Below are 115,343 nucleotides of genomic sequence, written 5' to 3'. Positions count from 1 at the left end.
GCTGCGGAACGGTCTTGAGCCCTGGCACATCTTGGTGGTGCTGGCGGTCGTAGTCCTGCTGTTCGGATCGAAGAAGCTGCCGGAGATGGCCCGCGGCCTGGGCAAGTCGATGCGCATCCTGAAGGCGGAGACCAAGGCGATGCGCGAGGAGGACACCCCGGCGGACGCCGGCACCGCACAGAGCACGGCCACCCCCCAGCAGGGCGCCGACCGCCCGGCCGTCACGCCGACCAACGTGACCAAGGCCGCCGAGACCAAGCACACCGAGACGACCGCCTGAGTCGTCCGGACTCCCCGTCGAGCCCCTGGTGGATCTTCCACCCGGGGCTCGACGCCGTTCCGGGGCCGGACCCCCGTATGGAGGAGGCCGACGGGCGGCCGACGGTCCATCGGGTCAGGCTGGGCAGGACATGTCCCGGAACCCGTCGCACCCCGACCCGGCGGCCTCCCTCTGGCTGCTGGGCGCCTGCACCGCGCTGATGCTCGCGTACTTCACGCTGCCGCTGCGCGCCCTCGGCTACCAACGCCCGGTGCTCAGCTGGCTGGTGTTCACGGGTGCGCTCGTCGGGCTGAGCGGACTGCTGCTGGCGAAGATCATGGCGGTGCTGGCGGGCCGGGCGCGCCGCCCGGTCGCCTGGCTGGCCTTCCTGATCTTCCTCGCGATGACGGTCTTCGCGGCCAGCTACTACGTCATCGCCGCCCGGCCGGGCGATTTCAACGGGCTGCACACCCGGCTCGACGCGCTCTACTTCACCGTCGTCACGCTGGCCACCGTCGGCTACGGGGACATCGTCCCGGCCGGGCAGGCGCCGCGGCTGCTGGTGGTCCTGCAGATCGGCTACAACTTCGTGTTCCTCGCCTCGGCGGCCGGGACGATGTCGCGAACCATGCGAGCAGGCGTCGAGAGCCGGGCGCAGCGGCGGTCGTGAGGGTCCGTCCGTCTGCGTGTGTCCGTGCGTGTGGCTTCCCGGCTGTCCACAGGCTGTGGACGGACGAACGGGCTCAGGGATGCAGCGGCTCAGTCGTCCTGGAAGTTGGCGGTGGTGTGGAGGGTGGCGTAGAGCGCGGACAGGCGGGCGTTCCAGTTGGCGTAGGTGGGGACGTCGATGGCGTGCTTCTTGCCCAGGTCCTTGATCGTCTTCTGGGCGCTCCTGAGCTGCTGCGCGGCGTCGTCCGGATTGCCCTCGTTGAGCCGGGCCGCGGTGTCGTCGAGGATCCGCAGCAGCTCCGTCTGACGGTCGCGCTCCTTGGTGATCTGCGCCTGGGCGACGGCCTGACGGAACGACTGCAGCTGCACCTCTGCGGGCTGGTTGCGCGGGACGGCCTGGGTGGGTGCTGGGATCGCCGTCGGGGTGGTGGAAGCGGCGGAGGTGGCGGCCGGGGCGGGGGCGCCGGTCGTCGGGGCCGCGGCCGGGGTGGTGGGGGCGGCGGAGACGGCGGCCGGGGGTGCCTTGGTGGCGGCGGCGTTTCCGGCCGGCTCGTCGAAGGCGGTCAGCACCAGGGCGGTGACCCCGGCCAGACCGGCTATGCCCAGGGCGCCGAGGACGAGGGGCTTGTTGCGGCGGTTCCGGGCGGGTGCGGGCTGCGCGGTGTGCGGCATGGCCTGGACCGGTGCCATCACGGAGGTCGCGGCCGGCACCGGGTGCTGCGGCGCCTGCGACGGGAGCAGGGTGGTGTGCTGCTGGTCCGGGTGGACCGGGGCCACCGGCGGCAGCAGCTGGGTGGCCGCCGAGGTGGTGGCGAGCAGTTCGGCGGTCGGGTCGCCGACGGCCAGGCCCGGAACGGTGGAGAGCAGTTCGGCCCGCGCCGCGGTGGCGTCGGCCGGGCGGTGGGCCGGGTCCTTGGCCAGCAGGCGCAACACCACGGCGTCCAGGGCCGGCGGCAGGCCGGGGCGCCGGGCGGACGGCGGCAGGGGCTGCTCACTCACGTGCTTGAAGGCGATCGCCACCGGGGACTCGGCCGTGAACGGGGTCTCGCCGGTGAGCATCTCGGTCAGCACGCAGCCGACGGCGTAGATGTCGGTGCGGCCGTCCAGGGCGGAGGCGGTGGCCTGCTCGGGCGAGAGGTAGGCGGCCGTACCGAGCACGCTCGCGGTCTGGGTCAGGTTGCTGGACGAACCGGCCCTGGCGATGCCGAAGTCCACCACCTTCACGCCGCCGTCGTCCGTGATCATGATGTTCCCGGGCTTGATGTCCCGGTGCACCAGCCCGGCCGCGTGCGCGACCGCCAGCGCCTCGCACACCGCCGCCGCGATGCCGACCGCGCGCTCCACCGGCAGGTTCGGCTCCTGGACCAGAACGGCGGCCAGCGAACGGCCCTGGACCAGCTCCATGACGATGAACGGGGTGCCCTGGTCCACGCCCGAGTCGAAGACCATGACGATCCTCGGGTGGACCAGCATGGCGGCGTGCTGCGCCTCGCGGCTGAAGCGCTCGGCGAAGCGGGGGTCGTCGGCGAGGCCGCCGTTGAGGACCTTGACGGCCACCTGACGGCCCAACACGCGGTCGACGCCGCGCCAGACGGTGGCCATGCCGCCGACGCCGAGCATCTCGACGAGTTCGTAACGCCCGTTCAGCGCCCGTCCGATCACCTGGAACTCCCCTCACGTGCGGCGGCCCGGGGTTCCGGGGTGCCTCGTGCACCTGTGCACGATAGCCGCCTTGGAGTGGGGGACGGGGGGTGGCGGCCGGGGGACCGGGCAGCGGTCCCCCGACCGCCGGATCGGGGTGCGGCCCGCCCTGACTGCGGGCGGGCGGGCCGCACGTTCCGGGCCGGCCGGGCCGGGGCGCGTCCGGGGAGAGCGCCTTCCGGTCCGGCCGGGGCCGGCCGGGTGGACGGCTGGCACGGGGGAGCCGACCGGCCACCCGGGGTTCGGGTGGTTGTGCGTCCTGCGGTTACTGCGGGGTGGTGCGGTCCGGATGGGCGGCGAGCCCGGGGGGAGTCGCTCGCCGCCCACCCGGAGTTCTGGGGGTCATCTCCGGGCCGACTGCTCGTCCTCGGGGGGGCCGGTTCTGCTCGGACGGGCGTCCGGCAGGGTGGGTACAGCCGGTGGGGTCGGGACGGTCACGCCGCCCTTGCCGGGCTTGGCGCCGCTGCCGCCGTTGGTGTCCTCACCGTTGGTGTTGCCGTTCGTGTTGCCGTTCGTGTTGCCCTTGCCGCCGCGACCGGGCGGGCTCGGCTGTCCGGTGGTGCCCTGGTGGTCGCCGTTCGGGCGGCCGGGGGTGCCGTCGCAGAAGTCCGACACGCCGTCCGCTCCGCCGGCCGCCGCGATCAGCTGGGCGAAGAGCGGGTCGGCGGCCACCTGGCGGGGGCGCTCGCCCTTGTCCGTACGGTCCGCGAAGCCCTGGCAGAGCGGGACCAGCGCGGCGGGCGGGGCGGGGTGGTCGGTGTGTCCGCCGGGTGAGGCGGGGGCGGACGGGGCGACGCCGTGCCGTGGGTCGGCCGGGGTGCCGGTGGACGGCCGGGCGGATCCGCTGGGGGCGGCGGAGCCGGAGGCGGTGCTGCCGGAGGCGGTGCTGCCGGTGGCGCCGCGGGTGGAGTCGGCCGGGCTGCCCGAGGTGGCCACCGCGTGCTCCGGCTCGGTCGAGCCGCCGCCGAGGGCGGACGGCAGGTTTCCGGTGCCGGCGGCGACCGCGACCCCGCACAGCGCGGTGGCGCCGAGCATGGCGGCAGCGGCCTTCGTGCTGAAGGCCCTGGCCAGCGCGGCGGTTGCCATCGATCGTCTCCGGACGGGGGTCACTACGGGGTCGGGCGTGAGACTCGCCTCCCGGAACGCGGCCAGCGCGGCCTCCTCCCCGGCCAGTTCCGCTGCCGTCGCCGGGGCGGCGGCCGCGGCCAGTACCCGGGCGAGCTGCCCGGGACCGTCCGGTCCGGTGAGCGAGGCGTCCTGCCCGGCCGACGGGCCGCCCACGGCACCGCCGAGCAGCTGCTCGGCGGCATCACGGTCGATCCGACGGGGTCGGTTGGTGCTCATCTCATGTCCTTCAGCGTCGCGGCCCGGCGTTCTGTCACACCCTGCGGAGAACTTTTTTTCGCGGGTCTTCCGGCGGCTTCCTCCGCGGGCTCCTTCGCGGCCGGAATACCGACGCCGGAGGCGAAGGGCTGCTCCAGCAGCTTGGCCAGCCGCCGCAGCCCCCGGTGGGCGGCCATCCGGACGGTGCCGGCCCGCTTGCCGAGCACCTGGGCGGCGCTCTCGGCGTCCAGTTCCATGACCACTCTGAGCAGGACCGCCTCGGCCTGGTCGCGCGGCAGCCGGGAGATCAGCGCCAGCGCGTCGGCGGTGCCGACCGAGGTGAGCGCGGAGCGCGCGGTGTCGTCCCCGCCGGCCAGCTCGACCAGGTACTCGAACGGCAGGTCGGCGACCGGGCGGCGGCGGCGGGCGCGCAGGTGGTCCATCGCGCGGTTGCGGGCGATGGTGGCGGCCCAGCCGCGGAAGCCGTCCCCGTCGCCGGAGAAGCCGCGCAGGTCGCGGGCGATCTGCAGCCAGGTCTCGGAGGCGATGTCCTCGGCGTCCTGCACGTCCTCCGGCCGTCCGCCGACCAGCACTCTCAGGTAGCGCAGCAGGCCCGGCTGGACGGTCCGGAACAACAGCCGGAACGCCTGTTCGTCCCCCTCCTGTGCGGCGCGTACCGCCTCGGTCAGGTCGGTGGGAGCGGGGGCCCCGCCCGGTGGTGGTACTGGTCCGGACCGGCCGAGGGGGCTGCCGGTGCCCGCTCCGGGGCGTTCTGCACTCTGCACCCGCCACATGATGCGCCATCCGGGCGAACAGGTCGGCTCCGGTCGAAGGACCGGACCGGTCGGGGCCAAGGTCCCGTCGACGGCTGTCGTTCGCCTGCGACCCCAGGATGCCGCCCCCGCCCAGGTTGTCGGTATGCGAATCGACTCGGGCCGCGACCGCGCCCGTAGTCCTGGTGCCCGACCAGGGGCCAGGGCGGGGGCCGCACGACACAGGGCAGACCGCGGTGCGCGACTACGGTCCGCCGGAGCTGTGGCGCCGCGTCGAGGCGGACCGCGCCCCGGCCGGGAGCTGTGGACGTTCGCTGCCGAATGAGCAGGTCAACGGGTGTGTCATGGGCCGCGCAGTGACAACTGTCATGCGGATCCCGGAACAGACGGCACTGCTCTGACGGAGGGTCGGACGGAAAGACTGGAGGCACGACGCGGGCAGCGGCCCGCAGTCACCAGTCGGGGGAGGAACCCACCATGAGCAGCCAGACCGCCACCGCCGCCACCGCCGCTCCCGCCCAGGCCGCCAAGGCGGGCAACCCGCTGGTCTCCGGCCTCCGCCCGCTCGCCCTCGACGTGGTCGCCCCGCTGGCCGGGTACTACCTGCTGCACTCGGTCTGCGGCCTGAGCGAGTTCGCCGCGCTGGCCTGGAGCAGCGCCTTCTCGGCCGGCCGGACCGTCCTCGGCCTGCTGCGCGAGCGCAAGCTCAACCTGTGGGCCTCGCTGATGCTGGTGGTCAACCTGGCCGGCCTGGGGCTCACCTTCGTCACCGGCGACGCCCGGATGATGATCGCCAAGGACGGCCTGCTGAGCGGCACCGTGGCGCTGACGATCCTGGCCTCGGCGCTGATCGGCCGGCCGGTGATGACCCCGATGCTGATGCCCTTCGTCACCAAGGGCAACCGGGACCGCGCCGCCGCCTGGCAGCGGCTGGTCGAGGGCCGGGCGGCCGCCTCGCGGGCCTTCCGCCGCCACGAGCGGGTGTTCGCCGGCATCTGGGGCACCGCCCTGCTGGCCGAGTGCGCGGCCCGGGTGGTCGGCGCCTTCACCCTGCCGGTCTCGACCATGGCCTGGCTGTCCACCGTGTTCATGATCGGCGCGATCGTGGGCGGTTCGCTGCTCGGCCAGATCGCGGTCGAGCCGATCGAGAAGCTGGTCGAGGCCGAGACCGAGGCCCCGACCGCCGCCTGAGTCCCACTCGGGCCACTGGCTGAACTGCCGGTTTCGACCGTTCGAACAGTCAGGAACCATCGGGATCTCCCGGGAGTCCTTATAACGAGGGGGTAACGGACCCCCGACCGAGGAAACGGGGAGCCCCACCATGCGGACCGACGCGCTGACCACCACCGAGGACCGCACCCTCGTCTGGGACGGCTGCCTGAACGTTCGCGACCTGGGCGGGCTGCCCACCGCCTCCGGCCGGCTGACCGCCCGTGGTGCGATAGCCCGGGCGGACAACCTGGACCGCCTCACCCGCGAGGGCTGGGACTCCCTCCTCGACCACGGTGTCCGCACCGTGGTCGACCTGCGCAACGCCGAGGAGTACAAGCCGCTCCTCCCGCTCCCCGAGGACGTCGAGCTGGTCCGCGTCCCGCTGGACGAACTGGCCGGCCCCGCCTGGTGGGAGGCCCACGGCCGGCTGGACGGCACCCCGCTGGTCTTCCGCCCCTACCTGGAGCACTGCCCGCACGCCGCCGCCGCGCTGGTCACCGCGATCGCCGACGCCCGGCCCGGCGGGCTGGTGGTGCACTGCGGCGCCGGCCGCGACCGCACCGGCCTGGCCGCCCTGCTGCTGCTCGCCCTGACCGGGGTCGACCGGACCGCGATCACCGAGGACTACCTGCTGAGCGGCCCAAACGTCCGCCCGCTGTACGGGATGCTCGGCCTGCCGGACCCGTACCGCCGGATCGACGCGGTGCTAGCCGAGGCCGGGGCCACCGCCGAGGCCGCCCTGGAGGCCACGCTCGACGGCCTCGACCCGGCGGGCTACCTGCTCGCGGCAGGGGTCACGCCCGCCCGGATCGCCGCCGTCCGGGACCGGCTGCTGCCCCTCGCGTAAGGCGTCGGGAGCGTTCGACGGAAACGAGAACAAACTACCCACGGGTAAGCGTCAACTGATGGTTGACGATCCTCGGATCGACAACCTACGGTTGACGCATGGAGAATCCCGTTGTTCCCAACACCACTCCGCTGCGCCTCGACGACCTGATCGCCGCGATCAAGAAGGTCCACACCGACGCGCTCGACCAGCTCTCCGACGCGGTCATCGCCGCCGACCACCTCGGCGACCTCGCCGACCACCTGATCGGCCACTTCGTGGACCAGGCCCGCCGCTCCGGCGCCTCCTGGACCGACATCGGCCGCAGCATGGGCGTCAGCAAGCAGGCCGCCCAGAAGCGCTTCGTCTCCAAGGGCCCGGGCACCACGGCCGACCTCGATCCCGAGCAGGGCTTCGCCCGGTTCACGCCGCGGGCCCGCAAGGTCATCGTGGCCTCGCAGGAGGAGGCCAGGAAGGCGGCCAACCCCGAGATCACCGCCGAGCACATCCTGCTCGGCCTGCTCACCGAGCCCGAGGGCATCGGCCTCAAGGCGCTCGCCGCCCAGGGCGTCACCCCGGAGGCCGTCCGGACGGCGGCCACCGCCGCCCTGCCGGCCGCCGTCGAGCAGGCGATCCCGGCGCTGATCCCGTACGACGCGCAGGGCAAGAAGGTGATCGAGCTGACCTTCCGCGAGGCGCTCAAGCTCGGCCACAACTACGTCGGCACCGAGCACATCCTGCTCGCGCTGCTGGAGTTCGAGAACGGCCAGGGCGTGCTCGCCGGACTGAAGGTGGACAAGTCCGAGGCGGAGACCTTCGTCGCGGAGGCCATCGCCGCCATCATCGCCGCCCGGGACGCGGAGTCCGGGCAGCAGCAGTGAGACATCCGTCGGCCGCCGTGCCCGGGGTGGAACCACCGCCCGGGGCACGGCACTTCCGCGTTCCGCTCAGAACCCGGAGACGTGGGTGGTGACGATCCGGACCCGGCCGTCGACGGCCGCCTCCAGCGCCGCCCGCAGTCGGGCCGAACGGGCCGGGCCGAGCAGGTCCATCGCCTCCGCCGGCGGGGCCCAGCGGTGGGTGTCCAGCTCGCCGGCCGGCACGGTCACCGGGGTGCCGTCCGGGACGGTGCCGAAGTCGAACATGAAGTGCTGGGCGGGGTGGTCGAGTTCGTTCGAGGCGTGGGTCCAGGAGATGGCCAGCAGGTCGCCGGTCTCCTTGACGATGCCGGTCTCCTCCTCCAACTCCCGCTTGGCGCACTCGACCGGGCCCTCACCGAGGTCGATCGTCCCGCCCGGGAACTGCCAGTGCTCGCGGTACCCGGCCTTCACGATCAGGATCCGGCCGGACTCGTCGCGCAGCAGGCAGCCCGCCGCCGCGTAGATCCGGGGCAGGGACGCCAGCCACTCCTCGCGGGATCTCAAGGGCTCAGCCGTCACGGTGTTCCTCCTGGGGCAGGGCGGTTCGGTCGCCCCCCACTCTGCCACCGCCGTTCGGAGGCCATGCGGACCGGACCGATGAGTCGGCGCCCCCGCGACGGTCCAATCCGCATGGAGACCACAGCGGCCGAAGCCGTACTGACCTGCGACCTGGGCGCATTGACCGCCCCCGACCTGGCCGTCGTCGACGCCCTCGCCCGACTGCGGCTGGCCGCCGGGCGGCACCGGGTGGGCGTGGTGCTGCTGAACGCGAGCGGCCCGCTGCGGGAACTGCTCGCGTTCAGCGGGCTCGCGGCGCTGCTGCCGGGAGCGGACGATCCGCTGGACGCCGTGGAACCGGCCGCCCTGACCGGCCTACTCCGCGGGGAGCCGGGCCGGGAGGCCGAACAGCGGGAAGAGCACGTCGGTGTCGAGGAAGTTGGTGAGCCCGGTGATCCGGCCCTCTGACACCTCCGGCACGATCAGCGCCCACGGCTCGTGCCCGCCGGCCGGGCTCGGCCGGTACTGGGCCAGCGCCGGGCCGCCGTTGGCCGTCACCGGGAGCAGCCGGGAGCCCCGGCAGCCGTGCCCCGGGCCCAGCATCCACGCCCGGACCTCCTCCTGCCCCTGCAGCCACATCGAGAACGGCGGCATGTTGAGCGTGACGTCCTCGTGCAGCAGCGCGGCCAGGCCGTCCATGTCGTACGCCTCGAAGGCGCGGACGTAGCGGTCCAGCAGCGCCCGGTGCGCCTCGTCCATCGCGGGGGCCGGGCGGGTGGCCGAGGCGTCGGCGGCGAGCACGGCGCGTGCCCGCTGCAGCGCGCTGTTGACCGAGGCCACCGTGACGCCGAGCAGTTCGGCCACCTCGGCGGCCTTCCAGCCGAGCACCTCGCGCAGGATCAGCACCGCCCGCTGCCGGGGCGCGAGGCGCTGCAGCACGGCGACGAAGGCCAGCTTCACCGACTCGCGCTGGGCGGCCACCTCGGCCGGGTCCCCCGTCTCGGGGAGCACCCGGCCGTCCGGCGCCGGGCCGATCCACGTCACCTCGGGCAACTGGGCGTCGCTCGCGGTGGCCACCGTCACCGGGCCGGCGAGGTCCATCGGACGGGCGCGGCCCTTGCGGCCGTTCAGCGCGTCCAGGCAGACGTTGGTGGCTATTCGGTACAGCCAGGAGCGCAGCGCGGCCCGCCCCTCGAAGCCCTTGTGCCCGCGCCAGGCCCGGACCATGGTCTCCTGCACCGCGTCCTCGGCCTCGAAGACCGAGCCCAGCATCCGGTAGCAGTAGCCGGTGAGTTCGGTCCGGTACCGCTCCAACCGGAGCTCGACCGGCTCCTCCGCGATCACATCGGCCATGGTGCGCCCCCGTCGTGCCGCCGCGTGCTGATGAACGGGACGACCGTAGCGCACCTCGCTGACAACCCCCGGGCCCACGGGGGCAGCGCCCTGAGCACGCGTCAGGGGCGGACGCCGGACCGGCGGCGTCCGCCCCCGGGGGCCTTCGGCGAGGGGCCGTCGGTCAGTGGGCGGAGTGCTTCTCCGCTCCGCGGTGCCGGTGCCCCTTGAGCTCCCCCTGGATCGACGGGTTGGAGTACATCGCCGAGGACGTGACGTCGCGCCCGATGTGGCGGAAGGCGTCGCCGTGGGCGTGCCCGACGTCGGCGGTCATCGCACTGGCCCGCGACTCGGGTCCGAGCCGGCTGGGAGTGCTCACCATGCCCCGGCGTTCCAGCAGCTCCTGGGTGCCCTGGCGGAACTTGGCGGTGCTGCCCGCTGTGTGCTTGGTCATCGTCGGCCTCCCTTCGACGGCCGCGGCCGGACGGATGCCGACCGGAGGGGCCGCACGGGCGTTATGTCCGGATTTTACCCGGCTTCCGAGCCGGCGCACTGCGGAGGCGGGGAGCGTGCTCAGCCCATGACCTCGTGGACGAAGCACCAGCGCCAGTCCTCCCCCGGCTCGTACGAGCGGATCACCGGGTGGGAGGTGTCGTGGAAGTGCGCGGTGGCGTGCCGCTGCGGCGAGAAGTCGCAGCAGCCGATGTGGCCGCAGTCCAGGCAGATCCGCAGGTGCACCCAGTCCCGACGGCCCTGGGCGAGGCAGTCGGCGCAGCCGTCGGCGGGTGGGCGGGGATCGATGTCCCGGGGGGCCACGGCGAGGTCTTCGCAGGCGCTCATGGTCGAAGGCTATGACGGCCCGGGCCGGGCCGCCGCTTCAGGACGCGTCCGGGGTGGGGGGCGCGGCGGGCGCAACACCGGGAGCCGCGCCGGGGGCCGTCCAACTGGCCAGCAGGGCCAGCTTCTGCGCGGTGGGCGAGTCCGGCGGGGCGGTGTAGACGACCAGCACCTGGTCCGGCGAACCGTTGACGGTCAGGGTCTCGTAGCCGAACTCGAGCTCGCCCACCAGCGGGTGCCGGAGCAGCTTCACGCCGCTGGTCTTCTCCCGCACCAGGTGATCCGCCCAGAGCCGACGGAACTCCTCGCTGCGCAGCGACAGTTCGCCCACCAGGGCGGCCAGGGCCGGGTCGTCGGGGTGCAGTCCGGCGTCCCGGCGCAGCTGGGCGACGGTCTCCGCGGCGACGGCGTCCCACTGGGGGTAGAAGTCGCGGGCGGCGGGGTCGAGGAAGGCGTCCCTGGCCTGGTTGAGCGGCGAACCCGCCGTGGCGCCCGCGCGGTCGGAGAAACCGTTCACCGCGTCGCCCAGCGCGTTCCAGGCCAGGACGTCCATCCGGCGTCCCAGCACGAAGGCCGGCACCCCGGTCATCAGGTCCAGCAGCAGCCGCGTCCCCGGGCGGACCTTCCGGTCCCCACGAGCCCGGCCGGCCGCGGCCTTCGGCGGGCGGTTCAGCGAGCGCAGGTGCGCCGCCTCCACCTCGTCCAGCCGCAGCACCCGGGCCACCGCGTCCAGCACCGCGTCCGAGGCGCTGCCGCCGCGGCCCTGCTCCAGCCGGATGTAGTAGTCCACGCTCACCCCGGCGAGCTGCGCCACCTCCTCCCGGCGCAGGCCCTGCACCCGGCGGCGGCCGTGCGCGGGCAGGCCCACCTCCTCCGGCTGGATCCGGGCCCGGCGCGAGCGGAGGAAGTCCCCCAGGGTGTTCTCCATGCCAGGCAGGGTAGCTCCGGGCGGGCGGCGCGAGGGTGGTACCGCCTTTCCCAGGAAAGGACTTCCCGGGTAGGGGGTTCCCGGGAAGGACGCGGCCCTGGGTGAGCGCGCGGCACCGGCGCAGAGTGGTCGACGTCAGCCCGCCGACCGTTCCAGGAGTCCCCGATGAGCTACCCCGCCCTCGCCACCCGCACCGCCGTCGTCACCGGAGCCGCCAGCGGCATGGGTGCCGCCACCGCCCGGCTGCTCGCCGCCAACGGTGCCCGGGTCGCGCTGCTCGCCCGCCGCACCGACCGGATCGAGGCGCTCGCCGCCGAGATCGCCGCGGCCGGCGGGCAGGCCCTCGCCGTCACCGCCGACATCACCGACCAGGGCTCGGTCGACGCGGCCGCCGCAGCCGTCCACGACGCGTACGGCCCGGCCGACCTGGTGGTCAACAACGCCGGCGTGATGCTGCCCAACCCGCTCGCCGACGGCCGGATCGACGAGTGGACCCGGATGATCGACACCAACCTCACCGGCGCCCTGCGGATCGTCCGCGCCTTCACCGCCGATCTCACCGCGGCCGCCGCCGACGGCCGCACCGCCGACCTGGTCAACGTCTCCTCCATCGCCTCCCACGTGGTCTTCCCCGACTACGCGGTGTACGGCGCCACCAAGGCCGCACTCACCCAGCTGTCCGCCGCCCTGCGCTCCGAACTCGGCCCGCGCGACGTCCGGGTCAGCGCCATCGAGCCCGGCCTGACCGACACCGAGCTCGGCGGGCACATCGACAACCCCGCACTGCGGGAGCAGCTCGGCGGCATGTTCGCGGCCATCCCGGCGCTCGCCGCGGAGGACGTGGCGGACCTCATCGCCTACACCGTCAGCCGCCCCCGGCACGTCAACCTGCGCCACCAGGTGGTGCTGCCGACCCGGCAGGCCTGACGGACGGCCGCCGGATCCCCGCTCCGTGCCCACGGGTGGCATGGGAGCATGCCACCCGTGGCGATCGTGACGGGGAGAACGAACGGCGACACCGGCGGGGGCGGCGGTACGGCCCCGGTCGGACGGCCGGATACCAGCGGGGGCATACCCGAGCAGCCGGGCAACGGCACAGGCGCACCCGGGCAGCCGGGCGGCGAGCGACGGCGGGCCCGACCGCTGTCCGACGCCGGCCGGATCCGGCAGCCCGTCGCCCTGATCCGGCTGCTCACCGGCCTGCTCGCGATCGCGCTCACCCTGCTGCTCGCCGACTACGCCCGGGCCACCACCGGGGGCTTCGCCGCCGACGTCGCGGAGGCCGCCACACTGGTGCCGCGGCCGCTGGCCGGCCTGGCCGGCGGGCTCACCACCGCCGCCGTCCTGCTGCTGCCCGTCGGGCTCGCCGTCCGCCGGCTGCTCGGCCCGGACCGGCGGCGCGCCCTCCAACAGGTCTCCGACGGCCTGCTCGCCGCCGTCACCGCCTACGGCGCCACCCTCGCCCTGGACCTGTGGGCCGACGACCTCGCCCCGACCTCGCTGCTCACCGCACTCACCCAGCGGCTGCCCGGCGACGTGCTCGGGCACACCGAACCGGTCTACGGCTACCTCGCACCGGTCCTCGCCTTCATGACCGCCTCCGGCAGCCGCGAACGGCGCCTGCCCTGGGCCGTCCTCGCACTCTCCGGCCTCGCCGGACTGGCCGGCGGGTACGCCACCCCCACCGCGCTGCTGCTCGGCCTGCTGATCGGCTGGACCGGCGCCCACGGCACCCTGTACGCCGTCGGCACCCCGGACCCGCGGCCGAGGCCCGGGGAAGTCCTGCGCGCCCTGCGGGACAGCGGGCTGCGGCCGATCGAGGCCACCCCCGCCGGACCGGACCGCTACCGGATCCGGCAGGCCGAGCAACAGCCCGACCTCGACGTCCAGCTCCTCGACCGGCAGGCCGTCACCGCCGCCGCCGTCCGACGCGCCTGGCGCCGCCTGCGACTGCGCACCGCCCCCCACCCCCGCGCACTGCGCTCACCGCGCACCGGGCTGGAACACGAGGCCCTGGTCACGTACGCGGCCCTCGCCGCCGGAGTGCGCACCCGTCGCATCGCCGCCACCGCGGGCCTCGGCCACGACACCGCCCTGATCGCGTACGAGCACCTGGCCGGACGCACGCTCGACCAGCTCGACGACGCGGAGATCACCGACGAACTCCTCACCGACGCCTGGGGCCAGCTCGCCCTGCTCCAGCGCCGCGAGATCGCCCACCGTGCCCTCGTCCCGTCCTCCCTGCTGGTCGACGACACCGGCGCGGTCCACCTGGTCGACTTCGCCGACGGCGACATCGCGGCGAGCGAACTCGTCCTGCGCTGCGACCTCGCCCAGCTCCTCACCACCCTCGCCCTCCGCGCCGGCGCCTCCCGTTCCGTCCGCACCGCCACCAGCGTCCTCGGCCCCGACCCCCTGGGCGCCGCCCTTCCCCTGCTCCAGCCGATAGCACTCGCCCGCACCACGCGCCAGTCGCTCAAGCGCGGCCAGGGCGGGAAGGCGGCGGCGGTCGCGGACCCGTCCACCTGCGGCGCGCCGGCGGCGGGGGCCGGGCCGGCCGCGGGAGGGGACGGCGGCTCGGGCAGCGCTGCCGTCCCCACCGGGTCGTACGCCACACCGCCGGTCAGCCCGCTCGGAGCCGACCGGGCGACGACGGCTCCGGCCGAGGAGACGGGCACCCCCGGCGAAGCCGACCCGGCCGGCGGGTTGCTGGAGGAGATCCGGGCGGAGGTGCTGCGCGGCCGTCCGGAGGTGGTGGGGCGGCCGGTGCGGCTGGAGCGGTTGCGGCCGCGGACGCTGCTGGCCGTGGTGGGCGGGGTGGTGGCCGGGTGGCTGCTGATCCCGCAGTTCTTCGCGGCCGAGGACAACCCGATCGCGGCCCTGGCGGACGCCGATCCGTGGTGGCTGGCGCTCGCGGTGGTGGCGGCGGGGCTGAGCCACGTAGCGGCGGGGATGGGGTTCGTCGGTTTCGTGCCGGAGCGGCTGAACTTCCGCAACGTGGTGCTGACGCAGCTGGCCGGGGCGTTCGTGAAGCTGGTGTCGCCCGGGGGCGTCGGCGGGATCGCGCTGAACACCCGGCTGCTGCAGCAGGCGAACGTCCCGACCGCGAAGGCGCTGTCCAGCGTCGGGGTGGGTCAGTTGATCGGGCTGGTGCTGCACCTGCTGCAGCTGGGGGCCTTCGTCTACCTGGTGGACGCGCAGCCGGGCGGTTCGGAGCTGGAGGCGCTGCCCGCCGTGGTCGTCGGGCTGGTGGTGGCCGCGGTGCTGCTGGCGGTGGTGTGGTCGATCCCGCCCGCCCGGCGGTGGCTGGCGGCGCGGCTGCGGCCGTTGACGGCCGAGGTGCTGCCGCGGTTGCTGGACCTGCTGCGCAACCCCGGGCGGCTGGCGGTGGGGGTGGCCGGACAGCTGCTGGTGTCGCTCTGCCTGATCGCCTGCCTGTACTGCTGCGCCCTGGCGATCGGCCGGGAGCCGTCCTTCGCCTCGGTGGCGGTGGTGTTCCTGGTGGGCAACGCGGCGGGCAACGCCGCGCCGACCCCGGGCGGGGCCGGCGCGGTGGACGGGGCGCTGGTGTTCGGGCTGCAGCAGACCGCGTCGATGGAGGAGGGCGGTGCGGTGGCGGCGGTGGCGCTGTTCCGGCTGCTGACGCTGATCCTGCCGGTGCTGCCGGGCTGGGCGGCGATGACCTGGCTGCAGCGCCGCAAGGCGCTGTAGAAGGCTGCGGGCCGCAAGGCGCTGTAGGAGGCTGCGGGCCGGGCGGTCTACTCGCGGTAGTCGTCCTCGTCGAGCTGGACGATCCGGTTCTGCTCGGCGGCGTCCGCGACGTCGGTGGCCGGGTCCGCGCCGAGGGCCCGGCGCTCGGCGACCTCGTCGTACTCGTCGCCGGTGGCCTCCTCCTCGTCGGGCTCGACGGTCTCGGCGGTCTCGTCGATCAGGTAGTCCTCGTGGTCCTGCGGCATGGTGTCCGTCCTCACTGTCGGGAGACTCCCAGGGCCCGGATGGCGTACTGGCAGTATCCGTCGCCGGGCGCGCGGACGCGACGCGCCGGGGCCGCTCCGGCGTGTTGTCCGGGCCGTATCGCCGTCCCGAATTGACCCGTGAATCCTGCTCGGAAATGACCCATGGCACGGGTGCATTCCACTCCTAGGGTCGTAGTCATGACGACGAACGAGATCACCACCGCCCCCGCCCGCCTCGACTACGCCCGCACCGTCCCCAAGGTGTTCCGCGCGATGATCGCCCTGGACGCCGCCGCCCGCGAGGGCCTGGACCCGGCGCTGGTCGAGCTGGTGCAGATGCGCACCTCGCAGCTGAACAACTGCGCGTACTGCCTGGACATGCACGCCAAGGACGCCCGCAAGGCCGGCGAGACCGACGAGCGCATCCACCTCCTGCCGGTCTGGCACGAGGCCCCGGACGGGGTGTACAGCGAGCGCGAGCGGGCCGCGCTGGCGGTGGCCGAGGAGATCGTGCGGATCGGCGGCGGGGTCTCGGACGCGGTGTACGCCCGGGCCGCCGAGCACTTCGCGGAGACGGAGCTGGCGCAGCTGATCTCGGTGTGCTTCACCATCAACACCTGGAACCGGATCAACATCGCCACCCGCAAGACCCGGGGCACGCGGTAACCGCGGCAGCCGGACCCGCCCGCCCCGGCCCCGGTGAGCCCCCGGCGGCCCCGGCGGGCCCGCGCCGCGGGGCCGTGCGGGACGCGCCGCAGGCCACCGGGGGTACGATCGGTGCCGTACCCAGGGCTTACCCACACCCACCCGGTGGCCCCGAGGCCCATACCAACGACGGGGAAACGATGTCCGGCTCGCACTACTTCTCCAGTGCACCCGAGGTCGCCAGCGAGCGCCGGCCGATCACGGTCTCACTGCCGGACCTGACCCTCGAACTGACCACCGACACCGGGGTGTTCTCACACGGTCGGCTCGACCCGGGCACCCGGATCCTGCTGGAGCACGCCCCGCAGCCGCGGGTGCGGGGCCCGATCCTGGACGTCGGCTGCGGCTACGGCCCGATCGCCCTGACCTGGGCGACCCGGCGCAAGCGGTTGCCGGTGTGGGCGGTGGACGTCAACGAGCGCGCGCTGGAGCTGGTCCGGCTGAACGCCGAGGCGCTGCGGCTGGGCAACGTCCAGGCCGCGCTGCCGGACGACGTCCCCGAGGACCTCAGGTTCGCCACCATCTACTCCAACCCGCCGATCCGGATCGGCAAGGCCGAGCTGCGCAGTCTGCTGACACGCTGGCTCGGCCGGCTGACCCCGGACGGCTCGGCGTTCCTCGTGGTGCAGAAGCACCTGGGCTCGGACTCGCTGCAGAAGTGGCTCAACGATCAGGGCTACCCGACCTCCCGGGTCACGTCGGTCAACGGGTTCCGGATTCTGGAAGCACGGCCCCGCCCGGATGCGGGCGAGGGCTCGAAGAGTGGACGGGGAACGACGTCGTGAAGCAGCTGCGCGGGACCGAACTGAAGCGACTGCACCGCTCGTGGCGGCGCAGCAACGAGTTCCGGCTCGCGATGATCCTGGAGAACCTGCAGTCGCCGTTCAACGTCGGCTCGGTGGTCCGGACCGGGGCGGCGATGGGCGCCGAGAAGCTGTACCTGATCGGGGACACCCCGTCGGTGCGCTCGACCGGTGCGCAGAAGGCCGCGATGGGCACCGACAAGTACCTGAAGGTGGAGCACTTCCCGACGGTCGCCGAGGCGGTCGCGGCCGCGAAGGCGGACGGCTTCAAGGTGGTCGGGCTGGAGCTGGCGGACGAGGCGGTGCCGATGTTCGCCGCCGAGCTGACCCCGGCGGTGGCCTTCGTGCTCGGGCACGAGGACCGCGGGATCACGCCCGAGGCGCTGGCGCTCTGCGACCAGGTGGTGTTCGTGCCGCAGCTGGGCCGGGTCGGCTCGCTGAACGTCTCGGCGGCCGCGACGGTGGCCTGCTACGAGGCGCGCCGCCAGGGGTACGCGCTCAGCGGCACCCCGGACGGGAGCGACGCCGGGGGCGACTTCGGCGACGAGGACTGACGCGGTCCGACCAGACCTGACCAGGTCCGGCCGGAGCTGCCCGAGCTCAACCGGACATGACATCGGATCAGATGACCTGAGGGGTGTGCCGAAAGGCCCACCCCTCAGGCGTTTTCCGCGTCGGAAGCCCTCGGATATCTGCCGAACGGCAGATGTGCGGAAGCGGCCCGGACGGAAGCATTTCGGTCGTGACCGAACTCCAGATCCTCGACCTCACCAAGGAGTACCGCGGCGGCAAGCGCGCCGTGGACTCCTTCACGCTGACGCTCCGGCCCGGCGTGCTCGGCCTGCTCGGTGCCAACGGCGCCGGCAAGTCGAGCCTGATGCGCATCCTGGCCACGGTCACCCGGCCCACCTCGGGGCGGGTGCTGTGGGAGGGGGTGGACATCGCTCGCCGGCCCGGGCCACTGCGCCGCACCGTCGGCTACCTGCCGCAGGACTTCGGCGTCTACCCGCAGCTCACCGCCCGCGAGTTCCTCGCCTACCTGGCCGCCGCCAAAGGACTGCGGCGGCGCCCCGCCCGGGCCCGGATCGAGGAACTGCTCGAACTGGTCAACCTCTCGGGCGCGGCCGGGCAGCGGCTGGGCGCGATGTCCGGCGGGATGCGCCAGCGGGTCGGCATAGCCCAGGCGCTGCTCAACGACCCGGCGCTGCTGATCGTGGACGAGCCGACGGTCGGGCTCGACCCGGAGGAGCGGCTCCGCTTCGGCAGCCTGCTGAGCGGGCTCGGCGCCGAGCGGATCGTCGTGCTCTCCACCCACATCGTCCCGGACGTGGCGGCCACCGCCGACCGGATCGCCGTGATGGGCGGCGGGCGGCTGCTGCACCACGGCAGCGCGGAGGAACTGCTGCGCAGCGCCGAGGACTCGGTCTGGGAGCTGACCGTCCCGGCCGACCGAATCCCGCTGCTGCGCTCGCGGTTCCTGCTCGGCGGCACCACCCGCACCCCGCAGGGCGTCCGGGCGCGCGTGCTGTCCCGGCACGCGCCCGCCGCCGAGGCGCGGCCGGTACCGCCCCGGTTGGAGGACGCGTACCTGCTGCTCACCTCCGACCGGGCCGCGACGGAGCAGGTGGCGGCATGGTGACGCGCATCGGGGCACTGGCCCTGGCCGACTTCCGGGAGCGCCGACGGCGGCCCGGTTACCTGGTCGTGCTGCTCGGCACGCTCGCGCTCGGGCTGCTGGCCGCGCCGGTGGGCGACTCCCGCTGGGAGGTGTTCCAGGTGACGGACCTGCACGGCCGCTACACCAGCGGCTACGTGGGGACGGTGACGGCGCTCGGCGGTGCGGTCTGGCTCTCCCTGGCGGGCTTCGGGATCGCCCGGGGCGCCATCGGGCGGGACGAGCAGAGCGGCGTCGGCCGGCTCCTCGCCGCCACCCCTTTGAGCCGGACCGGGTACCTGGCGGGCAAGTTCGTCAGCAACCTGATGCTGTTCGGCTCCATGCTGCTCGCACTGGCCGGGACGGCGCTCGCGGTGCAGCTGATCAAGGGCGACTCCGACCGGGTGGACGTGGTGCGGCTGCTGCTGCCGTACGTCCTGGTCACGCTGCCGCTGCTGGCGGCGGTCGCCGGGTGCGCGGTGCTCTTCGACACCGTGCCCGGGCTGCGCGGCGGGCTGGGGGCCGCGGTCTGGTTCGCGGTCTGGCTGGTCGTCGTACTGGGCGCGCAGGCCGGCGGCGGGCCGGACCTACTGGGCATGCGGCGGATCACCGCCTCGATCCGGGAGGTGCTCGCGGCCGGCGGGCGACCGGTCGACGGGGTGGAGTTCGGCGTGGGCCTGACGGCGGACAACCGGGTGCTCGGCACCTTCGACTGGCCCGGCCTCGGGCCGGGCGAGGCGTACGGACCGGCGGCGACGGGGGTGCTGCTGGTCAGTGCGGCGGCGGGGATCGCGCTGCTCGGGGCGCTGTGGTTCCGGCGCTTCGACGGGCCCCAGGCCCACCCGGGCGCCGGGTCAGACGGGGCCGCCCGTCCGGACCGTCCGGACCGTCCGGACCGTCCGGACGGTCCGGACGGTCCGGACGGTCCGGACGGTCCGGCCGCGGGCTCGGCGGCGTCCCCGGCCGACCCGGCGGGCTTCACCCCGGACCCGACCCGGCTGACCGCTCCCCGCCAGGGGCACATCGGGTCCGACGCGCTGCTCGGGGAGCTGCGGATCCTGGTGCGGGGGCAGCGGCTGTGGTGGGCCGGGGTGGCCGTGCTCGCGATGGCGGCGGCCGCCGTCACCCCGGACGGGCCGAGCCACGCGGTGCTGCCGTTCGCGATGCTCTGGCCGGTGCTGCTCTGGTCCCGGATGGGCCACCGAGCCGACGGCGGCAGCATCGACCAGCTGCTCGACGCCTGCCCGTCCCCGCTTCGCCGGGGGCTGGCCGGGCTGCTCGCCGGGACCGTCCCGGCGCTGGCGGTGGCGGCCGTACCTGCTCTGCGACTGGCTGGTGCCGGGCAGCCCCGGGCAGCGGCCGGGGCTCTTGCGGGTGCTCTGCTGATCCCCGCCCTGGCGCTGCTCTGCGGCAGCCTCACCCGCGGACCGCGGCTGTTCCAGACCGTCTACCCGCTGCTCTGGTACGGGATGATCAACCACGTCTCCGGGCTGGACTTCCTCGGCGTCTCCGGGGAGCGCGCCCCGGCCCCGCTCGCGGTCGCGGGCCTGGCCGCCGCACTCGCCGCGGCCGCCCTCGCCCTGGACGCGATACGCCACGCCGCCCGGTGACACGCCACCCGGTGAGCCGGGCAAAAAAAGAGGCGAGGTAGCGGCGATCGGGAGCGTCCGAGCCCCAGGCGGTCAGCGCAGCGTCAGCTGAGCGTCAGCGCCGCGCGCGACCGTAGTGGGCATGACGTCGATCACGGCGGTCGCTAGCTGCCTTCCCGACACCATCCCGATCGCCCGCTTCCAACAGGAACTCCAGCTGACGGACGTCCAGTTGCGGCGTTACCAGCGCTTCTACGGGCTCGCCGAGGTGTGCCGCGACCCGGCGGCCACCGAAACCGAGCTGCTGCTGCGCGCCGCGGCCAAGCTGGTCGAGCTCCGCGGCCAGGAACAGCGCGTCAAGTACGTCCTGCAGGCACGCACCATGCCCTCGCCGCTGCCGTACCCGATGACCTCGCTCGGGCCGCTCCAGGCCGAGCTCGGCCTGGAGCACGCCGCCGCGTTCGTCGTCTCGCACCACGCATGCGCCTCCGGGCTGCTCGCCGTGGACATGGCCGGCACACTGCTCGCCGCCGACCCGGACCCGGAGGCGCTCGCGCTGGTGGTGGCCGGGGAGAAGGCCTGCACCACCCACACCCAGTCCATCCCGGATGTCACCGTCATGGGTGAGGGCACCGCGGCCTTCCTGGTGAGCGCGGACCGCTCCGGCTCGGACCGGATGATCGGCTACGCGGCTCGCACGTACACCCGGTTCGGCGACGAGTTCATCATGAGCGAGAGCGCCGCCAAGGAGTTCCAGGACCTGTACGGGCCGGGCCTGTGCGAGGTGATCCACGCCGCCCTGGCCGAAGCCGCCTGCGGGCTGGACGAGTTGGCGCTGGTGCTGCCGCACAACGTCAACCGGCTGTCCTGGATCGGCGTCTGCAAGGAGCTCGGGCTGCCGCTCGACAAGGTCTTCCTGGACATGGTCGGCGAGTCCGGCCACTGCTTCTGCGCCGACCCCTTCATCAACCTGCAGAAGGCCACCGGGCTGGGCCGGCTGCAGCCCGGCGACCGCTACCTGATGACCAGCGTGGGGCTCGGGGCGACCTTCGCCGCCATGGTCTTCGAGCACTGAAGCCCTGACGGAACCTGCAGCACGCACACAAGAATGGACGAGGTCGACATGCACCTTCCCTCCGCCGGGTTCACCGCGCGGCTCAAGCGCGCGGTGACCGGATCCGCGGACACCCCGCTGGCGCTCCTGGGCAACTTCGAGGTGGAGAACCACTGGGCGCTCGGCGAGCCCGCACTGCCCCGGGTCGCCTCGCACGCGGGCAGCGCGGTGGTCAACCGGATGGACGAGTTCGCACTGCTGCTCGGCGGCAAGAACGACCACGTCGTGCTGAAGACCGCACTGGACCAGGGCTACCGCGGCTACCTGGAGGGCCTCGGCCTCGAACTGCCCACCGTGCACGTGGTGGCCGACCAGGACCCGCAGCGCACCGTCAGCGAGGACGCCCTCGCCGACCCCGCCCTGCTGCAGGCCCTCGCCGCCCTCACCGCCGAGGGGGCCCGGCTGACCGCGCACGGCATCTCCACCGTCGAGGAGGAGCTGTCCGCCCGCACCGGCCTGCCGCTGGGTGCGCCCTCCGCCGCGGTCTGCAAGCGGGTCAACAGCAAGGTGTACAGCCGCCGGCTCTCCGACGAGCTGGGCATCCGCCAGGCCCGCGGCTGGGCCTGTGAGACCCTGGAGGAGCTGGCCGAGGCGGTCGCCGCAGCCGGCGAACTGCTCGATGCCGGGCGCAAGGTGGTACTCAAGGACGCCTTCGGGGTGTCCGGCAAGGGCATCGTCGTACTGGACAGCGCGGCCCGGCTGGGTCGGTTGCACCGGATGGCCGTCCAAAAGGCCACCAAGGCCGAGGGCGGGGCACCGCGCACCGCGCTGGTGATCGAGGAATGGGTCGCCAAGCGCTGCGACCTCAACTACCAGTTCACCGTGGGCCAGGACGGCTCGGTGCACTTCGACTTCGTCAAGGAGCTGCTCACCGAGGGCGGCGTGCACAAGGGCCACCGCATCCCGGCCCGGCTCTCCGACCAGCAGGTCGCCCAGATCGCCGACACCGCGCTGCGGCTCGGCGCGCGGCTCGCCGCGGACGGCTACTACGGCGTGGTCGGCGTGGACGCGATGGTCGACCCTGACGAGGGCCTGTACCCGGTGATCGAGATCAACGCCCGCAACAACATGTCCACGTACCAGAACGTGGTGCACGAGGGCGGTCTGGCCGGGCCCGAGGACGTCGCAGTCGCCCGCCACTACCCGCTGCGGCTGACCCGTCCGCTGCCCTTCGCCGAGCTGGCCGAGGTGTTGGACGGGCTACTGCTGACCGGTCAGGGCGCGCGCCGGCGCGGCCTGTTCGTCAACAACTACGCCACGGTGAACGCCGCCGCGGCCGCCGCCACCAGCACCGAGAACGGCTTCGAGGGCCGGCTGTACGGCGTGCTGGTCGGCGCCTCCGACGAGGAGATCGCGGCGATCGACACCGACATCACCAGCCGCCTCGCGGCCTTCCCGGAACGGAGCTGAGCGTGAGCGTCGCATTCGAGGTGCAGGGCCTCGGGATCACCGAGCTGGCCGAGGAGTTCGGCACCCCGCTGTACCTGTACGACGGCGAGGAGATCACCACCCGCTTCCGGGGCCTGCGCGAGGCGCTGCACCCCGCGATGGAGGTCTTCTACTCGCTGAAGGCCAACCCCAACATCTCCATCTGCGCGCTGCTGCACAGCTGCGGCGCCCGCGCCGAGGTGTCCTCGCTGACCGAGCTGGTCACCGCCCGCCGGGCCGGGGTGCGCCCGCAGGACATCATCTTCCTGGGCCCGGGCAAGAGCCGCGCCGAGGTGGCGGCCTGTCTGGACGAGGACATCCACGCGATCGTCTGCGAGTCGGTCGAGGAGCTGGGCCTGATCGACGAGCTGGCCCGCGAGCGCGGCGTCACCGCGCGGGTCGCGCTGCGGGTCAACCCGAGCTTCCAGGTGAAGGGTTCGGGCCTGACCATGGGCGGCAAGCCGCGCCAGTTCGGCACCGACGAGGAGCTGCTGCTGGCCGAGGGCAAGGGCCTGGCCGCGCGCCACCCGAACCTGCGGCTGATGGGCATCCAGGTCTACCTGGGCACCCGGATCCTCTCCGAGGAGTCGGTGGTCGAGAACACCCGGCGGATCTTCGACCTGGCCGAGCGGCTCTCCGCCGAACTGGACTTCCCGCTGGAGACGGTGGACGTCGGCGGCGGCCTCGGCATCGCCTACTTCGACAACGAGAAGGACCTCGACGTCGCCGTGCTGGCCACCGGGCTCAACCCGCTGATCGAGGCCTTCGCCGAGCGGCACCCCGACACCCGGCTGATCATGGAGCTGGGCCGCTTCCTGGTCGCCGCGTCCGGCACCTACGTGACCCGGGTGCGCTACACCAAGACCTCGATGGGCGAGAACTTCGCGGTCACCGACGGCGGCACCAACCACCACATGGCGGCGGTCGGCATCGGCTCGTACGTCAAGCGCAACTTCCCGATGGCCGCGCTGGAGCGGCTGGACGAGCCGGCCACCGAGCCCTGGCACATCACCGGCCCGCTCTGCACGCCCAACGACGTGATCGGCAAGAAGGTGCCGATGCCGCCGTTGCGGCCCGGCGAGCTGATCGGCGTGCAGCGCTCCGGCGCGTACGGGCCGACCGCCTCGCCGGTGCACTTCCTGAGCCACGGCTACCCGGCCGAGGTTCTCGTCCTGGACGGGCGGGCGCACCTGGTCCGCGAGCGCGACGACGTGGACGTGATGCTCGCCCGCCAGCTGCTCCACCGGCCGACCACCCAGCAGAACTGACTCAGCACCGGCCGCCGATCGGCGGCCGGGACCAGAACGAGGAGCACGCCATGAGCGACACCGCGACCGATCCCAAGTACGTCGACGCCGTCCGCAAGGGCCTGTCGGAGGTCCTCAACAAGGACGTCTCCGGCGCCGGCGAGAACGTCCGCCTCTTCGACGAGCTCGGCCTGGACTCCAGCAGCGCGCTCGAACTGCTCATCACCATCGAGGAGATCCTCGACGTGCAGTTCGACGCCGACGAGCTGGACATGACCCACTTCGAGACGGTGGGCTCGCTGGCCGGCTTCGTCGCCGCGGAAGCGGGCGCCTGACCATGTTCCGCGCGACCGCGCCGGTCCGGCGCCCGCACCCGGCCGGTCCCGCGGCGCTGCCCCGGCTGGTCCGGGCGGCCGCGTACACCCCGCCGGGATCGGGCGACCCGTACCGGCCGGGGAGCGCCCCGGAGGAGTTCTACGACGAGCTCGGGGCGCTCTACGGGGCGTCCTTCGACCGCGAGCAGTTCGCCGCCTCGGGGCGGCACACCTCGGTGGAGCTGGCCCACGGCGCGCTGGACGCGCTGGGGCCGCTGAGCGCCGAGGAGTCCCCCGAGGTGGCGGTGGTCGCCTACGCCGCACCGGACTTCGACCACACCGAGCTGGTCGCCTCCGTCGTCAAGCGTCGGCTACCGGGCGGGCCACTCGCCTTCGCGGTGTCCGACCAGGGCGCCCTGGGCCCGTTCAGCGCGCTGCGGGTGGCCGTGGAGTACGCCCGGCGCTGCGGCTGGTCGCGGTTGCTGCTGCTGTTCGTGGACCAGGGCACCCAGCCGTTCCCGCTGCCCGCCGCGCCCTCCCCGGCCGCCGTCAGCGGCGATGCGGCCGTGGCGCTGCTGCTGCACTGGGACGGCGGGGACCGGCCGCTGGGCGGCCTGGCCCAAGGGCGGCCCGAACCGGACCTGTTCGCGCACTGGCCCGCGGACGCGGCCGTGGCGGCCGGGGCGGGCCTCGCCGACTGCCCTGAACTGCCACCGTACGGCGGCCCGTTGACCGAAGGGGCGACCGGTCGGCCGGCGACCGGCAGCTGGGCCGCGCTGCTCGACGTCGACGGCGTCAACGGCCTCGCCGCCGGCCACCGGCCGGTGGTCGTCGCCGACTATGACCGGGAACGCGACGTCCTGGCCTACTGCACGCTCCACACGGGGGAGTTGAGACACCGATGACCGTTCCGGCCGAGGTGCGGGAGCACTGGCGGGAGGCGAGGGCGAGCGCGCGCAGCGACGGCCTCGTCCCCGCGCTGACCCTGCTGTCCCGCGCGCTCTCCCCGGGCGCGCCGCCCTGCGGCCCGCGCGGACACGCCGTGGTGCCGCGCGAACTCCTCGACGAGTACGGCGACCTGGCTGAGACGGTCGACAGCACGCGGAACACCGGGGGACCGTCGGACGCGATGCCCGGCCTCGCCGTCCTGCGCCCCACCGCCACCGAGCGAACCTCGCCCGGCCCCGACCCGCACACCTGGGGCACGGGCCTGGCCTGGCTGCGGCTCGGGCACTCCGAGCGGCTGCGCGAGGCCTGTGTCGCCTACCTCGCCGCCCGCAAGGTCGAGGGCACCTCGCTGCTGCTCCAGCAGCTGGTCAAGGGCGCGCTCGCCGACGCCCTGATCGAGCAGCTGGAGATCGGGAGTGTCCTGGACGAGCTGGCCGAGGAGGCCCCGGACACCGAGGGTGCCGAGGGTGCCGAGGAACCCGACCTGCTCTCCCCCTCCCGCCCGCTGGACGCCCGCGCCCTCGCCCGGCTGCAGGCCCAGATCACCGAGGTCGACCGCGCCCTGCTGCGGCTGCTCGGCGCGTACGGGTTCACCTCCGAGGGCCCCGGCCGGGCCGCGTACGCCTCCGAGCTCCTCGCCGACGTCTACTGCGGCTGGCCCTGGCCGGCCGAGCACTCCGAGCACGACCGCGACAAGCACGAGGGGACCGTGTGAGAACCCTGCCAGGCCCGCTTCGGACCACCCACCGACACGTCCGGCAGTGGGCCGACGACCTGCGGGCGGGCGCCCTCGAACTGGATCGCGACCCGGACGCCGTCCACCGCTACCTGGACCTGCCCGCGGTCCGCTTCCTGGCCGGCCACCTGACGCCCCCGGAGTGGGACCGCGCGGGCACCGAGCTCGGCGCCGGCCCCGCGCACGGCCTGGCCACCCTGGAACGGGTCCTGGTGTGCGAGGAGCTGGCCCGCGGCGACGCCGGGATGATGCTCGGCTCCCCCGGAGCCTCGATGACCGGGGTGCTGCTGGGCGTGCTCGGCAGCCAGGCGCAGAAGGACTGGGTGTACGGCCGCCTGGCCGAGCGCCCGCGCTGGACCTGCTTCGCTCTCACCGAGCCGGACCGCGGCTCCGCGATCGGCGAGATGACCACCACGCTGACCCCGGTCGGCGACGGCTCGTACCTGCTGGACGGCGAGAAGCGCTACGTCGGCAACGCGGCCCGGGCCGACGTGGGCGCGGTCTTCGCCCGGGTCGCGGGCACCGAGCGGCTCGGCGTGCTGGCCGTCCTGGTGGACACCGCCGACCCCGGCTACCGGGCCGAGCCGCTGCCCACCCTGGGACTGCGCGGGGTGCAGCTGTGCCGGGTCACCTTCGACCGGGTGCGCGTCCCGGCCGAGCGGGTGCTCGGCGCCCACCTGCCGCCGACCCGGCGCGGGATGTGGGGCATCGTCTCGGTCTTCAACCGGCTGCGCCCGAGCGTCGCGGCGATCGCCCTCGGCATCGCCCGGGCCGCGCACGACTACATCGGCGAGAACCGCAAGGAACTGCGCGGCGCGGAACTGGACGCGTTCGAGGCTCTGGGCCAACGGATCGACGCAGCCCGGGAGTTGACCTACCGGGCGGCACTCGCGGTGGACCGCAGGCCGTCCGACGGGTACCTCGCCTCGGCGGCGAAGGCCCGGGCCTGCGAGGTGGCCGAAGAGGTCACCCTGCGCGCGCCCGGCTTCTTCGGCCCCGGCGCACGGCTGGACCACCCCCTGCTGGACAAACTCGCCCGGGACGCCCGGGGCGTGGAGTTCATGGAGGGGACCCGGAATATCCAGAAGCTCACCCTCTTCCAGGGACTGCACACCGGAAAGGTGGACCGGCTCTGAACGGGACGGGAGAACCGGTCGAGATATGGCGGATTCCCTTGTCCGGCGTGACTCATGCAAATCGGCCGAACCAAGCGATTCCAGCAGATCACGCCGGCCGGCCGGACACGTATGATCCGCGGATCCCGGCAGAGCTGGAGAAGCTGGAAAGACTGCTCGACGCGGACGAAAGGGCCCGCGCCGCCAGCGGCCGACTGCCCGGGCTGCGGCGCCGTTTCGTGATCGCGCACGCTGCGACCCGGATCCTGCTCGGTGAGCGGCTCGGCCGCCCGCCGGAAGGCCTGCGCTTCACCCGCGGCCGCTGGGGCAAGCCGGTGGTCGCGGACGCACCCGGTCTGCACTTCAGCCTGTCTCACTCCGGGGATCTGGCGCTGCTCGCGGTGGCCCCGCGCCCGGTCGGCGTGGACGTCGAACTGGTCCGCTCCGGCCGGGACGTCGACCGGGTCGCCCGACGCTTCTTCCCTCACCAGGAGCGGGAGTTGGTGGCTCGGGGCGGCCATCCGGCATTCGCCCGGCTGTGGACCAGGAAGGAGGCCTGCGTGAAGGCCGCGGGCGGCAGACTCACCGAGGGCATGGCCCTCCCGGTCGCCCACGCCGCCACCCACGCCACCGTGCACGCACCGGCCCCCGGCGGGCTCACCGGACCCTGGAGAGTCGCCGACCTGCCGCTGCCGGGGGAATCGGAGGAATACGCGGGGTCCGTCGCACTTCTCGGCGACGGACCCTTCAACGTATCCAGGGGCGTGTGGTATCCAATAGCACCCAGGGATTCCCATCCCGCCCCGCGCGAACAGGGTGTCAAGTAGAGGAAACTCCCCCTCCAAACGGCGAAGTTGTACCCGTGATCCGGTGGCGGATCGCCACTAGATTCTCCGGTACGAACACACACCGCACCGCACGGCCGAACGAGTGATTCGGCCCGTGCGCGGGTCCGGGCAATTCCGCCGAGGAGGAGGGGAACGTGATCGTGGAAGGCAGGAACGTGATCACCAGGGCGGCTCGGTGGAGCGCTGTCCACCCCTGGTGGGCGATCGCGCTCTGGGTGGCATTCGTGGTCGGCGCCCTGGCGCTCGGTGACCTCACCGGCACCCGGCAGGCGACCAACTCCGACCTCTCGATCGGCCAGTCCGGCCGGGCCGCCGCGATCGCCCGCAGCGGCGGCCTTCAGGAGCGGGCCGTGGAGAACCTCCTCATCAGCCCCTGGGGAGGCGGCCGGCTGGATCCCGCCCGCGCGCAGTCCGCCGTCGAGGACGCCACCCGGAACCTGCGCGCCCTCGGGGGCGTCGCCGTGATCGGCGAGCCGCAGCCCGCCCCGGACGGTTCCGCCCTGCGCGTCCCGGTCACCCTCGACGGGGACCCGGAGACCGCCGCCGGCCGGGTGCAGCCCCTGCTCGACAGCGTCGCCAACTCCCAGCAGGGGCACAGCGACTTACGGATGGAGCTGGTCGGCGCCGGCTCGATCAGGGCCGGTCTCAACGACATGCTGAGCAAGGACCTCCGCAAGGCGACCGTGCTCAGCCTGCCGGTCACCCTGCTGGTGATGCTCTTCGTCTTCGGCGCGATCGTCGCCGCGAGCGTCCCGGTGGTGCTCGGCCTCTCCTCGGTGCTGGCCGGCCTCGGGTTGTGGGGGGTCGCCTCGCAGGTCATCCCCGACCCGGGGCCGGTGACCCAGTTCATGGTCCTGATGGGCATGGCGATCGGCGTCGACTACTCACTCTTCTACCTCAAGCGCCAGCGCGAGGAACGGGCGCTCGGCGCCAACAACATCGACGCGATCGAGATCGCGGCAGCCACCTCCGGGCGCTCGGTGCTGGTCTCCGGCGTGGTGGTGCTGATCTCGATGGGCGCGCTCTACCTCGCCGGGCACGTCGCCTTCGAGTCGATGGCCACCGGCGCGGTGATCGTGGTCTCGATCGCCATCATCTCCTCGCTGACCGTACTGCCGGCCATGCTGTCCCGGTTCGGCCGCTACCTGGACTCCCCCCGGGTCCCGCTGGTGTGGCGGCTCACCCAGATGGGCGGGGTCAAGCCCCGGCTCTGGTCGACCATGCTCAAGCCCTCGCTGCGCCACCCGGTGATCGCCCTGGTGGCCTCGGTCGGGGCGCTGCTGGTGCTCGCGCTGCCCGCGCTCGGGCTCAAGCTCAAGGCCACCGGGATCGACGACCTCCCCCGGTCGATCCCCGCGATGCAGTCCTACGAGCGGCTGACCCACTCCTTCCCGAGCCAGTCCGACACCCACACGGTGGCCGTGAAGGTCCCGCCCGGCCGGTCCGCGCAGCTGGACACGGCGGTGCAGGACCTGGTCCGGCGCGCGATGGAGGATGACCTCTTCGTCCACGACCCGGAGCCGGTGGTGCAGACCTCGGCGGACGGCACGGTCGCCACCGTGGCGATCGGCACCCGGTTCGACAGCGGCTCGTCGGAGGCTCGCGCCTCACTGGCCCGGCTGCGCGAGGACCTCGCCCCGCAGACCCTCGGCACGGTCGAGGGCGCCCAGTTCGCGGTCGGCGGCAGCGACGTGGCCTATGACGTGGACTACCGCGCGAACGTGATGGACAAGATGCCCTGGGTGCTCGGGGTGGCGCTGGCGCTGACCTTCCTGGTGATGGCGATCGCCTTCCGCTCGGTGATCCTCGCGCTGATCACGGTGGTGCTCAACCTGCTCTCCACGGCGGCCTCCTTCGGCCTGCTCGCGCTGATCTTCCAGCACACGTGGGCCGAGGGCCTGCTGCACTTCGAGTCCACCGGCCGAGTGGTGGCCTGGCTGCCGCTGATGCTCTTCGTGATCCTGCTGGGGCTCTCGATGGACTACCACGTCTTCGTGGTCAGCCGGATCCGGGAGGCCGCCCGGGGCGGGCTGTCGCTGCGGGAGGCGGTCGAGCAGGGCATCACCCGCACCGCCGGGGTGGTCACCAGCGCGGCGGTGGTGATGGTCTGTGTGTTCGCGCTGCTCGCCTCGCTCAACTACATCGAGATGAAGCAGATGGGCGTGGGCATGGCCTGCGCGGTACTGCTGGACGCGACGGCGATCCGGATCGTGGCCCTGCCGGCCATGATCACCCTGCTCGGCTGGAAGACCTGGTGGCCCTCCCGGCTGGCCCATCAGTCCGCCCGCCGGGCCCCGCGGATGCCCGCCATCGTGGCCGCGGCGGCGGCGTCCGCGGCGGCCCGCACGACTCTTCCGTAGCACCCGCGACCACCGGCAGAACGGCCGGGGAGGGCCTCTCGCCCTCCCCGGCCGCTTGTGTGTGTACAGCATCGTCCGCCTGCCGCAACAAGGCGATTGACGTCGCCCTGCCCACGGTGGTTTGTTACTGGAGTTGTAGAATCGCAAGCGTGTTCGTCGCCGCGCGAGCAGCCTCCCAGGCCGGGAGGGCGCGACCGCGACGGGACGCACCACGGAGTCGGGGGACGGGTGTGGTGGGATGCACGGTGACGGCGGCTTCGCCTCAGCGCGCTGGCGCGATGAACTCGCCCGGGTGGGAACACTCTCGGGGCGGGAGCGGCAGGTCTTCGACCTGATCGGGGCGGGGCACTCCAACCGCGGCATCGCCGATCGGCTGCACGTGACGGAGCGTACCGTGAAGGCCCACGTCGCCAGTATCCTGGCGAAGTTGGGGGTCGAGTCACGGCTCCAGGCAGGCCTGGTGGCACAGGTCCATCAACTCATGTACGAAGGTACATGGCCGGACGAGCCACGGGTGTCCGATACTTGATCAGCGTGGATGATACCCGGGCCTCCCCTATTTCAGTCCCCTTCGAACAAGTCGACCGCTGATGTCGGTGGCGCCCAGAGGACTCAACGGAGAAGCTTGCGGCTGGAGTTCACCGCTAGGAACGGGGGAATTTGGTGTACATCTCCATATTAGGGCCACTGCTGATGGGGGACGGTCAACGCACCGTCGGTCTACGCGCGAAGAAGAACCGCGTGATGCTCACCATGCTGGCGCTGAACGCCGGCCAGGTGGTCGCCTTCGACGAGCTGATCGACGAGCTGTGGGGGGAGGCGCCGTTGAAGAACGCGCGCAACGCCCTGCAGGCCAATGTCAAGCGCATGCGGAAATCCTTGACCGAGCTCGGTCTGGAAAGACCGGACCAGGAACTCATCAGAACAGTTGACAACGGGTACATGCTGGAAATCCCGGAGCAGGCGGTCGACGCGTACCGCTTCCTGCGGACGGCGGAGAAGGGCGCGGGGCTGGTCGAACACCGGCCGCACGAAGCGATGGACACCCTCCGGTCGGCGCTGGCAATGTGGCGCGGACCGGCCCTGCTCGACACCAGTGACGGGCCGTGGTGCCGGGCCGTCGCACTGCGGCTGGACGAGCAGCGCAAGACCGCCCGCGAGGACCTGATCGCGGCGCAGTTGCAGGCCGGCGAGGCGGGCGCGGTGGTCGCCGAGTTGAAGCAGCTGCTCGCCCAGTACCCCGAACGGGAGCGGTTCAGCGAGCAGTTGATGATCGCGCTGTACCGTTGCGGCCGCCAGTCGGAGGCCGTGGACATCTTCCACCGCACCCGCAAGTGGCTGGACCACGAGCTGGGGCTCAAACCGAGCCGCCGGCTCCACCACCTGTACCAGGCGATCCTGATGCAGGACCCCTCCCTGTGACCCCGGGGCGAGGGCAGCTCGCCCCGGGGCTGGGGACCTAACGGAGGCGGCGCAGGGCGGCATCGGTGATCGCACCGATCCGTCCGGCCGCCTCCTTGCCGAGCATCTCCTCGTGCCCGCAGGGCACCCGGTGCACCGTCAGCCGCCCATCCAGGTGCGCCTGCCAGCGGTCGAAGGGGTCGGAGAGGCCGGCGGATTCGACGGACTCGGCACCCCGCTGCTGCTCCTCGGCGACGAAGAGCAGCAGCGGCCCGTCGAACCGGCCCGGGGTGAACTCCCGGGCGATGTCGGTGTGGTGGCGCATCACTGTCATCAGCCGGGCGAGCTCCGCCGCGTCGATGCCGGTCCCGGCGGCGTGGTGGGTGAGGAAGGCGGTGCGGATCTCCTCGTCGGTGGGGTTCGGGTCGCCCGGGTGCACCGGATGGACGTCCAGCGCCGCCAGGAAGGCCACCCGCTCGCCCGCCTCCCGGAGCTGGACGGCGATCTCGTGCGCGACCAGCCCGCCGAAGGACCAGCCCAGCAGGTGGTACGGGCCGTTCGGCTGCACCCGCCGGATCCGCTCCAGGTAGGTCGCGGCGAGCTCCCGCACCCCAACCGGCTTGCGCCACTGCCCGGCGGGGGCCGCGATGCCGTCGGACTGCAGCGCGTAGACCGGCCGCTCCGGGTCCAGGTGCGGGGCCAGCTCGGCGTACGGCAGGCCGAAGCCGACGCCGCCGTGCACGCAGAACAGCGGCTCGGCGCTGCCGCCGGGCCGGATCGGCAGCACCGGTTCCAGCATGGCCGCCGGGAGCCCCGCGCCCTCGGCCGGCCGGGGCACCGACGGCCGGGCGGCCGCGGCCAGCGCCGCCACCGTCTTGTGGGTGAACACATCGGCCAGCGAGAGGACGAGCCCGGCCTTGGCGGCCCGGCTGACGATCTGCACCGAGCGAAGGCTGTCACCGCCGAGCTCGAAGAAGTCACCCTCGGCGTCGACCTGCTCGAGCCCTAGCACCTCCCCGAAGACGGCCGCGATGGCCTCCTCGGCGGGAGTGCGCGGCGGCTGCACCGGGCCCTGCGCGGCAGCGGGGACCGCCCCCGGCTCCGGCAGGGCGCGGTCGTCGACCTTGCCGTTGGCGGTGAGCGGCAGCGCGGGCAGCGTCACCAGGGTGGCCGGCACCATGTGCGCGGGCAGCGACTCGCCGAGGAAGGCGCGCAGCACCGGCACGTCGACGGCGGCCACCCCGGGCAGCGGCACCACGTACCCGACCAGCTGCGGGACACCGGTCGGGGTGGGGCGGACCCGCACCGCGGCCTGGACCACCACCGGGTGGCGGGCCAGCGCGGCCTCGATCTCGCCCGGCTCGATCCGGAAGCCGCGCAGCTTCACCTGGCGGTCGGCCCGGCCGACGTAGTCCAGCGTGCCGTCCGCGCGCCGGCGGACCAGGTCCCCGGTGCGGTACATCCGGGTGCCGGGCGGGCCGTACGGGTCGGCGACGAAGCGCTCGGCGGTGGTCACCGGCCGGCCCAGGTAGCCGTGGGCGAGGCCGGCCCCGGCCACGTAGAGCTCGCCGGTGACGCCGACCGGCGCCAGGGCGAGCGCCGCGTCCAGCACGTACGTACGGTGACCCGCCAGCGGGCGGCCGATCGGCGGCCGGCCGGCGCCGGGGCGCAGCGGCTCGCTCCAGGTGGCGCAGACCGAGGTCTCGGTCGGGCCGTAGGCATTGCGGAACTCGACCTGCCCAGCGAAGCGGTCGACCAGCGCGGGCGGGCAGGCCTCGCCGCCGACCACCAGCATCAGGTCGGCGGGCAGCGGTACGGACTCGGGCAGGCCGGCCGCGACGGACGGCGGCAGGATCGCGTGATTGACCCGGTGCTCGACGATCATCGCGGCCAGCTGCTCCCCGGACAACCGGCTCTCGTCGGTGGCGAACACCATGGTGCCGCCGGCGAACAGCGAGGAGCACAGTTCCCACACGGTGGCGTCGAAGCTGAACGAGGCGAATTGCAGCAGCCGGCTGCCGGGCCCCGCCCCGAGCCGCGCCCGCTGGTCGGCGACCAGGTTGGCCGCCCCCGCGTGCGGCACCGCGACGCCCTTGGGGCGGCCGGTGGAGCCCGAGGTGTAGATGACATACGCGGTGTCCTGCGGGGTCAGCGGCCGGGTGCGGTCGGCGTCACCGGGGTCGGTGTCCCGGCTCCCGGCCAGCTCGGCGACCGTCTCCGGGGCGTCCAGGAGCAGCGGGTCGACGCCCTCGGGCAGCCCGGGCAGGTCGATGTCGGCGGCGGTGAGCACCTGGGCGGGCTTCGCGTCGCCGAACATGTGGGCGATCCGCTCGGCCGGGTACTGCGGGTCCACCGGCAGGTAGGCTGCGCCGGTCTTGAGCACCGCGAGCAGCGCGATCACCAGCTGCGGGGAGCGCGGCAGGGCGAGCGCCACCAGGTCGCCTGGGCCGACCCGGCGGGCCAGCAGCAGATGGGCGAGCCGGTTGGCGCGGGCGTTCAGTTCCCCGTGGTCCATACGGAGCGTGCCCGGCCCGGCCGGGACGGCGTCGGGGGCGACCAGCGCGGGGTGCTCCGGGGCCTCGGCGGCGACGCGTTCCAGCAGCGCCGGCAGGGTGGTGGCGCTCGATGGGGCGGCCGGGCCGCTCGACTCCGCCAGCAGGGCGCGCCGCTCCCCGGCGGTGAGCAGGTCCAGGGCGCTGAGCGGGGCGTCCGGGGTGCGGGCGGCGGACTCCAGCAGGGTGGCCAGCGAGCGGGCCAGCCGGGCCGCCGTGTCGGCGGTGAACAGGTCCTTGCGGTACTCCAGCAGGATCTCCAGCCCGGCCGGGGTGCCGTCCGCCGCCGTGCGCTCGCGGACCTGGAAGGACAGGTCGAACTTGGCCGTGGTGCTGCGGATCGGCAGCACCACGGCCGTCAGGCCCGGCATCGCGGGCAGCGGCTCGGTTGCGTTCTCGAAGGCCAGCACCACCTGGAACAGCGGTTGGCGGCCCATCGAGCGGACCGGGTTGAGCTCCTCGACCAGGTGCTCGAAGGGCAGTTCGGCGTGCGCGTAGGCGGTCAGGTCGGTCTCCCGGACCCGCCCGAGCAGTTCGCGGAAGGCCGGATCGCCGGAGGTGTCGGTGCGCAGCACCAGGGTGTTGACGAAGAACCCGACCAGCTCGCGGACGGCCTCGTCGGTGCGCCCGGCCACCGGGCTGCCGAGCGGGATGTCGGTACCGGCGCCGAGCCGGGTGAGCAGGGCGGCCAGGCCGGCCTGGACAGCCATGAACAGGCTGGCGCCGCCCTCGCGGGCCAGTTCGACGAGCCGGGCGTGCGCCTCGGCGGGCAGTTCGCAGGCCACGTCGCCGCCCTGGTGCCCGGCCCGGGCCGGGCGCGGGAAGTCGGTGGGCAGCTCCAGCTCCTCCGGGATGCCCGCCAGCGCCTCGCGCCAGTGGGCGACTTCGGCGGCGGCCAGGCTGTCCGGGTCGTCCTTGGCACCGAGCAGGGCGCGCTGCCAGAGCGCGTGGTCGGCGTACTGCACCGGCAGTGGCCGCCAGTCGGGCGCGCGGCCCTCGGCCCGGGCCTGGTAGGCGGTGGCCAGGTCGCGGGCGAGCGGGCCGAGCGACCAGCCGTCGGCGGCGATGTGGTGCACGGTCAGCGCCAGTGCGTGGTCCTCCGGGCCGAAGGCGAACAGCCGGGCCCGCAGCGGGACGTGGGCGGAGAGCGTGAAGGGGCGGGCGGCCTCGGCGGCCAGCGCGCTCTCGAGTTCCTGGGCGGGCAGATCCACCAACTCCAGCCGGGCACCGGCCTGCTCCGCCTCGGCGGCGGTCAGCACCAGCTGCGAGGGCAGCCCGTCGGCCTCGGCGAACACGGTGCGCAGGCTCTCGTGCCGCTCCACCACGTCCCCGACGGCGGCGGCCAGCGCGGCGCGGTCCAGCGGGCCGGTCAGGCGGACGGCCAGCGGGATGTTGTAGGTGCCGGTCGGGTCGTCCATCTTGTCCAGGAACCAGAGCCGCTCCTGGGCGTACGACAGCGGCACGGTGGCGGGCCGCTCGGAGGCGGCTCGCAGCGCGGGCCGGGCGGGCGCGGCCTCCGACGGCTCCAGGGCTCGGGCCAGCGCCTCGGCCGTCCGGGCGTCGAACAGCGCCCGCACCGGGACGTCCGCACCGAGCTCGGCGCGCAGCCGGTTGACCACCCGGGTCGCGGACAGCGAGTGCCCGCCGAGCGCGAAGAAGTCGTCGTCCGCGCCGACCCGATCCAGCCCGAGGGCCTCGGCGAAGACCGCGCAGAGCAGCTCCTCCCGCTCCCCCGCCGGCGCGCGCCCGGTGCCCGCCCGCTCGTCCGGCGGGGCGGGCAGGGCCTTGCGGTCGACCTTGCCGTTGGGGGTCAGCGGCAGGTCGTCCAAGGGAACGTACACGGCAGGGATCATGTGCGTGGGCAGCACCGATGACGCCCGCTCCCGCAATCGGTCGCGGTCGATCCCTGCCGGTACGACATAGGCGACCAGGCGGGCGTCCCCCGCTTGGTCGGCGCGGGCCGTGACGACGGCCCGCCGGACGCCGGGCTGCGCGGCCAGCACCGACTCGATCTCGCCCAGCTCGATCCGGTAGCCGCGGATCTTGACCTGGAAGTCGCTGCGCCCGGCGTACTCCAGCGCTTCCCCGGCCGGGTCCCAGCGGACGATGTCGCCGGTGCGGTACATCCGGGTGCCGGGCGGGCCGTACGGGTCGGCGACGAAGCGCTCGGCGGTCAGGCCGGGGCGGCCCAGGTAGCCGCGGGCCAGGCCGCTGCCGGCCAGGTAGAGGTCCCCGAAGGTGCCGTCCGGGACGGGGCGCAGCGCGCCGTCCAGCACGTAGGCCCGGGTGTTGGCGATCGGGCCGCCGATCGGCGGCGGGCCGGGCCGGTCGGTCAAGGCGGCGGCGGTGGACCAGATGGTGGTCTCGGTCGGGCCGTACACGTTGGCCACCGCGGCGCAGTGGGCGGTGAGGGTGCGGGCCAGCGGCTCGGGCAGCGCCTCGCCGCCGACCAGTGCGCGCAGGCCGGCCAGCCGCGGGGCGTGGTCGGCGGCCAGCGACTGCCACAGGCTCGGGGTGGCCTGCAGCACGGTGGCGCCGAGGCCGGTGATCGCCTCGGCCAGGGCGGCCGGATCGCGGACGGTCTCCCTGTCGGCGACCAGGAGTTCGGCGCCGGTGGCGAGCGGGACGAACAGCTCGAGGTTGGCGATGTCGAAGCCGAAGGTGGTGACGGCGAGCAGCCGGTCGGCCGGGGTCACGGCAAAGCGCTCAGCCATGTCCCGGACCAGGTTGACCAGCGCGCCGTGCGGCACCACGACGCCCTTGGGGCGGCCGGTGGAGCCCGAGGTGTAGATGACGTACGCGGGGTGGTCGCCGCTCGGCGCCTCAGCCGCGCCCGGCCCGGGCCCGGAGGGGAGGCCGCCCGGCTCGTCCAGGACCCACAACTCGTCCTTCCCGCCCAGTAGTTCGCGGACCCTGCGATGCGTGAGGGTGACCACCGGGGCGGCGTCGGCGAGCATGTAGCGCAGCCGGTCGACCGGGTAGTCCGGGTCCAGCGGCAGGTAGGCGGCGCCGGACTTGAGGACGGCCAGCGCGGCCACCACGAGGTCGCAGGAGCGGTCCAGGGCGATCGCCACCACCTGCTCCGGGCCCGCCCCGGCGGCCGTCAGCCGCTGCGCCAACTCATCGGCGCGGGCGTGCAGTTCGCGGTAGCTGAGGCGCTCCCCGCCGCACCGTACGGCGGGCGCGTCCGGGGTGCGGGCGGCCTGCGCGGCCAGCAGCGGGGCGAGCCAGGGGCCGAGCGGCGCGGTGGCGGTGTCGTTGCGGTCCTCGACGATCCGGGCCCGCTCCACCTCGTCCAGGACGTCCAGGCGGCCACAGGGCTGGTCAGGTGCGGCCACGGCGGCGGCCAGCAGCCGGGCGAAGCGCCGTCCGATCAGCTCGGCCTCGGCCCGGCCGACCAGCGTGGGCACGTGGTTGACGGCGAGGCCGAACGGGGCTCCGGGGAAGACGGTGAGGGTGACCGGGAAGTGGGTGGCCGAGCGGATGTCGACGGCGGTCACCCGGGGGCCGTCGCCGGGGTCGAGCTGCAGGCTGCCCATCGGGTAGTTCTGGAACATCAGCGCGGTGTCGAAGAGTTCGCCGCGCACGGCGGTGAGCTGTTGCACCTCGGCCAGGGTCAGGTGCTCGTGCGGCAGCAGCTCGGCCTGGGCGCGCTGGATGGCGGCGAACAGCGCGGCCGGGGTGTGCGCCGGGTCGACGTCCACCCGGACCGGCAGGGTGTTGGCGAACAGGCCCACCATCCGCTCGACGTCCGGGATCTGGGCCGGGCGACCGGAGCTGACCGCGCCGAACAGCACGGTGTCCTGGCCGGTCAGCCGGGACAGCAGCAGCGCCCAGCAGCCCTGCACCACCGCGTTGACGGTCAGGCCGCGCTCCCGGGCGAAGCCGGTCAGCGCGGCGGACACCTCGGGGTCGAGGTCCAGCGGGACGGACCGCGGCAGCGTGCCCGCGCCCTCGGCCTCGGCGCGGCCGGGCGGCACCAGCCGGGTCGGCTCGGTCACCCCGGCCAGCGCAGCGCTCCAGGCCGTACGGGCGGCCGCCTTGTCCTGCGCACCGAGCCAGGCCAGGTGGGCGTGGTAGCGGGCCGGCTGTCCTTCCGACGCCTCGGCCGTCCCCCGGGCCAGTTCGGCGAGCAGGGTGACCATCGACCAGCCGTCCAGCAGGATGTGGTGGACGGTCCACACCAGCCGGCACCGCCCGTCCCCGGCGCGGGCCAGGGTGAGCCGGTGCAGCGGCGGGCGGGCGAGGTCGAAGCGGCGCAGCCGGTCCTCCTCGGCCAGCCGGTCAAACTCGGCCCCGGCGTCCTCCGCCGCCACCGCGACCTCGCGCCAGGGCAGCGCGACGGCGGTGGGGATCACCTGGAGCGCCTCGCCGTTCTTGCGGTGTCGGAAGCAGGCCTTGAGGTTGGGGTGCCGCTCCAGCAGCTCGCCCGCCGCGGTGCGCAGCGCGGCCGCCTCGGTGTCGGTCAGCTCCTCGAAGTCGAGCACCAGCTGAATGGTGTAGACGTCCGTGCCCTCGCGGTCGTACTCGGAGAGAAAGAGCAGCCCCTGTTGCAGTGGCGAGAGCGGAAGGACTTCACTGATGGCGGACGGCCGATTCAAACCGGGCTCCTCACGGAAGGCCTGCACGATGCGGTGCAAGTGCGGTGCACGTACGGAATAACAAACGTTTTCCGATCGCGCTGACGGGCAACTGACCGGCAACTGACGGGCGGCTGACGCGCCCCGCCGAACTGTGGCGATGGGCAGCGCCCGGGCCCCGTCAGCAATCCGTCAGCCCCTCGTCAGCGACCGGCGGGAGGCTTGCCGCCGAGGCTAATTCGTCACCGAAGGCCAGGAGTCCCCGTGCCGGTCATTTCCGCGTCGCACGAATTCGAGGTCAGCGACCTCTTCGTGAATCTGCAGCCGATCTTCGGGCACCGCCTCTTCCTTAAAGTGGAGGGATTCAACTTCGCCGGATCCATCAAGCTGAAAGCGGCCCGTGAAATGGTCGCCCAGGCCGAGGCGTCCGGCGTGCTCGGCCCCGGCTCGACGCTGGTGGAGTCCTCTTCCGGGAACATGGGCGTGGCGCTGAGCGTGCTCGCCGCCGCCCGCGGCTACCGCTTCATCTGCGTCACCGACGCCCGCTGCAACGAGGCCACCCGGCGGACCATGGAGTCCTACGGCACCGAGGTGCACGTGATCACCGAGCCGCACGAGACCGAGGGCCTCCTCGGCGCGCGGATCCGGCACGTCAAGGCGCTGCTGGCCGCCGACGAGCGGCGGGTCTGGCTCAACCAGTACCTGAGCCCGGGCAACTGGATGGCCCACTACCGCACCACCGCACCCGCGATCGCCCGCCAGTTCCCGGACCTCACCGTGCTGTTCGTCGGGGCCGGCACCACCGGCACGCTGATGGGCTGCGCCCGGTACTTCCGCGAGCGGCGCCCCTCGGTGCGGGTGATCCCGATCGACAGTGTCGGCTCGGTCACCTTCGGCACCCCGCCGGCTACCCGGCACATCCCGGGCCTGGGCACCAGCGTGCGGCCGCCGCTGCTGGACGACTCGCTGGTGGAGCGCGCGATCCACGTCGAGGAGCACGACACCGTGCGCACCTGCCGCGAGCTGATGCGCGGCGGCTTCATGTTCGGCGGCTCCACCGGCACCGCGGTGAGCGGGGCGCTGCGCTGGCTGGACGAGCACCACGGTGACGGCACGGGCGGCGTGCGCGAGCGGGTGACGGCCGTGACCATCGCGCCGGACCTGGGCGAGCGCTACCTGGACACCGTCTACCACGACGAGTGGGTGGCCGGCTCGATCGGCCCGGAGGGCCTGCTGCCCGGCATCGAGCGCCGGGGGCTCGGTACGGGCGTCGGCGCCGGCCTGCAGCCGGCGACCGGCTGAATTCGAGAGTTTTCGAGGGTTTCCGAGGCAGGGCTGAGACGAGGATGACGGAGAACCACGCAGTGACGACGAACCGGGGCGCTGTCCTTCCGCTCACCTCGGCACAGGCCGAGATCTGGTTCGACGAGCAGTTCGCCGTCGGGCCGCTGGCCTACAACATGGCGGACTACATCGACCTGCACGGGCCGCTCGACCCCGAGCTGCTCGGCCGCGCCCTGCAGCGCCTGGGCCACGAGGCCGAGGGACTGCGGGTGCAGTTCGTCGAGGAGGACGGCGCGCCCGGCCAGATCATCCGCCCGCTCGCTCGAATCCCGCTGAAGACCTTGGACTTCAGCGAGGAGGCGGACCCGCGGGCGGCCGCCGAGCGGTGGATGCGGGCGGACCACGCCGACCCGATCAAGATCACCGATTTCCCGCTGTTCCGCGGCGCGCTGATCAGGATCGGCCCCGAGCAGCACCTGCTCTACCTGTGCATGCACCACATCCTCGCCGACGGCTTCAGCCGCGGGCTGATGTACCCCAAGCTCTCCGAGCTCTACACCCGGCTGGGCGCCGGAGCCACCCCGGCCGAGCTGGACGCCGATGCGATACCGGCGTTCCACCACCTGCTGGACGCCGAACGCAGGTACCTCGACTCCAAGATGGTCGAGAAGGACCGCGCCCACTGGACCGACCGCCTCACCTCCCCCCAGCACGGCGCCATGCCCGAGTTGGTCTCGCTCTCCGAGCAGGAGCCCGCCCCCGCCCGGGTCGCGCTGCGCGAGACCGCCCGGCTCTCCCCGGAGACCACCGCCGCGCTGCACGTCCTCGCCCAGGACGGCAAGGTCACCCTGCCGGTGCTGATGGTCGCCGCGATGGCCGCCTACACCCAGCGGGTCACCAGTGTCCCGGCGCCGCTGCTCACCCTGCCGGTCACCGGCCGGGTCGGCGCGGTCAGCCGCGCGATTCCCGGCATGCTCGCCAACTACCTGCCGCTGGCGGTCCGGGTCCGCCCGGAGATGACCCGCACGGAACTGCTGCGCGCCGCCTGGCGCGAGGTCGCCGGCACCCTGCAGCACCAGCGCTACCGCGGCGACCGGGTCCGCCGTGACATCGGCCTGCGGATCGACGACCAGCGCCCCTTCGGCCCCTTCATCAACGTGCTCGACCAGGACCCGGAGCTGGCCTTCGGCGCGGACTGCCGGGGCGTAGTGGTGAACCTCTCCACCGGCATCGTCAAGGACCTCATCATGACGGTCCTCAACGCGGACGACGGCACGGTGGAGCTCCACCTCGACGGCAACCCCGCGCTGTACAGCGCCACCGAACTCGCCACCCACTTGGCCCGGTTCGCGACCTTCCTGGGCACCCTCGCCACCATGCCCGCCGACCGCCCGATCGGCCAGGTCAGCCTGGGCGCGACCGGCGAACCGCTCGGGCTGCTCGGCACCTGGAACCGTACGGCCGAGCCGGACCAGGACCTGGTCGAGCGGGTCCGCGCCGTCGCGGCAGCGCACCCCGAGGCGGTGGCGGTCCAGGACGGCCACGAGCGGGTCACCTACCGCGAACTGCTCACCCGGGCCGCCGGGTTGGCCGCCCGGCTGTCCGCCGTCGGGGCGGGCTCCGGCGCGGTGGTCGCGATGTTCGCCGAGCCCGGCGTGCCCTTCGTCGCCGGCGTGCTGGCCGTCCAGGCGGTCGGAGCCGCCTACCTACCGCTGGACCCGACCGCGCCCGCCGCCCGCAACGCGGCACTGCTCACGGACAGCGGCTCCTGCCACCTGCTGGTCGGCGCCGGGTACGAGCAGCAGGCCGCCGAGGTCGCCGGTACGGGGGCCGCCGCGCTGCCGCTGGCCGACCCGGCCGATGCCGCCTGCACCGGGGAACTCCCTTCGGTGGGCACCGGGCTGGACCTGGCGTACGTGATGTTCACCTCGGGCTCGACGGGCAAGCCCAAGGGCGCGATGGTGCAGCGCTCGGGAATGATGAACCACCTGTGGGCCAAGGTCGGGGACCTCGACCTGGCCGCCGGCGAGGCCGTCGTCCAGAACGCTCCGCTGACCTTCGACGTGTCCGTGTGGCAGATGCTCGCACCGCTGGTCGTCGGCGGCACCGTCCGGGTCTCCGGCACGGAGATGGCGGCGGACCCGGCGGCACTGTTCGGCATGGTCCGGGACGAGGGCATCGCCGTGCTGGAGGTCGTCCCCTCGCTGCTGCGCGCCGCCCTGGACGGCTGGGACCTCGACGACAGCGCCCCCGAACTCCCCGAGCTGCAGTGGCTGATGGTCACCGGCGAGGCGCTGCCCGCCGACCTGTGCCGCCGCTGGCACGCCCGCTACCCCGACGTGCCGATGATGAACGCCTACGGCCCGACCGAGTGCTCCGACGACGTCACCCACGCCGTCATCGCGGTCGACGACGAACTCGGCGCCCGCGTGCCCATCGGCCGCGCCGTGCGCAACACCCGGCTGTACGTACTCAGCGACGAACTGCAGCCCGTCCCCGTCGGCGTGCCCGGCGAGCTGTACATCGGCGGCGCCGGCGTCGGCCGCGGCTACCTGCACGACCCCGCCCGCACCGCCGCGACCTTCACCGCCGACCCCTTCGCCGGCCCCGGCACCCGGATGTACCGCACCGGCGACCGCGTCATCCAACGCCCCGACGGACAGCTCGAGTTCATCGAACGCCGCGACCACCAGGTCAAGATCCGCGGCCGCCGCGTCGAAACCGGCGAGATCGAGTCGGTGATCCGCTCGCTGGAGCCGGTGACCGACGCCGCCGTGGCCGTCCTCCCGGACGCCTCCGGCAACCCCCGCCTGATCGGCTACCTCACCGGCCCCCACATCCAGCCGAGCCAGGTCCGCGCCGAACTCGCCCAGCTGCTGCCCGCCTACATGATCCCGGCCTCCTGGCTGGTCCTCGACACCATGCCGCTCACCCCGAACGGCAAACTCGACCGCAAGGCCCTGCCCCGACCCGACCTGACCGAACAGGCCAGCACCCGAACCCCACGCACCGAGCACGAGCGCATCCTCTGCGAGATCCTCGCCGAGGTACTCGGAACGACAAGCGTCGGCATCGACGAGGACTTCTTCGCCCTCGGCGGCGACAGCATCCGCTCCATCCAGGTGGTCAGCCGCGCCCGCAAGGCCGGACTGACCTTCACCACCCGGGACGTCTTCACCCACAAGACCGCAGCCGCCCTGGCCCGGATCGCGGGCGGCAGCGCCGGCCCCGAGCCGACAAGCCGCGAGGACGAGGGCGGCACCGGGCCGTACGAACTCACCCCGATCATCGCCCAGTTGCACGAGGACACCGGCAGCCTCAGCGGCCCGGTGGTCAAGTACAGCCAGCACGTGGTGGTCCGCGTGCCAGCCGAGCTGGACGCCGAACTGCTGGACGCGGCCCTGCACGCCGTGGTCGACCACCACGACGCGCTGCGCACCCGGGCCACCGAGCCCTCCCCCGGCCTGTGGCACCTCGAGGTGCTGGCCCCCGGGGCGCTGGACGGCGTCCGGCTGGCCACCACCGCCGAGGGGGGTACCGGCGAGGAAAGCCTTGCGGACGTGCTCGGATTCGCCGAGCGGCAGGCCGCGGCCGCCCGCGCCCGGCTGGACCCCGGCGCCGCCGTGGTGCTCCAGGCCGTGCTGATCCCCGCCGCGCCCGGCGCCGACAGTGCCCACCTGGTGCTCTGCGCCCACCACCTGGTCATCGACGGCGTCTCCTGGCGCGTCCTGCTGCCCGACCTGGCCGCCGCCTGCGCCGCGCTCGCCGACAGCCGCACTCCGGCGCTGGACCCGGTCGGCACCTCCTACCGTGCCTGGTCCCGGCTGCTCGGCGAGCAGGCCCGCACCCAGGTGCGCGGCGCCGAACTCGCCCTCTGGCAGGGCATCCTGGACGGCCCCGACCCGCTGGTCGGCACCCACCGGCTCGACCCCGAGACCGACGTGTACGGCACCCAGCGCACCCTGCGCCTGGAGCTCGGCCCAGAGGTCGCCGGCCCGCTGCTCACCGACGTCCCGGCGGCCTTCCACGCCGAGGTCAACGACGTGCTGCTGACCGGCCTCGCGCTCGCCGTCGCCGACTGGCGCCGCCGCCACGGCCACGCCCAGTACGCGCAGACCCTGATCGAGCTGGAAGGCCACGGCCGCGAGCAGCTCAGCGACAGCCTCGACCTGTCCCGCACGGTCGGCTGGTTCACCGCCGCCTTCCCGGTCCGGCTCGACCCCGGCGCGCTGGACTGGGACGAACTGTGGTCCGGTGGCCCGGCGCTGGCCGACGCGCTCAAGCGGATCAAGGAGCAGCTGCGCGCCCTGCCCGACCGGGGCGTCGGCTACGGCCTGCTGCGCTACCTCAACCCGCACGCCGCTCGCGTCCTCGCGGGCCGCCCCGGGCCGCAGATCGGCTTCAACTACATGGGCCGCTTCGACGCCCGGCGGAGCGGCGACTGGGAGCCGGCCGGCGGGGACGGCGTGGTCGGCACCGGCGCCCACCCCGGAATGCCGCTGCCGCACCTGCTTGATGTCACCCCTGCCACCGAGGACCGGCAGGACGGCCCGCACCTGATCGCCAACTGGTCCTGGGCCGGCCGCACCGTCGCCGAGGAGGACGCCCGAGACGTCGCCGAGACCTGGTTCCGCGCCCTGGAACTGCTCGCCCGGCACGCCGGACCGGGCGGCCACACCCCCTCCGACCTGCCGCTGGTCCGGCTGGACCAGCCGGAGATCGACGAGTACGAGGCCGAACTCGCCGCAGCCGGAACGGCGTTGGCCGACGTGCTGCCGCTCACCCCGCTGCAGCAGGGCATGCTCTTCCACGCCGACTACGACGCCTCCGAGCAGGACGTCGACGTCTACACCCTGCAGATCGTCGCCGACATCGAGGGCGAGCTCGACTCGGCCGCCCTGCGCGTCGCAGGCCAGGCCCTGCTCGATCGACACCCCAACCTGCGCGCCGCCTTCCACGCCCGGGCCGCCGGCGAGCCGGTGCAGGTGATCCCGCAGCACGCCGAACTCCCCTGGCTGGAAGCCGACCTGACCGACCTGCCGGAGCCCGCCAGGGCCGCCGAGCTGGACCGGATCACCGAGGCCGAGCGCACCCGCCGCTTCGACCTCGCCGCCCCGCCGCTGCTGCGCTTCGCCCTGGTCACCCACGGCGAGGGCCGGCACCGGTTCGTCTGGACCAGCCACCACATCCTGGTCGACGGCTGGTCGATGCCGCTGCTGGTCCGCGAGCTGTTCGCGCTCAGTTCCCCCGGCGCGGACGTCACCCTGCTACCCGACCCGGCCCCGTACCGCTCCTACCTCGCCTGGCTGGCCGGGCAGGACCGCGAGGCCGCCCGGACGGCCTGGCATCAGGCCCTGGCCGACCTGGACGAGCCGACCCTGCTGGTCCCGGCCGACCCGAACCGCGTCCCGGCGCTGCCGGAGGCCGTCCGCACCGAAGTGCCGCGCGAGCTGACCGCCGCGCTGGCCGGCTGGGCGCGCGACCAGGGGCTGACCCTCAACACCGTGGTACAGGGCTGCTGGGCGCTGCTGCTCGGCCGGCTCACCGGCCGCCAGGACGTGGTCTTCGGCGCCGTCACCTCCGGCCGCCCGGCCGAGGTGCCGGAGGTCGAGGCGATGATCGGCATGTTCCTCACCACCGTCCCGGTCCGGGCCCGGCTGCACCCCGGCACCACCCTCGCCGAACTGCTGCACGCCCTCCAGCAGCAGCAGTCCGCACTGCTCCCGCACGAGCACCTCGGGCTCGCCGCGATCCACCAGGCCGCCGGGCTGACCGGCGAGGCCTTCGACACCGTGGTGCTGTTCGAGAACTTCCCGCTGGACGAGCAGGGCCTCGCCACCGCCGAGGGCCCGCGTGTCGTCCGCGCCGAGGCCCGGGACGCCCGGCACCACCCGCTCAGCCTGGTGGTCCATCCCGGCGATGCGCTCAGCCTGCGGCTGGACTACCACCCGGGGCTGTTCACCCGGGACGAGGTCGAGCGGATCACGAGGGTCCTCCTGCACCTGCTGCGCACCGTCGTCGAGCGGCCCGAACTGCGGCTCGCCCAGGTCGACGTGACCGCCCCGGCCGACCTCACCGGCAACGCCACCCCCGGCGAGCTGGGCGGACTGCTCGGCACCTGGGACCCGACCGTCCCCGAGGAGAGCCTCGGCGTGGTCGAACGGGTCCGAGCGGTGGCCGAGCGCACCCCCGAGGCCGTCGCCGTGACGGACGGCAGCGGCTCGCTGAGCTACCGGGAGCTGGTCGAGACGGCCGGCGGCCTGTCGGCGGGCCTCACCGCGGCCGGCGTGGGCACCGGTTCGGTGGTCGCGATGCTGGCCGAGCCCGGCACGCCGTTCATCGCCGGCGTGCTCGGCGTCCTCGGCGCCGGCGGGGCCTACCTGCCGCTGGACCCGACCGCGCCCGCCGCCCGTAACGCCGCACTGCTCACGGACAGCGGCTCCTGCCACCTGCTGGTCGGCGCCGGGTACGGAGAGCGGGCGGCGGAGCTCGTTCCGGACGGTACGGTCACCGTCCTCGGGCTGGAGCAGGCGCTCTCCGCGCGCGCCCTGCCGGAGCCGGTGGGCACCGGGCTGGACCTGGCGTACGTGATGTTCACCTCGGGCTCGACGGGCAAGCCCAAGGGTGCGATGGTGCAGCGCTCGGGAATGATGAACCACCTGTGGGCCAAGGTCGGGGACCTCGACCTGGCCGCCGGCGAGGCCGTCGTCCAGAACGCTCCGCTGACCTTCGACGTGTCCGTGTGGCAGATGCTCGCACCGCTGGTCGTCGGCGGCACCGTCCGGGTCTCCGGCACCGACATGGCGGCCGACCCGGCGGCACTGTTCGGCATGGTCCGGGACGAGGGCATCGCCGTGCTGGAGGTCGTCCCCTCGCTGCTGCGCGCCGCCCTGGACGGCTGGGACCTCGACGACAGCGCCCCCGAACTCCCCGAGCTGCAGTGGCTGATGGTCACCGGCGAGGCGCTGCCCGCCGACCTGTGCCGCCGCTGGCACGCGCGCTACCCCGACGTGCCGATGATGAACGCCTACGGCCCGACCGAGTGCTCCGACGACGTCACCCACGCCGTCATCGCGGTCGACGACGAACTCGGCGCCCGCGTGCCCATCGGCCGCGCCGTGCGCAACACCCGGCTGTACGTACTCAGCGACGAACTGCAGCCCGTCCCCGTCGGCGTGCCCGGCGAGCTGTACATCGGCGGCGCCGGCGTCGGCCGCGGCTACCTGCACGACCCGGCCCGTACGGCCGCGACCTTCACCGCCGACCCCTTCGCCGGCCCCGGCACCCGGATGTACCGCACCGGCGACCGCGTCATCCAACGCCCCGACGGACAGCTCGAGTTCATCGAACGCCGCGACCACCAGGTCAAGATCCGCGGCCGCCGCGTCGAAACCGGCGAGATCGAGTCGGTGATCCGCTCCCTGGAACCGGTGACCGACGCCGCCGTGGCCGTCCTCCCGGACGCCTCCGGCAACCCCCGCCTGATCGGCTACCTCACCGGCCCCCACATCCAGCCGAGCCAGGTCCGCGCCGAACTCGCCCAGCTGCTGCCCGCCTACATGATCCCGGCCTCCTGGCTGGTCCTCGACACCATGCCACTCACCCCGAACGGCAAACTCGACCGCAAGGCCCTGCCCCACCCCGACCTGACCGAACAGGCCAGCACCCGAACCCCACGCACCGAGCACGAGCGCATCCTCTGCGAAATCCTCGCCGAGGTACTCGGAACGACGAACGTCGGCATCGACGAGGACTTCTTCGCCCTCGGCGGCGACAGCATCCGCTCCATCCAGGTGGTCAGCCGCGCCCGCAAGGCCGGACTCACCCTCACCACCCGGGACGTCTTCACCCACAAGACCGCAGCCGCCCTCGCGCAGATTGCCGAGGAGGCCGGCGCCGAGGCCTCCGCCGAGGCCGTCCCGGCGGAGCCCGAGGGCGGACTGATCGCCCTGTCCGACGAGGAACTGGCCGATCTGGAATTCGAGTTGAACGAGGAACTGTCGTGACGAGCGCCCCCAGAACCGGGACCAAGATCAGCGAGGTCCTGCCGCTCTCCCCGCTCCAGCAGGGACTGCTGTTCCTGTCCTCGTACGACCAGGCCGCGCCCGACCTGTACACCCTCCAGCTGGTCGCCGAGTTGGGCGGGCCGGGAGCGGGCGACGGCGAGCAGCTGGCCGCCCGGCTGCGCACCACCTCCGCCGAGCTGCTGCGTCGCCACCCCAACCTGCGCGCCTGCTTCCGCCACCGCAAGAGCGGCGAGCCCGTGCAGGTCGTGCTGAAGGAGACCGAGGTCTCGCCGGAGTGGGTCCGGCACGACCTGACCCACCTGCCCGAGGCCGAGCGCGAGGCCGAGGCCGAGCGGCTGACCCGTGAGGACCGGCTGCGCCGCTTCGACCTGGCCCGGCCGCCGCTGATGCGGTTCACCCTGATCCGGCTCGGCGAGGAGCGCCACCGCTTCCTCTGGTCGGTGCACCACATCGTCATGGACGGCTGGTCCTTCCCACTGGCCGTACGGGAGTTGGGCCTGCTCGGCGATGCCGCCACCGCGGCGGCGCTGCCCGCACCCGCGCCGTACCGGTCCTTCCTCACCTGGCTGAACGCCCGCGACCGGGCCGCCGCCCGTACCGCCTGGGCGGAGCTGCTGGACGGCCTGGACGGGCCGCTGCGACTCTGCCCCAAGGTGGGCTCGGCCCTCGAACTGCCGTCCTTCGCACGCCGGCTGCTCTCCCCCGAGCACACCGCTGCGCTGGCCGGCTGGGCGCGCGGCCAGGGCCTGACGCTGAACACCGTGGTACAGGGCTGCTGGGCGCTGCTGCTCGGCGGGCTCACCGGCCGCCAGGACGTGGTCTTCGGCGCCGTCACCTCCGGCCGCCCGGCCGAGGTGCCGGAGGTCGAGTCGATGATCGGGCTGTTCGCCAACACCGTGCCGGTGCGCGCCGAACTGCGCCCGGACCGGCGGGCGAGCGAACTGTTCGCGGCGCTGGCCGCGCAGCAGCTCGCGATGATGCCGCACGAGCACCTGCCGCTGGCCGAAGTGCAGGCCGCCTCCGGCCTGCAGGGCGAGCTGTTCGACACCGTGCTCGCCTTCCAGAGCTACCCGATCGACGAGGAGAGGCTGTACCGCGAGTCCGGCGGCACGGTCAGCGCGGCCCGGATCCTCTCGGCCACCCACTACCCGCTGAGCCTCACCGTCTTCCCCGGCGAGCAGCTGGACCTCCAACTCGGCTACCGTGCTTCGGCGTTCGGCGAGGCCGAGGCGGAACGGGTGATCGACCGGCTGGTGCGCATCCTGGAGCAGGTCGCCGAGGACCCGAACGCCCCGCTCGCCCGCCTGGGTACGCCCGAGCCCGCCGAGCTGGCCCGCATCCTCGGCGAGTGGAGCGGCGCCGGCACCGGCACCGCCCGGCGCGCCACCATCCCCGCGCTGTTCGCCGAGCAGGCGGCCCGCACCCCGGAGGCCGTCGCGATCACCGCGCCCGACGGCGTACTGACCTACCGCGAACTGGACGAACGCTCCAACCGCCTGGCCCACTTGCTGGTCGCGAGCGGCGCTGGGCCGGAGTCCTTCGTCGCCGTCGCCCTGCCGCGCGGCGCCGAGCTGATCACCGCCGTCCTCGCCGTGCTCAAGGCGGGCGCCGCCTACCTGCCGCTGGAGCCCACCCACCCGGCCGACCGGATCGGCTACACCCTGGGCGACGCCCGTCCGACACTGCTGCTGACCGCCTCCGGCCTGCTGCCGGAGGTCCCCGAGCTGCCCCGGCTCGACCTCGATGCCCCCGAAGCCGCCGCCGCGCTCGCCGGCTGCCCGGCCACCGCGCCCGCCACCACCGTGGCCCCGGAGCACCCGGCCTACGTCATCTACACCTCCGGCTCCACCGGCCGCCCCAAGGGCGTCGTGGTGCCACACCAGAACGTGGTCCGGCTGCTCGACGCCACCGAGCCCTGGTTCGGCTTCGGGCCGCAGGACGTGTGGACGCTGTTCCACTCGATCGCCTTCGACTTCACCGTCTGGGAACTGTGGGGCGCCCTGCTGTACGGCGGCCGGCTGGTCGTGGTCCCGTACGACGTCTCGCGCTCCCCCGACGCCTTCCTGGACCTGCTAGCCGCCGAGCGGGTCACCGTCCTCAACCAGACCCCCTCCGCCTTCTACCAGCTGATGCGTGCCGACGCCGAACACCCGCGCCAACTCTCCCTGCGCACGGTGGTGTTCGGCGGCGAGGCGCTGGACCTCGGCAAGCTCACCGACTGGTACGCCCGGCACGCCGAGGACGCGCCGCGGCTGGTCAACATGTACGGCATCACCGAGACCACCGTGCACGTCTCCCACTACGAGCTGGACGCCGCGACGGCCGCCGACGGAAGCGGCAGCGTGATCGGGCGCGGCATTCCCGACCTGAGGGTCTACCTGCTGGACGGCGCCCTGCGGCCGGTCCCGGCCGGGGTGCCCGGTGAGCTCTACATCACCGGCCCGGGCCTCGCCCGCGGCTACCTCAACCGGCCCGCACTGACCGCGGAACGCTTCGTCGCCTGCCCGTTCGAGAACGGCGGCACCCGGATGTACCGCACCGGCGACCTCGGCCGCTGGCGGCCGGACGGCACCCTGGAGTACCTGGGCCGCGCCGACGAGCAGGTCCAACTGCGCGGCTTCCGGATCGAGTTGGGCGAGATCGCGACCGCCCTCGGCCGACACCCGCTGATCGCCGAGGCGGCCGTGGTCGCCCGCGAGGACCGGCCCGGCGACCAGCGGCTGGTCGCCTACGTCGTTCCGGCCGACCCGGCGCAGACCGAACTCACGGCCGAACTACGGGCGTTCGCCGCCGACCGGCTGCCCGAGTACATGGTCCCCGCCGCCGTGGTCACGCTGCCCGCGCTGCCGCTGACGGCCAACGGCAAGCTCGACCGCCGCGCCCTCCCCGCCCCCGCCTACGCCACCTCGGCTCGCGCCCCGCGCAGCCGCGAGGAGGAACTGCTCTGCGGCGTCTTCGCCGAGGTGCTCGGGCTGGACCAGGTCGGCGTCGACGACGAGTTCTTCGCCCTCGGCGGCCACTCGCTGCTCGCCACCCGGATCGTCAACCGGGTCCGGGCCGAGCTCGGCGCGGAACTACAGGTCCGGGACCTCTTCGAGGCCCCCTCCCCGGCCCGCCTCGCCGAACGGCTGACCGGCGCCGACACCGCCGCCCCGCGCCGCGCCCCGCTCACCGCCGGCACCCGCCCCTCCGTACTCCCGCTCTCGTACGCCCAGCAGCGGCTCTGGTTCGTCGAGCACCTGGGCGCCCCGGGCGGGCTGTACCACATCCCGCTCGCCATCCGGCTCTCCGGCCGCCTCGACACCCTCGCCCTGGCGGCCGCGCTGCAGGACGTGGTAGCTCGGCACGAGGTGCTGCGCACCGTCTTCCCGCGCCGCGCCGACGACGGCTCCGGGCCGGCCGAACAGCGGGTGTTCACCCCCGCCGAGGCCGCCCTTCCGCTCCCGGTCAGCCGGACGACCGAGGCCGAGCTGCCCGCAGCGCTCGCCGCCGAGGCCGCCCAAGGCTTCGACCTGGAGAACGAACTCCCGCTGCGCGCCAGGCTCTTCGCCATAGGCACCGAGGAGCACGTGCTGTCCCTGGTGCTGCACCACATCGCCGCCGACGGCTGGTCGCTCGCCCCGCTCGCCCGCGACCTCACCGCCTGCTACCGGGCCCGCCGCGACGGCCACCACGCCGAACTCCCACCGCTGCCCGTCCAGTACGCCGACTACGCCCTCTGGCAGCGTGGGCTGCTCGGCGCGGAGAGCGACCCGAACAGCGAGCTGGCCAGGCAACTCCGCTACTGGACCGAGCGCTTGCGGGGCCTGCCCGAGGAACTGGCACTGCCCTTCGACCACCCGCGCGGCACCCGGGCCGACCACGGCGGCGCCGCCCATCGCACCACCGTGCCACCGCAGCTCGGCGAGCAGCTGCGCCGCTCGGCCGCCGACTGGGCGGTCAGCCCCTTCATGCTGCTGCGCACCGCCCTCGCCGCCCTGCTCACCCGGCTCGGCGCGGGCACCGACATCCCGCTCGGCAGCCCGATCGCGGGCCGCACCGACGAGCAACTCGACGAACTGGTCGGCATGTTCGTCAACACCCTGGTGCTGCGCACCGACACTTCCCCTCGCTCGGCCGGGGACACCCCTGTCGACGGCCCGTCCTTCCGTGAACTCGTTGAGCGGGTGCGGGAATCCGACCTGGCCGCCCACCAGCACCAGGACCTGCCCTTCGAGAAGCTGGTCGAGGTGCTCAACCCCGAGCGCTCGATGGCCCGGCACCCGCTGTTCCAGGTGATGATCGGCCACCAGCAGTCCAGCGCCGCCCCCGCCGCCGAAGACCCGCAACTGACGGTCACCGAACAGCCCGTCCCGGTCCGCACCGCCAAGTGGGACCTCTTCTTCCAGTTCACCGAGGCCCCCGGCGGCGACCTCGCCCTCACCCTCGAGTACCGCACCGACCTCTTCGAGCCCGCCACCGCCCGCCGGATCACCGAGGCCTACCTGCGGCTGCTCGCCGCCGCCCTCGCCGAGCCGACCGGCCCGCTCTCCCGGCTGGACCTGATCGCCCCCGAGGAGCAGGCCGAACTGCTCGCCGGCGGCACCCACCGGCTCGACACCCCGGACAGCACCCTCACCGCCCTGGTCGACCGCCGGATCGCGGCCACCCCGGAGGCCGTCGCCCTGGTCCACACCGAACCGGGCCGCCCCGACCAGCTCCTGCACACCAGCTACGCCGAACTCGACGCCGAGGCCAACCGCCTGGCCCACCTGCTGACCGCCCACGGCACCCGACGGGGCGAGCTGGTCGCCCTGCGCCTGGAACGCGGCCCGGCCGTGGTGCGCGCCCTGCTGGCGATCGCCCGCACCGGCGCGGCCTACCTGCCGATCGACCCGTCGTACCCCGCCGAGCGGGTCCACGACATGCTCGCCGACAGCGGCGCCCGGCTGCTGCTCACCCAGCGCTCCCTGGCGGGCCTCGAACTCCCCGCCGCCGTCAGCCCGCTGGTCCTGGACGCCCCGGAGACCGAAGCAGAGCTGGCCGACCTGGCTACCGACGGCCCCCAGGTCACCATCGACCCCGACGACCTGCTGTACGTCATCTACACCTCCGGCTCCACCGGCAGGCCCAAGGGCGTCGCAGTCTCCCACCGCGCCGCCGTCCGCCTGGTGCTGGGCCTGCCGGAAGTCGCACCGACCGCCGACGACACCTTCCTGTACTTCGCGCCGGTCGCCTTCGACGCCTCGACCTTCGAGATCTGGGGCCCGCTCGCCCACGGCGCCCGGCTGGCGATCCAGCCGCCCGGCCTGGCGGACCCGGAGGCCCTTGAGGACTTCCTCGCCCGGGCCGGCGTGAGCGTCGCCTTCCTCACCACCCAGCTGGTCAACACCCTCGCCGACACCCGCCCGCGCGCCCTGGCCCCGCTGCGCGCCCTGCTCACCGGCGGCGAGGCGCACTCCCGCGACCACCTGGACCGGCTGCGCGCCGCGCTGCCCGGCACCACCGTCTTCCACGTCTACGGCCCCACCGAGGCCACCACCTTCGCCACCAGCCAGGACCTCGGCCGCGCCGACGGCACCGTCCCGATCGGCCTGCCGATCGGCGGCACCGCCGCGTACGTCCTGGACGAGGCGCTGCGCCTGGTGCCGCGCGGCGTGGTCGGCGAGCTGTACCTGTCCGGCGACGGCCTGGCCCGCGGCTACCTCAACCGGCCCGCACTGACCGCCGAACGCTTCATCGCCGACCCGTACGGTCCGCCCGGCACCCGGATGTACCGCACCGGCGACCTGGTCCGCTGGGACCGGCACGGCCGGATCGAGTACGTCGCCCGCGCCGACCAGCAGGTCAAGATCCGCGGCTACCGGATCGAACTCGGCGAGATCGAGGGCCTGTTGGCCGCTCACCCGGCCGTCGCCCGGGCCGCCGTCCTGGCCCCCGCCGATGCCTCCGGCCAGCGCCGCCTGGTCGCCTACCTGGTGCCCGCAGAGGACCGGCCGGCGCCCGAACCGGCCGAACTGCAGCGCCACCTGTCCCGCTCGCTGCCCGGCTACATGGTCCCGGACGCCTACGCCGTGCTGCCCGAGCTGCCGCTGAACGCCAACGGCAAGCTGGATGTCCGTGCCCTGCCGGAGCCGGGGGTCGTACCCGGCTCGGCTCGGGCCCCCCGGACCGGGCCCGAACGGCTGCTCTGCGCCGCCGTCCAGGAGGTACTCGGCCTGGAGCAGGTCGGCCCGGACGACTCCTTCTTCGCCCTCGGCGGAGACAGCCTCAAGGCGATCCGGTTGGTCAACACGGCCACCCGGGCCGGCCTGCCGCTCACCCTCGGCGCGGTCTTCGAGCACCGCACCCTCGAGGCCCTGGCGGCCGCCTCGAACCCGGCGGACGCCCACAGCCTCGACCTGCTCGCCCCCGTCCTGCCGATCCGCCCCACCGGCAGCCGCCCCCCGCTGTTCTGCGTGCACGGCGGCCTCGGCTTCGCCCTCCCCTTCGCCGCCCTCGCCGAGCACCTCGATCCCGAGCAGCCGGTGTACGGCCTGCAGGCCCGCGGCCTGTCCGACGACGGCCCGCTGCCCAGCGACCTCGGCGAGGTCGCCGAGGAGTACCTGGCACGGATCCGGGCGATCCAGCCACACGGCCCGTACCACCTGCTCGGCTGGTCCTACGGCGGGGTGGTCGCCCACGAGATGGCGGTACGGCTGCGCGCCGCTGGCGAGCGGGTGGCTTACCTGGCCAACCTGGACGCCTACCCCGACGACGCCGGGGGCGCCCGGCCCACCGACGCCGAGTTCCTCGCCGACTTCCTCACCGAGGCCGGCGCCGCAACCGAGGCCGTTGCGCCCCAGGAGCTCACCCCGCAGGGCGTCGCCGCCTACCTCGCCCGCACCGGCGGCCCGCTCTCCGGCCTCGAACCGGCCCTGTTGGAGCGCCTGTTGTCCGTCATGCGGAACAATCTGGAGCTGTTCCAGAAGTTCACCCCGGGCCGCCTCGAAGGCTGCCCGATGACCCTGTTCATCGCCACCGGCGGCCCCCGGCACCTCACCCCGGAGGAGCGCGCCCTCAAGCTCAAGAGCTGGGAGCCGTACGTCGGTTCGGCCGTCCGCGCGCACGACGTGGACAGCGGCCACCAGCAGCTGCTGCAACCCGGCCCGGCCGCCGCGATCGGCGCCGTCGTCGAAAAGACGCTCGCCGCCCTCGACCACAGTTGACCTGACGAACTACCACCAGGAGAGAACCAGCATGGCGAACCCCTTTGACCGCGAAGACGGCACCTTCCTCGTCCTCGTCAACGAGGAGGGCCAGCACTCCCTGTGGCCGTCCTTCGCCGCCGTACCGGACGGCTGGACGGTCGCGCTGGACGCCACCGACCGGGCCACCGCCGTCGCCCACATCGAGGCCAACTGGACCGACATGCGCCCGCTCAGCCTGCAACAGCGGGGCTGACCTGACCGGTCGGCCGCCGGGAATTCCGAAATCCCCGCGAGCCGGCCCCGCCGACGCCGCCCGCCGTACCAGTGGAGCCCCCGTCCACAGGTGCGGCGGGCGGTCGTTTCGCCCCCGGCGACCCCGCCCCACCAGGCCCGACGCTCGACCACGACAGCCGTCAGCGAACAGTCAGTTGGACGTCATCGACCCGTCATCGGTGCTGATTAGCTTTCTGGCCAGACGCCAATTCCGGGCATCTCGAAAACGGAGGAAACCATCATGACGACGGTTGCGCCGGAGCGCCTCACCCGCATCCGCGAAATCATTGCCGAGAACATCGACGTGCACACCGAGTTCTCCGACACCGCACTGTTCGTCGACGAGCTGGGCGCCGACTCGCTCAAGCTCATCGACGTGCTGAGCGCGCTGGAGATGGAGTACTCCATCGTCATCGACATGAACGAACTGCCGAAGATGGTGAACGTGGAGGCCACCTACCAGGTGACGGCGGCGGCCGCCGGCTGGTGACCCCCGGGGGCACCCCGGTGCCCCGTCAGGGCCTGTCGCTTCCCACCGCAGAAGGAGTCCCATGTCCACCGCACAGTCACCAGCGGCCCCCCGGTCCGGCACGCCGGCCGGGCGCCGCAGGGTCGTCCTCACCGGCCTCGGAGCGATCTCCAGCATCGGCACGGGCGTCGAGGAGTACACCGCGGGGCTGCGGGCCGGCCGGTCCGGCGCGCAGCCGATCACTCGCTTCGACACCGAGGGCTTCGGCCAGAACATCGCCTGCGAGGTCCCGGACTTCGAGCCGGAGCGCTGGATCCACCGCGTCCCGCTCGAGGACATGGGCCGTGCCGGGCAGTTCGCCGTCGCGGCGGCCCGGATGGCGGTGGAGGACGCCGGGCTGACCGAGGCCGACCTCGGCGAGCGCCAGGCCGTGATCAGCGTCGGCACCACCGACGGCGAGTCGCACGACATCGGTGTGCTGGTCGAGCAGGAGCTCGCCGCCGGCGACCCGAAAGCGATGGACCCGGTGCTGTCCCGCCGGATCAACGCCGGCCGGCTGACCACCGTGATCGCCCGCGAGCTGCGCATGCCGAACGTGGAGCCGACCACCATCACCACCGCCTGCGCGGCCGGCAACTACTCGATCGGCTACGGCCTGGACGCGATCCGCTCCGGCGAGGTGGACATCGCGCTGTGCGGCGGCGCCGACGCGGTCTGCCGCAAGGCCTTCGCCCTGTTCAAGCGCTTCGGCGCGCTCACCCCGGACGTGGTCCGCCCGTTCGACAAGAACCGCCAGGGCATCCTGACCGGCGAGGGCGCGGGCATCCTCGTGCTGGAGAGCCTGGAGTCCGCCCTCGCCCGCGGCGCGCACATCTACGCCGAGGTGCTCGGCTACGGCCTCAGCTGCGACGCCGCCCACGCCACCGCGCCCAACCGGGACGGCATCGCCCGCGGCATCCGGCTCGCGCTGGAGGACGCCGGGGTCGAGCGCGACGAGATCGACTTCATCTCCGCACACGGCACCGGCACCAAAGCCAACGACAAGACCGAGTCGGCCGCCATCCTCGACGTGTACGGCGACACCCCCCCGCGCACCGTCGCCGTGAAGTCGATGCTCGGCCACTCGATGGGCGCCGCCAGCGCGCTCGCCGCGATCGCCTGCAGCATCGCCATCGAGCACCAGTTCATCCCGCCCACCATCAACCACGTGGAGACGGACCCGGACTGCCCGCTGGACGTCGTCCCCAACCAGGCGATCGACGCCGAGGTCCGGATCGTGGAGAACAACTCCAGCGCCTTCGCCGGCAACAACGCCATCCTGATCCTGGGCACGTACGGAGAGCGAGTCTGACGATGACGAGTCAACTGAAAAGCGCCGCAGCCACCCCGACCGCCCTGCCGCCGGAGACCCTCGTCATCACCGGCTGGTCGGCCGTCTCGCCGTACGGCCTGACCCGCCAGGCCTTCGCGGCCGGTCTGCGCTCCGGCGCCAAGACCGCCGTCGAGCCGGACGCCGCGTACGGCCCGCTGCCCTCGACCGAGGTCTGCCTGGTGCCCGGCTTCGACATCAAGGGACTGCTCGGCCCGACCGGCACCGCCAAGATGGACCGGCTCACCGCGCTCGCCCTGGTCGCCTCCGACGGCCTGCTGCAGGACGCCGAGGGCAACCGGGTGGTGGAGACGGACGGCCGCACCGGCGTGGTCCTCGGCATCTCGATGGGCAGCCTGGAGAACGTCACCAACTTCCTCAAGCAGTCGTACACCAACGCGCTGCCCTTCCACGTCGACGCCGGCCGCATCCCCTTCGGCAGCCTGAACCACGCCGCAGGCGCCACCGCGATCCGGCACGGCCTCACCGGTCCCAACACCACCGTCGCGGGCGGCCGGGTCAGCGGCCTGCTGGCGCTCAACTACGCGCGCCGGCTGATCGGCCAGGGGCGGGCGACCAAGTACCTGGTGGGCTCGGCCGAGGAGTTCTCCGCCGCGCACGCCTGGATCGAGCACACCGCCGCCACCCCCGGCGACCCGTCGCCGCTGCTCGGCGAGGGCTGCGGCCTCTTCGTCGTCGAGCCGGCCGGCGCCGCGCAGCGCCCGGCGCTGGCCGCCGTCCTGGCGGTGGAGACCCGGGTGGACATCGACGACGACCCCGGCGCCGCCGTCACCGCCTGCGTGCGGCGCGCCCTGGCCAAGGCCGGCGCCGCCACCGACGAGGTGTGGGCCGCCGTCCCCAGCGCCGCGCCCACCGCGGCCGGCCGGGCCGAGCACGAGGCGCTGGCCGCCCTGCTGCCGGCCGAGGCGCTCACCAGGGTTCCGTCCATGGAGCTGCTCGGCGACACCAGCGCGGCCGCCGCCACCTTCCAGATCCAGGCGCTGCTCAGCGTCGCCGAGGCCGAGCCGGCCTCGGCGGGCCGGATCGCCCTGGTATCCGCCGTCGACCGCGACGGCGCGGTGGGCTGCGCCGTGCTGCGGCTGCTCGACCCGAACGGGGCCGCCGCGTGATCGCCCTGGTCAGCGGCGGCTCCCGGGGCATCGGCCGGGCCATCGTGCTCCAGCTCGCCCAGGACGGCTACGACGTCGCCTTCTGCTACCACTCCAACGCCGATGCCGCCGAGCAACTCGTCAAGGAGGCGGGCAAGTTCGGCACTCGGATCGCCGCCAGCCGGTGCGACGTGGCGAACTCCGCCGAGGTCCGCGACTGGTACGCCCGCACCGAGCGCGAGCTCGGCCCGGTCGACGCTGTGGTCACCTCGGCCGGCATCACCAAGGACCGCCCGGTCATCCTGATGCCCGAGGACGACTGGGAGCAGGTGCTCCGCACCAACCTGGACGGCGTCTACCACGTCTGCCGCGCGGCCGCCTTCGCGATGAGCAAGCGCCGCAGCGGAGTGATCGTCAACCTATCGTCGGTGTCCGGGATTTACGGTAACGTCGGCCAGGCCAACTACGCCGCCTCGAAGGCGGGGATCATCGGCTTCACCAAGTCCCTCGCCAAGGAGTGCGGCCCGCGCGGCGTACGAGCCAACGTGGTCGCCCCGGGCCTGATCGCCACCGACATGGTCGGTGACATGTCCGAGGCCGCGATGGAACGGATGCTGGGGAACGTTGCGCTCGGCCGGGTCGGCAAGCCCGAGGAGGTGGCCCACCTGGTCTCCTTCCTGCTGTCCGATCGGGCGGCCTACATCAACGGGTCGGTCTTCGAGATCCACGGCGGCGGCACGTTCTGATCCGGCTGGTCATGCACATAGGGCGCGAATGGGGACACGAATGCGGGGAGTTCAGAATCCGGCGGCCGAGGGCGGCAGAGACCGCTACGACGTGATCGTGGTCGGCAGCGGCCTCGGCGGGCTGGTCAGCGGGGCGTATCTGGCGGCCGCCGGCCGTAGCGTGCTCGTCCTCGAACAGCACGATGTCGCCGGCGGCAACGCCCACGTGTTCCGCCGTCGACGCAAGTACGAGTTCGACGTGGGCACCCACTACCTCGGCGACTGCGGGCCGGACGGGATCCTCCCGGCTCTCCTGTCCGGGCTCGGCGTCCGCGACCGGGTGACCTTCCGCCCGATGGACAACGAGCAGGGCTTCGACCGGATCATCACCCCCACCACCACGGTGGACGTGGGGGCCGGCTGGTCGGCCTACCGCGACCGGCTCCGCCAGGCGCTGCCCGAGGAGGCCGACCGGATCGACCGCTTCGTCGACCTCGCCGAGTCGGTGGCCAACGCCAATCGGGAGGGCCTGCTCGGCCGGCCGATGATCGAACTGTTCCGGCAGTACCCGGAGACCATGCGCTGGGCCCGCCGGACCCGCACCTTCGCCGACGCCCTGGACCACTGCGGTCTCTCGCCGAAGGGCCGCACCCTGCTGGCCGCCCAGGCCGGCAACTACGGCACCATGCCCGACGGCATCACCTTCGGCGAGCACGCCGGCATGCTCGACCACTACCTGCGCGGCGCCTGCTACCCCGAGGGCGGCGGCCAGGTCGTGGTGGCCGCCCTGGTCGAGGCCCTGGAGTCGTACGGCGGCGAGCTGCGCACCCGCTGCGAGGCGCGCCGCATCCTGATCGAGGAGGGGCGCGCCACCGGCGTCGAACTCGCCGACGGCACCCGGATATCCGCCCCGCTGGTGATCTCCAACGCCGACTACCGCCGCACCGTCCTTGAGCTGTGCGGCGGCGAGGAGACCTTCCCCGCCGAGCTGGTCGCCAAGACCCGCGAGGCCACCATGCGCGGCGCCGTCGTCGCGCTGTACGTCGCACTCGACACCGAACTGCCGGACCTGCCCAACGCCAACATCTGGTGGCACGACAGCGACGACATGGAGGCCGCACACGCGGCGATGATCGAGCGCTGGGAAAGCGAGGGCTCGATGGACTCGCTGCCGCACCTGATGTTCTCCTTCGCCTCGCTCAAGGACCCGGGCGCGGCCGCGGTCTGCCCGCCCGGCCACAGCAACTTCCAGCTGCTCACCGGCTGCCCACCCGGCTACGAGTTCTGGGGCCTCACCAGGGGCGCCACCGACGGCGAGCCGTACCGCCGCAACCCCGCCTACCTGGCCCGCAAGCAGCAGTTCACCGAGCTGATGCTGGCCACCGCCGAGAGGGTGATCGGCCCCTTCCGGGACCGCATCACCCACCTGGAGATGGCGACCCCGCTCAGCCAGGAGCGCTACATCCGCGGCTCCGGCGGCACCCCGTACGGCATGGCCCGCTGGGGCGACGTCGGCCAGCGCCCCGATGTCCGCACCGACGTCGAGGGCCTCTACGTGGTCGGCCAGAGCGTCCGCTACGGCAGCGGCCTGGCCGCCGTCGCCACCAGCGGGATGGTCGCCGCCGGACAGATACTCGGGCGCCCGCTGCTGCCCGAGGTGGCCGCCGGCGCGGTACTCGGTGACCCGGCGAAGCTGCCCGACCGCGGCCCCGACTGGGACCCACTGCTGGTCTCCCGCGGCCTCGGGCGCCAGCGCGCCAAGGGCCTCGCCCGCATTGGCTGACCCTCCATTCCCACCTCATCCGACCAGGAGCAGTGTTCGCATGACCGAGGTACCAACCTTCGCCGTGGTCTCCGGCGCCCAGGTGCACCATGCCCTCCACGGGCACGAGGACGAGGTCGTCACCACCATCGAGGCCGCGTACCGGCTGCACGGCGAAGAGCAGACGGTCAACCCCGACTCGTACTTCCTGCGCTTCCCGGACCGCCCGTCCGACCGGATCATCGCGCTGCCCGCCTCGGTCAAGGGCGAGATCGGTGTACACGGCATCAAGTGGATCTCCAGCTTCCCGGAGAACGTGGCGGCCGGCCTGCCGCGCGCCTCGGCCGTCCTGGTCCTCAACGACGCCGAGACCGGCTACCCCTTCGCCTGCCTGGAGAGCTCGATCATCAGCGCGGCCCGCACCGCCGCCTCCGCCGCCCTGGCCGCCGCGCGGCTGGCCGACGCCCGCGGCGAACGGCCCCGCCGGGTCGGCTTCTTCGGGGTCGGTCTGATCGCCCGCTACATCCACACCTACCTCGCCGCGAACGGCTTCGACTTCACCGAGGCCGGGATCCACGACCTCTCCACCGAGCACGCCCACGGCTTCGCCGACTACCTGCGCCGGGCCAAGGGCGACGAGCTGGCGATCACCGTCCACGACAAGGCCGAGGACTTGATCAGGTCCTCCGACCTGGTCGTCTTCGCCACCGTGGCCGGCGAGCCGCACGTGACGGACCCGGCCTGGTTCGGCCACAACCCCCTGGTGCTGCACATCTCGCTGCGCGACCTCTCCCCGGAGATCGTCCTCGACTCCTGGAACGTGGTCGACGACATCGAGCACTGCATGAAGGCCGGCACCTCCCCGCACCTGGCCGAACAGCGGGTCGGCCACCGGGACTTCGTGGCCGGCACGCTTTACGACGTGCTCACCGGCGCCATCACCCCGCCCATCGACCGTCCGGTGGTCTTCTCCCCGTTCGGCCTCGGCGTGCTCGACCTGGCCGTCGCCAAGCACGTGTACGACCGGGTGCGGGCGGCCGGGCAGCTGCACACCGTCCCGGACTTCTTCCACGAGCTCAAGCGCTACGGCTGACACCCGCCGCCTTCCGAAGCCGGCCGCACGACTCCCGTGCGGCCGGCTTCTCCGTTCCCCGCTCGTTTCGCCGCCCGCGCCGTTTGCCGCCCGCTTGTTTCGCCGCCCGTCAGCGCAGTGTCAGTTGAGCGTCAGCGGTGAGGACGGAGAATCACCACATGAGATCCTTTGCCAGCCTGGCCGAGTTCACCGAGGCGACCGGGGAACACCTCGGCTACAGCGATTGGCTCGACGTCACCCAGGACAGCGTGGATCAGTTCGCGGGCGCCACCGGCGACCTCCAGTGGATCCACGTGGACCCCGAGCGCGCGGCCACCGGCCCGTTCGGCGGGACCATCGTCCACGGCTACATGACGCTCGGCCTGCTGCCCGCGATGATGCGCGCGATCTTCGAGATCGAGGACGTCACGATGGGCGTCAACTTCGGCCTGGACAAGGTGCGTTTCCCGCACCCGGTCAAGGTCGGCGCCCGGGTGCGCGGTGGCGCCAAGGTCACCAGCGTCCGCGAGACCCCGGTCGGCCACCTGGCCGCGGTACGGATGACCGTGGAGATCGAGGGCGAGTCCCGCGCGGCCTGCGTGGCCGACACCCTCTCGCTCTTCATCGCCGGCTCCGCGCCCGTACCGGCAGCTGCCGTTCCGGTCGGGCAAGAGGGGAGTTAGTACTACCGATTCCGCACCCCATCGCCGCCAGAATGGTCCCACGGCCACTACGGCCGGGGCACCGCGAAGGCACCAGAGAGGAGCGTGTCCAATGTCCATGGACGGCACGATGCAGCTCGGGGGAGACCCCTCACCGGTAGAGATCAGGGGCTTCTCCGCCTCCGCCGGATTCACCGGGCTGCGACGCGCGCTGACCCTCTGCTGGATGTCGACCGCCGCGTTCGGCCGCTGCCTCGGGGTCACCACCGCGATCTCCCTGGTGGGTTCGGGCCTCGGCCTGGTGCCCCGCTCGATGGATCGGGTCCGCGCCCTGGCGGCCCGTCAGCGGCACCTCGCGGAGGCCTGGTCGAGCGTACGGATCCCCGGGCCGCCCGGACCGCTGCCACCCGCCCCCGAGGGCGCCTCGGGGGCGATCGCCCGCTACCGCTGGATCATGAGCGACCCGCAGACCCGGCGCGAGTTCGCCTGGGTCCTCACCGACCCGATCGCGGGCGGCTTCCTCGCCTTCATGCCGATCGCCCTGGTGCTCAGCGGCTTCTGGGGAATCTTCCTGGCCTTCTTCGGCGTCCCACTGTCCGTCGAGTGGGACGGCCTCTGGTACCAGTTCATCCCGATCGACGGCCAGGCCACCGCCGTACTCGCCGGCGTGCTCGGCGTCCTCCAGCTCCCGCTCGCGCTCTGGATGGCGCCCCGCGCCGTCCGCAAGCACGCCCTCTACACCCGCTCGATGCTCGCCCCGAGCGAGCAGGAGCTGATGGCCAGCCGGATCGAGCACCTCACCGCCACCCGCAGCACCGCGGTGGACACCCAGATGGCCGAGATCCGCCGGATCGAGCGCGACCTGCACGACGGCGCCCAGGCCCGCCTGGTCGCGATGGGAATGACCCTGGACGCCGCCGAACACCTGCTGGAGACCAACCCGGACGCCGTGCGCGCCCTGCTGATCGAGGCCCGGGAGTCCTCCTCCAAGGCCCTCGAGGAGATCCGCAACCTGGTCCGCGGCATCCACCCGCCGGTCCTCGCCGACCGCGGACTCTCGGACGCGGTCCGGGCGCTGGCGATGGTCTGCCCGGTCCCCACCGAGGTCGTGGCGGACCTCCCCGGCCGCCCCGAAATGCCCGTCGAGTCAGCGGCCTACTTCGCCATCTCGGAGATCCTCGCCAACGTCGCCAAGCACTCCCACGCCGACCGCGCCTGGATCGACATTCGCTACGATCACGGCATGCTGCGCATCACCGTCACGGACAGCGGCCGCGGCGGCGCGGACGCCACCCGCGGCACCGGCCTGCGCGGCATCGAACGACGGCTCGCCACCTTCGACGGGGTCCTCGCAGTCAGCAGCCCCGTCAACGGCCCGACCATGGTGACCATGGAGCTCCCGTGCGCATTGTCCTCGCCGAAGACCACTTCCTCCTGAGGGACGGCCTGATCCGCCTCCTCCAGGCCTACGGCCACGAGGTGGTGGCCGCCGTCGACAACGGCGCCGACCTCCTCCGCGCCCTCACCGAACAACAGCCGGACGTCGCCATCGTCGACGTCCGGCTGCCGCCGAACTTCACCGACGAGGGCCTGCGCGCCGTCCTCACCGCCCGCCGCACCACACCCGACCTCCCCGTCCTCCTCCTCTCCCAGTACGTCGAACCCCTCTACGCCCGCGAACTCCTCGCCAGCGGTGGCCGCGGCGTCGGCTACATGCTCAAGGACCGCGTCACCAACGGCTCCCAGTTCCTCGACTCCATCCGCCGCGTCGCCGACGGCGGCACCGCCATGGACCCCGAGGTCATCTCCCAGCTCCTGGTCCGCAAGGAACGCGACGAATCCATCTCCGCCCTCTCCGGCCGCGAACGCGAAGTCCTCGAATGGCTCGCCCAGGGCCGCTCCAACGCCGGCATCGCCCAAGGCCTCTTCATCACCGAGAAGGCCGTCGCCAAACACGTCAGCAACATCTTCACCAAGCTCAACCTCCTCCCCACCGACGGCGACAACCGCCGCGTCCTCGCCGTCCTCGCCTACCTCGACCAATAGCCCCGATGACATTCCCCTCGTAGCGTGGAGTCGTGACCAGAGGGGAAGTTGAGGGTCATGGCGGGGAAGAGGCGCTCGTACGACGCGGAGTTCCGCGCGGGGGCGGGCGGACACGGATGCGGCCGGGGAGCCCCCGCGGCGGCGCCGGGCGACGGTGCACCAGGTCACGAGCCGCGTGGGCGGAGGGCTGGCAGGCCGCGGACTTCTACAACACCCGCCGTCGGCACAGCGCGGCCGGCGGGCTGCCGCCCGTGGAGTTCGAACGGATCATCAGCAAGGCACGAGCCGAGGCCCGTCAGGAGGCCAAGGCCGCATAGCGGAGGACTCCACGGTTACAGGGGATTGACAGAGGGACAGTTCCCCCGCCAGGGGGAGCCGGTCCCTCCCGGCGGCGGAGGCCGCGACCGGGGGCGGGATGGGAGCTTGGAGGCAGCCGGGGAACCGGCCGACTCCCTTCTCCCCATGGAGGATTGACCATGCGCAAGCTCACCGCGGCCATCGCACTCACCGCCGCCGTCACGGCCCTGGCCGCCGGAACCGCGGGCACCGCCTCGGCCGCGCCCGTACCGGCCCGGCACCTCGCACTGCACAGCTGGACCCTGCTCAACGAGCACGGCCCGGGCCCCAACCCGGGCGAGCGGCTCACCGCGCAGGTCAGCGCCCGTACGGTCGACGGCCACGCCCGGGGGCACGTCGTCGTGCAGCACGTCTTCGAGAAGACCGGCACCACCCGGGCCGAGTTCGATGTCGACTGCCTGACCGTCGACGGGAACGGCGCCATCACCGTGACCGGGCCCATCTCGAAGATCGTGGTCACCCCGCTCGGGGGCGAGCCGTACCTCTTCGAGGAAGGCCGGCACCCCGAGGCCGGCCTCACCTTCTACCCGGCCGACGAGCAGCACCAGCGCCGGGTCGGCTGGAACCGGACCAACCCCGAGATGCACACCGAAGTCGTCAAGTGCGGCGCGGTTCCGGCCGGTTTCTGGGTCATCGACGGCGGGACCTTCCTGCGGCGGTAGCGGTGGCACGGGACGGGTGAAGTGGAAGAAACTCCCCTTCGAATCAGCGTAGTTGCACCCGTGGGCGAATGCCGGATTCTCGATCAGCCAGCCGCAGCCCGCCCCGCGCGGCTCGGCCCTGCCCGCCCCCACGCGACGGGGCAGGCAAGTACGGCACCCGACTGATCGTCAACCTGTCGTCACAGTCAGGGATTTACGGTAACGTCGCCCGCGCCGCCGCGCATGCCGCCTTTCAGGCGGGGATCACCGGATCCACCGAATCCCCGGCCGAGGAGTGCGGCCCGCGCGGCGTGCGGGCCAACGTGGTCGCCCCGGGCCTGATCGCCACCGACACGGTCGGCGACATGTCCGAGGCCGCGCTGGAGCGGATGCGGGGAACGTTGCGCTCGACCGGGTCGGCAAGCCCGAGGAGGTGGCTGTCCGGTCTCCTTCCTGCCGTCCGATCGGGCGGCGCACATCAACGGGCCTCCTTCGAGATCCACATCCACGGCGGCGGCACCTTCCGATGGCAGACGAGTGGGGGCGGGAATGCGGGGAGTGCAAGGTCCGACGGCCAGAGCCGGCGAAGACCACTACGACGCGATCGTGGTCGGCAGCGGCCTCGGGGGACTGGTCAGCGCGGCCTACCTGGCCGCCGACGGACGCAGGGTGCTCGTTCTCGAACAGCACGACGTGGCCGGTGGCAACGCCCATGTCTTCCGGCGCCGACGCAAGTACGAGTTCGACGTGGGCACCCACTACATCGGCGACTGCGGGCCGAACGGCATCTTCCCGGCCATCCTGTCCGGCCTCGGCGTCCGCGACCGGGTGACCTTCCGCCCGATGGACAACGAGCAGGGCTTCGACCGGATCATCACCCCCACCGCCACACTGGACGTGCCGGCCGACTGGACGGCCTACCGCGACCGGCTCCGCGCGGCGCTGCCCGAGGAGACCGAGGGGATCGACCGCTTCGTCCACATCGCCCAGACGGTGTCCGGTGCCACCCGGGAGAGCCTGGTCGGCCACCACATGGTCGAGCTGTTCCGCGAGTTCCCGGACACCATGCGCTGGGCCCGCCGGACCCGGTCCCTGGCCGAGGCCCTGGACCACTGCGGTCTCTCGCCCAAGGCTCGCACCCTGATCGCCGCCCAGGCCGGCAACTACGGCACCATGCCGGACGGCATCACCTTCGCCGAGCACGCCGCCATGCTCGACCACTACATGCGCGGCGCCTACTACCCGGAGGGCGGCGGGCAGACCCTGGTGGCCGCCTTCGTGGAGGCGCTGGAGTCGTACGGCGGCGAGCTGCGCACCCGCTGCGAGGTGCGCCGCATCCTGATCGAACAGGGGCGCGCCACCGGCGTCGAACTCGCCGACGGCACCCGGATATCCGCCCCCCTGGTGATCTCCAACGCCGACTACCGCCGCACCGTGCTCGACCTGTGCGGCGGCGAGCAGGCCTTCCCCGCCGAGCTGGTCGACCGGACCCGCGCGGCCACCATGCGCGGCGGCCTGGTCGCGGTGTACGTCGCGCTCGACACCGAGCTGCCCGGCCTGCCCAACGCCAACATCTGGTGGCACGACAGCGACGACATGGAGTCCGCCTACGCGGCGATGGTCGAGAGCTGGGAACGCGACGGCACGGTGGACTCGGTTCCGCAGCTGTTGTTCTCCTTCGCCTCCCAAAAGGACCCGGGCGCGGCCGCGGTCTGCCCGCCCGGCCACAGCAACTTCCAGCTGATGACCCTCTGCCCGCCCGGCCACGACTTCTGGGGCGTCCGGGGCGGCCCGGTCGACGGCGAACCCTACCGCCGCGACGCCGCCTACCAGGCCCGCAAGCGGCAGTTCACCGAGCTGATGGTGACCGCCGCCGAGAAGGTGGTCGGCCCCTTCCGGGACCGCATCACCCACCTGGAGGCGGCCACCCCGCTCAGCCACGAGCGCTACATCCGCGGCACCGGCGGCACCCCGTACGGCATGGCCCGCTGGGGCAACGTCAGCCAGCGCCCCGATGTCCGCACCGACGTCGAGGGCCTCTACGTGGTCGGCCAGAGCATCCGCTACGGCAGCGGCCTGGCCGCCGTCGCCACCGGCGCGATGGCCGCCGCCGGACAGATACTCGGACGCCAGCTGCTGCCCGAGGTGGCCGCCGGCGCAGTACTCGGCGACCCGGCCAAGCTGCCCGACCGCGGCCCCGACTGGGACCCACTGCTGGTCTCCCGCGGCCTCGCCCGCCGGAACGCCAAGGGCTTCGCCCGGATCGGCTGACCCCCCGCGCCGCACCCGCGCGACCGATTCCCACCGCGACGCCCGCCCCTCCCTGGGGCGGGCGTCCGCCGTTCCACGCCCCTCCGCTCCCTCCGAGCTCCCCTTCCCCCTCTCCCAGTACGTCGAGCCCCTCTACCCCCGCGAACTCCCGACCTGCTGACCCGCGAGTTCCAGGGCGGTCAGTGATGGATGGTCGCCTTGGCGATGACGAGGATGAGGCCGAGCGTCAGGTTCACCAGGACGGAGACCGCGACCAGTCGGCGGGAGGCTCCGGCACGCACTGCGGCAACAGTGGCCCACGCGACCTGCTCGATCAGGGCGACCCCCAGGGCGAACCACGCCGTTCCGGCGAGTCCCAGCCCCAGTAGGGGACTGATCGCCACCGCGACGGCCGGGGGAACTGCGGCCTGGACCATCGGCCACTCGTGGCGGGCCACGTGGCGTACCTCGCTCCAGCTCAGGAGCTGCCCATGCACCCGTTCCCCGGCCAGGAGGGCGTAGACATGTGCGGCCCAGAACACGATGGCGGTGACGAGGAGGAGCAGCACGAGTCCAAGGCGGGGGTACGGGCCGAATGCTCCGGTCCCCGCTACGACGGATGCGGCCAGGAGCGCACCGTAGATCGCACCGGCGTAGTCGGTTCGAGGCCGGTCCGGCCGGTGCTGTGCGGTGCCGCCGGTCCGGAAGGGGACGCTTGCCACATCTCCAGGATCGCGAGGACCGCCGCGCGGCGCGCGACGAAAGCTGCCCGCCTACAGCAGTCGGCCGACCGTGGTAGCCATGACAACGGCGCCGGCGGCTGGCGGGAATCACTCCTCAGACCACCCGGGCCTCCCAGGCCGGTGGTCAGGTCACCCGTTCGCCACCGGCCGATGGCTGCCGGGCCCGGCGACCCTCACGATGTCGAAGAGGGCTGCGCCCGTACCAGGGCCAGGGCCAGGCATGCCGGCTTCAAGCCGGCCGACACGGGCAGTCCGCTCCGGATCATCCGTCTCTCTCCCCGGAGGCCGCAGTGGGACACGCTGTCGGTGATGTGCTGGGCCTGGCCGCGGGTATCGCGGTCAGCCCACTCCCGATCGTGGCGATCATCCTCATCCTGGCCACCCCGCAGGGTCGCCTCAACGGACTGCTGTTCGCCCTCGGCTGGGTTCTGGGGCTCGCAGCGCTCGGAGCGATCATGCTGGCCGTAGGCGGCACGGGCGGAGCCTCGACCCACAAGCACCCGGCCACCTGGGTCGGAGCTCTCAAACTCGCTCTGGGCGCACTCCTTGTCCTCTTCGGCACTCGTCAATGGCAGCGCCGCCCCAAAGACGCCTCCCAGGCCCAGCTCCCGAAGTGGATGGCGGCGATCGACCACTTCACGCCCATCAAGATCCTCGGCTTGGCGCTGCTGTTCTCGGCGGGCAATCTCAAGAACGCGCCCCTGACCATCGCTGCGGGCGCCTCGATCAGCTCTGCCGGGCTCCCCGTGCCCCAGCAGATCGGAACGCTCGCGATCTTCGTGGTCATCGCTTCCCTGGGAGTGCTCGCACCACTCGTCGTCTACCTGGTCATGGGCGAGCGCGCCAAAAGCATCCTTGGCAACTGGCGAGACTGGGCTGCGCAGCACAACGTCGCTGTCCTGGCCGTCCTGTTCTTCGTGCTCGGCCTCAAGCTCCTGGGCGACGGCATCAGCATCCTCGCCACCTGAGGGGCCCCGGGCTATCGCGCTAAGCGCCGCCCTGCTCGATGTGCAGATGGATCGGACCACGTAGAACGGGACTGCGCCGGTACGGCGGCGGGTCGGCGACCAGCCTGGGCCGGTCGAGGCGGCGTACCAGCTCGGTCAGCGCGATCTGAGTTTCCCGCCGGGCCAGCGGGCCGCCGAAGCACAGGTGGATGCCGCTGCCGAAGCCGAGGTGCTGGTTGTCGCGCCGATCGGGGTCGAAGCGGTCGGGCTCGTGGAAGCGCTTCGGGTCGCGACTGCCCGAGGCCAGCATGAGCATGATCTTCGAACCCTTGGGGATGACGGTGTCATCGACGGTGATGTCGCTGTATGCCGCCCGCCAGGGGATGATGTGCACGGGGGGTTCGTAGCGCAGCAGTTCCTCGACCAGCGGTACGACGAGGTCGGGTTCGTCCCGCAGTCGCCGCAGCACTGGCGGGTTGCGCAGCAGCGTCAGCATGCCGTTGGTGATGAGGTTGACGGTGGTCTCGTGGCCGGCGATCAGCAGCAGGTTGGCGGTGGAGATGATCTCTTCGTCGGTCATCCGCCCGTCGGGCCCGTCGTCGTTGGCCAGCCGGGACAACAGGTCGTCGCCCTGCTCGCCGTGGCGTTGCTCCAGCAGCCCGCCGAGGTACTGGCGCAGATCCTGGCGGGCCTGCACACCCTTGTCCAGCTTTTCCTTCGGATCGGTCTTGGGGTCGTAATCGATCGAGTTGATGAGGTCGTTCACCCAGATGCGAAACCTCGGTTCGTCCTCGCGCGGCACGCCGAGCAGCTGGCAGATCACGGCGACGGGGAACGGGTAGGCGAAGTCGTCGACGATGTCGATCCGCTTCTTGCCCGCGAAGTCGTCGATCAGACCGCTGACGGCGGTGGTCAGGGCCGGTTCCATGCCGGTGACCAGCCCCGGGGTGTGCGGGGGGCCGAAATGGCGCATCGCCATACGCCGCAGGCGGTCGTGCTCGGGCGGATCGAGGTTGATGAACGAAGGCGTGGCCTGCTCCCCGGCTCCGACCGTCGGATGCGCGAGATTGCGGGCCTCCGAACTCAAGTGCGGATTGTGCAGGATGTCCGTGATCTCGCGATAGGTGCTGATGACGTAGCTGCCGTCCTCCTGCAGAGCCACCGGCGTCCTGCGCAACTCGGCGTACAGCGGGTACGGGTCGGCCCGGGAGGAGTAGTCGAGGATCCGGCGCAGCATGCCGGGCGTCTCGGTCGTGGTCATCTCGCTTTCCCTCCTACCGGTGGTGCTGGTGTACGGCCGTGACGCGGCGCTCGCTCGGGTCGTGGCCGGTGACGACCACGGTGGCGCCCTGGGCGAGCAGGGTGGGGCCGGGGAAGTCGACGGGCACCGGTTTCATGTCGGCGGGCTGGTCGGGCGTGGGACAGGGCGGCGGGAAGGGTGCGGCCGTCTCGATGAGCGTGCGGTAGTGGTCCAGCCACTTCGCGTTGTTGAAACTCACTGCCGCGGTGACGCGGCCCCGGTAGCCGTACGCGGCGACGAAGCGGCGGTCGGGGACCGATCCCTGGGTGACGACCACCTCGTCGGCGAAGGTCGGCACGCCGACGGACTTGATGTTGACGCCGAACTGGATCGACCAGAACAGCGGGATGGACAGGTGGGGCCAGCGGTCCGCCTGGCCGCTGACCATGTTGTGCGCCGCGACCTCGGCCTGCTCCACGGCGTTGGCCCAGTGCTCCAGCGAGATGAGCCGGTACTCGTAGACCGGGTTCGGGCAGCGCGCCACGTCCCCGGCGACGAAGACGTCGTCGGTGATCAGGCCGTTGAGGTCCATCGCGCGGCAGCCAGTGTCACAGGCGATGCCCCAGACGCCGGCCGCCAGTCCGGAGCCTTGCAGCCACTCGGTGTTGCGGATGCCCCCGAGCGCCACCACCGCCACGTCGGCGTCGATCGTGCTGCCGTCTTCGAAGTGAGCGCGACGAAGCCGCCCCTGCGCGTCGCCCTCCAGCCGGGTCACCTTGACCCCACAGCGCAGGTCCACACCGTGTGCGCGCTGCATGTCCGCCGCGATGTCGCCGATCATGGCGCCGAGCGCCCCGACCAGCGGGGCCGGCGCGAGTTCGGCGACGGTGACCGGGATGTCCCGCTCGCGGCAGATGGACGCGATCTCGGAACCGGTGAATCCCGCACCGATGACCAGTACCCGGGAGGGTCCGGCGGCGAGGGCTCGCTGCAGGCCCTCGGCATGCTCGCGGGTCCGCACGACGAACACCCCGTCGAGGGCTGCCTCGCTCTCGACGAACCAGGGCCGGGCCCGAACACCGGTGGAGATCAGCACCCGATCGAAGGGAACCTCGCGTCCGTCGGCCAGACGCACGTGGTTGGTCGCCAGGTCCAGCCCGCTGGCGGGCACTCCCAGCAGCCACTCCGCATCGATCTCACGACGTCGCGGCAGCTTGGTCCCGTCGGCCGGCACCCACCCGGTCAGTACCTGCTTGGACAAGGGAGGCCGGTCGTAGGGCTCGCCCAGCTCGTCGCCGATCATGGTCAACGAGCCGCTGAAACCCTCGTCACGCAGCGCCTCCGCGGCCCGCAGTCCCGCCAGCGACGCCCCGACGACCACGATGCGGCCCTCGCGCTTGAACGCTTGCAGATTTTCTGCGCTGGTCATGACGGCGCCGCCTCCGCCGGTGCGTCCCGTCCCTCCAACTGGTCGACCAGAATGGCCTGGACCGGGCAGGCCGCCGCGGCGCGCAGCACCTGGTCGCGCCGGGCGTCATCGGGGTTCGGGTCGTACATCAGCGCTTCCTCACCGTGCATCCGGAACGCTTCCGGAGCCAGGAAGGCGCACTGCGCATACCCTTCACATCGGGAAAGATCAACGACAACTCGCATCCCAACCTCCACGGGGACTGCAAGCTGCGGGCCCGGAAGCCGGCGCCATTGAGGCGCCCAAGGCGCGAGACGGCTGAAGAGGAGGGACTTGGCCGTTGCCCACCTCGGCGGACTGCGAGGGGGTGCACCGCGCTCGTCGGGTCGCCGCAGAAAGAACTGGTTACGCGTACAAGGCGACCGGCGGGTGAAACCGCTCAGGGATCTTGACCTTCCTGCAGTTCAGCCTATCCCGCACACACATGGCCCGCACCCCGGGAAAGGGCTGCCCTGCCGGTTGGCGCGGAGCCCATGTCGAGGCCCGCCGTGTTCGACCGATCGGCGCAATCTGCCCATGCCCGGCGTGTGGCCTTGGCTTTCGGATGGTTCGGTGTCGACAGGAGCCGACGGGACTCACATGAGGTCCTGTGGTCAGCCGGTCGAGGAGGAGAACCAGCGTGAGCGTGTCTCAGGGAGCCCCGCAGGGCGTCATTCCCGCGCGGCTGCTGAAAGGCCAGAAGGCGCTGGTCACCGGCGCGAACTCGGGAATCGGCAAGGCGACGGCCATCGGGCTGGGGCGTGCCGGAGCCGACGTGGTCGTGAACTACGTCGCCGGGCGCGACGAGGCTGATCAGGTGGTCGAGGAGATTTCCGGGTTCGGGGTGCGCGCGGCAGCGTACGAGGCCGATGTGTCCCAGGAGGACCAGGTCGTCTCGATGGTCGAGCGGATGGTCCAGGAGTTCGGGACCATCGACATCCTCGTGGCCAACGCCGGGCTGCAGCGCGACGCCCCGTTCACCGAGATGACGATGGCTCAGTGGCAGAAGGTGCTGGACGTCAACCTCACCGGCCAGTTCCTGTGCGCTCGGGAGGCGACGAAGGAGTTCTTGAAAAGGGGGGTCGTCCCGGAGGTGTCGCGAGCCGCCGGGAAGATCATCTGCATGAGCTCGGTGCACCAGCTCATCCCCTGGGCCGGCCACGTCAACTACGCGGCCTCCAAGGGCGGTGTGCAGATGATGATGGAGACGCTCGCCCAGGAACTCGCGCCCCACAGGATCAGGGTCAACGCGATTGCTCCGGGAGCCATCAGGACGCCCATCAATCGCGATGCCTGGGACACTCCCGATGCCGAGAAGGGCCTGTTGCAGCTGATCCCTTACGGGCGCGTCGGTGATCCGGAGGACATCGCCCACGCGGCCGTCGGGCTCGCCTCGGACCTCATGGACTACGTGGTGGGCACCACTCTCTACGTGGACGGCGGAATGACCCTCTTCCCTGGCTTCGCCACCGGCGGCTGATCTGCTGGTTCTCAGTCGCGCTGCTGGTCGAGTGCGTCGTCCAGGGTGGCGGCGGCCATGATCAGCGACAGATGGGTGAAAGCCTGCGGGAAGTTGCCCAACTGCTCGCCGCTGGGGCCGATCTCCTCGGCGAACAGGCCGACATGGTTGGCATAGGTCTGCATCTTCTCGAAGGCGTAGCGCGCCAAACGAGCACGCCCGGCGCGAGCAAGAGCGTCCACGTAGAGGAAGGTGCAGAGACTGAACGTGCCTTCGGAGCCCCGCAGACCGTCCGGGGAGGCCGCGGGGTCGTAGCGGTACACGAGGCTGTCCGACACCAGTGTGCGCTCCATCGCGTCCAGGGTCGACAGCCAGCTCGTCGTCCTGGGAGCCAGGAACCCGACACGCGGGATGAGCAGCAGCGACGCGTCGAGAACATCGCCTCCGTAGCGCTGGACGAGGGCCTGCTCCTTCTCGTTCCAGCCCCGTTCCATCACCTGTTCGAGGATCGCGTCGCGAGCCGCGGTCCACCGAGGAGCGTCGGCAGGACGGCTGGTTTCTCTCGCCAGACGCAGCCCCCGGTCGAAGGCCACCCACGCCATGACCCGGCTGAAGGTGAAGTCCTGGCGCCCGCCGCGGGTCTCCCAGATGCCCTCGTCGGGACGGTCCCAGGAGTCGGCGAGCCAGTCCAGCGTGCGCGCGAGGTTCTTCCAGCCGTGATAGCTGCCCCCCATGGCAACCTCATGCCCTTCCGACAAGCCGTAGAGTGCCTCCCCGTAGATGTCCAGCTGCAGCTGGTCGGCCGCCGCGTTCCCGGCCCGCACCGGGTACGAACCCCGGTAGCCCTCGAAGTGCGAGAGGACCTCTTCCGGTATCTCGGGGTCTCCGTCGACGCGGTACATGATCTGCAACGGCTCGCCATCGACGCCCTCCCGGGCCTGGAGGCGGTCCCCCAACCAGCGCGTGAACTGCGCGGCCTCCTCGGCGAACCCCAGGTCGAGCAGGGCGCGCACGGACAGGGAGCCGTCACGGACCCAGGTGTAGCGGTAGTCCCAGTTGCGTTCGCCCCCGATCTGCTCGGGCAGCCCCATGGTCGCGGCGGCGACAGGCGCACCCGTGGGCGCGTAGGTGAGCAGCTTGAGCGTGATGGCCGAGCGGTGTACCACCCCCGGCCACCGGCCGCGATACCGCGAGGAGCGCACCCAGCGCTGCCAGAAGTCCGCCACGTCCCAGAACCGCTCCACCGCCCGGTCCGGGGTGACCGGCGGCGGGGGGGCGTCATCGGGTCCGCCGACGGTGAACACCGCCGCGGCCACCTCTCCCGCCCTCAAGGTCACCGCACCCCGCACGTCCGTACCGTCCTGCTGCACGGGGAAGGTGCTTTGCAGATAGGCGGTGACGTTCGGCGCCCGGAACGTGGCGGTGCTGTCCTGCACGTCGAGATGGTGGGTGGCCCGGCCGTAGTCGAAGCGCGGGCGGCACTCCAGAGCGAAGTGCACCGTTCCGCGCACCGCCCGCACGCCGCGCATCAGTACATGCCTGTCAGTGGGGGTGCCGGTGCGATCCGGTGGCATGCAGTCGAAGATCTCGCCGACCCCGTCCGGCGACATGAATCGCGTGACCAGGACCGCGGTGTCGGGGTAGTAGAGCTGCTTGCACACGGTGTTCCGGCTTTCCGGTGCGAACAGGAAGTAGCCGCCGCGGTCGTGATCGAGCAGGGAGGCGAAGACACTGGGCGAGTCGAACCGGGGAGCCGCGAACCAGTCGACGACCCCCTGAGACGAGACCAGAGCAGCAGTCTGCAGATCGCCGACCAGGCCGTGATCGGCAATAGGCGGATAACGATCCATGATCATCTCGCTTCTCAGATGCCCCTGCTGCCCCTGATTCCACTGTCCGCCGTGTGCGGTGAGGGTGCCACGTGACGCGGGACGAGGGTGCGAGAGGATCTGGTGGGGTCGTCCACAGAAGTGGTGTCCGGGTTCGACGTGATCCGGGGGTTTGCTCCGGCTTCTGACTGATGCCCGCCGGCTTTGTTCACGAGATGCGCGCCGTCAACCTCGGCTGCACCGGGACGCGTGCGAGCCGGGGTGCACCAAGCAGCGCTGAGACCACGAACACGCGAGCGGCCCGCGCCCGTCGTCGCCGACGCATGGTGTAGACGACAAAAGGCCCGGTCAGAGTACTGACCGGGCCTTTCGGTTTCTGAGCCGCCTGCGGGATTCGAACCCGCGACCTACGCATTACGAGTGCGTTGCTCTGGCCAACTGAGCTAAGGCGGCACCGCTGCCACGTGTGTTGGCAACGCGGGTCAGTCTACACAGGTTCGCAGGTGATCCGTAGCCAGGGTGGTCGGGGGGCGGGTGGGGGTGCGTGGGGGGCGGATGGTTTTCGATTCAATCGATCACCGGTACGACGTTACGATGAGCGCCCCCTGTCACCCCTCCCCCACCTCCGGAGCGCACCGTGTTCGGTGTCAACGACCTGGCGACGTACGTCCTCGGCGCCCTCGTCATCATCCTGCTGCCCGGCCCCAACTCGCTGTACGTGCTGTCGGTCGCCGCCCGCAAGGGCATCCGGACCGGGTACCGGGCCGCGGCGGGCGTGTTCGTGGGCGACCTCACGCTGATCAGCCTGACCTCGCTGGGGGCCGCCTCGCTGCTGAAGGCCAACCCGGCGGTGTTCGCGGTGGTCAAGTTCGGCGGCGCCGCCTACCTGCTGTGGATCGGGTTCGGGATGCTGCGGGCCGCCCGCCAGCTCTGGCGCGAGCGCCGGGCGGAGGCCGACCCGACGGCCGAGGCGGCACCGGAGGCGGGTGAGCGGCCGTTCCGGCGGGCGCTGGTGATCAGCCTGCTCAACCCGAAGGCGATCCTGTTCCTGCTGTCGTTCTTCACCCAGTTCGTCGACCCGTCCTACGGGCAGCCCGCGCTCTCCTTCGCCCTGCTCGGCGGCATCCTGCAGACATTCAGCCTGCTCTACCTCTCGCTGCTGATCTTCGCCGGCACCACGCTGGCCACCGCCTTCCACCGCCGCAGGCGCCTGTCCGCGACCCTGACCAGCGGTGTCGCCGTGCTGTTCGCGGGCTTCGCCGCGAAGCTGGCGGTCTCCTCCGCCTGACCGGCGACACGGCGGCGGGCTCGGCTACCGGTCGCAGCGCTTGCCCTGCTCCGGCGCCTCCCCGCTGAGCAGGAACCGGTTGACCGCGCCGTCCACGCAGGTGCTGCGCCGCCCGTACGCGGTGTGGCCGTCCCCGTCGTAGGTGAGCAGCCGGCCGGACTCGAGCTGCCCGGCCAGCGACCGGGCCCAGTCGTACGGGGTGGCCGGGTCGCGGGTGGTGCCGACGACGACGATCGGGGCGGCACCGGCGGCCCGGATGGTGTGCGCCGCGCCGGTGGCCCGGACCGGCCAGTAGGCGCAGGTCAGCGCCATCCAGGCCATGTCGCGCCCGAAGTGCGGCGAGGCCCGCTCGAAGTCCGGCACCGCCCGCTGGACGTCCTCCGGCGAACCGAACGGGGCGGGCAGGTCGAGGCAGTTCACCGCCGTGTTGGCGAACATCAGGTTGGGGTACGAGCCGTCCGCCTCGCGCCCGTAGTAGGCGTCGGAGAGCTTCAGCAACCCGGTGCCGTCACCCGCCTTCGCGTCGGTGAGCGCGGTGCGCAGCTTGGGCCACAGGAACTCGGCGTACATCGCCTGGACGACACCGGTGGTGGCCTGGGACTCGGTGAGCCGGCGCCCGTTGTCGGTGCTCGGCAGCGGGTTGGCGTGGACGGCCGCGAACAGCGCGGTGAGCTGGTCGCCGACCTGCTGCTCGGTGCGGCCGAACGGGCAGTCCTCGCGCTTGGCGCAGTCCTTGGCGAAGGCGGCCCAGGCGGTCTCGAAGCCGCCGGCCTGGGTGCGGTTGCCGGTGACCGAGTCGAGCGCCGGGTCCATCGCGCCGTCCAGCACCACCCGCCCGACCCGGCTCGGGAACAGCCCGGCGTAGGTGGCACCGAGGAAGGTGCCGTACGACTTGCCGACGAAGTTCAGCCGCTCGTCACCGAGCAGGGCGCGGAGCACGTCCATGTCGCGGGCCGCCTCGACGGTGCTGAGGTGGCCGAGCGCGGGCCCGGCCTGCTTGCGGCAGCCCTCGGCGAACTCCCGGTCGGCGGCGACCAGCGCATCGATCGCCCGCTGGTCGCCGGGGGCCAGGTCGGCGGCGGTGAAGGCGTCCATCCGCTCGCCGCTCAGGCAGCTGACGGGGGGGTTGCTGCGGCCCACCCCGCGCGGGTCGAGGCCGACCAGGTCGTAGCGGGCGCGCACCGCGCGGTCGTACGTCCCGGCGACGGCCTCCAGGTACTCGATCGCCGAGCCGCCGGGGCCGCCCGGGTTGAGCAGCAGCGAACCCAACCGGGAGTCACCGCCCGAGCCAGCCGGGACACCTGGGCCACCCGAACCGCGCGGGCCAGCGGAGCCGCCCTGCTCGGCGGCCGCGCGGGCGGCCGAGAGGGTGAGGTCCCCGCCGCCGGGGCGGTCGTAGTCCATCGGCACCCGGAAGGTGGCGCACTCGAACCCACCGTCGCACGGCTGCCAGGTCGGCCGCTGCGCGTAGTACGGCGCGAGCGCGGCCGGTACGGCGGCGGGCAGCGGCTCCAGCGGGGTGGCGGCCGAAGCCTCGCCGGGTCCGGTCGAGTCGGTCGAGTCGGACGAGCCGGGCTCACCGGACGCCACGGTCGGCCCCCCGCTGCACCCGGCCGCCGAGACCGCCACCAGCCCGGCCGCGAGCACCGCTGCCGCCACCCGCACCCGCACCCGAACCCGCATTCGCACCCGAACCCGGACCTGCACCCGCCCGAAGGCCCTCATCCGCTACCTCTCCACCGCTCGCTCCGGGAAATCCGAGAAAAGTACGAGAACGAAGAAACGCCGCTGCCCGGTACCCACCTCGGGTACCGGGCAGCGTAACGGCCCACTCGGCCGATGCTCAGGACGCCTTGGCCAGCGTCTCGGCCAGGAACTGCGCCGCCTGCCGGACCAGCCGCAGCCGCTCCCGGTCCGCGGAGTAGTCCTGCACGTTGTCCGAGATCCGCACCTCGGCCTTGGCGGCCGGACCCGGCCCGGCCTTGAGCGCGGTCTGGAGCTTGCGGGCCGCGTCCAGCCCCGCGGCGTCGCCCTTGGCGGCGGCCAGCAGCAACTTGGCCGAGCTGCCCGCCGGGGCCTCGGCGCCGGTCTGGGCGAGCGCGGCGGCGTCGTAGCGGCCGGAGATCGCGGCGGCCACGCCGTAGAGGTCCGGCCGGGCCAGCCCGGCGGCGGCCGCGCACGGCGCGCCGCCCTCGACCCCGAGGGCGCCCCAGGACGCCGGGCCGGGCGGAAGGGTGCGGAAGGAGGCCGCGATGGTGGCGCGCAGCGTCGCGTCGTCGGCGACGGCGGCCGGGGCGGCGGCGACCAGCTCGCAGGGGTGCGCGGTGCCGTTCGGCGCCTCGGGCACGACCAGGATGAACGGACGGACGCGGCCGGTCTGCAGGGCGGCGCCGACGCCTTCCAAGACGTCCGGCACCTCGGCGTCGGCGGTCTTGCCCGGGGTCGCGGCGTGCATCACCACGACCGGGAAGCGCGCGTTCGGCTCCTTGGCGTACTGCGGCGGCAGCCAGACCCGGACGTTGCGCGGCTTCCCGTCGGGGCCGAGCACGGCGGACTGCAGCAGCTCACCGCCGCCCGGGTGCCCGACGCTGTCGAAGCGGCTGGCCACGGCGGGCGCCCCGCTGGGCGCCGCACTCGCGGCCGGCGTCGCCGCGGCCGACCCGGTGGCCGTGGGCGGCGCCGCCTGCTGCCGGACCGCCGCACCCGGCGCCGACCCCGGCCAGGCCCCCGCCTCGGCCGCGTCCACGGCGGGCTCCGCACGGTCCGCCCCCGTTCCGCTCCTGCTCAGACCACCGAACGCCCCGAGCGCGGTGAGCACCGTCAAGGCGGTGACGCACACCCCGCACACCATCGCCCCGCCCGCCCGCACCAGCATCGGCCACCGTTCGCCCGCCAGCTCGTAGGTCGCGGCGGCCCGCAGGTCGCGCCAGCGCTGGAGCGCACCGCGCGCCAGCCAGATCCCGCCGACGGCGGCGACCAGCAGGGGGATGACGAGGAGCGGACGAACCACGGAACGCACCACCTCGGGAGGAGGGCCGACACCGGACCGAACCCGGTGCCGTACGGGAGCCGACCGCTCCGGCGGCGGGCCCTCCCGGACGGGGAGACCCGGGTACGGCCGGGGCACAGTCGGCCCCCAGCGTGCACAACGGGTGCGCCGTCACACGCAGGTGTGCCCGGCGAGTATCGCCTGTTCACTCGAAGGTGGGACGCCGGGCCGACTCCGGGAGGCCTACGGGAGACCTACGGGAGGCCTACAGGAGGCTTACGGGAGCGAACCGAAAGGGCGCGCAGGGAGAGCCGGGGACGACTCGGGGGGAGAGAGAACGAGGGACGGCCTCAGCCCGCCCGCAGCGCCACCGTCATCGCCTCGACCGCGAGCAGCGGGTCCACGTTGCGGTCCAGCGCCGTGCGGCAGGCGAGCACTGCCTCGATCCGGCGCAGCGTGCCCTCGGCCGGCCCGGCCTGGGCGACCCGGTTCAGCGCCTGCCGCTGGTCCTCGTTGGCGAGCGCGCCGGTCGAGCCGAGCTGGATCGCCAGCACGTCCCGGTAGAAGCCGAGCAGGTCGAGCAGCGCGACCCCGAGGGTCTCCCGGCGGGTCCGGGTGGCGCGACTCTTCTGCCGCTTCTCCAGCTCCTTGACCGCCCCGGCCATGCCGCGCGGCGCCTTGCCGCCCTCGGAGGCGCCGTAGGCGGCCTTCAGGTCGCCCGTCTCCTTGGCGTCCTGGGTCTCGGCGAGCGCCTCGGCGTCGGCCTTGGCGGTGTCGACCAGTCGCTGGGCGGCGGTCAGGCAGCCGCCGATGTCGGCGACCTCCAGCGGGATCCGCAGCACCTCGGCGCGGCGGCTGCGGGCCTGCTCGTCCACGGCGAGACGGCGCGCGCGCTCGATGTCACCCTGCCCGGCGAGCGCGGCCAGCCGGGCGCTTTCCGGGTCGACGCCGTCGCGGCGGACCAGCATGTCGGCGACCGCATCGGCGGCGGGGGTGCGCAGCACCAGCAGGCGGCAGCGCGAGCGGATGGTCGGCAGCACGTCCTGGACGGAGGGGGCGCAGAGCAGCCAGACGGTGCGCGGGGAGGGCTCCTCCACACCCTTGAGCAGCGCGTTCGCGGCGGCCTCGGTGAGCCGGTGGGCGGCGTCCACCAGGATCACCGACCAGCGGCCGCCGGTCGGGTAGCTGGAGGCGCGCAGCACCAGCTCGCGCATGTCGCCGACGCCGATGGAGAGGCCGTCGGTCCGCACGTACTTGACGTCGGCGTGGCTGCCGGCCAGCACGGTGTGGCAGCCGTCGCAGAACCCGCAGCCGGGCGTGCCGCCGAGCGCGAGGTCGGGGCTGGTGCACTGGAGGGCGGCCGCGAAGGCGCGCGCCGCGGTGACCTGCCCGGCGCCGGGCGGGCCGGTGAACAGCCAGGCGTGCGTCATCAGGGAGGCGTTCCCGCCCTGGCCCGGAGCGGCGCCGCGGCCGGCCTCGACCGTCGCCCCGGCCGCCCGGGCCGCGGCGGTCAGCTGGTCGACCACCCGATCCTGGCCCACCAGGTCGTCCCAGACGGCCACTGCTGCTCCCAAGCTCCGTACGGCAGCGCTCCCGGCGCCGATTCCCCGCCGTCGAGCATACGTCTCCGCTCCGACAGCCACTGCTCCGTCCGGGTCACCCGGCCTCGCGGCTACGCGGCTATGCGGCTATGCGGCTATGCGGCCAACAGTACGGCGACGGGCGGCGCCCCCGGAGACCACTGCCCCGACGACACCGCCCGCCCGCCCGTCCGGCATCCGCCGGCTCAGCCCCGGCGACCCCAGCGCCGGCCCTTGGCCTTGCCGCCGCCCTCGCCGCGGTCGTCCCCGCCGCGCCGGTCGCCGCCGTCGCGCGGGTCCGTCGCCCCCTGGTCGCCGTCGCTCTGCTCCCAGCGCGCCCACTCGTCGCGCGAGCCGAGCAGGGTGTCGGTCAGGCTCGGCAGGTCGTCCATCGGGGTCTCCTCGGCCCACTCCGGCCGGGGCCGCTCGGCAGTGGGCTGCGGGTCGACCGCGGGCGGGGCAGCGAGCGGTTCGGCGGCGGACCGACCGTCCACCACCGGCAGCTCGCGGGTGCTGTCCGCCGGCTCCCCGGAACGCCCCGGCTCGACCCGCGGCAGCACCGCGGTCTCGTCCGCGGCGGGCACCTTCGGCAGTACGGCAGTGTCGTCGGCCGCCGGCACCTTCGGCAGCACCGCAGTCTCGTCCGCCGCCGGCACCCTGGGCAGCCGGGCGGTCGCGTCGGCGGTCTCAGCCGCCCGGACGGCCGCCTGCCGGTCACGCGGCGTCAGCTCGCGGGTCGCCTCGTCGCCGAGGCCCTCCGCCGCGCCCCGCGGAGTCTCCGGGACCGCCCGCAGCTCCGCCGTGGCCGCGTCCCCCGCCGAGGAACCCGAACCCGACCGATCCGAAACCGAACCCGACTCAGACCGATCGGAACCCGCCCGGTCCGAAGCCGTCTCGGCCGCCGCAGCAGCCGCTGCGAGGGCCGCCGCCTGCGCCAGCCGGGCCTCCTCGGCCCGCTGGAGCGCCTCCTCCGCCCGGCGCCGCTGCTCCTCGCGCGCCAGCTCCCGCTGCCGCTGCAGCTCCGCCTGGGCGGCCGCCTCGTCGGCGATCCGCTTGCGCTCGGCGGCCTCGGCGGCCAGCCGGGCCTCTTCCTCCGCCCGCAGGCGGGCCTCCTCCTCGGCGCGGCGGCGCGCTTCCTCCTCCGCCCGGCGGCGGGCCTCCTGCTCGGCCTTGCGCCGGGCCTCGGCGGCGGCCCGCTCCGCCTCCACCTTGGCCAGTCGCTCCTGCTCGGCCTGCTCGGCCCGCAGCTGCGCCAGCACCTCCTGCCGCTTGCGCTCGGCGGCCTCCTCCTCGGCCTTCTTGCGGGCCTCCTCGGCGGCGCGCCGCTCGGCCTCCTCCTTGGCCAGCCGCTCCTGCTCGGCGCGGGCGGCCTTCTCCTGCTCGGAGAGCGGCAGCTCGCGGTCGAGCCGGTGCCGGATGGCGGTGGTGACGAAGCCGGGGGCCTGGCTGCCGTCCACGACCAGGTAGCGCGCCGGGTCGGCGGCCGCGAGGGCGAGGAAGCCGGCCCGGACCCGCTGGTGGAACTCGGTGGGCTCGGACTCCAGCCGGTCCAACGCCTCGGTGAAGCGCTCCCGGGCCCTGGTCGGGTCGACGTCCAGCACCACGGTCAGGTCGGGCAGCAGCCCGCCGGTCGCCCAGCGGGAGATCCGGGCGACCTCGGTGGCGGCCAGGTCGCGTCCGGCGCCCTGGTAGGCGACGGAAGAGTCCATGTACCGGTCGGTGATCACCACGGCGCCGCGGGCGAGGGCGGGCCGGATGACGCTCTCGACGTGCTCGGCGCGGTCGGCGGCGTAGATCAGCGCCTCGGCGCGGTGCGACAGGCCGGTGTTGCCGACGTCCAGGACGAGACCGCGCAGCCGCTGGCCGACCGGGCTGCCGCCGGGCTCGCGGGTGAGCACGACCTCGTGCCCCTTGCCGCGGATCCACTCGGCGAGCGCCTGGGCCTGGGTGGACTTGCCGGCGCCGTCGCCGCCCTCCAGGGCGATGAAGAAGCCGGTGCCCGCGCCCCGGTGCGGCACCGGGGCGCTGCCGCCGCGCACCGCGTCCACCAGGTCCCGGGCGAACGGCACGGTGCCGCGCCGGTCGTCGGTGCGCAGCAGCACGACGGCGGCGAGCACCAGGGTGAGCAGCCCCGAGGTGGCGACGGCGAGGGCGGCCCCGCTGTGGATGAAGGTGAAGGAGCCGGGCTCGACGGTGCCGTACTCGACGTCCCCGTAGGCCGCGGCGATCAGCGGGACGGCGACCAGCGCGGCGGCGACCACGGCCCGCAGCACCGCGTGCAGGTGCTCGGCGACCTTGGGCAGCCGGGCCTCCTCGACCTCCTGGGCGAGCAGGGTGCGCCCGGCCGAGACGACGATCCCGGCGGCCAGCCCGGCCAGCACGGTGAGCAGCAGGACCAGCACGAAGTCCAGCACCAGCCCGGCCAGGATCAGCGCGACGCCCTCGGTGAGCAGCGCCAGCGCGAGCAGCCGTCGGCGGGAGAGCGACGGCAGGGTGGCCCGGGTGAGCCCGGCGCCGAGCGCGGGGGCGCCGGCCGCGGCGAGCACGATCAGGCCGTAGCCGATCGGCCCGGCCCGGTGCTCGGCGGCGGTGAGCAGCGCCAGCGCGGCGACGCCCGCCATCGAGGCGAAGCCGGCCGCGACGGCGAAGGTGAAGTACGGGGCGCTGCCGGTGCGGCCCTTGCTCAGGGCGGGGCCGGGGGTCGCGTCGGTCGGGGCGCGCAGGCCGGTCAGCGGCGAGTGCGGGGCGACGGCCACCGGACCGCCGGGCAGCTGCTGGAGGTAGCCGCGGACGGCCGCGGCGACGAACAGGCCGGCCGCGCCGAGCGCCGCGAAGGTCAGCTGGTGGGCGCGCAGCCAGTCCGAGCCGAGCGCCGCGCCGATGTTGTTGGCCAGGGTGAAGACGACCAGGCCGACGGCGCCGAGCGCCACGGTGACCCAGCCGGTGAACCGGTCGATGCTCCGGACGGTGTCCAGGTTGGCGGCGGCCGGCCGCTGCTCGGCGGCGGGCGCGTACGGGTTGGCCGGCGGCAGCAGGCCGGGGACGGCGGCGGCCCCGGCGATCCCCCACACCCGCTCGGCGGCACCGGTGAGGAACACCGTGGCGAGCAGCACGTAGGTGGCCCCGCCGGAGGGCTTCGGGCCGGAGCCCAGCCAGACCGTCCACCAGGGCGCGATGCCGATCAGCAGGGCGCGCAGCGCGTCCGCGCCGAACAGCGTCCAGCGCCGGTCGAGCTTCCCGGCGACCAGCTGGTGCACCGGCCCCAGCAGCGCCACGCCGACCAGACCGGTGGCCGCCACCCGGACGGCCAGGACGGCCGCGGTGGCGAAGGCGAGGCTGCGCGGCAGGTCGCCGAGCTGGCCGCCCTGGGCGGCGGCGATCACGGTGAGCGCGAGCAGCACCAGCAGCCCGAGCCGGTCGGCGGTGCCGCCGATCAGCTGAGTGGTCCACAGTCGCCGGTAGGGCTTGGTCCGCAACAGTGCCCGGGCCCGGTCCACAGGGGTTCCGGCGGGCGCGACCTCGGGCAGGTCGGGCCCGGTGGCTCTGGCGGCCGGGGCGGCGCTGGGGGTGGGCTGCTCCTCGCTCGTCATACGGTCAGCGTAGCGGTCTGGGCTTTGCCCGATTGAGACGAACGGGGTTCCGGTTCCCCCTCATCACCGGCCTGTGACGATCCCCGCACAGACCCGGGGGCGGCCCTGCGCGGGCTCGGGGCCGCCCCGTACCCGTCCCGCGCCGCCCCTGGACGGACCTCGGGCCCGTGCCCCCGGACGGGGGGCACGGGCCCGAGTGCCGCTGTCGGAGGATCAGCCCTCGTCGGTGGCGGTGGCCTTGCCGGCCGCGGTCTTCTTCGCGGCCGTCTTCTTGGCCGTCGCCGTCTTGGCGGTGGTGGTCTTCTTCGCGGCCGTCTTCTTGGCGGCGGTCTTGGTCGCCGCCGTCTTGGTGGTGGTCGTCTTCTTGGCCGCCGCCTTCTTCGCCGGGGCCTTCTTCGCCGCCTTCTTCACCGGCCCGCGCGCCCGCTTCTCGGCGAGCAGCTCGTAGCCGCGCTCCGGCGTGATGGTCTCGACGTCGTCGTCCTTGCGCAGCGTGGCGTTGGTCTCGCCGTCGGTCACGTACGGGCCGAACCGGCCGTCCTTGACCACCACCGGGCGCTCGCTGACCGGGTCGGTGCCCAGCTCCTTGAGCGGCGGTGCGGCGGCGGCCCGGCCGCGCTGCTTGGGCTGGGCGTAGATCGCCAGCGCCTCGTCGAGGGTGATCGTGAAGAGCTGGTCCTCGCTGGTGAGCGAGCGCGAGTCGGTGCCGCGCTTGAGGTACGGGCCGTAGCGGCCGTTCTGCGCGGTGATCTCCGCGCCCTCGGCGTCGGTGCCGACCACGCGCGGCAGCGAGAGCAGCCGCAGCGCGTCCTCCAGGGTGACGGTGTCCAGCGACATCGTCTTGAACAGCGAGGCGGTGCGCGGCTTGACCGCGTTCTTGCCGGTCTTCGGCGTGCCCTCGGGCAGGATCTCGGTCACGTACGGGCCGTAGCGGCCGTCCTTGGCGACCAGCATGTTGCCGCTGACCGGGTCCGGGCCGAGCTCGAAGTCGCCGCTGGGCTTGGCCAGCAGCTCCTCGGCCAGCTCGACGGTCAGCTCGTCCGGCGGCAGCTCGTCCGGGATGTCGGCGCGCTGGCCGGGCTCGCCCTCGACGGCGGAGGCGCGCTCGACGTACGGGCCGTAGCGGCCGACCCGCAGGGTGATGTCCTCGCTGATCCGGAACGAGCTGATCTCCCGGGCGTCGATCGCGCCGAGGTCGGTGACCAGCTCCTTCAGACCGCCCAGGTGGTCGCCGTCGCCGTTGCCGGCCTCGGCGGCGGCGCCGGCCGCGCCCTCGCCCTCGCCGAAGTAGAAGCGCTTCAGCCACGGCACGGACTGCGCCTCACCGGCGGCGATCCGGTCGAGGTCGTCCTCCATCTTGGCGGTGAAGTCGTAGTCGACCAGCCGGCCGAAGTGCTTCTCCAGCAGGTTGACCACGGCGAAGGAGAGGAAGGACGGGACGAGCGCCGTGCCCTTCTTGAACACGTACCTGCGCTGGATGATCGTGTCGATGATCGACGCGTAGGTGGAGGGGCGGCCGATCTCCCGGTCCTCCAGCTCCTTGACCAGCGAGGCCTCGGTGTAGCGGGCCGGCGGCTTGGTGGCGTGGCCCTCCGGGGTGATCCGGTCGGCGGCCAGCGGGTCGCCCTGGGCGACCTGCGGCAGCCGGCGCTCGCGGTCGTCGAGCTCGGCGTTCGGGTCGTCGGCGCCCTCGACGTAGGCCTTGAGGAAGCCGTGGAAGGTGATGATCTTGCCGGAGGCGGAGAACTCGACGTCCCGGCCGTCGGCGGAGGCGCCGCCGACCCGGACGGTGACCGACTGGCCGACCGCGTCCTTCATCTGGGAGGCGACGGTGCGCATCCAGATCAGCTCGTACAGCCTGAAGTCGTCGCCGCTCAGCCCGGTCTCGGCGGGGGTGCGGAAGCGGTCGCCGGAGGGTCGGACGGCCTCGTGCGCCTCCTGCGCGTTCTTGACCTTGCTGGCGTAGGTGCGCGGGGCGTCCGGCAGGTAGTCGGCGCCGTACAGCTGGGTGACCTGCGCCCGGGCCGCGGCGATCGCGGTGTCCGACAGCGTGGTGGAGTCGGTACGCATATAGGTGATGAAGCCGTTCTCGTACAGCTTCTGGGCCACCTGCATGGTCCGCTTGGCGCCGAAGCCCAGCTTGCGGCTGGCCTCCTGCTGGAGCGTGGTGGTGCGGAACGGCGCGTACGGCGAGCGGCGGTAGGGCTTGGACTCGACGCTGCGGACGCTGAACGCGGTCTGCGCGAGGGCGGCGGCCAGCTGGCGGGCGGCCTGCTCGTCCAGGTGCATGGTGTTGGTGCTGCCGGCCTTGAGCCGACCGTCCGAACCGAAGTCGCGGCCGCTGGCGATCCGCTTGCCGTCGACCGAGGCCAGCCGGGCGCCGAAGGTCTCCGGGTTGGCGGCGTCGGCCGGGGTGCGGCCGGTGTCGAAGGTGCCGACCAGGTCCCAGTACGAGGCGGTGCGGAAGGCCATCCGCTCGCGCTCCCGCTCGACCACCAGACGGGTCGCCACGGACTGCACCCGGCCCGCCGACAGCTTCGGCATGACCTTCTTCCACAGCACCGGCGAGACCTCGAAGCCGTAGAGACGGTCGAGGATGCGGCGGGTCTCCTGGGCGTCGACCAGGCGCTGGTTCAGCTCGCGCGGGTTGGCCACGGCCTCCTGGATCGCCGACTTGGTGATCTCGTGGAACACCATCCGGTGCACCGGCACCTTGGGCTTGAGCACCTGCTGGAGGTGCCACGCGATGGCCTCGCCCTCGCGGTCCTCATCGGTCGCGAGGAAGAGCTCGTCGGACTCCGCGAGCAGCGACTTCAACTTGCTGACCTGGGACTTCTTGTCCGCGTTGACCACGTAGATGGGCGCGAAGTCGTGGTCGACGTCCACCCCGAGCCGGCGCACCTCGCCGGTGTACTTGTCCGGCACCTCGGCCGCGGTGCTGGGGAGGTCGCGGATGTGCCCGACGCTCGCCTCGACGATGTAGCCGGGGCCAAGGTAGCCCTTGATCGTCTTCGCCTTGGCCGGCGACTCGACAATGACGAGTCGCTGTCCGTGCGCGGTCTCGCTGCTCGGGGACACCTTCGCTCTTCTCTCCCGGTCCTTATTGGCTGGTCGGCGCTGGCAGCACGGGCTGCGCTCCGCCCGACCCCTCCACCGTCCCGGGGCCGCCGCTGCACGACACCCCACCAGCGGAGTGTGACCGTACCCCGGCCACCCTTGTCAAACGGACGGATCCCGCTCTTTCGCTTGCCGCGCTCACCGACGCCACTCGAACGGTAACCCGATGACGGAGGTTCGCGCCCCGTGGAGGGGGGCTTCGGCAGGTTCCGGAGGATGGAATGACGGATTTCAAGATCTGTCAACGGATAAATCGGCGCCCTTGCGGTATCGCGCTCCCCGGATCGCGCCGGGGCCTCAGCGGCCGACCGCCACCAGCAGCCCGGCGCCCGCCACCAGACAGGCCACGCCCAGGGCGCTCCACAGCAGGTCGGCGACCGTCGCCCGGCCGACCTCCCCCGCCGCCAGCACGGCCCGGCAGGGGCGGTCCGGGTCGTAGCAGATCCGCACCGGGGCGCCGGGGGCGAAACGCTCCGGGCGGCGCAGCGGGGTGTGCCCGCGCGGCCGGGTGAGCACGAGTTCCGCGATCCGGCCGGCGCCGGAGCCGTCGGCCCCACCCGCCGGCGGCAGCACGGAGAAGGAGAGCAGCGGCGCGCTGTCGAGCTGGCCGTGCGCGTCGTTCTCGGCCACGACCGTGGCCACCGCCGGCACCCCCAGTCGGCGCACCCGGTCGCGAAGGCGCACTTCGGCGGCGCACCACAGCAGCAGCACGCCACCGAAGACGGCGAGCACGAGCCCGCTCACGGTCCCCGTCGTCGCGTCCACCCCTGGCCCCCGGCTCCCCAGCTCTGTCCACAGCCTGTGGACAGAGCCTCACAGCATCCGACCAACAAGGGGCAGCCGGACGGGGACCACCGGACGAACCAGGGGGTACGGGCGGGTGAACCAGGGGGACTTCGCGCGGGGCCTCAGCGAACCGGGTCGATGAACCCCTGCTCGGTCAGCAGCCGCAGCGACTCCGGCACCCGGTCCCGCAGCACCACCCGGTCCTCGCCCAATAGTTGCGCGATGGCGTCCACGATCTCGCCCGCCGACAGCGTCCCGTCACAGACCCCGACGAACCCTGCGCCGACGGTGTCCACCTTGGTGGCCCGTCGCATGCCCCGGTTGTGTCGCAGCACCACGTGCTCCGGGTCCTCCGCCCCCGGCGCGCCGATCTGCTCCTGGACGACCTCGTCGGCCAGCACGTAGCGGGCCGCGAGCAGGCCCGCGTCGTCGTGGGAACGCAGGAAGTCCTGCCGGTCGAACCACTCGTCGATGTGCGGGCCGAGCGGCTGCTCCACCGGGTGCGGCCACTCCTCCACCCGGACGGTCGGACGCTCGGCGCCGCTCGCCCGCAGGGTGATCCAGCCCATCCCGATGCCCTCGACCCGGCCCGCCTCGAAGGCGTCCAGCCACTCGCCGTACCGGGCCTGGTAGTCACCGCCCGGACCGCGGTGGTCACCGCCGTCGCGCAGCCACAACTCGGCGTACTGGGCCACGTCCTGGACCTCGCGCTGGACGATCCAGGCGTCCAGCCCGGTGCCCGCCACCCAGCCGGCCAGCCGCTCGCGCCAGTCCTCGCCCCTGACGTGCTGCCAGTTGGCGAGCAACTGGCAGTAGCCGCCCGGCTCCAGGTGCTCGGCGGCCGAGCGCACCAGGCTGCGGCACAGGTCGTCCCCGGCCATGCCGCCGTCACGGTAGGTGAACCGGCCGGCCGGCGAGATGACGAACGGCGGGTTGGAGACGATCAGGTCGAACTTCCGCTCCCCGACCGGCTCGAAGAGGCTCCCGGTGAGCGCCTCCGTGTTCTCGAACCCGGACAGCGCCAGGGTCAGTTCGGTGAACCGCAGCGCGCGCGGGTTGAGGTCGGTGGCGGTGACGCTGCGGGCGTGCCGGGCCGCGTGCAGCGCCTGCACGCCGGAGCCCGAACCGAGGTCCAGCGCCGCCCGGACGGGCCGGCGCACGGTGATGTTGGCCAGCGTCGTGGACGCCCCGCCGACCCCCAGCACCAGATCCTTGCGGGCCACCCCGTGGGCGGTCTCGCCGGAGCCGATCCCGCCCGCGCCGCCCACCGCGCACCCCAGGTCGGAGACCACCCAGGCATCCGAACTGGGCATCCCGGCAACCTCGTTGGCGTACGGCCGGACGTCCACCGTGGCGCGCACCAGATCGCCGTCCGGGCGCAGCCAGCCGTCCGCCAGGCAGTCCTCCACCGGCAGCGCGGCGGCCGCCGCCTTGTACGGCACCGGCTGCTGCAGCAGGAACAGCCGCACCAGCGTCTCCAGCGGGCTGCCGCCGCGCGTCGCACGCAGCGCCGGAACCGCCTCGCTACGGGCCAACGCCGCGTAGCCGGTGGGGCCCAGCAGGTCCAGGCAGCCGTCGGCGGTGAACGAGGCGGCCAGCAGCGCTTCGCGCAGCTTGGCCAGACGGGTCGGGTCGAGAACGGGACTACTGATCACCCCGCCATTGTCCCCCGCCCCACCCCGCCCCGGCCCCACCGGCCCGCACGGAACGGGCGAACCACCACCTCGTACCAGGTCCAGAGGCCGCAACCCTCACCAGGAGCGCGCCCTCATCCACACGCCCCCTGCCACGGCCGGGGCGCCCCACGACCCGGACCAGAACGCCTCCCAGCGCCATCCCGCAGCCCCGATGCCGCCCGCGGACGCGGGCGGCATCGGGGCTGCGGGCGGCATCGGGGCCCCTCCTGCGAGCGGCCCCGACCCTGTGCTGCTTCCCGGACTCTTCCCGCCTTGTCCCCCGTCTTCTCCCCGCCCTCGCTTCGCCTTCTCTCCGCCTTCTCTCCGCCTTCTCTCCGCCCTCGATCAGCTCGCGCTGGGTGCCGGAGTGGCCGGGGTCGTGGCCGGGGCCGCCGGGGTGGTGGTGGCGCCCGCCGCGGGGGTGGCCGCCGGACTCTCGGTGTCCGTCGCGCCAGGCGTGGGGGTGCCGCTTGGGGCGCCTGCCGAGGCGGAAGCGCCAGCGCTCGGGGTCGCGCTCGCGCCCCCGGTGGCCGGGGAACTGCCTGCGCTGCCGCTCGCACCAGCGCTCGGGGTCACCTGGGTGGGCTTGCAGCCCTCCTGCTTGGCCATCGCCGCGCCGAGGTCACCGCGCTGCAGCTTGGCCTGCGCCTGGGTGGACAGCGAGGACAGCTGCTGCAGCTGGTCGGCGACGCTGTGCAGCGCGTCCGCGAACTTCGCCTGGTCGTTGTTGGGCAGCGCGTCCAGCTTCTTCTGGACGTCCAGGTAGCCGTCGGACGCCTTCTTCAGCTCGTCGACGGTGTCCTTCTGCAGCGTCGCGCCGTTGTCCACCTTGGGCGCACCGGCCGCGTCGATGGCGGCCGCGATGTCCTGGTTGGTCTTGGCGAGTCGCCCGATGTCCGTCGAGAGCCGCTTCTGCAGGTCGGCCGGGGACTCGCCGGTCTTCACCTGGCCGGTGTCGGCGAGGGCGGTCTGCGCCTGGGCGATCGGGTCCTTGGCCGCGCCGCAGACGTTCGACGCCCAGGACTCCAGCTGCTTGCTGTTGTCGTCGCCGCCGCAGCCGACGGCTCCGAACGCGAGCAGCACGCCGAGGGCGGGTACGGCCAGCAGTCGCTTGTTCACCGGGAGAAGCCTTTCGGTTTCGGTCGTCTTCGGTCGTCGAACCTACACGGCCGTCACCGGGCACCCGGTTCCCGGCTGCCCAGCTCCCGCCACTGGGCACCCGGTGCTCGACTCCCGGACAGCCCCCGCCCCGAACTCCCGCTCCGGCCAAGGCTCAGACCACGCCTCCGCCGCCGCTCAGGCCCGCTCGACCCTGATCGGATCGCCCGGCCGGACGGTGCGCAGCACCCGGGCGTCCCCGTCCAGTGCACCAATGACGTTGCAGGGGCTGGCCAGTCGGCACTCGCCGCCGTGCGAGATCGGGGTCGGGCCGTACGGCAGCGCGAGGCTGTCGCCGTCGGTCCAGAACGCGACCGTGCCCGGCTCGACCACCTGCCGGGCACCGTCCTCGCGCGGCACGCTGACAGGCGTGCCGAAGTAGACCTCCTCGCCCCAGGTGCTGGCCGTCGAACTGATCGGCAGCTCGGCCCAGAGCGCGTCGGCGGTGGGGGTGGCCGCCAGCGTGGCGGTGGCCTGCCCGGCCGGCCACAGGATGCGTATCCGCATGTGCTTCCTCTTCCGCGACAGGTCCGATCGAGGATCGGACCCGGTCGTGCCGGAAGCAGCGAACCGCCGGGCTCAACAATTTGTCAACGACTGCCCGAGGAGCGGAATCCCGGGTATGCCCAAGAAACGGTCCACGGACCGCGCCGAAGTCACGCCGGACCGCACCAGGGCCCGTCGGGCCCGCTCTCGGATCCCCTAAGGCCCGTAGGGCCGCTCTCGGATCCCTTAAGGCCCGTTCGGCGACGTCAGACCGCGACGGAGGCGACCGAGACCGGCCAGCTCATCCGGATCACGCCGCCATCGGCGCCGCTGGTGACCTCCAGGTCCTCGACCAGACCGGTGATCACGGCGAGGCCCAGGGTGTCTTCGTCCGGGTCGCCGCCCTCGGCAGCCCCGGGGGCCGGGACCGCGGCGGGACCCGCCTCGTCCTCGACCTCGATGAGGAAACGCTTCTCCTGGTCGGTCAGCGCGACCCGCACCGTGCCGCCGATGCCACCGCGCTGGTGCAGACCGACCGCACGCGAGCACGCCTCACCGACCGCGAGCCGCACCTCGTCGAGCACCGACTCGTCGACCCCGGCCCGTCTGGCGACGGCCGCGGCGACCAGCCTGGCCGTCCGCACGTGCTCGGGAAGCGCGCTGAATCGAAGTTCGACGGTTGCCATCTCTCCCCTTCGGGGTGCTCCGACCGGAGCCGACGATGCGGCCCCGTGGGCCGGCACTCGACCGGCCCTGAGGCGTCCGGGGAGCACGGGGCCTCGCGGGCCCCTGCGCCCCGGACACATGGAACGGGCGGGCCGGCCGCGTGGACCGGCCCGGACGCGTCAGTCGGTCGCGGCGACCGCGTCGTCCACCGAGGTGTGGATCGGGAAGACCTTGGTCAGACCGGTGATCCGGAAGATCTTGAGAATGCGCTCCTGGTTGCACACCAGGCGCAGCGAGCCCTCGTGGGCACGGACCCGCTTCAGGCCACCGACCAGCACGCCCAGGCCGGTCGAGTCGAGGAAGTCGACGCCCTCCATGTCGACGACGAGGTGGTACTTGCCGTCGTTGACGAGCTCGACCAGCTGCTCCCGCAGCTTCGGGGCGGTGTACACATCGATCTCGCCGCCTACCTCGACGACCGTACGATCGCCGACTGCACGGGTCGACAGGGACAGGTCCACGGAACCTCCAGCACCTTGCCTTGCTACGTCATGTGCGATCCTCGGCCGGACGGCCGCCACCGCATGGTCGCGAACCCGGGGCGCGCCAAACCAAACGCGTGGCAAGCCTCAGCGCTGCGACCCACGACCGTACGGCCGTCACGGCCACATTCAACCACCTGCGACCATGCCCGCACGATGGCTTACGACGATTCTCCGTCACGCCGGTGACACACTGGGTCCTCATGCCGCCCCGACACAGCCTGCCCGAGGCACTGCTCACGACCCTGTCCACCAGTCGGGGGCGGGCCGATAGGCTCACCCATACGGAGCACCTTCCCGCCCGACCTGCCCGTTATTCGCCGTGGCCCGACTCGATCCGACCGGAGATCGTCGCCTCGGCCCTGGACGTCGGAGTGGAACAGCCCTGGGCGCACCAGGCGGAAGCGATGAACCTGGCCAAAAGCGGCCAGACTGTGGTCATCGCCACAGGCACCGCCTCGGGCAAGTCGCTGGGCTATCTGGCTCCGGTGCTCAGCGATCTGCTGGAGGGCACCGAGGCCCGCAACGGCCGCGGCGCCACCGCGCTCTACCTGGCCCCGACCAAGGCGCTGGCCGCCGACCAGCGCCGCCGCGCCGCCGAACTCGCCCCGCCGAGGGTCCGAGCCGCCCTGTACGACGGCGACACCCCGCCCGAGGAGCGCGAGTGGGTCCGCCAGTACGCCTCCTACGTGCTCACCAACCCGGACATGCTGCACCGGGGCATCCTGCCCGCGCACGCCCGCTGGTCCTCCTTCCTCAAGGTGCTGCGCTACGTGGTCGTCGACGAGTGCCACAGCTACCGGGGCGTGTTCGGCTCGCACGTCGCCCAGGTACTGCGGCGGCTGCGCCGCATCTGCGCCCGTTACGGTTCGTCACCCACCTTCCTGCTCGCCTCCGCCACCACCGCCGACCCGGCCGTGACCGCCCGGCGGCTGACCGGCCTGCCCGCCGTGGCCGTCACCGAGGACGCCTCGCCGCGCGGACCGATGGTCTTCGGCCTCTGGGAGCCGCCGCTGACCGAGAACGTCGGCGAGCACGGCGCACCGGTGCGCCGCACCGCCACCGCCGAGGCCGCACACCTGCTGACCGACCTGGTCGAACGGCAGACCCGGACGGTCGTGTTCGTCCGCTCCCGCCGCGCCGCCGAACTCGTGGCCCTGCAGACCCAGGACCAGCTCGGCCGGCCGCTCGCCGACCGGGTGGCCGCCTACCGCGGCGGCTACCTCGCCGACGAACGCCGGGCCCTGGAGCGCGATCTGCACTCCGGCCGACTGCTCGGACTCGCCTCCACCTCCGCTCTCGAACTCGGCGTCGACATCTCCGGACTCGACGCCGTCCTGATGGCCGGCTACCCCGGCACCCGGGCCTCGCTCTGGCAGCAGGCGGGCCGGGCGGGCCGCGAGGCCCAGGGCGCGCTGGCCGTCCTGATCGCCCGGGACGACCCGCTGGACACCTACCTGGTGCACCACCCGGAGGCGCTGTTCGCGACGCCCGTCGAGGCCACCGTGCTCGACCCCGACAACCCTCACGTGCTCGCCCCGCACCTGTGCGCGGCCGCGGCCGAACTACCGCTCACCGACGCCGACCTGGAGCTGTTCGGCCCCTCCACCGCACCGCTGCTGCCGGTGCTGGAGCGGCGCGGCCTGCTGCGCCGGCGCACCGACGGCTCCTGGTACTGGACCCGCCGGGAGCGCGCCGCCGACGCCGTCGACCTGCGCGGCAGCGGTGGCAGCCCAGTGCAGATCGTCGAGGCCGACACCGGCCGGCTGCTCGGCACGGTGGACGCCGCGGCCGCCCACACCACCGTCCACACCGGGGCCGTCCACCTCCACCAGGGCCGCACCTACCTGGTCCGGGAGCTCGACCTGGAGGACTCGGTCGCCCTGGTCGAACCGGCCGACCCGCCGTACACGACAGCCGCCCGTGACATCACCTCCATCTCCGTCCTCGACACCGACACCACCGTCCCGTGGGGCGAGGGCCGACTCAGCTTCGGCTCGGTGGAGGTGGTCAACCAGGTGGTCGGCTACCTCCGCAAGCGGATCTCCACCGGGGAGATCATGGGCGAGAGCAAGCTCGACCTCCCGCCCCGCACACTGCGCACCCGCGCGGTCTGGTGGTCCGTCACCGAGGACCAACTGCTCGACGCGGACCTCCCGCTCGACCGGCTGCCCGGCGCCGCCCACGCCGCCGAGCACGCCTCGATCGGCCTGCTGCCGCTGTTCGCCACCTGCGACCGGTGGGACATCGGCGGCGTCTCCCTCCCGCTGCACCCCGACACCGGGCTGCCCACGGTGTTCGTCTACGACGGCCACCCGGGCGGGGCCGGCTTCGCGGAACGCGGCTTCCAGCGGGCCGTCCCGTGGCTGACCGCCACCCGCGCCGCGATCGCCTCCTGCGAGTGCGAGCGCGGCTGCCCCTCCTGCGTCCAGTCACCCAAGTGCGGCAACGGGAACGACCCACTGGACAAGGCTGCAGCCGTCCGGCTGCTGGACGTCCTGCTGGCCGGGGCGCCGGAGGCCGGCTCCGCAGCGGGCCCGGACGGTGGAGCACCGGCCGCCTCATGACACCGCCGCCGCACCGCTCGTGCTGCTCGTGCTGCTCGTGCTGCTCGTGCTGCTCGGAACGACACCGGCATCGACGCCGGCACTGGCACCGGCACCGGCACCGTCCTCGGCCGCGGTGACCGGAGTCCGAACCGGTCCGGCCCGAGCCCTCGCCCGCGCCGGACCGACCGACAGCCGCAGCGGGAGCCCGCCGACCGGCACCTCGGCCACCACCTCGACGGCGTCCGCCGCCCGGTCCACCGTGCAGGACGCCAGAGCGGCACCCTGCGTCGCGGCGATCCCGGCGGCCCGACCGCAGCCGCCGTCCGGGTCCAGCAGCAGCCGGTCCGCTGCCGCGAGGGCCGCCAGGTCCGCGGCCGACTCGGCCCGGTGCCGGGCGGCCACCACCGCACCGACCGCGATCGTCGCGGCGAAGACCACCGTGCCCAGCATCGCCAGGGTGAGCAGCCAGACCGTCGCCGAGCCCGCGTCCGCCCCGTACCCGTGCCGGCCCGCCGCAGCGGCCCGAGCGGCGCGGACCCGCGCCAGCCACTCCGCCGCCCGCCAGGAGCCGGTCAGGCGGGCCATGGGCCTCCACCTCCCTCCGTGGTGCTGCCCAGGACGTCCTCCCGAGCGGCCACGGCCATCGCACCGACCTGCACCGCCAGCAGACCGCCCAGCCTGCCCGGCGCCGCGCACGGGGCCTCCACGTCGACCCGCACCGTGTCCGCCGCGACCGACAACCGCACCCGCGCTCCCGGCGGGGCCGCCGCGCGGGCGAGCTCTACGGCGTCCGCCTCCCCGCGCGCGGCCGCCCTGGCTCCGATCCGGGCCGCGTCCACGCAGGTGATCTGCGCGGCCGCCGCGAGCACGCCCCAGATCAGCATCGCCGCGAGCAGGACGAGCGCCGGCAGCACCACCGCCGTCTCCGCCGTAACGAAGCCCCCGTCCCCACGCCGCACCGGCCGCACCGGCAGCACCACTCGGCCACACCCTGCCGCCGAACTCCCGCCGGCCGCCCGGAGGGCGGGCACGGCGGGGGTTCCCGGCCTACCCCTACGTCGCATGGAGTGCCCGTTCCAGCATCTCGGTCAGCGCCCCGGTGATGGCCGTGCTGGTCACCACCTTGTAGAGCCCGGCGGCGAGGGCACACGCGCCCAGAGTTCCCACTGCGTATTCGGCGGTGGTCATTCCGGCGTCCGACCGGCCCCGGCGCCGGACCACCTTGCGCACCCGGCCCTCGGGCCCACGACTCCTCCGTCGCCACACCCCGAGCAACTGCCGGAGCGGCTGCCCGGTCCCAGCCTTGATCATCAGCACTGCAGCCATCGTTCTCTCCTGTCTGGATCTTCTTCCGGTTTGTTCCGGTCTTTTCCGTGGCTCCGGCGGTCCGGAGCCGATGCCAACTCACATGGCCTGGGCGAAGCGGCTGGTGAGGCCGATCACCACCGGCACCACCCCGATCAGGACGAAGGCCGGGAGGAAGCACAGTCCGAGCGGCGCGGTGGCGAGCACCGCGGCCCGGCGGACCCGGGCGTGGGCCGCCCGGGCGGCGGCCGTCCGCTGCGCCTGGGCCAGTCCGATCAGCGGGCCGGCCGCGGGAGCCCCGCCGAGGCTCGTCCGCACCAGGCAGTGCGCCAGTGGCGCCAGCGACGGATGCTGTTCGCCGAGCCTGGTCCAGCACAGCTCCGGCGGTGCCCCCAGGGCCAGTTCGGCCCCGATCGCCGCCAGCCTCGGCCCCAGCGGTGCGCCCACGCTCCGGCCCACCGCCGACACCGCCGCCGAGGGCAGCGCCGCCGCCCCGAGACAGGCCGCCAACAGTTCCGCACTCAGCGGGAGTTGCCTGGTCAGCAACTCTTCCTCCAGCGCCGCCCGGCGATCCGTCGGCGACCGGGCCCGAGCCGACCACCGATGGACGCCCACCGCCGCCAGCACCCCGGCCACCGCCCCGGCGCCACCGCCGACCAGCACCGCCACCGCCACCCCGGCACCAACCGCCGAGACCACTCGCCGCCGGGGTCCAACGCCCCGCCACCCCGGCCCCGTTCGCCGTCGCGCCGCCTCCCGTTCCCGCGCCCAGGCCAACGCCCGCCGCCCGGCCCTGCGCCGCGCCGACCCCACCGCCATGACCGCCGCGATCACCGCCGCCGCGACCAGGGGCCCGGCCGCCACCCATCCGACGCCCCGCATCACGCCGCCCCCGCTCCGGCGCCGAGCGCCCGCGTCCACAGGAGCCCTCTCCGCCCACCACTGCCCTTACCCGGCCCCTCGGCGCCCCGCGGAGGCTCCAGCGCTCCTCGGGCCGCCGCCCGGACGATGCGGGCCGTCCAGAGCACCCCCAGCCCCTCCAGGACCGCCCCCGCCCCGAGGCAGCCCAGTCCGGCCGGTGTGTGCAGTAGGACTTCCAGCGGACGGGCCCCGAGCCCGCCGCCCAGGACCAGGCCCGCGCCCGGCAGGGCGGCCAGGACCGCGATCGTCGTACGCGGCCCGGCCAGCTCCCCGGCAATCTCCTCCGCCAGCGCCCGTTCGCTGCGCAGCGCCTCCGCGACCCGGTCCAGCGCGGCGGCCAACCCCGACCCGCCGTCGGAGGTGACCCGCCAGCAGGCCGCGATCGCCGCCGCCCCGCTGCCACCAGGCAGTTCGGCTAGCAGCTGGAGCGCGGCGGGGACGTCCCCGCCGTAACGGCCCGCCGCCAAACGGGCCACCGGCTCGGCTCCGAGCCGGCGCAGCCCGTCCGGATCCGCGGCGAGCCGCGCGGTGACCAGGTGCAGCGCCTGCTCCGGCGTCGCACCGCTGCGCAACTCCCCCGCCAGCGCGGCACAGAGCTCCACCACCGCCGCGGCCCGCTGCCCGGCCTCCACGGCCAGGCGCCGTCTCAGCCGCCACCGCCGCAGCGGCAGGACGGCCAGCACGGCCGCGAGCACCGGCACCGGCGAGGCGGTGACCCGCCCGAAGACCAACCCCGCGGGCAGGAGCAGCAGTTCGGGTGCCAGCAACCCCGGAAGCCGAGCCCGTCCCCGTCGCACCGCCTGCGGACCCGGCCCGCACACCGGAGGCCCACTGCCCGCCAGCACCAGCCTGGAGCGCCGCCCACCCGGCAACTGCTCCTGGACGGCGCGCCACCCGGCGACGGCCAGCAGGCAGAGCACCGTCACCCAGCAGAACGCGATCTGACTTTGCGTCATGTCATTCATCTCCACGTCATCGCCCCTTCCGGCCCCATGAGCCGAGCAGCACCAGAGCGCCCGTCGCGCACGCAGCGAGCAGCAGCACGAACCCGATCTCCACCAACCGCAGCTCTCGTGCCGCCCGGACTGCCGAGGCCATCGACACCGCCACCGCCGCCGCACTCATGGCGCCCCCGCCCCGAGCACCACCCCGCGCGCCGCCAGCAGTCTGACCAGCCGCTCCCAGCCCGCCCCGGGCACCAAACCGCCCGCCGCGGGGAACTCCACCGCCGGGATGGTCACGGCCAGCCCGTCGCGGTCCCCGGTCAGCGTGTGGATCTCCGCCACCCGGCGGCGTCCCGAGCCCGGATCCCGGACCAGGTGCACCACCACGTCGAGCGCGGCGCGCAGTTGGCTGTGCAGCGCCGGCCGGTCGAGCCCGGCGAGCGAGCCCAGCGCCTCCAGCCGGACCGGCACGTCCGCCGCCGTGTTCGCGTGGACGGTGCCGCAGCCGCCCTCGTGCCCGGTGTTGAGCGCGGCCAGCAGGTCCGACACCTCGGCCCCGCGGACCTCGCCGATCACCAGCCGGTCCGGCCGCATCCGCAGCGCCTGCCGGACGAGGTCGCGCAGGGTGAACTCGCCCAGCCCCTCCTGGTTCGGCGGCCGGCTCTGCAGCCGGACCACATGGGGGTGGGCCGGTCGCAGCTCGGCGGAGTCCTCGGCGACCACGATCCGTTCGTCCGGCCCGACCAGGCCGAGCAACGCCGCGAGCAGGGTCGTCTTGCCCGAGCCCGTCCCGCCGGAGACCAGCAGCGACAGCCGCGCCCGCACGATGCCGGCCAGCAGCTCGGCGCCCTCCGGCGGCAGCGCTCCGCCCGCCGTCAACTCGTCGAGCGTGAACGGCCGGGGCCGGCACACCCGCAGCGAGATGTGCGTGCAGCCGGCCGCGATCGGCGGCAGCACCGCGTGCAGCCTGGTGCCGTCCGGCAGCCGGGCGTCCACCCAGGGTCTGGCGTCGTCCAGGCGCCGCCCGGCCGCGGTGGCCAGCCGGTGGGCGAGCCGCCGCACCGCCTCGGCGTCGGCGAACCGGATTCCGGTGGCTCGGTGCAGGCCGCCGCCACGGTCGACCCACACCTCCTCCGGACCGTTCACCAGCACGTCCGTGACGTCCGGCGCCGCCAGCAGCCGCTCCAGCGGGCCCGCACCCACCAGTTCGGCGCGCAGCGAGCGCACGGTGTCCAGCACCTCGTCCCCGCCGAGCGGCGGCCGGGTGGCCCGCAGCACGGCCGCGACCGAGCCCGCCGTCGGCGCGGCCCCGGACTCGGCCAGCCGCAGCCGCACCGCGTCCACCAGCTCCGCCGTCCGCTCCTCGCGGGCCGTCCGGCCGTACGGGCAGGGCCCGTGGTCGGCCGACGGCGGACCGCCGGGCGGCGGCACGCTCCTGAGCGGCCGGTGCTCCCGCCCACCGTCGCCCGGGCCCGGGGCACCGCCCCGAAGAACTGTTCTGCGCAGACGGCCCATCAGTACACACCTCCTCCGACCGCCGACACCGGCGGCAGCACTTCGTTCAGGAAGGTCGCGCAGAAGCGCGCGAGCGGGCCGCCGTCCCGCATGCCGGGCGGGACGCCCTTCTCGACGTCCTCGGCCAGGCCCGGCTCCGGTTCCAACTCCCCGGCCAGCTCCAGCCGTAGCCCGCGGGCGATCCGGTGCGCCGGGAGCCCGCCGGGCCGCATCGGCCGGACCACGGCCCGGACGTCCCCGAGCCGCATCCGGGCCGCCGCCGCGACCCGGTCGGCGGCCGCCACCGCGCGCAGCTCGGCCGGGACCACCAGCAGCGCCAGGTCGGACTGCTGCAGCGCCTGCCCGGCGGCCGCGTCGAGATGGCGCGGCACGTCGACCACCACCAGCCCACCGCGCCGCCGGGCGGCGGCCAGCACGCTGCGCATGGCCTCCGGCGGCACCGTCAGGGTGTCGCCGCGATCCCAGGAGAGGCAGGACAGCGCGGAGAGCCGTTTGAGGGCCGGCAGTGCCCGGGCCAGCTCGGCCCCGCTGACCCGCCCGCGCGCACCGGCCAGGTCGGGCCAGCGCAGCCCGCGGGCGGTCTCGCCGCCGAGCAGGACGTCCAGGCCGCCGCCCAGCGGATCACCGTCGAGGAGTATCGTCCGCCGCCCCGTCCGCGCGGCCGTGACCGCGAGGGCGCAGGCCAACGTCGAGGCTCCGGCCCCGCCCCGGCCGCCGAGCACGGCGACGGTGACCGCCGGCGAGCCGACGCCCTCGGCCGCGTCCGCGATCCGGTCCAGCAGCCAGGCCTCGGCGTCGGGCAGGAACAGCACGTGCTCGGCGCCGAGTTGGACGGCTCTGACCCACACCCCGGGGTCGTCGAGGTCCAGCCCGAGCAGCAGCACCCCGGTGCGCCTGCCCAGCCCGGCGCAGCGCTCCGCCTGGTCGTCCCCGACCAGGACCAGCGGAGCGGCCTCCCACAGCTCGCGCGGCGGCGCGCCCCTGATCAACCTGGGCTCGGTGCCCGCCGCCGCACAGAGCCGCAGCAGGTGCTCGGCCAGGCCCTCGTCCTCGGTGACGACCAGCGGCCCGGCGGCCGCGGGGCCCTCGGCGGTGACGTGGTCGGCGATCGGCGTCGACATGGTGTTCTCCCCTCTGCGCCGCAGACCACCGGGGGTGGCCACGGCGCGCGTCGGACGGTTCCGACGGACGGCCGCCAGGCAGACCTCTTGGAAGGGGGATGAGGCCCTGCCCGGCGACCGCCGCCGACCATCACGGTGGGGGGAGATCCGGATTCCGTCATCCACGTTCCGATTGCCTGTGGATAACTCGGGGGCTGTGGATGAAAACGTTCACCCGGGCGGGGGGCTATTCGGCGAAGAATTGACGAAAGGGGGTCACGGAGATGAACCGGCCATCCGTCGGCCCTCGCCCGACCGTCTTCCCGACACCCCCGCACCGGCTCGCCCGCACCCCGTCGGAGCGGCCCGCGGCGCAGATCGGAACCAGCCGTGCCCGCCGCGCCCGCCATGAGCAAACGGCGACGCAGAGTGACGAAAGGTGGTGGACGGACGGAGCTGCCGACACCCCCTGCACACCGTCGACGAGGTCTTCGCGGAAGCCGCGGCAACCTTCAAGCCCTGAAAATGGCCCCGGACGTGCGACGACCCCCGCCGGGGGGGAGAGCGGGGGTCGTCTATCCACAGCCCGACTCGGGGGGGAGGAGCCGGACCGGGTTAGCACGGTCGCGAACGATCCGTGACTTCCATGGTGTACCCGAGCGGCCAGAAACACAAACCCGCGCGCCCGCGAGTACGCCGAATGGCGGGGTGTTTTGTGGCTCCCTCTATCCTCGGTTCCCGTGGACACCACCGAGAACGCCGACGACCACGCCGACGAGTCCCAGGGCGACCCCACCGGGCCCGATGAGCCGACCGCAGCCGCCCGCCCCCGGCCGAACGGACTGCGCACGGCCGCCTTCTTCGACCTCGACAAGACCATCATCGCCAAGTCGAGCGCGCTGGCCTTCAGCCGCCCGTTCTACCAGGGCGGCCTGATCAACCGTCGGGCCGTACTGCGCAGCGCGTACGCCCAGTTCGTCTTCCTGGTCGGCGGCGCGGACCACGACCAGATGGAGAAGATGCGCGAGTACCTCTCCGCGCTCACCCGGGGCTGGAACGTCCAGCAGGTCCGCGAGATCGTCGCCGAGACGCTGCACAACCTGATCGACCCGATCATCTACGACGAGGCCGCCTCGCTGATCGAGCAGCACCACGCGGCCGGCCGGGACGTGGTGATCGTCAGCAGCTCCGGCTCCGAGGTGGTCGAGCCGATCGGCGCCCTGCTCGGCGCGGACCACGTGATCGCCACCCGGCTCAAGGTCGAGGACGGCTGCTACACCGGCGAGATCGAGTACTACGCCTACGCCGAGAACAAGGCCGCCGCCATCCGGGAGTTGGCCGGGGCGGAGGGCTACGACCTGACCGAGTCCTACGCCTACAGCGATTCCTCGACCGACCTGCCGCTACTGGAGGCGGTCGGCCACCCCTCGGCCGTCAACCCCGACCGCGCGCTGCGCAAGGAGGCGCAGGCCCGGGAGTGGCCGGTGCTGGTCTTCGACCGGCCGGTGCAACTGCGACGGCGGCTGCCCGAGTTCTCCGCGCCGAGCGGCTCGGTGCTGACCGCCGTGGCGCTCGGGACGGCCGTGGTGACCGCCGGGGTCATCTGGTACCTGGCCCGCCGACGCCGCCCCACCACCTGAGACTCCCGACAGAAGTCGTGATCTAGCACGAAGACCGCCAAAACGGGCAATCGACACAGACTTCTCATTTCGGGTTCCCCTTTCGGCCGAAACGCGATACAAATGAAGCACGGCCCGCGAGACCCGGTCAGGACCGAAGAGGTCAAACCGACAACGCAGTTCAGGCCCCACGGACCGCAGTACAGATATCCGAGCACCCACATGCAGCCGACCCGCTGTCGGGCCGCCGGACCAGACGAACGGGCAGGATCCCCGTCTGATCGGCACTTCCGGTGCATGCTTGGTCACCCGGTATCTGCACCAGCGGCGGCACCCAGCAGGATCAGGTGCCGCCGCATCTCTGTGTCCGCGCTGCCGGCGATGCCCGCAGTCCCCACAGCGCCCGCCAGGCCCGAAGCGCCCTCGGGCCGGGCCGCTCAGACCATGCCGCGCTGCATCGCCTCGCAGACCGCCGTGCTCTCCCGCACGCCGAGCCGCAGCGCCCGCCCGCAGTGCGCGATCCAGGCCGCCATCCCTTCGGGCGTGCCCGCCAGGTAGCCCGCCAGGGCGCGGCGGTAGGTGTCGGTGCCCAGCTCGGCCAGGCCGACCTCGGCGGGGCAGATCGACTTCGGGTCGAGGCCCTCGGCGATCAGCACGATCCGCTGGGCGGCCCTCGCGATCAGCCCGTTGTGGGTGCCGAACGGCCGCAGGGCGAGCAGTTCGCCGTGCACCACCGCGGCGACCACCAGGGCCGGCGTGCCCACGCCGTGGCCCTCCGCGCGGGCCACCAGCAGCCGGGAGAGCTGGTCCAGCCGGGCCGCGACCTCCTCCGCGTCCGGGGCGGGCGGCAGCACCGGCAGCGGCCCGACCCCGGCGTCGACCTCGACGCTCTCCACCGGCTTGAGCTCCAGCGGGAACAGCTCCTCGGCTCGCTCCCCCGCCCGGCGCGGCCGACCGGCGGCCGGGTCCGCGTCGCCGACCGCGAGCAGGTGCAGCCGGGCCAGCACCTGCAGCGGCGAGTGCCGCCAGACACTGAGTAGCTGCCCCGCCTCGGCGGCGATCCGCAGGGCCGCGCCGACCGTGCGGGCCTCGGCGTCCAGGCTGAAGTCGGTGCGGCGCCGGACCTCCTCCAGCGGCCAGTCGGCCCCGGCGACGGCCGCCGACGCACGGGCGCCGCGCAGCGCGGACTCGGAGGTGACCTCGGCCGCGCGGCGGCGCATCACCCGGTGGCCGTAGAGCCGGTCGACGGCCTTGCGCACCTCGGCCACGGCGTCGGGCACCCCGGGGAGCTGGGCAAGCGGGGCGAGGGGATCTGTTCCAGTGCTCACCTACCCGAGAGTAATGAACAGGCCGCCCTGACCGGAACAGCAACCCCGCATCACCCGTTCGAGGCAATCCTCACTTCCCTCCCCCGACGGGACCCAAACCCCGGCTAGCATGACCACTATCGGAGACGATAACGATTTCCAGTTAGGGCGTCCCCACACACGCCCCTGAGCACGCGGCCCGCCCCCAGGGCCCAGAGCGAGAGCCGGAGCCCCAGATGAAGATCGCCTTCGTCGGCAAGGGCGGCAGCGGGAAGACCACGCTGTCCGCACTGTTCATCCGCCACCTGGCCGCCATCGGCCGACCGGTCATCGCCGTCGACGCCGACATCAACCAGCACCTGGGCCCCGCCCTCGGCCTGACGGACGCTCAATCGGCCGATCTGCCCTCGCTCGGCGGGCACCTGTCGGAGATCAAGGAGTACCTGCGCGGCGCCAACCCGCTGATCCGCTCGGCCGACGAGATGATCAAAACCACGCCGCCCGGCCGTGGTTCGCGCCTGCTGCGGATCGTCGAGGAGAACCCGGTCTACGCCGCCTGCGCCCGCCCGATCGCACTGGACGAGGGCTCGGTCCGGCTGCTGGCGACCGGCGCGTTCACCGAGGAGGACCTCGGGGTGGCCTGCTACCACTCCAAGGTCGGCGCGGTGGAGCTGCTGCTCAACCACCTGCTGGACGGCCCGGACGAGTACCTGGTCACCGACATGACAGCCGGTTCGGACTCCTTCGCATCCGGCCTGTTCACCCGGTTCGACCTCACCTTCCTGGTGGCCGAGCCGACCCGCAAAGGCGTCTCGGTCTACCGCCAGTACAAGGACTACGCGCGGGACTTCGGCGTCCAGCTGCGGGTGATCGGCAACAAGGTGCAGGGCCCGGACGACCTGGCGTTCCTGCGCCGCGAGGTCGGCGACGACCTGCTCGCGACCTTCGGACAGTCGGACTGGGTGCGCCGGCTGGAGCAGGGCGCCGAGCCGCCGCTGAAGTCGCTGGAGCCGGCGAACCGGGCCGTGCTGGAGGAGCTGCGGACCGAAGCCGAGGCGGCGTACGGGCTGCGCGACGCCCGCCGCTACACCGAGCAGGCCGTGCTCTTCCACCGGCGCAACGCGGAGAGTTGGGCCAACGCCAAGGTCGGCATCGACCTCGCGACCCAGGTGGACGAGGACTTCGTGCTCGGCGGGTTCCCGGGCGAGTTCGCGGCCGACGCGCCGGCCGCCCCGGCGGGAGCCACCGCCTGACCCACCGCGAACGGCGCCGCCACCGACCGGACGGGCCGCGGCCTCCCCTCCACCCCGGGGGAGGCCGCAGCCCGTCCGCCGTGTCGGCGCGAGCCGCCCACCTGCAGATTCCTGCCAGTTCGAACACCACCCAATGGGGTGAACCGGGGATTTTCCGCTTCCCTCCGGGAACGGCGCTGTGCAAAGCTTTCATTACCCTCGGTTTACCGAGTCTTGATGGCCCGTCCCGACGGCCCTCGGCGAGACATCCCGCACCCTCGCCCTGGCCCTTGGCGGGCCAGATGGTCGATGCCGGCCGGTGACACCCGCACTCCCCGCCGCGCCCACGCCATCCCGCCACACCGTCGCGACCCACGACAGCCGATCCGCCCCGGAGCCCGACCCCGGACTCACCACCGGACCTGACTGCGTTCGTTCCCCCGGACAGACGGGAAGACCATGACCCTCGACATCTCCAGCGCCCCCATCGCCTCCGACACCACCGACCACGCGCCACCGGGCCCCGGCCCCCGGGCCCGCTGGGCCCACGACCTCTCCGCCTCCCTGGTGGTCTTCCTGATCGCGGTGCCGTTCTCCCTCGGCATCGCACTCGCCACCGGCGCCCCACTCACCGCCGGACTGGCCGCCGCGGCCGTGGGCGGCATCGTGGTCGGGCTGTCCGGCGGCACCCCGCTCATGGTCAGCGGCCCCTCCGCCGCGCTGACCGTGATCACCGCCGGACTGATCGCCCAGTACGGCTGGCGGGCCACCTGCGCCGTCACCGTCGCCGCCGGACTGCTCCAACTCCTGCTCGGCGCACGCCGGGTGGCCCGGACGGCACTCGCCGTCTCGCCCGCGATCGTGCACGGCATGCTGGCCGGGGTCGGACTCACCATCGCCATCGCGCAGCTGCACGTCGTCCTCGGCGGCTCCCCGCAGAGCTCGGCGATCGCCAACCTCCTCGCACTGCCGGAGCAGTTGGCCGGTCCGCACCCACCCGCACTGCTGGCCGGCACGGTGACCGTGACCGTGCTGCTGGGCTGGCCCCGGCTCGACCGGCTCCCCGGCCGCGTGGGCGAGTTCGGCGCCCGCCTGACCAAGGTGCCAGGCCCGCTGGCCGCCGTGGCCGTCGCCACCGCGCTCGCCCTCGCCCTGGACCTGCGGCTCGCCCACATCGAACTGCCCGCCTGGCAGCCGCACTCGCTCGTGCCCGCGCTGCCGCACGGTTCGCTCGCCGGGGTGCTCGCCGCCGTCCTCACCGTCACCGCCGTCGCGAGCGTGGAGTCGCTGCTGTCCGCCGTGGCCGTGGACCGGATGTCCCAGCGCACCGGTGACCTCGACCGCGAGCTGCGTGGACAGGGCCTCGCCAACCTGGTCAGCGGGCTGGTCGGCGGGCTGCCGATCGCCGGGGGCGCCGTGCGCAGCACCGCCAACGTCCGGGCCGGCGGGCAGACCAGGTGGGCCTCGGTACTGCACGGCGTCTGGGTGCTCGCCGCCGCACTGGCGCTGGCCGGTGGTCTGCGCCGGATCCCGCTGGCCGCCCTGGCCGCGCTGGTGCTGGTGGTCGGACTGCAGATGGTGAGCTTCGCGCACATCCGCAACGTGCACCGGCACCGCGAGTTCCCGGTCTACCTGACCACCATGCTCTCCGTGGTCGCCCTCGGCGTGCTGTGGGGCGTCGGCCTCGGCGCCGCCACCGCCGTACTGCTGGCGCTCTACCGGCTGACCCGCGCCCACGTGGACGTCGAGACCGGCTCCGACGGCACCATCACCGTCCAGACCCACGGGCCGCTCACCTTCACCGCCGTCCCCCGGCTGAGCCGGGCGCTGGCCGGGATCCCCGCGGCCGCCGAGGTCACCGTGATGCACGACGGCTCCTTCCTGGACCACGCCGCGTACGAGACGCTGCACGACTGGCGGACGGGGTACCAGGCCGCGGGCGGGCGGGTCTCGCTGGTGACGCGGCGCCAGGACGACGAGGTGCTCGACCCCGACGGCACGGTCCGCACGGGCAGTTCGCCGGGCCCGCACCGCTGCCGGGCCTGGACGCCCTGGGCCGGCCACCACTGCATCGAGCAGCAGGAGGACCCGCACGGCCGGCTGCTGGACGGCGTCCGGGTGTTCCAGCGGCACACCGCCCCGCTGATCAGGCCCGAGCTCGCCCGGCTGGCGCGGGAGGGGCAGACGCCCTCCCAGCTCTTCCTGACCTGCGCGGACTCCCGGATGGTGACCAGCATGATCACCAACAGCGGCCCGGGCGACCTGTTCACCGTCCGGAACGTGGGCAACCTGGTGCCGGCCCCGTTCGAGCCCGGCGCGGCCGACGACTCGGTGGCCGCCGCGGTGCAGTACGCGGTCGAGGCGCTGGAGGTGCGCTCGATCACGGTCTGCGGCCACTCCGGCTGCGGCGCGATGAAGGCCCTGCTGGACGGCGTGCACGAGCGCCCCGGGCCGCCCACCCCGCTGACCCGCTGGCTGCGCAACGGTCGCGGCTCGCTGGACAGACTGCGACGGGCCCCGGCCGAGTTCGCCGACCGGCCGGTGGTGGACCTCGTGGAGCAGCTCTGCATCACCAATGTGGTGCAGCAGTTGGACCAGCTGATGGCGAATCCGGCGGTGGAGCGCCGGGTCGAGGAGGGCAGCCTGCGGCTGGTCGGGATGTACTTCGACTTCGCCACCGCCCAGGCCTACGTCCTCGACCGCGCCGCCGGGACGTTCAGTCCGGTCGAGGCCCGAACCGAAACCCGGCCGGACGCCCGCACCGAGGCCCGCACCGAAACCCGGCCGGACGAGCGGCCGGACGAGCGGCCGGACGGGGAATCGGCCGAACGGGTGAGAAAGGACGGCCGGGTTCCGACCGGCGGCAGCGAGGAGGGCCCCCAGCTGGCCGCCTGAAAGCCGGGTCCGTGTCCCCGCCGGGCGGGCCGGGGCGCGGGCCCACCGGCCGCCGTGCGGTCTGCCGCCCCGCGCGGCGGACCGCACGGCGGCCGTTCGATGTTCGGTCAAAGGTCTACACCAATTCCAAGGAGCCTCTTGTCAACTGACCCGTTTGCCTGGTGAGCTTGTGCGCTGGGACACACGGGACGATCCCCACGCACGGGATCGCCCCAGATCATGACTCGATGAGGAGTGCGCGTTGAGCAACGAGAGCCTGGCCAACCTGCTCAAGGAGGAGCGGCGTTTCGCCCCGCCGACAGAGCTCGCCGCGGCCGCCAACGTCACCGCGGCCGCGTACGCTCAGGCCTCCGAGGATCGGCTGGGGTTCTGGGCCGAGCAGGCCCGCCGGCTCAACTGGGCCGTCGAGCCGACCGAGACGCTCGACTGGTCCAACCCGCCTTTCGCCAAGTGGTTCGCCGACGGCAAGCTCAACGTGGCGTACAACTGCGTCGACCGCCACGTCGAGAACGGCCTCGGTGACCGGGTCGCCATCCACTTCGAGGGCGAGCCCGGCGACAGCCGCTCGATCACCTACGCCCAGCTCAAGGACGAGGTCTCGCAGGCCGCCAACGCGCTGCTGGAGCTCGGCGTCCGCAAGGGCGACCGGGTGGCCGTCTACCTGCCGATGATCGCCGAGGCGGTCGTCGCGATGCTCGCCTGCGCCCGGATCGGCGCCACCCACTCGGTGGTCTTCGGCGGCTTCTCCGCCGACGCCGTCGCCTCCCGCATCCAGGACGCCCAGGCCAAGCTCGTCATCACCGCCGACGGCGGCTACCGCCGCGGCAAGCCCTCCGCCCTCAAGCCGGCCATCGACGAGGCACTCACCAAGGTCGACGGCATCGACCACGTCCTGGTGATCCGCCGCACCGAGCAGGAGATCCCCTGGACCGAGGGCCGCGACGTCTGGTGGCACGAGATCACCGCCCGCCAGTCCACCGAGCACACCCCCGAGGCGCACGAGGCCGAGCACCCGCTGTTCATCCTCTACACCTCGGGCACCACCGGTAAGCCCAAGGGCATCCTGCACACCTCGGGCGGCTACCTCACCCAGGCCAGCTACACCCACCACGCGGTCTTCGACCTCAAGCCGGAGACCGACGTCTACTGGTGCACCGCCGACATCGGCTGGGTCACCGGCCACTCGTACATCGTCTACGGCCCGCTCTCCAACGGCGCCACCCAGGTCATCTACGAGGGCACCCCGGACACCCCGCACCAGGGCCGGTTCTGGGAGATCGTCCAGAAGTACGGCGTGACGATCCTCTACACCGCGCCGACCGCGATCCGCACCTTCATGAAGTGGGGCGACGACATCCCCGCGAAGTTCGACCTGTCCTCGCTGCGGGTGCTGGGCAGTGTGGGCGAGCCGATCAACCCCGAGGCGTGGATCTGGTACCGCGAGCACATCGGCGGCGGCAAGTGCCCGATCGTGGACACCTGGTGGCAGACCGAGACCGGCGCCATCATGATCAGCCCGCTGCCGGGCGTCACCGAGACCAAGCCGGGCTCGGCCCAGCGCGCCCTGCCGGGCATCGCGGCCACCGTGGTGGACGACGAGGCCAACGAGGTCCCGAACGGCTCCGGCGGCTACCTGGTGCTCACCGAGCCGTGGCCGTCCATGCTCCGCACCATCTGGGGCGACGACCAGCGCTACATCGACACCTACTGGTCGCGCTTCCAGGGCCGCTACTTCGCCGGTGACGGTGCCAAGAAGGACGAGGACGGCGACATCTGGCTGCTCGGCCGGGTGGACGACGTCATGCTGGTCTCGGGTCACAACATCTCCACCACCGAGGTCGAGTCGGCCCTGGTCGGTCACCCGTCCGTGGCCGAGTCCGCCGTGGTCGGCGCCACCGACGTCACCACCGGCCAGGCCATCGTCGCCTTCGTGATCCTGCGCGGCGGCGCCACCGAGAGCCCCGAGCTGGTCGAGGAGCTGCGGGCGCACGTCGGCCGCACGCTCGGCCCGATCGCCAAGCCGAAGCAGATCAAGGTGGTCGGCGAGCTGCCGAAGACCCGCTCCGGCAAGATCATGCGCCGCCTGCTGCGCGACATCGCCGAGGGCCGCGAGGTCGGTGACACCACCACCCTCGCCGACAGCACGGTGATGAGCCAGATCCAGGCCCAGCTGCCGCCGAACGGCAACAACGGCTGAGTACGGCGCTGACGGCGGAGCGCGCAGCAGGCTCGGCGCGCTGAAGCAGTGCCGGGGCCCCGGGCGGTGTTCACCGCCCGGGGCCCCGTCATGCCCGCGAAGGCGGTCACACCCCCCTCGGCCGCCGTACCCGTTGCACCGGGCGCGGCGGCGGTCGTACCCGTTGCACCGGGCGTGCCCCGGCCAGCACTGCCAGCCCGACCTGGGCCCGCGGGCTGAACCCGACGAAGGCGCTGAAGGGCCCCCCGGCGTGCCGCGCCCCCGGACGGGGGTCCGCAGCAGGGCCCTGAGCAGATGCGCGGGGCCGAGGGTGCCGTACGGGCAGGTGAACCAGCGGGGGGTCATGGTCGGCAGCAGGCCGACCGGCAGCTGGGGCAGGCCCGAGGTGTGGGTGGCCAGGGGTCCTGACGGGAGATGCGCCGGCCCGGACCGGGCGGCGTCTGCGACCGACGAGGGGGAGGCGTCCACCCGACCGCACTCGGCCTGGGCCGTTCGGGTGCCGGTCCGCTGCTCCTCGGGAGTGCAGAACCGGCCTGCAGGGCTTAAGTCCTTTAATAGGACAATCCCGATGTCACCCGAAAGTCCCGTTAGACTGCTAAGGACGCATCAAGACCCTTGAGTAGGAGTCGCGGGCGTCACAGGGCGCGCCGGGAAGTCTGGTCGGCAACTGCACCACCCGTGCATCCGTTGCCGCTCCCAGCCCCCAGGAGGTCCCACGTGACCGACCAGCCGCCCGTCCACGAGCCGACGACCCGCCGCCGGCAGTTCCTCGGCCGGCTGTCACTGCCCGAGCGCACCTTCATCACCGACGCCCTGCGCACCGAGACCGTCGGCGGCATGCTGCTGCTGGCCGCCGCCGTGGTCGCACTGATCTGGGCCAACATCTGGCCGCACGCGTACGAGACCGTGCTCGACTACCGGATCGGCCCGTCCGCCCCGCTCCACCTCGACCTCACCCTGGCCACCTGGGCCAAGGACGGCCTGCTGACGATCTTCTTCTTCGTGGCCGGCATCGAGCTCAAGCGCGAGTTCGTCGCGGGCGAACTGCGCACCCCGAGCGCGGCCCTGCTGCCGGTGATCGCCGCCGTCTGCGGCGTCGCCATGCCCGCGATCCTGTTCGCCCTGGTGAACTCCGGCAGCGGCGGCCACCCCGGCGGCTGGGCCATCCCGACCGCCACCGACATCGCCTTCGCGCTCGGTGTGCTGGCCGTGGTCGGCAGCCATCTGCCCTCGGCGCTGCGCGCCTTCCTGCTCACCCTGGCCGTGGTCGACGACCTGATCGCGATCCTGATCATCGCGATCTTCTACAGCTCCGGGATCAGGTTCTGGGCGCTCGGCCTGGCCTTCGCCGGCCTGGTGCTGTTCTGGTTCCTGCACCGGCGCGGGGTGAAGGGCTGGTACCTGTTCGTGCCGCTGGCCGTCGTGGTCTGGGCGCTGATGCACGAGAGCGGCATCCACGCCACGGTGGCGGGCGTCGCGATGGGCCTGATGCTGCGCTGCCACCGGGAGGGCGACGAGAAGCACTCCCCCGGCGAGCACATCGAACACCTGGTCCGCCCGCTCTCGGCCGGGCTGGCCGTCCCGGTGTTCGCGCTGTTCGCGGCCGGGGTGACGATCTCCGCCCCGGCGCTGCGCGAGGTGTTCACCCAGGCCACCCCGCTCGGCATCGTGACCGGTCTGCTGGTCGGCAAGACGGTGGGCATATTCGGCGGCACCCGGCTGGCCGCCCGGTTCACCCGGGCCGAGCTGAATCCGCGGCTCAAGTGGGCCGACCTGTTCGCCGTATCGGTGCTCGCCGGGATCGGCTTCACCGTCTCGCTGCTGATCAGCGAGCTGGCCTTCCCGCACGACCTGGCGCTCGCCGACCGCTCCAAGACCGCCGTCCTGGTCGGCTCTCTGCTCTGCGCGACGGTCGCCACCGTGCTGCTCAAGCTGCGCAACCGGCACTACCGCGCACTGTGCGACGAGGACGACCGGGACGTGGACGGCGACGGCGTGCCGGACGTCTACCAGCAGGACGACCCGGCCTGGCAGGCTCGGGCCACCGACGCGGCGCCGACCGCCGAACCGGCCCGGAACCTGCCCGGCGACGGGTCCGAGACCGACGGCTGAGGCCCTCCGAGAAGGCCCCGCAGGCCCCTCCGAGAAGGCCCCGCGGGCCTTCCGAAGCCCGGACACGTCCCTCCGCCGGGGCCCCGGAGTGGTGTCCGACTGACCGGTAGGGGCATGATTCTGAGCTGTCGACAAACCACTGACGCCTCCGGACCCCCCACCGGCCCCGGAACCGCACACCGCGACGGCGTCACGCCGTAACAGCCGCAGAGGAGAACCGCTGATGCCCACAGGAGCCGCAGACCCGTCCAGCAACGGCCGGGCGCCCTACGAGGGCGAGCGTTCGGTGGGGCAGCTGTTCGCGGCGGCCACCGCCGACCTGTCCGCGCTGGTCCACGACGAGATCGCGCTCGCCAAGGCCGAGATCAAGTCGGACGTCAAGCGCGGCGCCGCCGGCAGCATCTTCTTCGTCGTGGCCGGCGTGATCGGCCTGGCCGGCATTCCGATGGCGAGCATCGCGATCGCCTTCTTCTTCCACTGGCTGGGCGCGCCGCTGGGCTGGTCGTTCGCGATCTCGTTCCTCCTCCACGTGCTCGTCGCGCTGCTGGTCGCGTTCGTGGCCGTGCGCATCTTCAAGAAGATGAGCAAGCCGGAGCGCACCATCGAGGGCGTCCAGAAGACCGCCGAGGTACTGAAGAACGCCCGACCGCGGCCGGCCACCCAGGAGGAGATCGACCGGGGTCTGGGCCGCATCCCGTAACCACGGGAGGGGTGCTCGGACCCGCCGACAGCGAGTGCCGGGCACGTGTCCGGCTCGCCGATATGACACGCTCTCGGTATGCCGCTTGACCAGACGCCCGTGACCGCGCAGCCGTCCGCCGACTCCGGCCCCGACTCCGGCCCCGGCTCCGGCCCCGAGCCGGCCGCCGAACGGCACAGCGGCGGCGCTGCCGAGGCCTGGAGCATCCGGCAGCCCGGCCCGTGGACGCACCGCGACCTCGCGGCCAACGGCGCCCGTTTCCACATCACCGAGCTGGGTTCCGGCCCGCTGGTGCTGCTGGTGCACGGCTGGCCCGAGTACTGGTGGGCGTGGCGCCACCAGCTGACCGCGCTGGCCGCGGCCGGCTACCGCGCGGTGGCGCTCGACCTGCGGGGCATCGGCGGCAGCGACCGCACCCCGCGCGGCTACGACCCGGGCAACCTCGCCCTGGACATCACCGGCGTGATCCGCTCGCTCGGCGAGCGCCGGGCGCACCTGGTCGGGCACGCCTCCGGCGGCACCCTGGCCTGGGTGGCGGCTGTGATGCGCCCGTCGGTGATCCAGAGCCTCACCGTGGTCTCCGCGGCGCACCCCCGGGACCTGCGCCGGGCGCTGCTGACGGACCGCAAGCAGGTGGCGGCCTTCGACCACGTGCTGGGCTTCCAGCGGCCGTGGATACCGGAACGCCGCCTGGTCGCCGACGACGCCGCGCTGGTCGGCCGCTACCTGGACGAGTGGACCGGGCCGGACAAGCTGGACGAGGCGGCCGTGCACGCGTACCGGCAGGCCATTCAGATCCCCAGCACCGCGCACTGCTCGATCGAGCCGTACCGCTGGCTGCTGCGCTCGATGGCGCGCCCGGACGGCATCCAGTTCGCCCGGCGGATGAAGAAGCCGATCACCGCACCGACCCTGCACGTCCAGGGCGCCTCGGACCCGGTGCTGCTGTCGCACACCGCGCTGGGCGGCGGCGAGTACGTGGCGGCGCCGTACCGCTGGCGGCTGATGCCGGGGGTGGGGCACTTCCCGCACGAGGAGGCGCCGGAGGAGTTCACCGCCGAGCTGCTGGACTGGGTCGGCCGCCACAAGGAGTGACGGCCGGAGGGCCCGGCGGAGGGCCTTCGGAAAAGGGCTGGACGGCCCAACTCCCTTGATGTTGCGCTCATATGACAAATGCATAGGCCAGTTTCGGCGAACCCGGGCGGTTACTCCCACCGGCCCAGGGGCATCCATTCCGGTATGACCTGGATGCCCGATCGCGACGACGCCCCGCGCGGCCGACGCCACAACAGTCCCCAGCGCTCCGCACACCGCCCGGACCGGGCGGAGGACCTCGGCTTCGACGGCCTCGACCGCCGTCAGCGCGGGGTGCAAAGGCAGATGGGCATCCGGCGCATCCTCGGCCGGCGCGCCCGGTGGGTGGGCGCACGGCTGCGGGGGGGGGGGCGGGGGGGGGCGCCCCCCCCGGGGGGGGGGCGCCCCCCCCGGGGGGGGGGCCCCAACCGGGTGCCAAAACCCCCCCGCCCGGCGGCCGCCCGCCCCCGAGCCGACAGGCGGGCCC

General features: G+C 73.3%; 85 protein-coding genes, 1 tRNA gene and 1 pseudogene (1 of these 87 only partly in view). 52 read left to right on the top strand and 35 right to left on the bottom strand.

Features of this window, described 5'->3' with window-relative positions:
- Both tatA and ACIG5E_RS05395 read left to right on the top strand, forming a co-directional pair.
- Positions 1-280: the 3' portion of a Sec-independent protein translocase subunit TatA gene (gene tatA, locus ACIG5E_RS05400; protein WP_396531598.1), read on the top strand. It extends 2 nt beyond the left edge of the window; only the last 280 of its 282 coding nucleotides appear in the window; its start codon straddles the left edge of the window (only 1 of its three bases is visible, at position 1); it ends in the stop codon at positions 278-280.
- A gap of 130 nt (positions 281-410) precedes the next feature.
- On the top strand, positions 411-929 hold the full coding sequence (locus ACIG5E_RS05395; protein WP_396531597.1) for a potassium channel family protein: 519 nt from the start codon (positions 411-413) through the stop codon (positions 927-929).
- 89 nt (positions 930-1,018) lie between these two features.
- Here the strand turns inward: ACIG5E_RS05395 and ACIG5E_RS05390 are convergent, their stop codons facing one another.
- From ACIG5E_RS05390 to ACIG5E_RS05380, 3 genes are all read right to left on the bottom strand, one after another.
- Positions 1,019-2,590 (bottom strand): protein kinase, encoded by a 1,572-nt coding sequence (locus ACIG5E_RS05390; RefSeq protein ID WP_396531596.1) that lies wholly within the window; start codon positions 2,588-2,590, stop codon positions 1,019-1,021.
- Between the two features lie 381 nt (positions 2,591-2,971).
- A complete protein-coding gene (locus tag ACIG5E_RS05385; RefSeq protein WP_396531595.1) occupies positions 2,972-3,973 on the bottom strand; it encodes a hypothetical protein in 1,002 nt (333 codons plus the stop codon).
- Positions 3,970-4,746, bottom strand: a complete 777-nt coding sequence (locus ACIG5E_RS05380; RefSeq protein ID WP_396531594.1) for an RNA polymerase sigma factor — start codon at positions 4,744-4,746, stop codon at positions 3,970-3,972. The genes ACIG5E_RS05385 and ACIG5E_RS05380 overlap by 4 nt, the downstream gene beginning before the upstream one ends.
- Before the next feature lie 456 nt (positions 4,747-5,202).
- Between ACIG5E_RS05380 and ACIG5E_RS05375 the strand changes: the two genes are divergently transcribed.
- From ACIG5E_RS05375 to ACIG5E_RS05365, 3 genes are all read left to right on the top strand, one after another.
- Positions 5,203-5,916: a VC0807 family protein gene (locus ACIG5E_RS05375; RefSeq protein WP_396531592.1), complete on the top strand. Its 714-nt coding sequence runs from the start codon at positions 5,203-5,205 to the stop codon at positions 5,914-5,916.
- Between the two features lie 130 nt (positions 5,917-6,046).
- The gene (locus tag ACIG5E_RS05370) at positions 6,047-6,784 is read left to right on the top strand and encodes a tyrosine-protein phosphatase (protein WP_396531591.1); all 738 of its coding nucleotides are present in this window, start codon (positions 6,047-6,049) and stop codon (positions 6,782-6,784) included.
- Between the two features lie 98 nt (positions 6,785-6,882).
- Positions 6,883-7,644, top strand: a complete 762-nt coding sequence (locus ACIG5E_RS05365) for a Clp protease N-terminal domain-containing protein (RefSeq protein ID WP_396531590.1) — start codon at positions 6,883-6,885, stop codon at positions 7,642-7,644.
- Positions 7,645-7,710: 66 nt separating this feature from the next.
- Here the strand turns inward: ACIG5E_RS05365 and ACIG5E_RS05360 are convergent, their stop codons facing one another.
- Entirely contained in the window at positions 7,711-8,202 is a 492-nt protein-coding gene (locus ACIG5E_RS05360) for an NUDIX domain-containing protein (RefSeq protein ID WP_396531588.1), read from the bottom strand.
- A 111-nt stretch (positions 8,203-8,313) separates the two neighbouring features.
- On the opposite strand from ACIG5E_RS05360, the gene ACIG5E_RS05355 reads away from it, so the two are divergent.
- Positions 8,314-8,649: a hypothetical protein gene (locus ACIG5E_RS05355; RefSeq protein WP_396531587.1), complete on the top strand. Its 336-nt coding sequence runs from the start codon at positions 8,314-8,316 to the stop codon at positions 8,647-8,649.
- Here ACIG5E_RS05355 and ACIG5E_RS05350 read toward each other — a convergent pair.
- From ACIG5E_RS05350 to ACIG5E_RS05335, 4 genes are all read right to left on the bottom strand, one after another.
- Complete coding sequence (locus tag ACIG5E_RS05350) at positions 8,557-9,534, bottom strand: sigma-70 family RNA polymerase sigma factor (protein WP_396531586.1); 978 nt, start codon at positions 9,532-9,534, stop codon at positions 8,557-8,559. The two genes, ACIG5E_RS05355 and ACIG5E_RS05350, sit on opposite strands and share 93 nt — an antisense overlap.
- Positions 9,535-9,697: 163 nt before the next feature.
- A complete protein-coding gene (locus tag ACIG5E_RS05345) occupies positions 9,698-9,967 on the bottom strand; it encodes a hypothetical protein (RefSeq protein ID WP_396531585.1) in 270 nt (89 codons plus the stop codon).
- 119 nt (positions 9,968-10,086) lie between these two features.
- On the bottom strand, positions 10,087-10,353 hold the full coding sequence (locus ACIG5E_RS05340; protein WP_396531584.1) for a UBP-type zinc finger domain-containing protein: 267 nt from the start codon (positions 10,351-10,353) through the stop codon (positions 10,087-10,089).
- A gap of 37 nt (positions 10,354-10,390) precedes the next feature.
- Positions 10,391-11,278 (bottom strand): helix-turn-helix transcriptional regulator, encoded by an 888-nt coding sequence (locus ACIG5E_RS05335; protein WP_396531583.1) that lies wholly within the window; start codon positions 11,276-11,278, stop codon positions 10,391-10,393.
- A 165-nt stretch (positions 11,279-11,443) separates the two neighbouring features.
- Between ACIG5E_RS05335 and ACIG5E_RS05330 the strand changes: the two genes are divergently transcribed.
- Positions 11,444-12,205 (top strand): SDR family oxidoreductase, encoded by a 762-nt coding sequence (locus tag ACIG5E_RS05330; RefSeq protein ID WP_396531582.1) that lies wholly within the window; start codon positions 11,444-11,446, stop codon positions 12,203-12,205.
- A gap of 57 nt (positions 12,206-12,262) precedes the next feature.
- Positions 12,263-14,989, top strand: a complete 2,727-nt coding sequence (locus tag ACIG5E_RS05325) for a YbhN family protein (protein ID WP_396531581.1) — start codon at positions 12,263-12,265, stop codon at positions 14,987-14,989.
- Between the two features lie 47 nt (positions 14,990-15,036).
- On the opposite strand, the gene ACIG5E_RS05320 is transcribed toward ACIG5E_RS05325, so the two are convergent.
- Positions 15,037-15,234, bottom strand: a complete 198-nt coding sequence (locus ACIG5E_RS05320) for a hypothetical protein (RefSeq protein ID WP_396531580.1) — start codon at positions 15,232-15,234, stop codon at positions 15,037-15,039.
- 198 nt (positions 15,235-15,432) lie between these two features.
- Between ACIG5E_RS05320 and ACIG5E_RS05315 the strand changes: the two genes are divergently transcribed.
- The 16 genes from ACIG5E_RS05315 (at position 15,433) to ACIG5E_RS05240 (ending at position 31,517) form a co-directional block, all read left to right on the top strand.
- Positions 15,433-15,900, top strand: coding sequence for a carboxymuconolactone decarboxylase family protein (locus tag ACIG5E_RS05315; protein ID WP_396531579.1), 468 nt, complete (start codon positions 15,433-15,435; stop codon positions 15,898-15,900).
- Positions 15,901-16,079: 179 nt separating this feature from the next.
- Positions 16,080-16,724: a class I SAM-dependent methyltransferase gene (locus ACIG5E_RS05310; RefSeq protein ID WP_396531578.1), complete on the top strand. Its 645-nt coding sequence runs from the start codon at positions 16,080-16,082 to the stop codon at positions 16,722-16,724.
- Positions 16,721-17,296: a TrmH family RNA methyltransferase gene (locus ACIG5E_RS05305; RefSeq protein ID WP_396531577.1), complete on the top strand. Its 576-nt coding sequence runs from the start codon at positions 16,721-16,723 to the stop codon at positions 17,294-17,296. Before ACIG5E_RS05310 ends, ACIG5E_RS05305 begins: the two co-directional genes overlap by 4 nt.
- Positions 17,297-17,484: 188 nt before the next feature.
- The gene (locus ACIG5E_RS05300) at positions 17,485-18,381 is read left to right on the top strand and encodes an ABC transporter ATP-binding protein (protein WP_396531576.1); all 897 of its coding nucleotides are present in this window, start codon (positions 17,485-17,487) and stop codon (positions 18,379-18,381) included.
- Complete coding sequence (locus ACIG5E_RS05295) at positions 18,375-20,006, top strand: ABC transporter permease (protein WP_396531574.1); 1,632 nt, start codon at positions 18,375-18,377, stop codon at positions 20,004-20,006. The genes ACIG5E_RS05300 and ACIG5E_RS05295 overlap by 7 nt, the downstream gene beginning before the upstream one ends.
- A gap of 121 nt (positions 20,007-20,127) precedes the next feature.
- A complete protein-coding gene (locus ACIG5E_RS05290) occupies positions 20,128-21,060 on the top strand; it encodes a 3-oxoacyl-[acyl-carrier-protein] synthase III C-terminal domain-containing protein (protein ID WP_396531573.1) in 933 nt (310 codons plus the stop codon).
- 33 nt (positions 21,061-21,093) lie between these two features.
- On the top strand, positions 21,094-22,509 hold the full coding sequence (locus tag ACIG5E_RS05285; protein ID WP_396531571.1) for an ATP-grasp domain-containing protein: 1,416 nt from the start codon (positions 21,094-21,096) through the stop codon (positions 22,507-22,509).
- Between the two features lie 2 nt (positions 22,510-22,511).
- Positions 22,512-23,795 carry a type III PLP-dependent enzyme gene (locus ACIG5E_RS05280; protein ID WP_396531570.1) on the top strand — a complete coding sequence of 428 codons (1,284 nt, stop codon included), beginning with the start codon at positions 22,512-22,514 and terminating at the stop codon, positions 23,793-23,795.
- A gap of 50 nt (positions 23,796-23,845) precedes the next feature.
- Complete coding sequence (locus ACIG5E_RS05275) at positions 23,846-24,109, top strand: acyl carrier protein (RefSeq protein WP_396531569.1); 264 nt, start codon at positions 23,846-23,848, stop codon at positions 24,107-24,109.
- A gap of 2 nt (positions 24,110-24,111) precedes the next feature.
- On the top strand, positions 24,112-24,993 hold the full coding sequence (locus ACIG5E_RS05270) for a hypothetical protein (RefSeq protein WP_396531568.1): 882 nt from the start codon (positions 24,112-24,114) through the stop codon (positions 24,991-24,993).
- Entirely contained in the window at positions 24,990-25,751 is a 762-nt protein-coding gene (locus tag ACIG5E_RS05265; RefSeq protein WP_396531567.1) for a hypothetical protein, read from the top strand. The genes ACIG5E_RS05270 and ACIG5E_RS05265 overlap by 4 nt, the downstream gene beginning before the upstream one ends.
- The gene (locus ACIG5E_RS05260; protein WP_396531566.1) at positions 25,748-26,908 is read left to right on the top strand and encodes an acyl-CoA dehydrogenase family protein; all 1,161 of its coding nucleotides are present in this window, start codon (positions 25,748-25,750) and stop codon (positions 26,906-26,908) included. The genes ACIG5E_RS05265 and ACIG5E_RS05260 overlap by 4 nt, the downstream gene beginning before the upstream one ends.
- A 218-nt stretch (positions 26,909-27,126) precedes the next feature.
- Complete coding sequence (locus tag ACIG5E_RS05255) at positions 27,127-27,714, top strand: 4'-phosphopantetheinyl transferase family protein (protein ID WP_396531565.1); 588 nt, start codon at positions 27,127-27,129, stop codon at positions 27,712-27,714.
- 155 nt (positions 27,715-27,869) lie between these two features.
- A complete protein-coding gene (locus ACIG5E_RS05250; protein WP_396531564.1) occupies positions 27,870-30,095 on the top strand; it encodes an MMPL family transporter in 2,226 nt (741 codons plus the stop codon).
- A gap of 238 nt (positions 30,096-30,333) precedes the next feature.
- Positions 30,334-30,624 (top strand): helix-turn-helix transcriptional regulator, encoded by a 291-nt coding sequence (locus tag ACIG5E_RS05245; RefSeq protein WP_396531563.1) that lies wholly within the window; start codon positions 30,334-30,336, stop codon positions 30,622-30,624.
- Between the two features lie 134 nt (positions 30,625-30,758).
- The gene (locus tag ACIG5E_RS05240) at positions 30,759-31,517 is read left to right on the top strand and encodes a BTAD domain-containing putative transcriptional regulator (protein WP_396531897.1); all 759 of its coding nucleotides are present in this window, start codon (positions 30,759-30,761) and stop codon (positions 31,515-31,517) included.
- A gap of 37 nt (positions 31,518-31,554) precedes the next feature.
- On the opposite strand, the gene ACIG5E_RS05235 is transcribed toward ACIG5E_RS05240, so the two are convergent.
- Positions 31,555-38,649: an amino acid adenylation domain-containing protein gene (locus ACIG5E_RS05235; RefSeq protein ID WP_396531562.1), complete on the bottom strand. Its 7,095-nt coding sequence runs from the start codon at positions 38,647-38,649 to the stop codon at positions 31,555-31,557.
- A gap of 243 nt (positions 38,650-38,892) precedes the next feature.
- On the opposite strand from ACIG5E_RS05235, the gene sbnA reads away from it, so the two are divergent.
- The 17 genes and pseudogenes from sbnA to ACIG5E_RS05150 all read left to right on the top strand — a co-directional run bounded on the left by sbnA (position 38,893) and on the right by ACIG5E_RS05150 (position 67,864).
- Positions 38,893-39,930 carry a 2,3-diaminopropionate biosynthesis protein SbnA gene (gene sbnA / locus ACIG5E_RS05230; protein ID WP_396531561.1) on the top strand — a complete coding sequence of 346 codons (1,038 nt, stop codon included), beginning with the start codon at positions 38,893-38,895 and terminating at the stop codon, positions 39,928-39,930.
- Between the two features lie 62 nt (positions 39,931-39,992).
- Positions 39,993-47,918 carry an amino acid adenylation domain-containing protein gene (locus ACIG5E_RS05225; RefSeq protein ID WP_396531560.1) on the top strand — a complete coding sequence of 2,642 codons (7,926 nt, stop codon included), beginning with the start codon at positions 39,993-39,995 and terminating at the stop codon, positions 47,916-47,918.
- Positions 47,915-55,126, top strand: coding sequence for an amino acid adenylation domain-containing protein (locus ACIG5E_RS05220; RefSeq protein WP_396531559.1), 7,212 nt, complete (start codon positions 47,915-47,917; stop codon positions 55,124-55,126). The genes ACIG5E_RS05225 and ACIG5E_RS05220 overlap by 4 nt, the downstream gene beginning before the upstream one ends.
- 31 nt (positions 55,127-55,157) lie before the next feature.
- Positions 55,158-55,361: an MbtH family protein gene (locus ACIG5E_RS05215; protein WP_396531558.1), complete on the top strand. Its 204-nt coding sequence runs from the start codon at positions 55,158-55,160 to the stop codon at positions 55,359-55,361.
- Positions 55,362-55,622: 261 nt separating this feature from the next.
- Entirely contained in the window at positions 55,623-55,871 is a 249-nt protein-coding gene (locus tag ACIG5E_RS05210; RefSeq protein ID WP_396531557.1) for an acyl carrier protein, read from the top strand.
- 61 nt (positions 55,872-55,932) lie between these two features.
- Entirely contained in the window at positions 55,933-57,201 is a 1,269-nt protein-coding gene (locus ACIG5E_RS05205) for a beta-ketoacyl-[acyl-carrier-protein] synthase family protein (RefSeq protein WP_396531556.1), read from the top strand.
- Between the two features lie 2 nt (positions 57,202-57,203).
- A complete protein-coding gene (locus ACIG5E_RS05200; RefSeq protein WP_396531555.1) occupies positions 57,204-58,349 on the top strand; it encodes a beta-ketoacyl synthase N-terminal-like domain-containing protein in 1,146 nt (381 codons plus the stop codon).
- Positions 58,346-59,074 carry a 3-oxoacyl-ACP reductase FabG gene (fabG, locus tag ACIG5E_RS05195; RefSeq protein WP_396531554.1) on the top strand — a complete coding sequence of 243 codons (729 nt, stop codon included), beginning with the start codon at positions 58,346-58,348 and terminating at the stop codon, positions 59,072-59,074. The genes ACIG5E_RS05200 and fabG overlap by 4 nt, the downstream gene beginning before the upstream one ends.
- A 40-nt stretch (positions 59,075-59,114) precedes the next feature.
- Complete coding sequence (locus ACIG5E_RS05190) at positions 59,115-60,836, top strand: phytoene desaturase family protein (protein ID WP_396531553.1); 1,722 nt, start codon at positions 59,115-59,117, stop codon at positions 60,834-60,836.
- A gap of 40 nt (positions 60,837-60,876) precedes the next feature.
- A complete protein-coding gene (gene sbnB / locus ACIG5E_RS05185; RefSeq protein ID WP_396531552.1) occupies positions 60,877-61,908 on the top strand; it encodes a 2,3-diaminopropionate biosynthesis protein SbnB in 1,032 nt (343 codons plus the stop codon).
- A 158-nt stretch (positions 61,909-62,066) separates the two neighbouring features.
- The gene (locus tag ACIG5E_RS05180; protein ID WP_396531551.1) at positions 62,067-62,570 is read left to right on the top strand and encodes a MaoC family dehydratase; all 504 of its coding nucleotides are present in this window, start codon (positions 62,067-62,069) and stop codon (positions 62,568-62,570) included.
- A gap of 91 nt (positions 62,571-62,661) precedes the next feature.
- The gene (locus ACIG5E_RS05175) at positions 62,662-63,987 is read left to right on the top strand and encodes a histidine kinase (protein ID WP_396531550.1); all 1,326 of its coding nucleotides are present in this window, start codon (positions 62,662-62,664) and stop codon (positions 63,985-63,987) included.
- Positions 63,951-64,595: a LuxR C-terminal-related transcriptional regulator gene (locus ACIG5E_RS05170; RefSeq protein WP_396531549.1), complete on the top strand. Its 645-nt coding sequence runs from the start codon at positions 63,951-63,953 to the stop codon at positions 64,593-64,595. Before ACIG5E_RS05175 ends, ACIG5E_RS05170 begins: the two co-directional genes overlap by 37 nt.
- Before the next feature lie 116 nt (positions 64,596-64,711).
- Positions 64,712-64,912, top strand: coding sequence for a hypothetical protein (locus ACIG5E_RS05165; RefSeq protein ID WP_396531548.1), 201 nt, complete (start codon positions 64,712-64,714; stop codon positions 64,910-64,912).
- A 159-nt stretch (positions 64,913-65,071) separates the two neighbouring features.
- The gene (locus ACIG5E_RS05160) at positions 65,072-65,614 is read left to right on the top strand and encodes a hypothetical protein (protein ID WP_396531547.1); all 543 of its coding nucleotides are present in this window, start codon (positions 65,072-65,074) and stop codon (positions 65,612-65,614) included.
- 68 nt (positions 65,615-65,682) lie between these two features.
- Positions 65,683-65,955, top strand: a pseudogene (locus ACIG5E_RS05155) (SDR family oxidoreductase); the annotation flags it as partial.
- A 196-nt stretch (positions 65,956-66,151) separates the two neighbouring features.
- Positions 66,152-67,864, top strand: coding sequence for a phytoene desaturase family protein (locus ACIG5E_RS05150; RefSeq protein WP_396531545.1), 1,713 nt, complete (start codon positions 66,152-66,154; stop codon positions 67,862-67,864).
- A 179-nt stretch (positions 67,865-68,043) separates the two neighbouring features.
- Here the strand turns inward: ACIG5E_RS05150 and ACIG5E_RS05145 are convergent, their stop codons facing one another.
- Positions 68,044-68,412, bottom strand: a complete 369-nt coding sequence (locus tag ACIG5E_RS05145; RefSeq protein WP_396531544.1) for a hypothetical protein — start codon at positions 68,410-68,412, stop codon at positions 68,044-68,046.
- 464 nt (positions 68,413-68,876) lie between these two features.
- On the opposite strand from ACIG5E_RS05145, the gene ACIG5E_RS05140 reads away from it, so the two are divergent.
- The gene (locus ACIG5E_RS05140) at positions 68,877-69,554 is read left to right on the top strand and encodes a GAP family protein (RefSeq protein ID WP_396531543.1); all 678 of its coding nucleotides are present in this window, start codon (positions 68,877-68,879) and stop codon (positions 69,552-69,554) included.
- A gap of 19 nt (positions 69,555-69,573) precedes the next feature.
- On the opposite strand, the gene ACIG5E_RS05135 is transcribed toward ACIG5E_RS05140, so the two are convergent.
- From ACIG5E_RS05135 to ACIG5E_RS05125, 3 genes are read right to left on the bottom strand one after another with little or no spacing between them, the layout of a single operon-like run.
- Complete coding sequence (locus tag ACIG5E_RS05135) at positions 69,574-70,794, bottom strand: cytochrome P450 (RefSeq protein WP_396531542.1); 1,221 nt, start codon at positions 70,792-70,794, stop codon at positions 69,574-69,576.
- A gap of 13 nt (positions 70,795-70,807) precedes the next feature.
- Positions 70,808-72,202: an NAD(P)/FAD-dependent oxidoreductase gene (locus ACIG5E_RS05130; protein ID WP_396531541.1), complete on the bottom strand. Its 1,395-nt coding sequence runs from the start codon at positions 72,200-72,202 to the stop codon at positions 70,808-70,810.
- Positions 72,199-72,426 carry a ferredoxin gene (locus ACIG5E_RS05125; RefSeq protein ID WP_355895820.1) on the bottom strand — a complete coding sequence of 76 codons (228 nt, stop codon included), beginning with the start codon at positions 72,424-72,426 and terminating at the stop codon, positions 72,199-72,201. The genes ACIG5E_RS05130 and ACIG5E_RS05125 overlap by 4 nt, the downstream gene beginning before the upstream one ends.
- Before the next feature lie 434 nt (positions 72,427-72,860).
- Here ACIG5E_RS05125 and ACIG5E_RS05120 point away from each other — a divergent pair, with 434 nt between their 5' ends.
- A complete protein-coding gene (locus tag ACIG5E_RS05120; RefSeq protein ID WP_396531540.1) occupies positions 72,861-73,700 on the top strand; it encodes an SDR family oxidoreductase in 840 nt (279 codons plus the stop codon).
- 11 nt (positions 73,701-73,711) lie between these two features.
- On the opposite strand, the gene ACIG5E_RS05115 is transcribed toward ACIG5E_RS05120, so the two are convergent.
- The gene (locus tag ACIG5E_RS05115; RefSeq protein ID WP_396531896.1) at positions 73,712-75,529 is read right to left on the bottom strand and encodes a glycoside hydrolase family 15 protein; all 1,818 of its coding nucleotides are present in this window, start codon (positions 75,527-75,529) and stop codon (positions 73,712-73,714) included.
- A 358-nt stretch (positions 75,530-75,887) separates the two neighbouring features.
- Positions 75,888-75,961 (bottom strand) — tRNA-Thr (locus tag ACIG5E_RS05110).
- 184 nt (positions 75,962-76,145) lie between these two features.
- On the opposite strand from ACIG5E_RS05110, the gene leuE reads away from it, so the two are divergent.
- Positions 76,146-76,796 (top strand): leucine efflux protein LeuE, encoded by a 651-nt coding sequence (gene leuE, locus ACIG5E_RS05105; RefSeq protein ID WP_396531539.1) that lies wholly within the window; start codon positions 76,146-76,148, stop codon positions 76,794-76,796.
- A 24-nt stretch (positions 76,797-76,820) separates the two neighbouring features.
- On the opposite strand, the gene ACIG5E_RS05100 is transcribed toward leuE, so the two are convergent.
- From ACIG5E_RS05100 to bldG, 11 genes are all read right to left on the bottom strand, one after another.
- Positions 76,821-78,521, bottom strand: coding sequence for an alpha/beta hydrolase (locus tag ACIG5E_RS05100; protein ID WP_396531538.1), 1,701 nt, complete (start codon positions 78,519-78,521; stop codon positions 76,821-76,823).
- 118 nt (positions 78,522-78,639) lie between these two features.
- Complete coding sequence (locus tag ACIG5E_RS05095; RefSeq protein WP_396531537.1) at positions 78,640-79,806, bottom strand: hypothetical protein; 1,167 nt, start codon at positions 79,804-79,806, stop codon at positions 78,640-78,642.
- A gap of 329 nt (positions 79,807-80,135) precedes the next feature.
- A complete protein-coding gene (locus tag ACIG5E_RS05090; protein ID WP_396531895.1) occupies positions 80,136-81,347 on the bottom strand; it encodes a DNA polymerase III subunit delta' in 1,212 nt (403 codons plus the stop codon).
- A 224-nt stretch (positions 81,348-81,571) separates the two neighbouring features.
- Positions 81,572-84,955: a dTMP kinase gene (gene tmk, locus ACIG5E_RS05085; protein WP_396531536.1), complete on the bottom strand. Its 3,384-nt coding sequence runs from the start codon at positions 84,953-84,955 to the stop codon at positions 81,572-81,574.
- A 213-nt stretch (positions 84,956-85,168) separates the two neighbouring features.
- On the bottom strand, positions 85,169-88,033 hold the full coding sequence (topA, locus tag ACIG5E_RS05080) for a type I DNA topoisomerase (protein ID WP_396531535.1): 2,865 nt from the start codon (positions 88,031-88,033) through the stop codon (positions 85,169-85,171).
- 336 nt (positions 88,034-88,369) lie between these two features.
- The gene (locus tag ACIG5E_RS05075; RefSeq protein WP_396531534.1) at positions 88,370-88,816 is read right to left on the bottom strand and encodes a DUF3592 domain-containing protein; all 447 of its coding nucleotides are present in this window, start codon (positions 88,814-88,816) and stop codon (positions 88,370-88,372) included.
- A 164-nt stretch (positions 88,817-88,980) separates the two neighbouring features.
- The gene (locus ACIG5E_RS05070) at positions 88,981-90,513 is read right to left on the bottom strand and encodes a methyltransferase (protein WP_396531533.1); all 1,533 of its coding nucleotides are present in this window, start codon (positions 90,511-90,513) and stop codon (positions 88,981-88,983) included.
- A 366-nt stretch (positions 90,514-90,879) separates the two neighbouring features.
- Entirely contained in the window at positions 90,880-91,653 is a 774-nt protein-coding gene (locus ACIG5E_RS05065; RefSeq protein ID WP_396531532.1) for a small secreted protein, read from the bottom strand.
- Positions 91,654-91,830: 177 nt separating this feature from the next.
- A complete protein-coding gene (locus ACIG5E_RS05060) occupies positions 91,831-92,199 on the bottom strand; it encodes a cyclophilin-like fold protein (protein ID WP_396531530.1) in 369 nt (122 codons plus the stop codon).
- Positions 92,200-92,444: 245 nt separating this feature from the next.
- On the bottom strand, positions 92,445-92,864 hold the full coding sequence (locus tag ACIG5E_RS05055; RefSeq protein WP_396531529.1) for an ATP-binding protein: 420 nt from the start codon (positions 92,862-92,864) through the stop codon (positions 92,445-92,447).
- A 159-nt stretch (positions 92,865-93,023) separates the two neighbouring features.
- Complete coding sequence (gene bldG, locus ACIG5E_RS05050) at positions 93,024-93,365, bottom strand: anti-sigma factor antagonist BldG (protein WP_188305076.1); 342 nt, start codon at positions 93,363-93,365, stop codon at positions 93,024-93,026.
- A gap of 224 nt (positions 93,366-93,589) precedes the next feature.
- Between bldG and ACIG5E_RS05045 the strand changes: the two genes are divergently transcribed.
- Complete coding sequence (locus ACIG5E_RS05045; protein ID WP_396531528.1) at positions 93,590-95,953, top strand: DEAD/DEAH box helicase; 2,364 nt, start codon at positions 93,590-93,592, stop codon at positions 95,951-95,953.
- Here the strand turns inward: ACIG5E_RS05045 and ACIG5E_RS05040 are convergent.
- The 7 genes from ACIG5E_RS05040 to ssd form a co-directional block, all read right to left on the bottom strand.
- Positions 95,948-96,520 (bottom strand): Rv3654c family TadE-like protein, encoded by a 573-nt coding sequence (locus ACIG5E_RS05040; protein WP_396531527.1) that lies wholly within the window; start codon positions 96,518-96,520, stop codon positions 95,948-95,950. The genes ACIG5E_RS05045 and ACIG5E_RS05040 overlap by 6 nt on opposite strands.
- On the bottom strand, positions 96,508-96,915 hold the full coding sequence (locus ACIG5E_RS05035; RefSeq protein ID WP_396531526.1) for a TadE family type IV pilus minor pilin: 408 nt from the start codon (positions 96,913-96,915) through the stop codon (positions 96,508-96,510). The genes ACIG5E_RS05040 and ACIG5E_RS05035 overlap by 13 nt, the downstream gene beginning before the upstream one ends.
- Positions 96,916-96,988: 73 nt before the next feature.
- Entirely contained in the window at positions 96,989-97,261 is a 273-nt protein-coding gene (locus tag ACIG5E_RS05030) for a DUF4244 domain-containing protein (protein ID WP_396531525.1), read from the bottom strand.
- Positions 97,262-97,339: 78 nt separating this feature from the next.
- The gene (locus ACIG5E_RS05025) at positions 97,340-97,939 is read right to left on the bottom strand and encodes a type II secretion system F family protein (RefSeq protein WP_396531524.1); all 600 of its coding nucleotides are present in this window, start codon (positions 97,937-97,939) and stop codon (positions 97,340-97,342) included.
- 182 nt (positions 97,940-98,121) lie between these two features.
- The gene (locus tag ACIG5E_RS05020) at positions 98,122-99,117 is read right to left on the bottom strand and encodes a type II secretion system F family protein (protein ID WP_396531523.1); all 996 of its coding nucleotides are present in this window, start codon (positions 99,115-99,117) and stop codon (positions 98,122-98,124) included.
- Positions 99,118-99,282: 165 nt separating this feature from the next.
- Positions 99,283-100,536 (bottom strand): TadA family conjugal transfer-associated ATPase, encoded by a 1,254-nt coding sequence (locus tag ACIG5E_RS05015; RefSeq protein WP_396531522.1) that lies wholly within the window; start codon positions 100,534-100,536, stop codon positions 99,283-99,285.
- 83 nt (positions 100,537-100,619) lie between these two features.
- Positions 100,620-101,741, bottom strand: coding sequence for a septum site-determining protein Ssd (ssd, locus tag ACIG5E_RS05010; RefSeq protein WP_396531521.1), 1,122 nt, complete (start codon positions 101,739-101,741; stop codon positions 100,620-100,622).
- Between the two features lie 821 nt (positions 101,742-102,562).
- Here ssd and ACIG5E_RS05005 point away from each other — a divergent pair.
- Positions 102,563-103,360, top strand: a complete 798-nt coding sequence (locus ACIG5E_RS05005) for an HAD family hydrolase (protein WP_396531893.1) — start codon at positions 102,563-102,565, stop codon at positions 103,358-103,360.
- Between the two features lie 416 nt (positions 103,361-103,776).
- On the opposite strand, the gene ACIG5E_RS05000 is transcribed toward ACIG5E_RS05005, so the two are convergent.
- Positions 103,777-104,667, bottom strand: coding sequence for an oxidoreductase (locus ACIG5E_RS05000; protein ID WP_396531519.1), 891 nt, complete (start codon positions 104,665-104,667; stop codon positions 103,777-103,779).
- Between the two features lie 215 nt (positions 104,668-104,882).
- Between ACIG5E_RS05000 and ACIG5E_RS04995 the strand changes: the two genes are divergently transcribed.
- From ACIG5E_RS04995 to ACIG5E_RS04970, 6 genes are all read left to right on the top strand, one after another.
- Positions 104,883-105,899, top strand: coding sequence for an ATP-binding protein (locus tag ACIG5E_RS04995; RefSeq protein ID WP_396531518.1), 1,017 nt, complete (start codon positions 104,883-104,885; stop codon positions 105,897-105,899).
- Positions 105,900-106,337: 438 nt separating this feature from the next.
- Positions 106,338-108,773 (top strand): SulP family inorganic anion transporter, encoded by a 2,436-nt coding sequence (locus ACIG5E_RS04990; protein ID WP_396531517.1) that lies wholly within the window; start codon positions 106,338-106,340, stop codon positions 108,771-108,773.
- 241 nt (positions 108,774-109,014) lie between these two features.
- Positions 109,015-110,970, top strand: a complete 1,956-nt coding sequence (gene acs / locus ACIG5E_RS04985) for an acetate--CoA ligase (protein ID WP_396531516.1) — start codon at positions 109,015-109,017, stop codon at positions 110,968-110,970.
- Between the two features lie 717 nt (positions 110,971-111,687).
- Positions 111,688-113,082, top strand: a complete 1,395-nt coding sequence (gene nhaA, locus ACIG5E_RS04980; protein ID WP_396531515.1) for a Na+/H+ antiporter NhaA — start codon at positions 111,688-111,690, stop codon at positions 113,080-113,082.
- Between the two features lie 223 nt (positions 113,083-113,305).
- On the top strand, positions 113,306-113,782 hold the full coding sequence (locus tag ACIG5E_RS04975; RefSeq protein ID WP_396531514.1) for a phage holin family protein: 477 nt from the start codon (positions 113,306-113,308) through the stop codon (positions 113,780-113,782).
- 78 nt (positions 113,783-113,860) lie between these two features.
- Entirely contained in the window at positions 113,861-114,877 is a 1,017-nt protein-coding gene (locus tag ACIG5E_RS04970; protein WP_396531513.1) for an alpha/beta fold hydrolase, read from the top strand.
- Positions 114,878-115,343: the final 466 nt, after the last annotated feature.

Source organism: Kitasatospora sp. NPDC053057 (genome assembly GCF_044546945.1).
Taxonomy (GTDB): Bacteria; Actinomycetota; Actinomycetes; order Streptomycetales; family Streptomycetaceae; genus Kitasatospora.
This window is presented reverse-complemented; position numbering and strand designations above follow the sequence as displayed.

Excerpts from the sequence above, each read along its gene's own strand:
- ACIG5E_RS05205 (WP_396531556.1), top strand. The coding sequence starts at position 55,933 with ATGTCCACCGCACAGTCACCAGCGGCCCCCCGGTCCGGCACGCCGGCC.
- ACIG5E_RS05335 (WP_396531583.1), bottom strand. The coding sequence starts at position 11,278 with ATGGAGAACACCCTGGGGGACTTCCTCCGCTCGCGCCGGGCCCGGATC.
- ACIG5E_RS05310 (WP_396531578.1), top strand. The coding sequence starts at position 16,080 with ATGTCCGGCTCGCACTACTTCTCCAGTGCACCCGAGGTCGCCAGCGAG.
- ACIG5E_RS05130 (WP_396531541.1), bottom strand. The coding sequence starts at position 72,202 with ATGACCAGCGCAGAAAATCTGCAAGCGTTCAAGCGCGAGGGCCGCATC.
- ACIG5E_RS04990 (WP_396531517.1), top strand. The coding sequence starts at position 106,338 with ATGACCCTCGACATCTCCAGCGCCCCCATCGCCTCCGACACCACCGAC.
- ACIG5E_RS05345 (WP_396531585.1), bottom strand. The coding sequence starts at position 9,967 with ATGACCAAGCACACAGCGGGCAGCACCGCCAAGTTCCGCCAGGGCACC.
- ACIG5E_RS05330 (WP_396531582.1), top strand. The coding sequence starts at position 11,444 with ATGAGCTACCCCGCCCTCGCCACCCGCACCGCCGTCGTCACCGGAGCC.
- ACIG5E_RS05385 (WP_396531595.1), bottom strand. The coding sequence starts at position 3,973 with ATGAGCACCAACCGACCCCGTCGGATCGACCGTGATGCCGCCGAGCAG.
- ACIG5E_RS05045 (WP_396531528.1), top strand. The coding sequence starts at position 93,590 with ATGCCGCCCCGACACAGCCTGCCCGAGGCACTGCTCACGACCCTGTCC.
- ACIG5E_RS05315 (WP_396531579.1), top strand. The coding sequence starts at position 15,433 with ATGACGACGAACGAGATCACCACCGCCCCCGCCCGCCTCGACTACGCC.
- ACIG5E_RS05375 (WP_396531592.1), top strand. The coding sequence starts at position 5,203 with ATGAGCAGCCAGACCGCCACCGCCGCCACCGCCGCTCCCGCCCAGGCC.
- ACIG5E_RS05270 (WP_396531568.1), top strand. The coding sequence starts at position 24,112 with ATGTTCCGCGCGACCGCGCCGGTCCGGCGCCCGCACCCGGCCGGTCCC.
- ACIG5E_RS04970 (WP_396531513.1), top strand. The coding sequence starts at position 113,861 with ATGCCGCTTGACCAGACGCCCGTGACCGCGCAGCCGTCCGCCGACTCC.
- ACIG5E_RS05020 (WP_396531523.1), bottom strand. The coding sequence starts at position 99,117 with ATGACGCAAAGTCAGATCGCGTTCTGCTGGGTGACGGTGCTCTGCCTG.
- ACIG5E_RS04995 (WP_396531518.1), top strand. The coding sequence starts at position 104,883 with ATGAAGATCGCCTTCGTCGGCAAGGGCGGCAGCGGGAAGACCACGCTG.
- sbnB (WP_396531552.1), top strand. The coding sequence starts at position 60,877 with ATGACCGAGGTACCAACCTTCGCCGTGGTCTCCGGCGCCCAGGTGCAC.
- ssd (WP_396531521.1), bottom strand. The coding sequence starts at position 101,741 with ATGTCGACGCCGATCGCCGACCACGTCACCGCCGAGGGCCCCGCGGCC.
- ACIG5E_RS05285 (WP_396531571.1), top strand. The coding sequence starts at position 21,094 with ATGGACGAGGTCGACATGCACCTTCCCTCCGCCGGGTTCACCGCGCGG.
- ACIG5E_RS05030 (WP_396531525.1), bottom strand. The coding sequence starts at position 97,261 with ATGGCTGCAGTGCTGATGATCAAGGCTGGGACCGGGCAGCCGCTCCGG.
- ACIG5E_RS05125 (WP_355895820.1), bottom strand. The coding sequence starts at position 72,426 with ATGCGAGTTGTCGTTGATCTTTCCCGATGTGAAGGGTATGCGCAGTGC.
- ACIG5E_RS05160 (WP_396531547.1), top strand. The coding sequence starts at position 65,072 with ATGCGCAAGCTCACCGCGGCCATCGCACTCACCGCCGCCGTCACGGCC.
- ACIG5E_RS05340 (WP_396531584.1), bottom strand. The coding sequence starts at position 10,353 with ATGAGCGCCTGCGAAGACCTCGCCGTGGCCCCCCGGGACATCGATCCC.
- ACIG5E_RS05190 (WP_396531553.1), top strand. The coding sequence starts at position 59,115 with ATGCGGGGAGTTCAGAATCCGGCGGCCGAGGGCGGCAGAGACCGCTAC.
- ACIG5E_RS05200 (WP_396531555.1), top strand. The coding sequence starts at position 57,204 with ATGACGAGTCAACTGAAAAGCGCCGCAGCCACCCCGACCGCCCTGCCG.
- ACIG5E_RS05165 (WP_396531548.1), top strand. The coding sequence starts at position 64,712 with ATGCGGCCGGGGAGCCCCCGCGGCGGCGCCGGGCGACGGTGCACCAGG.
- ACIG5E_RS05265 (WP_396531567.1), top strand. The coding sequence starts at position 24,990 with ATGACCGTTCCGGCCGAGGTGCGGGAGCACTGGCGGGAGGCGAGGGCG.
- ACIG5E_RS05245 (WP_396531563.1), top strand. The coding sequence starts at position 30,334 with ATGCACGGTGACGGCGGCTTCGCCTCAGCGCGCTGGCGCGATGAACTC.
- ACIG5E_RS05175 (WP_396531550.1), top strand. The coding sequence starts at position 62,662 with ATGTCCATGGACGGCACGATGCAGCTCGGGGGAGACCCCTCACCGGTA.
- ACIG5E_RS05210 (WP_396531557.1), top strand. The coding sequence starts at position 55,623 with ATGACGACGGTTGCGCCGGAGCGCCTCACCCGCATCCGCGAAATCATT.
- ACIG5E_RS05355 (WP_396531587.1), top strand. The coding sequence starts at position 8,314 with ATGGAGACCACAGCGGCCGAAGCCGTACTGACCTGCGACCTGGGCGCA.
- ACIG5E_RS05380 (WP_396531594.1), bottom strand. The coding sequence starts at position 4,746 with ATGTGGCGGGTGCAGAGTGCAGAACGCCCCGGAGCGGGCACCGGCAGC.
- ACIG5E_RS05320 (WP_396531580.1), bottom strand. The coding sequence starts at position 15,234 with ATGCCGCAGGACCACGAGGACTACCTGATCGACGAGACCGCCGAGACC.
- ACIG5E_RS05040 (WP_396531527.1), bottom strand. The coding sequence starts at position 96,520 with ATGGCCCGCCTGACCGGCTCCTGGCGGGCGGCGGAGTGGCTGGCGCGG.
- ACIG5E_RS05180 (WP_396531551.1), top strand. The coding sequence starts at position 62,067 with ATGAGATCCTTTGCCAGCCTGGCCGAGTTCACCGAGGCGACCGGGGAA.
- ACIG5E_RS05370 (WP_396531591.1), top strand. The coding sequence starts at position 6,047 with ATGCGGACCGACGCGCTGACCACCACCGAGGACCGCACCCTCGTCTGG.
- tmk (WP_396531536.1), bottom strand. The coding sequence starts at position 84,955 with ATGACGAGCGAGGAGCAGCCCACCCCCAGCGCCGCCCCGGCCGCCAGA.
- ACIG5E_RS05060 (WP_396531530.1), bottom strand. The coding sequence starts at position 92,199 with ATGCGGATACGCATCCTGTGGCCGGCCGGGCAGGCCACCGCCACGCTG.
- ACIG5E_RS05365 (WP_396531590.1), top strand. The coding sequence starts at position 6,883 with ATGGAGAATCCCGTTGTTCCCAACACCACTCCGCTGCGCCTCGACGAC.
- ACIG5E_RS05275 (WP_396531569.1), top strand. The coding sequence starts at position 23,846 with ATGAGCGACACCGCGACCGATCCCAAGTACGTCGACGCCGTCCGCAAG.
- ACIG5E_RS04975 (WP_396531514.1), top strand. The coding sequence starts at position 113,306 with ATGCCCACAGGAGCCGCAGACCCGTCCAGCAACGGCCGGGCGCCCTAC.
- ACIG5E_RS05295 (WP_396531574.1), top strand. The coding sequence starts at position 18,375 with ATGGTGACGCGCATCGGGGCACTGGCCCTGGCCGACTTCCGGGAGCGC.
- ACIG5E_RS05290 (WP_396531573.1), top strand. The coding sequence starts at position 20,128 with ATGACGTCGATCACGGCGGTCGCTAGCTGCCTTCCCGACACCATCCCG.
- ACIG5E_RS05100 (WP_396531538.1), bottom strand. The coding sequence starts at position 78,521 with ATGAGGGCCTTCGGGCGGGTGCAGGTCCGGGTTCGGGTGCGAATGCGG.
- ACIG5E_RS05055 (WP_396531529.1), bottom strand. The coding sequence starts at position 92,864 with ATGGCAACCGTCGAACTTCGATTCAGCGCGCTTCCCGAGCACGTGCGG.
- ACIG5E_RS05115 (WP_396531896.1), bottom strand. The coding sequence starts at position 75,529 with ATGGATCGTTATCCGCCTATTGCCGATCACGGCCTGGTCGGCGATCTG.
- ACIG5E_RS05350 (WP_396531586.1), bottom strand. The coding sequence starts at position 9,534 with ATGGCCGATGTGATCGCGGAGGAGCCGGTCGAGCTCCGGTTGGAGCGG.
- ACIG5E_RS05215 (WP_396531558.1), top strand. The coding sequence starts at position 55,158 with ATGGCGAACCCCTTTGACCGCGAAGACGGCACCTTCCTCGTCCTCGTC.
- ACIG5E_RS05135 (WP_396531542.1), bottom strand. The coding sequence starts at position 70,794 with ATGACCACGACCGAGACGCCCGGCATGCTGCGCCGGATCCTCGACTAC.
- ACIG5E_RS05395 (WP_396531597.1), top strand. The coding sequence starts at position 411 with ATGTCCCGGAACCCGTCGCACCCCGACCCGGCGGCCTCCCTCTGGCTG.